81 protein-coding genes and 1 pseudogene are annotated in these 92659 nt (G+C 72.8%); 45 read left to right on the top strand and 37 right to left on the bottom strand.

The window, feature by feature from the left end:
* Together J3486_RS41090 and J3486_RS41095 are read left to right on the top strand one after the other, a co-directional pair.
* Window positions 1–1933: pseudogene (locus J3486_RS41090) on the top strand (molecular chaperone Hsp90); the annotation flags it as partial.
* Window positions 1934–2126: 193 nt separating this feature from the next.
* Window positions 2127–3011, top strand: coding sequence for a calcium-binding protein (locus tag J3486_RS41095; RefSeq protein ID WP_207829223.1), 885 nt, complete (start codon window positions 2127–2129; stop codon window positions 3009–3011).
* 15 nt (window positions 3012–3026) lie between these two features.
* Here J3486_RS41095 and J3486_RS41100 read toward each other — a convergent pair whose 3' ends face one another.
* Together J3486_RS41100 and J3486_RS41105 are read right to left on the bottom strand one after the other, a co-directional pair.
* Entirely contained in the window at window positions 3027–5441 is a 2415-nt protein-coding gene (locus J3486_RS41100; protein ID WP_207829224.1) for an HAD-IC family P-type ATPase, read from the bottom strand.
* A gap of 130 nt (window positions 5442–5571) precedes the next feature.
* Complete coding sequence (locus J3486_RS41105; RefSeq protein ID WP_207829225.1) at window positions 5572–5832, bottom strand: DUF2530 domain-containing protein; 261 nt, start codon at window positions 5830–5832, stop codon at window positions 5572–5574.
* A gap of 248 nt (window positions 5833–6080) precedes the next feature.
* Between J3486_RS41105 and J3486_RS41110 the strand changes: the two genes are divergently transcribed.
* Window positions 6081–7529, top strand: a complete 1449-nt coding sequence (locus tag J3486_RS41110; RefSeq protein ID WP_207829226.1) for an NCS2 family permease — start codon at window positions 6081–6083, stop codon at window positions 7527–7529.
* A 20-nt stretch (window positions 7530–7549) separates the two neighbouring features.
* Here J3486_RS41110 and J3486_RS41115 read toward each other — a convergent pair whose 3' ends face one another.
* Window positions 7550–7732, bottom strand: a complete 183-nt coding sequence (locus tag J3486_RS41115; RefSeq protein WP_207829227.1) for a ribbon-helix-helix protein, CopG family — start codon at window positions 7730–7732, stop codon at window positions 7550–7552.
* Between the two features lie 164 nt (window positions 7733–7896).
* Here J3486_RS41115 and J3486_RS41120 point away from each other — a divergent pair, with 164 nt between their 5' ends.
* The 3 genes from J3486_RS41120 to thpR are packed head-to-tail and all read left to right on the top strand — an operon-like array spanning window position 7897 to window position 10351.
* On the top strand, window positions 7897–8334 hold the full coding sequence (locus tag J3486_RS41120; protein ID WP_207829228.1) for a MarR family winged helix-turn-helix transcriptional regulator: 438 nt from the start codon (window positions 7897–7899) through the stop codon (window positions 8332–8334).
* A gap of 55 nt (window positions 8335–8389) precedes the next feature.
* The gene (locus tag J3486_RS41125) at window positions 8390–9739 is read left to right on the top strand and encodes an MFS transporter (RefSeq protein WP_207829230.1); all 1350 of its coding nucleotides are present in this window, start codon (window positions 8390–8392) and stop codon (window positions 9737–9739) included.
* A gap of 54 nt (window positions 9740–9793) precedes the next feature.
* Window positions 9794–10351 (top strand): RNA 2',3'-cyclic phosphodiesterase, encoded by a 558-nt coding sequence (gene thpR, locus J3486_RS41130; protein ID WP_207829231.1) that lies wholly within the window; start codon window positions 9794–9796, stop codon window positions 10349–10351.
* A gap of 129 nt (window positions 10352–10480) precedes the next feature.
* Here thpR and J3486_RS41135 read toward each other — a convergent pair whose 3' ends face one another.
* Window positions 10481–11470, bottom strand: a complete 990-nt coding sequence (locus J3486_RS41135) for an aldo/keto reductase (RefSeq protein ID WP_207829232.1) — start codon at window positions 11468–11470, stop codon at window positions 10481–10483.
* A 172-nt stretch (window positions 11471–11642) separates the two neighbouring features.
* Entirely contained in the window at window positions 11643–12326 is a 684-nt protein-coding gene (locus tag J3486_RS41140) for an SGNH/GDSL hydrolase family protein (RefSeq protein ID WP_207829233.1), read from the bottom strand.
* A gap of 68 nt (window positions 12327–12394) precedes the next feature.
* On the opposite strand from J3486_RS41140, the gene J3486_RS41145 reads away from it, so the two are divergent.
* Complete coding sequence (locus J3486_RS41145) at window positions 12395–13405, top strand: WD40 repeat domain-containing protein (protein ID WP_207829234.1); 1011 nt, start codon at window positions 12395–12397, stop codon at window positions 13403–13405.
* A 519-nt stretch (window positions 13406–13924) separates the two neighbouring features.
* Here J3486_RS41145 and serC read toward each other — a convergent pair.
* From serC to J3486_RS41180, 7 genes are all read right to left on the bottom strand, one after another.
* Entirely contained in the window at window positions 13925–15043 is a 1119-nt protein-coding gene (gene serC, locus J3486_RS41150) for a phosphoserine transaminase (RefSeq protein ID WP_207829235.1), read from the bottom strand.
* Window positions 15044–15163: 120 nt separating this feature from the next.
* Window positions 15164–16405 (bottom strand): cytochrome P450, encoded by a 1242-nt coding sequence (locus J3486_RS41155; protein WP_207829236.1) that lies wholly within the window; start codon window positions 16403–16405, stop codon window positions 15164–15166.
* A gap of 64 nt (window positions 16406–16469) precedes the next feature.
* Window positions 16470–17687 carry a cytochrome P450 gene (locus J3486_RS41160; protein ID WP_207829238.1) on the bottom strand — a complete coding sequence of 406 codons (1218 nt, stop codon included), beginning with the start codon at window positions 17685–17687 and terminating at the stop codon, window positions 16470–16472.
* Window positions 17684–18349 (bottom strand): ATP/GTP-binding protein, encoded by a 666-nt coding sequence (locus J3486_RS41165; protein ID WP_207829240.1) that lies wholly within the window; start codon window positions 18347–18349, stop codon window positions 17684–17686. Before J3486_RS41165 ends, J3486_RS41160 begins: the two co-directional genes overlap by 4 nt.
* A complete protein-coding gene (locus J3486_RS41170) occupies window positions 18330–18689 on the bottom strand; it encodes a DUF742 domain-containing protein (protein WP_207829241.1) in 360 nt (119 codons plus the stop codon). Before J3486_RS41170 ends, J3486_RS41165 begins: the two co-directional genes overlap by 20 nt.
* Window positions 18686–19117: a roadblock/LC7 domain-containing protein gene (locus J3486_RS41175; RefSeq protein WP_207829243.1), complete on the bottom strand. Its 432-nt coding sequence runs from the start codon at window positions 19115–19117 to the stop codon at window positions 18686–18688. Before J3486_RS41175 ends, J3486_RS41170 begins: the two co-directional genes overlap by 4 nt.
* A complete protein-coding gene (locus J3486_RS41180; RefSeq protein WP_207829245.1) occupies window positions 19114–20604 on the bottom strand; it encodes a sensor histidine kinase KdpD in 1491 nt (496 codons plus the stop codon). The genes J3486_RS41175 and J3486_RS41180 overlap by 4 nt, the downstream gene beginning before the upstream one ends.
* 216 nt (window positions 20605–20820) lie before the next feature.
* Between J3486_RS41180 and J3486_RS41185 the strand changes: the two genes are divergently transcribed.
* Window positions 20821–23745, top strand: coding sequence for an FAD-binding and (Fe-S)-binding domain-containing protein (locus J3486_RS41185; RefSeq protein WP_207829246.1), 2925 nt, complete (start codon window positions 20821–20823; stop codon window positions 23743–23745).
* A gap of 176 nt (window positions 23746–23921) precedes the next feature.
* Here the strand turns inward: J3486_RS41185 and J3486_RS41190 are convergent, their stop codons facing one another.
* Window positions 23922–24794, bottom strand: coding sequence for a LysR family transcriptional regulator (locus J3486_RS41190; RefSeq protein ID WP_229379419.1), 873 nt, complete (start codon window positions 24792–24794; stop codon window positions 23922–23924).
* Between the two features lie 162 nt (window positions 24795–24956).
* Between J3486_RS41190 and J3486_RS41195 the strand changes: the two genes are divergently transcribed.
* Window positions 24957–25907 (top strand): EamA family transporter, encoded by a 951-nt coding sequence (locus J3486_RS41195; RefSeq protein ID WP_207829248.1) that lies wholly within the window; start codon window positions 24957–24959, stop codon window positions 25905–25907.
* A gap of 16 nt (window positions 25908–25923) precedes the next feature.
* On the opposite strand, the gene J3486_RS41200 is transcribed toward J3486_RS41195, so the two are convergent.
* Window positions 25924–26712: a hypothetical protein gene (locus J3486_RS41200; RefSeq protein WP_207829249.1), complete on the bottom strand. Its 789-nt coding sequence runs from the start codon at window positions 26710–26712 to the stop codon at window positions 25924–25926.
* Between the two features lie 45 nt (window positions 26713–26757).
* On the opposite strand from J3486_RS41200, the gene J3486_RS41205 reads away from it, so the two are divergent.
* From J3486_RS41205 to J3486_RS41245, 9 genes are all read left to right on the top strand, one after another.
* On the top strand, window positions 26758–27426 hold the full coding sequence (locus tag J3486_RS41205) for a VOC family protein (protein WP_207829250.1): 669 nt from the start codon (window positions 26758–26760) through the stop codon (window positions 27424–27426).
* Window positions 27427–27771: 345 nt separating this feature from the next.
* Window positions 27772–28569 (top strand): TIGR03084 family metal-binding protein, encoded by a 798-nt coding sequence (locus J3486_RS41210; protein WP_207829252.1) that lies wholly within the window; start codon window positions 27772–27774, stop codon window positions 28567–28569.
* Complete coding sequence (locus J3486_RS41215) at window positions 28566–30281, top strand: acyclic terpene utilization AtuA family protein (protein WP_207829253.1); 1716 nt, start codon at window positions 28566–28568, stop codon at window positions 30279–30281. Before J3486_RS41210 ends, J3486_RS41215 begins: the two co-directional genes overlap by 4 nt.
* Window positions 30278–31876, top strand: coding sequence for an acyl-CoA carboxylase subunit beta (locus J3486_RS41220; RefSeq protein ID WP_207829254.1), 1599 nt, complete (start codon window positions 30278–30280; stop codon window positions 31874–31876). The genes J3486_RS41215 and J3486_RS41220 overlap by 4 nt, the downstream gene beginning before the upstream one ends.
* Before the next feature lie 6 nt (window positions 31877–31882).
* Window positions 31883–33766: a biotin carboxylase N-terminal domain-containing protein gene (locus J3486_RS41225; RefSeq protein ID WP_207829255.1), complete on the top strand. Its 1884-nt coding sequence runs from the start codon at window positions 31883–31885 to the stop codon at window positions 33764–33766.
* Complete coding sequence (locus J3486_RS41230; RefSeq protein ID WP_207829256.1) at window positions 33763–34932, top strand: acyl-CoA dehydrogenase family protein; 1170 nt, start codon at window positions 33763–33765, stop codon at window positions 34930–34932. The genes J3486_RS41225 and J3486_RS41230 overlap by 4 nt, the downstream gene beginning before the upstream one ends.
* 45 nt (window positions 34933–34977) lie before the next feature.
* The gene (locus tag J3486_RS41235) at window positions 34978–36555 is read left to right on the top strand and encodes a 4-coumarate--CoA ligase family protein (RefSeq protein WP_207829320.1); all 1578 of its coding nucleotides are present in this window, start codon (window positions 34978–34980) and stop codon (window positions 36553–36555) included.
* 3 nt (window positions 36556–36558) lie between these two features.
* Window positions 36559–37311 (top strand): enoyl-CoA hydratase family protein, encoded by a 753-nt coding sequence (locus J3486_RS41240; protein WP_207829257.1) that lies wholly within the window; start codon window positions 36559–36561, stop codon window positions 37309–37311.
* Complete coding sequence (locus tag J3486_RS41245) at window positions 37299–37886, top strand: TetR/AcrR family transcriptional regulator (protein WP_207829258.1); 588 nt, start codon at window positions 37299–37301, stop codon at window positions 37884–37886. Before J3486_RS41240 ends, J3486_RS41245 begins: the two co-directional genes overlap by 13 nt.
* Window positions 37887–38052: 166 nt before the next feature.
* On the opposite strand, the gene J3486_RS41250 is transcribed toward J3486_RS41245, so the two are convergent.
* Window positions 38053–39153, bottom strand: coding sequence for a citrate synthase 2 (locus tag J3486_RS41250; RefSeq protein WP_207829259.1), 1101 nt, complete (start codon window positions 39151–39153; stop codon window positions 38053–38055).
* A gap of 254 nt (window positions 39154–39407) precedes the next feature.
* On the opposite strand from J3486_RS41250, the gene pdxH reads away from it, so the two are divergent.
* Window positions 39408–40043: a pyridoxamine 5'-phosphate oxidase gene (gene pdxH, locus J3486_RS41255; RefSeq protein WP_207829321.1), complete on the top strand. Its 636-nt coding sequence runs from the start codon at window positions 39408–39410 to the stop codon at window positions 40041–40043.
* Window positions 40044–40244: 201 nt separating this feature from the next.
* Here the strand turns inward: pdxH and J3486_RS41260 are convergent, their stop codons facing one another.
* Together J3486_RS41260 and J3486_RS41265 are read right to left on the bottom strand one after the other, a co-directional pair.
* Complete coding sequence (locus J3486_RS41260; RefSeq protein ID WP_207829261.1) at window positions 40245–41108, bottom strand: alpha/beta fold hydrolase; 864 nt, start codon at window positions 41106–41108, stop codon at window positions 40245–40247.
* A gap of 565 nt (window positions 41109–41673) precedes the next feature.
* Window positions 41674–42366: a metal-dependent transcriptional regulator gene (locus J3486_RS41265; RefSeq protein ID WP_207829262.1), complete on the bottom strand. Its 693-nt coding sequence runs from the start codon at window positions 42364–42366 to the stop codon at window positions 41674–41676.
* 261 nt (window positions 42367–42627) lie between these two features.
* Between J3486_RS41265 and J3486_RS41270 the strand changes: the two genes are divergently transcribed.
* Window positions 42628–43395, top strand: coding sequence for an SIS domain-containing protein (locus J3486_RS41270; protein ID WP_207829263.1), 768 nt, complete (start codon window positions 42628–42630; stop codon window positions 43393–43395).
* An 18-nt stretch (window positions 43396–43413) separates the two neighbouring features.
* On the opposite strand, the gene J3486_RS41275 is transcribed toward J3486_RS41270, so the two are convergent.
* Complete coding sequence (locus J3486_RS41275) at window positions 43414–44790, bottom strand: PAS domain-containing protein (RefSeq protein ID WP_207829264.1); 1377 nt, start codon at window positions 44788–44790, stop codon at window positions 43414–43416.
* Between the two features lie 211 nt (window positions 44791–45001).
* Here J3486_RS41275 and J3486_RS41280 point away from each other — a divergent pair, with 211 nt between their 5' ends.
* A complete protein-coding gene (locus J3486_RS41280; protein ID WP_207829265.1) occupies window positions 45002–45529 on the top strand; it encodes a DinB family protein in 528 nt (175 codons plus the stop codon).
* Between the two features lie 305 nt (window positions 45530–45834).
* On the opposite strand, the gene J3486_RS41285 is transcribed toward J3486_RS41280, so the two are convergent.
* Window positions 45835–46224 carry a hypothetical protein gene (locus tag J3486_RS41285; RefSeq protein ID WP_207829266.1) on the bottom strand — a complete coding sequence of 130 codons (390 nt, stop codon included), beginning with the start codon at window positions 46222–46224 and terminating at the stop codon, window positions 45835–45837.
* A 65-nt stretch (window positions 46225–46289) separates the two neighbouring features.
* On the opposite strand from J3486_RS41285, the gene J3486_RS41290 reads away from it, so the two are divergent.
* Window positions 46290–46874 carry a TetR/AcrR family transcriptional regulator gene (locus J3486_RS41290; RefSeq protein ID WP_207829267.1) on the top strand — a complete coding sequence of 195 codons (585 nt, stop codon included), beginning with the start codon at window positions 46290–46292 and terminating at the stop codon, window positions 46872–46874.
* On the opposite strand, the gene J3486_RS41295 is transcribed toward J3486_RS41290, so the two are convergent.
* The 3 genes from J3486_RS41295 to J3486_RS41305 all read right to left on the bottom strand — a co-directional run bounded on the left by J3486_RS41295 (window position 46871) and on the right by J3486_RS41305 (window position 50023).
* Window positions 46871–48457: a transporter gene (locus J3486_RS41295; RefSeq protein ID WP_207829268.1), complete on the bottom strand. Its 1587-nt coding sequence runs from the start codon at window positions 48455–48457 to the stop codon at window positions 46871–46873. The two genes, J3486_RS41290 and J3486_RS41295, sit on opposite strands and share 4 nt — an antisense overlap.
* Complete coding sequence (locus tag J3486_RS41300; protein ID WP_207829270.1) at window positions 48454–49251, bottom strand: ABC transporter ATP-binding protein; 798 nt, start codon at window positions 49249–49251, stop codon at window positions 48454–48456. Before J3486_RS41300 ends, J3486_RS41295 begins: the two co-directional genes overlap by 4 nt.
* Before the next feature lie 79 nt (window positions 49252–49330).
* Window positions 49331–50023 carry a bifunctional DNA primase/polymerase gene (locus J3486_RS41305; protein WP_207829271.1) on the bottom strand — a complete coding sequence of 231 codons (693 nt, stop codon included), beginning with the start codon at window positions 50021–50023 and terminating at the stop codon, window positions 49331–49333.
* 274 nt (window positions 50024–50297) lie between these two features.
* On the opposite strand from J3486_RS41305, the gene J3486_RS41310 reads away from it, so the two are divergent.
* Entirely contained in the window at window positions 50298–51689 is a 1392-nt protein-coding gene (locus J3486_RS41310) for a transcriptional regulator (RefSeq protein WP_207829273.1), read from the top strand.
* Between the two features lie 161 nt (window positions 51690–51850).
* The gene (locus J3486_RS41315; protein WP_207829275.1) at window positions 51851–53371 is read left to right on the top strand and encodes a hypothetical protein; all 1521 of its coding nucleotides are present in this window, start codon (window positions 51851–51853) and stop codon (window positions 53369–53371) included.
* A gap of 48 nt (window positions 53372–53419) precedes the next feature.
* On the opposite strand, the gene J3486_RS41320 is transcribed toward J3486_RS41315, so the two are convergent.
* Window positions 53420–54715: an ABC transporter substrate-binding protein gene (locus J3486_RS41320; RefSeq protein ID WP_207829277.1), complete on the bottom strand. Its 1296-nt coding sequence runs from the start codon at window positions 54713–54715 to the stop codon at window positions 53420–53422.
* Between the two features lie 117 nt (window positions 54716–54832).
* Here J3486_RS41320 and J3486_RS41325 point away from each other — a divergent pair, with 117 nt between their 5' ends.
* Together J3486_RS41325 and purU are read left to right on the top strand one after the other, a co-directional pair.
* The gene (locus tag J3486_RS41325; protein ID WP_207829278.1) at window positions 54833–55333 is read left to right on the top strand and encodes a hypothetical protein; all 501 of its coding nucleotides are present in this window, start codon (window positions 54833–54835) and stop codon (window positions 55331–55333) included.
* 121 nt (window positions 55334–55454) lie between these two features.
* Window positions 55455–56330 carry a formyltetrahydrofolate deformylase gene (purU, locus tag J3486_RS41330; protein WP_207829280.1) on the top strand — a complete coding sequence of 292 codons (876 nt, stop codon included), beginning with the start codon at window positions 55455–55457 and terminating at the stop codon, window positions 56328–56330.
* A gap of 214 nt (window positions 56331–56544) precedes the next feature.
* Here the strand turns inward: purU and J3486_RS41335 are convergent, their stop codons facing one another.
* Window positions 56545–57858: a zf-HC2 domain-containing protein gene (locus tag J3486_RS41335; protein ID WP_207829282.1), complete on the bottom strand. Its 1314-nt coding sequence runs from the start codon at window positions 57856–57858 to the stop codon at window positions 56545–56547.
* On the bottom strand, window positions 57855–58430 hold the full coding sequence (locus tag J3486_RS41340) for a sigma-70 family RNA polymerase sigma factor (RefSeq protein WP_207829283.1): 576 nt from the start codon (window positions 58428–58430) through the stop codon (window positions 57855–57857). Before J3486_RS41340 ends, J3486_RS41335 begins: the two co-directional genes overlap by 4 nt.
* 365 nt (window positions 58431–58795) lie before the next feature.
* Here J3486_RS41340 and J3486_RS41345 point away from each other — a divergent pair, with 365 nt between their 5' ends.
* From J3486_RS41345 to J3486_RS41355, 3 genes are all read left to right on the top strand, one after another.
* On the top strand, window positions 58796–59170 hold the full coding sequence (locus tag J3486_RS41345) for an STAS domain-containing protein (RefSeq protein ID WP_207829284.1): 375 nt from the start codon (window positions 58796–58798) through the stop codon (window positions 59168–59170).
* 167 nt (window positions 59171–59337) lie between these two features.
* Window positions 59338–59832, top strand: a complete 495-nt coding sequence (locus J3486_RS41350; protein ID WP_207829285.1) for an EF-hand domain-containing protein — start codon at window positions 59338–59340, stop codon at window positions 59830–59832.
* Between the two features lie 73 nt (window positions 59833–59905).
* Window positions 59906–60499, top strand: a complete 594-nt coding sequence (locus J3486_RS41355) for an SMI1/KNR4 family protein (RefSeq protein ID WP_307805164.1) — start codon at window positions 59906–59908, stop codon at window positions 60497–60499.
* Between the two features lie 18 nt (window positions 60500–60517).
* Here the strand turns inward: J3486_RS41355 and J3486_RS41360 are convergent, their stop codons facing one another.
* Window positions 60518–62050, bottom strand: coding sequence for a class I adenylate-forming enzyme family protein (locus J3486_RS41360; RefSeq protein ID WP_207829286.1), 1533 nt, complete (start codon window positions 62048–62050; stop codon window positions 60518–60520).
* A gap of 135 nt (window positions 62051–62185) precedes the next feature.
* Here J3486_RS41360 and J3486_RS41365 point away from each other — a divergent pair, with 135 nt between their 5' ends.
* The 4 genes from J3486_RS41365 (at window position 62186) to J3486_RS41380 (ending at window position 66332) form a co-directional block, all read left to right on the top strand.
* Window positions 62186–63379, top strand: a complete 1194-nt coding sequence (locus J3486_RS41365; protein WP_207829287.1) for an amidohydrolase family protein — start codon at window positions 62186–62188, stop codon at window positions 63377–63379.
* Between the two features lie 10 nt (window positions 63380–63389).
* Entirely contained in the window at window positions 63390–64535 is a 1146-nt protein-coding gene (locus J3486_RS41370; RefSeq protein ID WP_207829288.1) for an acyl-CoA dehydrogenase family protein, read from the top strand.
* A gap of 6 nt (window positions 64536–64541) precedes the next feature.
* Window positions 64542–65414 carry an acyl-CoA dehydrogenase family protein gene (locus J3486_RS41375; RefSeq protein WP_207829289.1) on the top strand — a complete coding sequence of 291 codons (873 nt, stop codon included), beginning with the start codon at window positions 64542–64544 and terminating at the stop codon, window positions 65412–65414.
* A gap of 453 nt (window positions 65415–65867) precedes the next feature.
* Window positions 65868–66332 (top strand): ATP-binding protein, encoded by a 465-nt coding sequence (locus J3486_RS41380; RefSeq protein WP_207829290.1) that lies wholly within the window; start codon window positions 65868–65870, stop codon window positions 66330–66332.
* Window positions 66333–66484: 152 nt separating this feature from the next.
* Here J3486_RS41380 and J3486_RS41385 read toward each other — a convergent pair whose 3' ends face one another.
* Window positions 66485–67411: a cyclase family protein gene (locus J3486_RS41385; protein ID WP_207829291.1), complete on the bottom strand. Its 927-nt coding sequence runs from the start codon at window positions 67409–67411 to the stop codon at window positions 66485–66487.
* Window positions 67412–67526: 115 nt separating this feature from the next.
* Here J3486_RS41385 and J3486_RS41390 point away from each other — a divergent pair, with 115 nt between their 5' ends.
* The 4 genes from J3486_RS41390 to J3486_RS41405 all read left to right on the top strand — a co-directional run bounded on the left by J3486_RS41390 (window position 67527) and on the right by J3486_RS41405 (window position 72043).
* Entirely contained in the window at window positions 67527–68441 is a 915-nt protein-coding gene (locus J3486_RS41390; RefSeq protein WP_207829294.1) for an SDR family oxidoreductase, read from the top strand.
* Between the two features lie 20 nt (window positions 68442–68461).
* A complete protein-coding gene (locus J3486_RS41395) occupies window positions 68462–69649 on the top strand; it encodes an acyl-CoA dehydrogenase family protein (RefSeq protein ID WP_207829295.1) in 1188 nt (395 codons plus the stop codon).
* Window positions 69646–70695, top strand: coding sequence for a Zn-dependent alcohol dehydrogenase (locus tag J3486_RS41400; protein WP_207829296.1), 1050 nt, complete (start codon window positions 69646–69648; stop codon window positions 70693–70695). Before J3486_RS41395 ends, J3486_RS41400 begins: the two co-directional genes overlap by 4 nt.
* A 76-nt stretch (window positions 70696–70771) precedes the next feature.
* Window positions 70772–72043, top strand: coding sequence for an MFS transporter (locus J3486_RS41405; protein WP_207829297.1), 1272 nt, complete (start codon window positions 70772–70774; stop codon window positions 72041–72043).
* 54 nt (window positions 72044–72097) lie between these two features.
* On the opposite strand, the gene J3486_RS41410 is transcribed toward J3486_RS41405, so the two are convergent.
* Entirely contained in the window at window positions 72098–73090 is a 993-nt protein-coding gene (locus J3486_RS41410) for a GlxA family transcriptional regulator (protein WP_207829298.1), read from the bottom strand.
* 70 nt (window positions 73091–73160) lie between these two features.
* Here J3486_RS41410 and J3486_RS41415 point away from each other — a divergent pair, with 70 nt between their 5' ends.
* Window positions 73161–74465, top strand: coding sequence for an MFS transporter (locus tag J3486_RS41415; RefSeq protein ID WP_207829299.1), 1305 nt, complete (start codon window positions 73161–73163; stop codon window positions 74463–74465).
* Between the two features lie 278 nt (window positions 74466–74743).
* Here J3486_RS41415 and J3486_RS41420 read toward each other — a convergent pair whose 3' ends face one another.
* Window positions 74744–75358, bottom strand: coding sequence for a flavin reductase family protein (locus J3486_RS41420; RefSeq protein WP_207829323.1), 615 nt, complete (start codon window positions 75356–75358; stop codon window positions 74744–74746).
* An 85-nt stretch (window positions 75359–75443) separates the two neighbouring features.
* The gene (locus J3486_RS41425; protein ID WP_207829300.1) at window positions 75444–76022 is read right to left on the bottom strand and encodes a TetR/AcrR family transcriptional regulator; all 579 of its coding nucleotides are present in this window, start codon (window positions 76020–76022) and stop codon (window positions 75444–75446) included.
* A gap of 89 nt (window positions 76023–76111) precedes the next feature.
* Here J3486_RS41425 and J3486_RS41430 point away from each other — a divergent pair, with 89 nt between their 5' ends.
* From J3486_RS41430 to J3486_RS41440, 3 genes are all read left to right on the top strand, one after another.
* Entirely contained in the window at window positions 76112–76558 is a 447-nt protein-coding gene (locus tag J3486_RS41430; RefSeq protein ID WP_207829302.1) for a DUF1772 domain-containing protein, read from the top strand.
* A gap of 47 nt (window positions 76559–76605) precedes the next feature.
* Window positions 76606–77034, top strand: coding sequence for a DUF4267 domain-containing protein (locus tag J3486_RS41435; RefSeq protein ID WP_207829304.1), 429 nt, complete (start codon window positions 76606–76608; stop codon window positions 77032–77034).
* Window positions 77035–77171: 137 nt separating this feature from the next.
* A complete protein-coding gene (locus J3486_RS41440) occupies window positions 77172–77660 on the top strand; it encodes an HPP family protein (RefSeq protein ID WP_207829305.1) in 489 nt (162 codons plus the stop codon).
* An 11-nt stretch (window positions 77661–77671) separates the two neighbouring features.
* Here J3486_RS41440 and J3486_RS41445 read toward each other — a convergent pair whose 3' ends face one another.
* Both J3486_RS41445 and J3486_RS41450 read right to left on the bottom strand, forming a co-directional pair.
* Entirely contained in the window at window positions 77672–78478 is an 807-nt protein-coding gene (locus J3486_RS41445) for an enoyl-CoA hydratase/isomerase family protein (protein ID WP_207829306.1), read from the bottom strand.
* A 192-nt stretch (window positions 78479–78670) separates the two neighbouring features.
* Window positions 78671–80893 carry an acetate--CoA ligase family protein gene (locus J3486_RS41450; RefSeq protein ID WP_207829307.1) on the bottom strand — a complete coding sequence of 741 codons (2223 nt, stop codon included), beginning with the start codon at window positions 80891–80893 and terminating at the stop codon, window positions 78671–78673.
* A gap of 178 nt (window positions 80894–81071) precedes the next feature.
* Here J3486_RS41450 and J3486_RS41455 point away from each other — a divergent pair, with 178 nt between their 5' ends.
* Window positions 81072–81698 (top strand): hypothetical protein, encoded by a 627-nt coding sequence (locus J3486_RS41455; protein ID WP_207829308.1) that lies wholly within the window; start codon window positions 81072–81074, stop codon window positions 81696–81698.
* Window positions 81699–81702: 4 nt separating this feature from the next.
* Here J3486_RS41455 and J3486_RS41460 read toward each other — a convergent pair whose 3' ends face one another.
* Entirely contained in the window at window positions 81703–83220 is a 1518-nt protein-coding gene (locus J3486_RS41460; RefSeq protein WP_207829309.1) for an FAD-dependent oxidoreductase, read from the bottom strand.
* Window positions 83221–83375: 155 nt separating this feature from the next.
* A complete protein-coding gene (locus tag J3486_RS41465) occupies window positions 83376–84527 on the bottom strand; it encodes an NAD(P)/FAD-dependent oxidoreductase (RefSeq protein ID WP_207829310.1) in 1152 nt (383 codons plus the stop codon).
* Between the two features lie 160 nt (window positions 84528–84687).
* Between J3486_RS41465 and J3486_RS41470 the strand changes: the two genes are divergently transcribed.
* Genes J3486_RS41470 through J3486_RS41480 form a run of 3 tightly spaced genes read left to right on the top strand, consistent with a single transcriptional unit; the run spans window position 84688 to window position 86517 of the window.
* Window positions 84688–85140, top strand: coding sequence for a DoxX family protein (locus J3486_RS41470; RefSeq protein WP_207829311.1), 453 nt, complete (start codon window positions 84688–84690; stop codon window positions 85138–85140).
* On the top strand, window positions 85137–85571 hold the full coding sequence (locus J3486_RS41475) for a Zn-ribbon domain-containing OB-fold protein (protein ID WP_207829313.1): 435 nt from the start codon (window positions 85137–85139) through the stop codon (window positions 85569–85571). Before J3486_RS41470 ends, J3486_RS41475 begins: the two co-directional genes overlap by 4 nt.
* Before the next feature lie 40 nt (window positions 85572–85611).
* Entirely contained in the window at window positions 85612–86517 is a 906-nt protein-coding gene (locus tag J3486_RS41480; RefSeq protein ID WP_207829315.1) for a GNAT family N-acetyltransferase, read from the top strand.
* Here the strand turns inward: J3486_RS41480 and J3486_RS41485 are convergent.
* The 3 genes from J3486_RS41485 to J3486_RS41495 all read right to left on the bottom strand — a co-directional run bounded on the left by J3486_RS41485 (window position 86495) and on the right by J3486_RS41495 (window position 92387).
* Entirely contained in the window at window positions 86495–87160 is a 666-nt protein-coding gene (locus tag J3486_RS41485; protein WP_207829317.1) for a pyridoxal 5'-phosphate synthase, read from the bottom strand. The two genes, J3486_RS41480 and J3486_RS41485, sit on opposite strands and share 23 nt — an antisense overlap.
* A gap of 13 nt (window positions 87161–87173) precedes the next feature.
* Window positions 87174–89474: a serine/threonine-protein kinase gene (locus J3486_RS41490; protein WP_207829318.1), complete on the bottom strand. Its 2301-nt coding sequence runs from the start codon at window positions 89472–89474 to the stop codon at window positions 87174–87176.
* A 72-nt stretch (window positions 89475–89546) separates the two neighbouring features.
* Window positions 89547–92387: an ABC transporter substrate-binding protein gene (locus J3486_RS41495; protein ID WP_207829319.1), complete on the bottom strand. Its 2841-nt coding sequence runs from the start codon at window positions 92385–92387 to the stop codon at window positions 89547–89549.
* Between the last annotated feature and the right edge of the window lie 272 nt (window positions 92388–92659).

A 92659-nucleotide genomic window follows, 5' to 3' on the forward strand; every position in this document is an offset into this window, starting at 1 on the left:
CGCCCGCCCTGACTTCCTCCCTCCCGCCCTCGCCCCGGACGACGACGAGGACCGGCCCGAGGCCCTCAGGCCCCGCGACGCCGAGATCGTCGAGGGCGCGGGCGCCGACACCGTGCGCGTCCTCGCCGACGTGCTGCCCAGCCTGCTGCCCGCCGGGCTCGAACGCCGCGTGGAACTGCGGACCCTTGGCGTGGCCCGGCTCCCGCTCGGCGACACCATCGACCGCCTCGCGGGCCTGGAGAAGGAACCCGGCTGGTGGCACAGCCTGTACGAGTCGCTGGCGGGCGTCGACCCGGACCGGCTCAGCGGACTGCCCGTGCCGCTGGCCGGGGGCCGCACCACCATCGGCCCGCGTCAGGTGCTGCTGCCCTCCGCCGACGCCCCCGCCCTGCCCGGTGACGCGCTCGCCCGGCTCGGTCTGAAGGTCGCCCACGAGGACGCCGCCCACCCGCTCCTGGAGAAGCTCGGCGCGCTGCCCGCCACACCCCGCGCGGTCCTCACCACCCCGCAGGTGCGGGCCGCGGTCGCCGCCTCCCTCGACGACGAGACGTCCGTCTGGGACGACGAGAACACGCTGACCGCCGACGAGCTGGCGGACGTCGTCCTCACGCTCGTGCGCGACGCCCACCTCGACGTCGGCGACGAACCCTGGCTCGGCGCGCTCGCCCTGCCCGACGAGGACGGCGAACTCGCCCCCGCCGCCGAACTCCTCCTCCCCGGCAGCCCGATCGCCGATGTGCTGCGCGAGGGGGAAGTGCCGTACGTGGACGAGGAACTGGCCGAGCGGTGGGGTGAGGGTCCGCTGGCCGCCTGTGGTGTTCTCGCGACCTTCGCGCTCGTCCGCGCCGCCGATGTCGTTCTCGACCCGGACGAACTCGACCCGCGCGACAGCGACTTCCCCGAGCCCGACGACGCGGGTCTGCTGGACGCCGTCGACGTCTGGTGCGAGGACGTCCTCGACCGGCTGCCCGACACGCCCGTACCGCCCGTCGCCACCGAACTGATCGCCGTACGCGATCTGGACCTCGTCGACGAGGACCGCTGGCCGCAGGCCCTTGCCCTGCTCGCCCGGCCGCCGCTGCGCGACGCGCTCACCCAGCCCGTGCGGATCTTGCTTCCCGACGGCACGCACGAGAACGTCCGCCCGTACACCGCGTGGTGGCTGCGCGGGAACCCGGTGCTCGACGGGCGCCGCCCCGCCGGACTGCGCGCCGAGGGCGGCGACCCGCTGCTCGAAGGGCTCTACGAGCCGGCCGACGCGTCCGGCTTCGAGGACGAACAGGTGCTCCGCGCGCTCGGAGTGCGCACCACCGTCGGCGCCCTCCTCGACGAGCCCGGCGGCGCCGCCGAACTCCTCGACCGGCTCGCCGACCCCGACCGCGACGTCGGCGCCGCCCAACTCCATGCCCTGTACGGCAGGTTGGCGGGCCTCGACCCCGAACAGGTGACACTCCCCGACGAGTTGCGGGCCGTGCGGGACGGTGAGGTCGTGATCGTGGACGCCGCCGACGCGCTCGTCGCCGACGCCCCCGATCTGGTCCCGCTCGCCGCCGGGCACGCCCTGCTGCCCGTCGCCCCGGCCCGTGCCGCCGAACTCGCCGAGCTGTTCCAGGTGCGCCGCCTCAGCGAGGCCGTCGCCGCCGAGCCCACCGGCACCGAGCCCGCCGAGCACCCGGTGCCCGACTCCGTCCGCATCCTCCTCGGGGCCGCCACCCCGGACTCGTACATCGAGTACGAGGAGCTGTACGCGGGCGGCATCGAGCTCGACTGGCGCCGCACCCCCGACGGCACCGTGCACGCGGCCACCCTGGAGGGCGTCGCCGCCGGTCTCGCCTGGGCGGCGGGCCAGTGGCCGCGCCGCTTCGAGGTGGCGGCGCTGCTCGAAGACCCCTCGCGGACCGGGGAACTGGCGCGGGACCGCTGGTTCGACTGAGAGGGCGGAGGGTTTTTCGGGGCCGCGGGTTCCACCGCGGCCCCGAGATTCATGTCACTCCGCAGCGGCCCCGTCCCGTACAACCCGCCACATCCGTCACGGGTCTACACCGCGAGTCAACAGACTCCTAGATAACTTGGGCCCGTGTGACGGCACTCGCACCACGGGCCCCCTTCTCCACTGTGGGGAACACATGCGCATTCGTGCCACCGCGGCCGCCGTGACGGTTTCCGGCGCCCTGGCGCTCACCGCGTTCGCCGTCCCGGCGCAGGCCGACAGCGACTCGGCCCGCTCGGCTTTCGCCCAGGCCAAGGCCGGCCTCACGGCGGGTCACGCCACCACCTTCGCGGCGCGGTCGGCCGCCGCCGACGACCAGGTCGGCGACACGACGATCTCGAAGATCGTCATCAACGGGGGCAAGGACGTCGTCCTCGGCACCACCAAGGCGACCACCGTCAAGGTGACCTTCCAGGCCACGGACGACTCGGGCATCAACCCCAAGTCCGCGTTCGGAGCGCTCTACCACGGCACGGACGTCGCCTCCTCGGACGCGATCACCATCTCGAACGAGGACGGCGAGACGGTCACCTCCTGCACGGCGGTGAACGCGACCACGTCGAACTGCACCCTGACCTTCCCGATCGACCCGCAGTGGGACCTGACGAACCGCGCGGCCGGCCAGTGGAAGGCCGCACTCATGGTGCAGGCCAACGACTCCGACTTCACGGCCCCGGAGAACGCCAAGACGTTCAGCGTCAAGCGCTACGCCAAGCTGAGCACCAACGCCTCCCCCGAGCCCGTCAAGAAGGGCAGGACCATCACGGTCACCGGCTCCCTGACCCGTGCCAACTGGGACACCCACAAGTACGCGGGCTACACCAGCCAGAAGGTGACGCTCCAGTTCCGCAAGAAGACCTCCAGCACGTACACCGATCTCAAGACGGTGACGTCCTCCTCGACCGGCTCGCTGAAGACCACGGTCACCGCGTCCGCCGACGGCTACTTCCGCTACAAGTTCGCGGGCACGTCCACCACCCCGGCCGTGACGTCGACCAGCGACTTCGTCGACGTCCAGTAGTCACCCGGTAGCCCGCTACGCGGGAAAGCGGCGGTCGACCCACTTCCACAGGAACTCCAGGCCGGCCGCCGCCACCACCGCGACGCCCACCGCCGTCCACGGCATCATGTCGCCGACCAGCTTCAGCGCGAAGAAGTCCTGGAGCCACGGCACGACGAGCACCAGCAGGAACGCGAAGGCCATCGCCGCCACCAGGCACACCCGCCACCAGGTGTAGGGGCGGGCGATGATGCCGAGCACCCACATCGAGATCAGGAACAGCGTGAGCGTCGCCGCGCTGGTCTCGGCGTTCAGCGCGTCCGAGCCCGTGTAGTAGTGCCGGGCCACCATGTACATCACGAACGTCGCGACCCCGGCGACGGCCCCGCCCGGAATCGCGTACCGCATCACGCGCTTCACGAAGTGCGGTTTCGCGCGTTCCTTGTTGGGGGCGAGGGCCAGGAAGAACGCGGGGACGCCGATCGTCAGTGTCGACAGCAGGGTCAAGTGCCTTGGCAGGAACGGGTATTCGACCTGGAAGCAGACCACGAGCAGCGCGAGCAGCACCGAGTACACGGTCTTGACCAGGAACAGCGTCGCCACGCGCGTGATGTTGCCGATGACCCGGCGGCCCTCCGCGACGACCGAGGGCAGCGTCGAGAACGAGTTGTTCAGCAGCACGATCTGCGCCACCGCCCGCGTCGCCTCCGAGCCCGAGCCCATGGAGACGCCGATGTCGGCGTCCTTGAGGGCCAGGACGTCGTTCACGCCGTCACCGGTCATCGCGACCGTGTGCCCGTGCGACTGGAGCGCGCCGACCATGTCCCGCTTCTGCTGCGGGGTGACCCGCCCGAAGACGGTGCCCGCGTCGAGCGCGTCCGCCATCTCGGCCTGATCCGTGGGCAGCGTACGGGCGTCGACCGTGTTCTGCGCGCCGGGCAGATCGAGCTTGGCGGCGACGGCGCCCACCGACACCGCGTTGTCCCCGGAGATGACCTTCGCCTTGACGTCCTGCTCGGCGAAGTAGCGCAGGGTGTCGGCGGCGTCGGGGCGCAGCCGCTGCTCCAGGACGATGAGCGCGGCCGGTTCGGCGCCGTCGGCCACCGTCGGGTCGGAGAGGTCCTTCGGGGCGCGGGTGACGCGGGCGAGCAGCAGCACCCGCAGGCCCTGCCGGTTCAGTTCGTCGACCTCGGCCAGTGCCGGATGCCCGGCGGGGAGCAGCACGTCGGGCGCGCCGAGCAGCCAGGCGCTGCTCGTCCCGTCGTCCTCGCTGAAGGCGGCGCCGCTGTACTTGCGGGCCGAGGAGAACGGCAGCGACTCGGTGCAGCGCCACTCCTCGCTGTCCGGGTAGGCGTCGATGACGGCCTGGAGGGACGCGTTCGGGTGCGGGTCGGACTCGCCGAGCGCGCCCAGGACGGTGCGTACGTACGTCTCGTCGCGGTCGCCGTCACCGATGAGGCGCAGCTCCGCGACGTCCATGCCGCCCTCGGTGAGGGTGCCCGTCTTGTCGAGGCAGACGGTGTCGATCCGGGCCAGGCCCTCGATGGCGGGCAGCTCCTGCACCAGGCACTGTTTTCGGCCGAGCCGGATCACGCCGATCGCGAAGGCGACGGAGGTGAGCAGCACGAGCCCCTCGGGGACCATCGGCACGATGCCGCCGACGGTGCGCGCGACGGAGTCCTTGAACCCGTGCTGCTTGACCACGAGCTGGCTGATGACCAGGCCGATCGCGGTCGGGATCATCATCCACTGCACGTACTTGAGGATCTGTGAGATGCCGGAGCGCAGCTCGGACTGGACGAGCGTGAACCGGCTCGCCTCCTCGGCCAGCTGCGCCGCGTACGCCTCACGCCCCACCTTCGTCGCCGTGAACGCGCCGCCGCCCGCCACCACGAACGAGCCCGACATCACCTCGTCGCCGGGCTGCTTGACGACGGGGTCGGCCTCGCCGGTGAGCAGCGACTCGTCGATTTCCAGCCCGTCCGCCTCGGCGCACGTACCGTCCACGACGATCTTGTCGCCGGGGCCGATCTCGATCAGGTCCCCGAGCACGATCTCGGAGGTGGAGACGGCGGCGGCGACGCCGTCGCGCCGCACGGTCGGCTTGGCCTCGCCGATCACGGCGAGGGAGTCGAGGGTCTTCTTCGCCCGCCACTCCTGGATGATGCCGATGCCGGTGTTGGCCAGGATCACGTAGCCGAAGAGGCTGTCCTGGAACGGGGCGACGGCCAGCATGATCAGCCAGAGCACGCCGATGATCGCGTTGAACCGGGTGAAGACGTTGGCCCGGACGATGTCCGTCATCGAGCGGGAGCTGCGCAGCGGTACGTCGTTGATCTCGCCGCGCCGCTTGCGCTCCTCGACCTCGGCGGCGGTCAGGCCGGTCGCACGGGTCGGCAGGGGCACCGGGTGCACAGGGTCGAGCTCGGCGCCCGCGTCGATGTGCGTCATGCCTTCGACGGTACGGGGGGATCGGACGCTTCACCCCTTGGGCGGAGGTTTATCCGACCTGGGGAGGACGCCCGTAGTCCCGGGGTTGTACGGACGCTCGGCGGGTGCGGGGCGGTGGGGCTTGGCGGAGCTAGTCGGCCGGGGTCGCCGCCGCTGCCCGCTTGAGCGCGGCGTCGCGCCCACGGACGTACCAGACGCCGATCAGGCCGAGGGCGCCGCCGGCCAGGCACGTCCAGATCCACCACGTGTGGCCGTGGTCGGAGAACCAGCCGTAGAACGGCAGCTGTACGAGGAAGAGGACGAACCACAGGATCGTGCCGCCGGTGATGGTGGCGACGACCGGGCCCTCCAGGGGTTCCGGCGCCTCATGCTTCGGTGTCCACTTCGCCATGAGCACAGCTTAACGACACCCTCGAAACCTCACTCAACCCCCGTATACCAAGGGTCTACGCGCGGAGATAGCGATTTCCGCCTCATATGTTCATACTGAAACCGCCTAAGACTGGCCACTTCTGTTCGTACGAAACACCAACGGAAACATCGGGGAAACCTGTTGGTGATCATCCGGCGACCAGGATTGATCAACCCCTTGCCCGCTTCTTGCCTCCTGGGCACCGTTGAAAATCACTGAGGTCCTCCATGTCCACTTCGGCCACCGCCCCGGTCGATGTCCATCAGCAGCCGCCGTCGGCCCCGAAGAACGGCTTCGACCGGTACTTCAAGATCTCCGAGCGTGGCTCGACGGTCGGCCGTGAGATCCGTGGCGGTTTCGCCACGTTCTTCGCGATGGCCTACATCATCGTGCTGAACCCGATCATCCTCGGCAGCGCGAAGGACATGTACGGGCATCAGCTCGACAACGGCCAGCTGGTCACCGCGACCGCGCTGACCGCCGCGTTCACCACGCTGCTCATGGGTGTCATCGGCAACGTCCCGATCGCGCTCGCGGCCGGCCTCGGTGTGAACACCGTCGTCGCGCTGCAGCTCGCGCCGCGCATGTCGTGGCCGGACGCGATGGGCATGGTCGTCCTCGCGGGCTTCGTCGTGATGCTCCTGGTCGCCACCGGTCTGCGCGAGCGCGTGATGAACGCCGTGCCGCTCAGCCTGCGCAAGGGCATCGCGATCGGTATCGGCCTGTTCATCATGCTGATCGGTCTCGTCGACTCCGGCTTCGTCTCCCGCATCCCGGACGCCGCCCAGACCACGGTCCCGCTCCAGCTGGGCGCCGACGGTCACCTGAACGGGTGGCCGGTTCTCGTCTTCGTCCTCGGTGTGCTGCTGACCCTCGCGCTGCTCGTGCGCAAGGTGCCGGGCGCGATCCTGATCTCGATCGTCGTGATGACGGTCGCGGCGATCGTCATCAACGCCGTCGCCAAGGTGCCTTCCTGGGGTCTGACCACCCCGAAGTGGCCGGGCAACCCGGTCTCCACGCCGGACTTCGGGCTCGTCGGCCAGGTCAGTCTCTTCGGCGGCTTCGAGAAGGTCGGTGTCCTCACCGGCATCCTCTTCGTCTTCACCGTGCTGCTGTCGTGCTTCTTCGACGCGATGGGCACGATCATGGGCATCAGCGACGAGGCGCACCTGACCGACGAGAAGGGCCAGATGCCCGGCATGAACAAGGTGCTCTTCATCGACGGCATCGCTGTCGCCGCCGGTGGCGCCTCGTCCTCCTCCGCCACCACCTGCTTCGTGGAGTCCACGGCCGGTGTCGGTGAGGGCGCCCGCACCGGTTTCGCCAACGTCATCACCGGTGGCCTCTTCGCGGTCGCGCTGTTCCTCACGCCGATCGCCACGATGGTCCCGTCCCAGGCGGCCACCCCGGCCCTGCTCGCGGTGGGCTTCCTGATCCTGTCGGGCGGCATCCGCGCCATCGACTGGGACGACTGGACCGTCGCCATCCCGGCCTTCGTCACGATGCTGATGATGCCGTTCACGTACTCGATCACGAACGGCATCGGCATGGGCTTCATCACCTTCACCGTGCTGCGCGTGGTCGCGGGCCGGGCCAAGGAGGTGCCGGCCGCGATGTACGCCGTGTCGGCCGTCTTCGCCTTCTACTACCTGATGCCGGCTCTCGGCCTCACCTGACCGAGAGCTGCTACGGGGCCCTACGCGGCCCCGTAGAACTTCTCCGTCTCCTCGACCGACGTCTTGAAGCGTTCGTCGAAGTCGTCTCGAATGAGCGTCCGGACCACATAGTCCTGGACGCTCATTCCTCTTTTCGCGGCATGCCCCTTGAGCCGGTCGAGCAGCTCACCGTCTATCCGCAGGCTGAGCACTGTCGATCCCATGCGGACATGGTCGCGGGGCGGTGTGCTCGATCGTGTCACTTTCCGGATCCGGCTCACTCGTTTGAGTGACACCGGCCTGGTTGGAGGGTTCCGTGGTGGGGATCACGGGCACGCGGGCGTTTTCCGGTAGTAGTTAGACACAGTAATGAGTTATGCTAACGAACATGCCGGACCTCTCCCATGGCGACGACGCAGCCGCCGTGAACTCTCTGCGCTCCGCGGTGATGCGCCTGTCCCGCCGACTCAAGCACCAGCGGGTCGACGAGTCGCTGAGCCCCACCGAGATGTCGGTGCTCGGCACCCTCGCCGGATGCGGCTCCGCGACCCCGGGTGAACTGGCCCGCAAGGAGCATGTGCAGCCGCCGTCGATGACCCGCATCGTCGCGCTTCTCGAGGCCAAGGGACTGGTCAGGCTGGAGCCTCACCCCGAGGACCGCCGGCAGAAGGTCGTCACGTCCACCGAGCAGGCCGAGACCATGCTCCTGGAGTCCCGCAGGAAGCGGAACGCGTGGCTGGCCGACCTGGTCGACGGACTCGACGAGGACGAGTGGGCCAAGCTCCGCGAGGCGGCACCCGTCCTGGAGAAGCTCGCCCACCTGTGAGCCCTGCCCTGCAAGCCCTTCGGGGTACGACGACCGCCGAGGAGGCGAACCCACTTTGAGTACGGGATCCGGAGCAGACTCCGCCCCCGCACCAGCCGCCCACGACACCCCTGCCCGCCCCCGCAAGCCCTCGATGTTCGCGAGCCTCAAGGTGCGTAACTACCGCCTGTTCGCGACCGGGGCAGTCATCTCCAACACCGGCACCTGGATGGCCCGCATCACCCAGGACTGGCTGGTGCTCTCGCTGACGGGATCGTCGGCCGCCGTCGGTGTGACCACGGCGATGCAGTTCCTGCCGATGCTGCTCTTCGGCCTGTACGGCGGTGTCATCGCCGACCGGTTCGCCAAGCGCAGCCTGCTCTTCTGCACCCAGGGCGCGATGAGCCTGTCCGGCCTGTTCCTTGCCGCACTGACGCTGTCCGGCAACGTACAGGTCTGGCACGTCTACGCCGCCGCCTTCTTCACCGGCCTCGTCACCGTCGTCGACAACCCGACGCGGCAGTCCTTCGTGTCCGAGATGGTCGGACCCGACCAGGTCCGCAACGCCGTCTCGCTGAACTCCGCCAACTTCCAGTCCGCCCGCCTCATCGGCCCGGCCGTCGCCTCCGCGCTGACCGCCGCCGTCGGCCCCGGCTGGGCGTTCCTCGCCAACGGCCTGTCGTTCCTCGCGCCGCTCACCGGCCTGATGCTGATGCGCACCCGCGAGCTGCACGAGATCAAGCGCGCGCCGCGCGGCAAGGGGCAGCTGCGGGAGGGCCTGCGGTACGTGTCCGGGCACCCCGAGCTGATCTGGCCGATCGTGCTCGTCGGATTCGTCGGCACCTTCGGGTTCAACTTCCCGATCTGGCTCTCCGCGTACGCGGACGACGTCTTCCACGGCGGCGTCGGCCAGTACGGCATGTTCAACACGCTGATGGCGATCGGCTCCCTCGCCGGTGCGCTGCTCGCCGCCCGCCGCCGCTCGACCCGCCTGCGGGTCCTGGTCGGCGCGGCGATCGGCTTCGGCTCGCTGGAGGTCCTGGCCGCGTGGGCGCCGGGCGTCTGGGCCTTCGCCCCGCTCATCGTGCTGCTCGGCATCCTCGGCCTGACCGTGAACGTCACCGCGAACTCCTACGTCCAGATGGGCACGGACCCGGAGATGCGCGGGCGAGTGATGTCGCTGTTCATGATGGTGTTCACCGGCGGTACGCCGCTGGGCGGGCCGCTCTTCGGCTGGCTCGCCGACCAGTACGGGGTCCGGGTGAGCTTCATGCTCGGCGGGCTGATCTGCGCCGGCGCCGCGGTGGGCGTCGGTCTGATGCTGGCCCGGGCCGCGAATCTGCGGCTCAAGGTCGATCTGCGGCGCGGGGAGCGGCATGTGCAGTTCGTGCCGCGCGAGCCGCAGCCGCTGGCCGCGGTCGCCTAGGCCCTGTCCGGAGTTCCCCGCGCCCTCTCCGGAGCGCGGGGGACACTGGCCGCCATGAGACTCTTCGCCGCCGTGCTGCCGCCCCCCGACGCCGTCAGCGAGCTCGGGGCGGCCGTGGACCGGCTGCCCGCCGACGACGGGCTGCGCTGGACCGGGCGGCCCGGCTGGCATCTCACCCTCGCCTTCTACGGCGACGTACCCGACGAGACCGTTCCCGAGCTGGAGCGGCGGCTCGCGCGGGCCGCCGCACGGACCGAGGCGTTCACGGTGGCGCTGCGCGGCGGCGGACAGTTCGGCGGGAGGGCGCTGTGGGCCGGGGTGACCGGCGACGTGCCGGTGCTGCGGCGGCTCGCCGAGCGGGCCGAGGCGGCGGGCCGCAAGGCCGGGCTGCCCGGGGAGCACCGGCGGTACCGGCCGCATCTGACGCTGGCGCGCAGCCGCGCCGCGTACGACTTCGAGCCGTACGTCACCGCCCTCGACGGGTTCGCCGGGCAGCCCTGGACCGTCGGTGAGCTGGCGCTCGTCCGCAGCAATCTGCCGAGGTCCGACGTGCCGGGGGAGCAGCCGCGGTACGAGAAGGTCGGCGCCTGGGCGCTCACCGGTGCGCGTTAGGCTCGGTACGTGGACCCGAAGACGCGGAACCGGATCATGGCCGGTGTGCTTGTGCTGATGTTCGTCGTGGTGGCGGTGGCGGCGGTCGCCGGGAAGTAGCCGCAGGCCCGGCGGCCGCCGCCGGTGCCGCTACCAGGCGAACGCCTCCGGCGACGGGCCGGGGCCCGGGAAGATCTCGTCCAGGGACGTCAGCAGTTCCTCGCTCAGTTCGAGCTCGACGGCGCGCAGCGCGGAGTCGAGCTGTTCCCGGGTGCGCGGGCCGACGATCGGTCCCGTGACACCGGGCCGGGTCAGCAGCCACGCCAGGGCCGCCTCACCGGGCTCAAGACCGTGCTTGTCGAGCAGGTCCTCGTACGCCTGGACCTGGTCGCGCACCTTGGTGTTCTCCAGCGCGGAGGCGGAGCGGCCGTCCTTGCGGCGCCGGCCCTCCGACTCCTTCTTGAGGACACCGCCGAGCAGCCCGCCGTGCAGCGGCGACCAGGGGATGACCCCGAGGCCGTACTCCTGCGCGGCCGGGATGACCTCCATCTCGGCGCGGCGCTCGGCCAGGTTGTAGAGGCACTGCTCGCTGACCAGGCCGACGCGGCCGTGGGCGCGGGCCGTCTCATTGGCCTGGGCGATCTTGTAGCCGGGGAAGTTCGACGACCCCGCGTAGAGGATCTTGCCCTGCTGGACCAGGGCGTCGATCGCCTGCCAGATCTCCTCGAACGGCGTGTGCCGGTCGATGTGGTGGAACTGGTAGATGTCGATGTAGTCGGTCTGCAGCCGCTTGAGCGAGGCGTCCACGGCCCGGCGGATGTTCACCGCGCTGAGCCGGTCGTGGTTGGGCCACGCGTCGCCGTCGGCCGCCATGTTCCCGTACACCTTGGTGGCGAGCACGGTCTTGTCGCGCCGCCCGCCGCCCTGGGCGAACCAGGTGCCGATGATCTCCTCGGTACGGCCTTTGTTCTCGCCCCAGCCGTACACGTTCGCCGTGTCGAAGTAGTTGATGCCACTGGCCAGCGCCGCGTCCATGATGGCGTGGCTGCTGCCCTCGTCGGTCTGCGGACCGAAGTTCATGGTGCCGAGGACGAGCCGGCTGACCTTGAGTCCTGTGCGTCCGAGTTGCGTGTACTTCATGGATGTACAGCCAATGTCCTGGAGTGCGCTCGAAGCAAGGGGGAGCGCGGTGAACGGTCCCGGTGCGCATACCAACGGCCGCTCTCCTCAACGGCGTTCGCCGGTCAAAGGGCGGGCGCGGATGCGCCCCGCCCTTTGACCGGGCGCAGAAGTGGTGCGGGACGGCGCCGTACTAGACGGCGGCGGGCGACCGGTACGGGCCGCCGATGCCCCAGCCCTGGTGCAGGGCCTGGGCGAACGCCGACGCGAGCTTGTGCTCGCCGGACGCGTTCGGGTGCGTACCGTCGTACGTGTCGTGGTGGATGTCGTACGACTCCGGGACCGACGCCAGCAGCAGCGGTGAGCCGGGCACGGAGAGGTCCGCGACCGCCTTCGCGAGCAGGGTGTTGAAGTGGGCGACCTCGGCGGCGAAGGGGGCGTCCGACTCGGCCCGGATGTTCGGGATCACGGGGAGGGCGGCGATCCGGACCGCCGGGTTCGCGGAGCGGGCCTCGGCGACGAAGCGGCGCATGTTCGCGGCGGTCTGCTCGGCGTTCGTGTAGAAGCCGAGGTCGATCAGGCCCAGGTTGACCAGGAGGACGTCCGGGCCGCAGGCGCGCACCGCGTCCGCGACGACCGGCGCCATGTGCAGCCAGCCCTCGCCCCAGCCGGCCAGATGACGGCGCGGGAAGTCCGGGTCCGCGTAGGCCAGGGACGTCGGGGCGTCGGCCGACTTGTCGTAGAGGGTCTCGCGGGGGCCGACGACCGCGTACGGCCCGGCGCAGCGGCGCAGGTGCTGCCAGAAGCGGTGACGCCAGGTGTGCTCCCCGGCGCTGCCGATGGTCTGGCTGTCGCCGACGAACATGAACCTGAGCATCCGCTCATCATCGTCGATCGGCCGGGCCGCATGCATGTGAGACAGGACACGCCTGGCAAGCTGGGGCCATGCGTTCGTATCTGGGTGCGGCCGGGGCCGCGGTCGTCCTTGTCGTGGGGGCCTTCGGCGGTGTCGCGACGGCCGACGGCAAGCCGTCCGTCGGCTCCTCCGGGTTCACCCTCCAGGACCCGCGGATCACCGAGTCCAGCGGCCTCGCCGCCTCCCGCGCACACCCCGGGATCTACTGGACCCACAACGACAGCGACGACGGCGCGTACCTGTACGCCATAGACGGACGCACCGGGAAGACCGTCGCCACGCTCACCCTCACCGGCGTCGGCGCGCCCCGTGACGTCGAGGCGATCTCCATCGGCCCCGACGGCGATCTGTACGTCGGCGACATCGGCGACAACCTCGGCGGCAAGTGGGACCACGTCTGGATCTACAAGCTGCCCGAGCCGAAGAAGCTCGTCGACCAGACCGTGCGGGCCACGCAGTACGTCGTGAAGTACGCGGACGGGCCGCGCAACGCCGAGTCGCTGATGGTCCACCCGAAGACCGGCCGGGTCTACATCATCGAGAAGGGCGAGGACGGCGGCGGCCTGTACGAGGGTCCGGCCACCCTCGACTCCGCCGCCACCAACACCTTCAAGCGCATCGCCGACATCGACCTGTGGGCGACCGACGCGGCCTTCTCGCCGGACGGCAGGCAGCTCGCCGTACGCGGCTACTTCGGCGGCATCGCGTACTCCTGGAACGACGGAAAGCCCGAGCGGCAGGGGCAGTTGAGCGTGCCGATGCAGCCGCAGGGCGAGTCGGTCACGTACACCCTGGACGGGAAGACGCTGCTGTACGGGAGCGAGGGCAAGGGCAGCTCCGTGGAGCCGGTGGAGGTCGAAGGGGCCTCCGGCGACTCCGGCGGCGCCAACGGGTCGGGCGGGAGCGGGAGTTCGGGTTCGTCGGGCGGCGACGGCGGCGGGTTCAGGTTCACCGGTAAGGCGGGGGCCGTCGGGGCCGCGGTCGTGCTGATCGCCGTCATCGGGATCGGGCGGCTGCTGCGCAAGCCCAGGCAGCGCTGAGGCGGCGGGGGCGGCCGGTACGTCCCGGCCGACCGCCGGGGACCCGGGCCCCGTGCAGGACCGGGTGCTTCTGCTGGAGCGCCGTTCCCGCGTGCTCGGCCTTGCGCACCCTGTCGCCCGGGGCGGCGGTGAGAGTAGCCCCGTCAGGGGCGCGGGGAACTGCGCGATCAGCCCCCACCGGAGCTGCACCCGGCGATGGTGCGACCGCACCGAGCTGGATGCCGGAGGGGAGCGCTCACCCCGCGCCGGGGTGCCGCCTTGCCCACCCTGCCGCCCATGGCGGCAGATTGCCCAAGGCGGCGGAGGCCGGCGGGTTGCCCAAGGCGGCGGGGGCCGGCGGGTTGCCCAAGGCGGCGGGGGCCGGCGGGTTGCCCAAGGCGGCGGGGGCCGGCGGGTTGCCCAAGGCGGCGGGGGCCGGCGGGTTGCCCAAGGCGGCGGGGGCCGGCGGGTTGCCTAAGGCGGCGGGGGCCGGCGGGTTGCCCAAGGCGGCGGCCTCCGCCGCCTTGGGCTACGGGGTGGTCAGAGCTGGCCGATGACGTAGTCGATGCAGGCCGTCAGGGCCTGGACGTCCGACGGGTCGATGGCCGGGAACATCGCGATGCGGAGCTGGTTGCGGCCGAGCTTGCGGTAGGGCTCCGTGTCGACGATGCCGTTGGCGCGGAGCACCTTCGCGACGGCGGCGGCGTCCACCGAGTCGTCGAAGTCGATCGTGCCGATGACCTGCGAGCGCTTGGCCGCGTCCGTGACGAACGGGGTCGCGTACTTCGACTCCTCCGCCCAGGAGTACAGGCGCGAGGACGAGTCCTTCGTGCGGGCCGTGGACCACGCCAGACCGCCCTGGCCGTTGATCCAGTCCAGCTGCTCGGCGAGCAGGAAGAGCGTGGACAGCGCCGGGGTGTTGTACGTCTGGTTCTTGCGGGAGTTGTCGATCGCCGTGGGGAGGGAGAAGAACTCGGGCACGTGGCGGCCGGAGGCGTGGATGCGCTCCGCGCGCTCGATCGCCGCCGGGGAGAAGACGCCGATCCACAGGCCGCCGTCGCTCGCGAAGGACTTCTGCGGGGCGAAGTAGTAGACGTCCGTCTCGGCGATGTCGACCGGCAGGCCGCCCGCGCCGGAGGTGGCGTCCACCAGGACGAGGGACCCGGAGTCGGCGCCCGCGACACGCTTGATCGGGGCCGCGACACCCGTCGAGGTCTCGTTGTGGGTCAGACCGTAGACGTCCACGCCGGCCTCGGCCCGCGCCTCCGGGTGCGTACCGGGGTCGGACGAGATCACGGTCGGCTCGGCCAGCCAGGGCGCGAGCTTGGCCGCCTTGGCGAACTTCGACGAGAACTCACCGAAGTTCAGGTGCTGCGACTTGTTCTCGATCAGGCCGTGCGTCGCCACGTCCCAGAACGCCGTCGAACCGCCGTTGCCGAGGATGACCTCGTAGCCCTCGGGCAGCGAGAACAGGTCCTGCACGCCCTCACGGACGCGTCCGACCAGGTTCTTGACCGGGGCTTGGCGGTGCGAGGTACCGAGCAGGGAGGTACCGGTGGCGGCCAGCGCGTCCAGCGCTTCCGTCCGCACCTTGGAGGGGCCCGCGCCGAAACGTCCGTCGGCGGGCTTGATGTCAGCGGGAATCTGGATCTCAGCCACGAGCCGGAGGGTATCCCCTCGGTGAAACCGGACGGAAACGTGTCCGTTCGATGAGACGACCGCCTCCGGCCCGTGGACTTGTGAAGATCTACGAGAGCGCGCAGGGGCGCGTGAGGGGCGTCAGGCGCCCAGCACCACCGGCAGCTCGAACAGGTCGTTCTGCGTCACCACGGGCTTGTTGCGCAGCTCGGCCGGCTCGACCGCCAGGCGCAGGCCCGGGAAGCGCGCGTACAGGGCCGGAAGCGCGACCCCCGCCTCGAGCCGGGACAGCGCGGCGCCCGGGCAGACGTGCGGGCCGTGGCCGAAGGAGATGTGCCGGGTCGGCGAGGTGCGGGTGATGTCGAAGGAGCCGGCCGTCGGGCCGTGCGCCTGCTCGTCGCGGCCGATGGCGCCGTAGGAGACGATCAGCGCCTCGCCCTTTTCGATGGTCTTCCCGCCGACCTCGACGTCCTCGGCGGCGAACCGGATCAGCACGTGGGAGGTCGGGGTCGAGTAGCGCAGGGTCTCCTCGATCACCTGCTCCCAGGTCGCCTTGCCGTCGAGGACGAGCGCCAGCTGGTCGGGGTGGGCGGAGAGGTTCACGACCGCGTTGACGATGAGGGAGATCGTCGTCTCGTGGCCAGCCGCGACCATCAGCTGCAGCGTGGAGACGATCTCCTCGTCGGTGAGGTGGTCGCCGTTCTCGGACGCCTGGATCAGCGCGCTGGTCAGGTCGTCGCCCGGCTCGGCGCGGCGGGCCGCGACGACGGCGCCCATCATCGCGGCGAGCTCGCCGAGCGTCGCGATGACCTCCTCCGGCGGGGTCTGCGTGGAGAAGAACTTGTCGAACAGGACCTTCAGGCGCGGGTGGTCCGCCTCGTCTATGCCCATCAGGTCGCTGATCACGTACATGGGCAGGGGGTACGCGAAGTCCGCCTTGAGGTCGACCTCGCCCTCCTTCGGGAGCTTGTCGAGCAGGCCCGCCGTCAGCTCCTCGATGCGCTCGCGCATCCGCTCCACCCGGCGCACGGTCAGCGCCTGCGCGACCAGGGCGCGCATCCGGCGGTGGTCCTCGCCGTCCACGGTGAGCATCGAGCGGCCCGGGTTGGCCAGGCCGATCAGCGGCCAGTCGGCGGGGATCTCGCCGCGCTGCCAGGCGCCCCACACCTCGATGTCCTTCACCAGACGCTTGTCGGTGAGGAGCGCGCGGGCCTCGGCGTGGTGCGTGACCGCCCACACGGGGACGCCGCCGGGCAGCTCCACCCGTGCGATCGGGCCCGCCGCCAGCAGCCGGGCGCTCTCGCCGGCCAGGTCGGTGACGAACGGGTCGAGGGCGATCGGGGCGGAGGACGCGTGGGGGCAGGCGGATGCGGATGTCGTCACTGAGGTCTCCAGGGAGGCGAGGAGGGCGGCGAGGGCGAAGAGTCGGCGAAGAGCCGGCGAAGAGCTACAGGGCGGGCGTCGGCGTGAACCGGACCCGCAGGTCGGTGAGGCCCCGCAGCCACGGCGAGGGGCGGCGGGTCAGCGACTCGGCGGGCGCGGCCAGGTCGATGTCGGGCAGCCGGTCGAGGATGACCTCGATGCCGGTGCGCGCGATGACCTCCGCGACCTCCTGCGCCGGGAACGGGCAGCGGTGCTCGCCGTGCCCGAAGGAGAAGTGCGCGTTGTTGCCGCCGGTCAGCACCGAGGCGTCGGTGCGCACCTGCGGGTCGGCGTTGGCGGCGGCGAGCCCCAGCAGGAGCAGGTCGCCGGAGCGGATGTGGCGCCCGCCGAGGGTGGTGTCGCGGGTGGCCCAGCGGCCCGCGACGTTCTGCGTGGGCGTGTCCTCCCACAGCACCTCGTTCATCGCCTCGGCGACGCTGTGCCGCCCGCCGAACAGCGACGCGGCGAACCGGTCGTCGGTCAGCATCAGCCGCAGCGAGTTGCCGATCCAGTCGGCCGTCGGCTGGTGCCCGGCCGCCATCATCACCATCAGGTCCTGGGCGATCTCCTCGTCGGTGAACCCCGAGGTGTCGTCCAGCATGTACGAGGCGACGTCCTCGCCCGGCTGGGTGTGCTTGGCCGCGAGCAGCCCGACCATCGACTCGGCCAGGTGCTGCTGCCCCGCGAGGGCCCGCTCCCGGCCGTCGATCATGTCGTTCATGGCGGTGACGAGAGCGGGGCCCTGCTCGTCGGAGAAGCCGTAGATCCGGGCCAGGACGCGGACCGGCAGCATCATCGCGTAGTCCGCGACGATGTCCGTCTCGCCCTTGCCGCAGAAGCCGTCGATCAGCTCGTCCGCGAACTGCTCGGCGTGCGAGCGCAGTTCGAACGGGTCGACCGCCTCCAGGGCGTGGCTGATCATCGCGGCGCGCTGCCGGTGCCGCTCGCCGACCGTGTAGAGGATCGACGGCTGCTTGTGCCCGATCATCGGCAGCAGCGGCCAGTCGGCGGGGATGTTCTCCCACTGGTTCCACAGGTCGGAGTCCCGGCTGAACAGCACGGGGTCGCCGGTCACCTGGTGCAGTTCGCGGTAGCCGAGGACCAGCCAGGCGGGGATGTCGCCGTCGAGGACGACGGGCGCCACGGCGCCGTGGTCGCGCCGCATCTCCCGGTAGAGCGTGGCGGGTTCGGTCGCGAAGCGCGGCCCCGACAGCGGTACGGGGGCGGAGGCAGGGCAGGTCACCGGGCGATCTCCTGAGGGGCGTACGACGACGGGTCGTACGGCGGTGTGGCGTACGGCGATGTGGCGTACAGCGACTTGAGGTGTTCCACGAGCGCGATCAGGACGCTCTTGCTGGAGTCCCGCTCGCGCGCGTCGCAGCGCACCAGCGGCACCTCCGGGTCGAGGTCGAGGGCCTCGCGCAGCTGCTCCAGGGTGTGCGAGGTGCCGCCGAAGTCGTTGTGGGCGACGATGAACGGCGTCCCGTGGTGCTCCAGGCGGTCGATCGCGTACCAGGAGTCCTCCAGGCGGCGGGTGTCGACGAGGACGACCGCGCCGAGCGTGCCGGAGAACAGCCGGTCCCACAGGAACCAGAACCGTTCCTGGCCGGGCGCGCCGAACAGGTAGAGGACGTTGTGCGCGTCGAGCGTGATGCGGCCGAAGTCGAAGGCGACGGTCGTCGACGTCTTGGCGCGTACGCCGTCCAGGTCGCCGAGTTCGTCGACGCCCTGCCCCGCCTGCGTCATCGTCTCCTCGGTGTTGAGAGGACGTATCTCGCTCACGGAGCGGACCATGGTGGTCTTGCCGACGCCGAAGCCGCCGACGACGACGACCTTCAGGCCGTTGTCGGCGCCGGCCGACAACTCCGTCCGCCGGACGGGCAGTTCAGAGGTTGCGGAGTCCAACGAGCACCTGCTCCAGGATGTCGAGGTCGGGAAGGCGGTGGGGGGCGGCGACGGGGCGCGGGTGGCGGGCGCCGATGCGGCCCTGCACCAGGAGGTCGGAGAGCAGGACGCGCACGATGCTCACCGGCAGCCCGAGTTCGGCCGCCACCTCCACGACCGCCGTCGGCCGCCCGCACATCCGCAGGATCGCGGCGTGCTCGGACGGCATGCCGGGCACCGGGTCGGACTCGGCGACGACCAGCGACACCAGGTCGAAGGAGACGTCGGGCGCCGGCCGGCTGCGCCCTCCGGTGAGGGTGTAGAGCCGGTCGGGCGCGTCGTCCCGGCCCGGACGGCTCATGACGCCGGGACGGTGCGGGAGACGTCCGGTGTACGGGGCAGCGCGCGCAGGTGTTCGCCGAGCTGTTCGACGAGCTCCATCATGGTGTGCCCGATCAGGCCCGCGTCGGCGTCCTCGGCGGCGATCACCGCGAGGTGGGCGCCCTCGCCGGCCTCGACGATGAAGAGGGTGCCGCCGTGGAACTCGGTCATCGAGGAGCGCACTCCGCCGCTGCCGTCGCCGAACTCGGCGGAGGCGCCGTGCGCCAGGGACTGGATCCCGGCGGCGATCGCGGCGAGCTGGTCGGCCTGGTCGGCGGAGAGCTCGGGGGTGTGGCACAGCTTGAGGCCGTCGCGCGACAGGACCAGGGCGTGCCGGGCGCCCGGGGTGCGCTTGAGGAGGCCTTCGAGCAGCCAGGTCAGGCCAGCGCCGGTGGTGGTCCCGCTCATTGGGGGGTGTCGCCTTCCTGCGTGTGATCTTCGAGGGGTTGTTCAGTTGTGGTGGCGGCTTCCCCGGCCGGTGGCGGGGTGGCGCGCACCGCCTGTCGGAAGCTGCTGAAACGGGCGGCGGGGGACTCCGCGGGGGCGGAGACCTCCCGTCCGGTCTCCGCCGGTGCGGCGGCGCGGGCCTGGGCGCGCCGGGCGGCGGCCAGGGTGCGACCACGGGCCCGCTTGGGCAGGCCGCTGTCGCTGTCGGGGGCGCGGTCGCGTTCGCCGTCGCTGCCGTTGTCGCCGTCGTCCGACGTCCGTTCGTGGCCGGTCCGTGCACGGGTCGGAAGGCCGGGGTGGGTGTCGTCGGCGGCGGGTTCGTGGGTGGCGGAGTCGTACGGGGACGTCCCGTCGGCGACAACGGCGGTGGCCGTGTGAGTGGCCGGTGCTGGTGTCGTGGCCGGTGCGGGCGCCGGGGTGTCGGTGGTCCGGGACAGCAGCTCCTGCGGGATGAGCAGCAGCACCCCGGTGCCGCCGCGCGCGGACGGCCGGAACGACACGGTCAGACCGTGCTTGCGGGCCAGCCGGCCGACGACGGCGAGCCCGAGCCGGGTACCCGACAGGCCGCCGAGTCCCGAGGTCCCGCCGGAGACGGCCCGCTCGGCGCGGCGCAGCTGCACCGGGCCCATGACCAGGCCCGCGTCCTCGACGGAGACGATGACGCCGGCCGGGACGTCCTCGACGTAGACGTGCACCTCCGCGGTGGGCGGCGAGAAGTTCGCGGCGTTGTCGAGGAGTTCGGCCAGTACGTGCATGACGCCCTCGGCGGCGTGGCCCGCGACGGCGACCTGGCCGGGGGCGTGGACGCGCACCCGCTGGTAGCCGCCGATGCGTCCCATCGCGCCGCGCAGGATCGACTCCATGGCGATGGGCCGGGCCCAGCGGCGGCCCGAGCGGGCGCCGGTGAGCACGGCCACCGAGTCGGCGAGCCGGCCCGCCTGCGCGGTGCGGTGGTCGAGGTGGAGCAGGTCGGCGAGCACGTCCTCGTCCGTGTGCCGGTGCTCCATCTCGCGCAGGTCGGCGAGCATGCCGGTGGCCAGGGCCTGCATCCGTCCGGCCGCGTTGGCGCAGGCCGCGAGGGCGGCGGCGCGCTCGGCGCGGGCGGTGCGCAGCTGGGCGGTGAGCTCGGCGGCGTCGCGCACGCGGGCGTCCCGCTCCTGGGCCAACTCGGACTCCGCGCGGGCCCGTTCGGCGGCGCCGCGGTCGGCCGTGTGCCGCATCTCCTCGGTGCGCCTGCGCAGCAGGGCGACGCTCGCCCGGGCGTGCGCGATGTATCCGGCGGCCGCGCTCAGCGCGACCGCCACGAGGGCGGCGCCCCAGGCGAGCGGGGTGCGCACGGAGTCCGGCGCGAGGGCCACCGCACCCGCGCCGAGCGCCGCGGTGACGAGGAGAGCGGCCAGCAGGGTGAGCGCGGCCGGGCGTACGGGGGGCCGGATGGGCGCGGTCATCGATCGGGTCCTCAGGACGGGTGCGGGACGGATGGGGGGCAGGGACGGAACAGGGGTGCGGGACAGGATGTGATCAGTGCGTGGTCAACGTTCAGTCAATTCGCGGCAACTATAGGAGAGTTGGTGATCGGTGTGGGAATGATTCAGTCCGGATCGTGAAAAAGTGGGCGCACGACTGTGGCGCCGAGGGGCCTGTGGGGCTGCATCCTGGGGTGCATGGATGATCTGGGCGGCCTGGAACGGGAACTGAGGGCGGCCGTGCGCGGCGGGGTGGACTGCTCCGTCACCGCGCGGGCCCTGAACACGATGGACGCGTCCAACTACCGCCGGGTGCCCCTGGGGGTGTGCACCCCGGCGGACGGCGACGACGTGGCCGCGGCCCTGGAGGTGTGCCGAAGGCGTGGCGTCCCGGTCGTGGGCCGCGGCGGCGGCACCTCCATCGCGGGCCAGGCGACCGGCACCGGGCTCGTCCTCGACTTCACCCGCCACATGAACGGCGTCGTGGACCTCGACCCTGGGACCCGCACGGCGGTCGTGCAGCCCGGACTCGTCCTCGACCGCCTCCAGGCCGCCGCCGCCCCGCACGGGCTGCGCTTCGGCCCCGACCCGTCCACCCACAGCCGCTGCACGATCGGCGGCATGATCGGGAACAACTCGTGCGGCTCGCACTCGGTGGCGTGGGGCACGACCGCCGACAGCGTCGCGGCCCTCGACGTGGTCGCGGGCGACGGCTGCGCGTACCGCCTCGGACAGGGCTGGGACGGCGCGCCGGCGGGCCTGCGGGAGCTGGTGGAGCGGGAGTCGGCGACGGTCCGCACCGGCTTCGCCCCGTACACGGGGCTGCCGCGCCGCATCTCCGGTTACGCCGTGGACGCGCTGCTCCCCGAGCACGGCACCGACCTCGCCCGCTTCCTCTGCGGCACCGAGGGCACCCTCGGCCTGGTCACCGAGGCCACGGTCAGACTCGTCGAGGCACCGCCCGCGAAGGCCCTCGCCGTCCTCGCGTACGCGGACGAGAGCGCCGCCGCCGAGGCCGCCGCGGGCCTGCTGCCGCACGGGCCGCTCACCGTCGAGGGGATGGCCGCCGACCTCGTGCCCCCGGACTCGGGCCTGCCCAAGGGCGGCGCCTGGCTGTTCGTGGAGACCGGCGGCGCGACCCCGGCCGAGGCGCGGGCGGCGGCCGACCGGATCGTGCGGTCCTGCGACAGGGCGACCGTCGTGGACGCGCTGGTGGTCGCCGACCCGGCCGGGCAGCGGGCGCTGTGGCGGATCCGCGAGGACGCCTCCGGCACGGCGACCCGGATGCCCGACGGCAGCGAGGCGTGGCCCGGCTGGGAGGACTGCGCCGTGCCGCCCGCCCGACTGGGCGCGTACCTGCGGGACTTCCGCGGTCTGCTGACCGAGCACGGGCTGCGCGGCACCCCGTACGGGCACTTCGGCGACGGCTGCATCCACGTACGCATCGACTTCGATCTGCTCACCGCGCCGGGCATCGCCCGCTTCCGCCGCTTCTCCGAGGACCTGGCCACGCTCGTCGTCGCGCACGGCGGCTCGCTCTCCGGCGAGCACGGCGACGGGCAGGCCCGCGCCGAACTCCTGCCGAAGATGTACGGACCCGCACTCGTCGGTCTCTTCGAGCGCGTGAAGGCGGTCTGGGACCCCGCCGACCTGCTCAACCCCGGGATTCTGGTACGCCCCGCCCGCCTCGACGAGAACCTCCGCTTCGCCCCGCTGCCGCGCGAGCCGGTGGGCCCCGTCGACATCGCCTTCGGCTACCCGCACGACAACGGTGATTTCTCGGCGGCCGTGCGCCGCTGCGTCGGGGTCGCCAAGTGCCGCGTCCAGGAGCCGAGTTCGGGCGGCGGCGTGATGTGCCCGTCCTTCCGGGCCACCGGGGGCGACGAGACGCACTCCACGCGCGGCCGGGCCCGGCTGCTGCACGAGATGCTCGCCGGGGAGGTGATCACCGACGGCTGGCGGTCGCAGGAGGTGCGGGACGCGCTCGACCTGTGCCTGTCCTGCAAGGGGTGCAGGAGCGACTGTCCGGTGGGCGTCGACATGGCCACGTACAAGGCGGAGTTCCTGCACCACCACTACGCGGGGCGGCGCCGCCCCGCAGCGCACTACACGATGGGATGGCTGCCGCGCTGGCTGCGGCTGGTGGAGCGGACCCGCACGGCGGGTCTGGTCAACTCCCTCACGTCGGTGGGGGTGTTGGCGGCAGCGGGCAAGCGGGTCGGGGGGATCGCCCGGGAGCGGCGGATCCCGCGGGTGGCGCGGCAGACGTTCAGCGCGTGGTGGCGCGCGCAGCTGCGGCGGCGGGTGCGCGAGCGGCGGTTCGGGCCGCGCGGGCAGAAGATCGCCGTGCTGTGGCCCGACACCTTCACCGAACATCTGGCGCCGGAGGTCGGTCGCGCGGCGGTCCGGGTCCTGGAGGCGGCCGGGGTGACGGCGTTGCTGCCGCCGCGCACCCGGTTCACGTACCGCACCGAGGACGGTGCCCCGGTTGCCGTCGGCGGCAACGTCCTCGACCCGCGCCGGTCCCGGGTGTGCTGCGGGCTCACCTATCTCTCGACCGGACAGCTCGACCGGGCGCGGGAGGTGCTGAAGCGGACCCTCGACCTGATGCCGTCGGTCGTGGACGCCGACGTCCCGGTGATCGTCCTGGAGCCCTCGTGCGGCGCCGCGCTCCGCTCGGACCTGCCCGAACTCCTCCCCGACGACCCGCGCGCCCGGCGCCTGGCCGACCGGGTCGTCACCTTCGCCGAGGCCCTGGAACGGCTCGCCCCCGACTGGGCGCCGCCGCGCCTGGACCGGGCGGCCGTCGGCCAGACGCACTGCCACCAGCACGCGGTGCTCGGCGACGCGGCGGACCGGCGGCTGCGCGAACGGGCCGGTCTGGAGGGCGAGTTGAGCGGCGGCTGTTGCGGGCTCGCCGGGAACTTCGGGTTCGAGGACGGGCACTACGACGTGTCGGTGGCCTGTGCGGAGGAGTCGTTGCTGCCGGCGGTGCGCTCCGCGGGGGACGGGGACGTGGTGCTGGCCGACGGATTCTCGTGCCGGACTCAGCTGGAGCAGCTTGCCGGGCGGCGGGGCAGGCACATCGCGGAGGTGCTGGCCGAGGGGCTTGACGGCGGGTAGGCGTCCGCCTCGTCCTGGCGCGTCGCCGGGTGCGCTGCTGTCGTGGCTGGCCGCCCGCGCGGCGGAGCCGCATGCCGGCACAGCCCCGCGCCCCTCGGACACGGGCTCTTGTGGGGCGTCGGCCGTCACCGGGCACAGGTTCTTGTGGGGCGTCGGCCGTCACCGGACACGGGCTCTTATGGGGCGTCGGCCGTCACCGCTGCCGCCATCTCGATCAGGTCCGGGATCGAGGGGTGGCCCGGCCCCTTGCGGTGGGCGAGGAAGACCTGGACCGCCGGGGCGTCCGTCAGGGGGACGTAGGCGACGCCCGGGTGCGGGTGCAGGGAGACCGTGGCCGTCGACGTGATGCCCACCGCCTGGTCCGCGGCGATCGCGGCCAGCCAGTCGTCGGTGTTGGCGACCGGGAGGGTGCGGGTGGGACGGGCGGCCGGCGGCCACAGGTCGAGGGTGGTGGTGCCGGAGACCGTGTTCAGGGCGATGACCTCGTCGCGCAGGTCCGCAAGGGCGAGCTCCGGGCGCCGGGCGAGCGGGCTGTCGCAGGGGAGCGCCGCGACCCGGGGCTCCCGGTGCAGCAGCCGCGTCACCAGGTCCGGCAGGTCGGCCGGGCCGCGCAGCAGGGCGACGTCGACGGCGCCGCGGGTGAGGCCGGCCGTGCGGTCGTCGATGCGGAGCAGTTCGAGCGGCACGTCCGGGTGGGCCTGCCGCCAGCGGCGCAGCAGCGGGGTCGTGTAGGCGCCGGCCGCCGACCAGGCGTGGCCGAGGCGCAGCGGGCGGTGCGGGGTGTGGGCGGAGGCGAGCGCGTCCTCGAACGCGGCGACGGCGACGGCCGCCTTCTCGCGGAACGAGCGGCCCTCGGGGGTGAGCTCCAGGTGATGGGTGGAGCGGTCGACGAGCCGGACGCCGAGCGCGTCCTCCAGCGCGGCGAGCGTGCGCGAAACGGCGGGCTGGGTGAGGCCGAGCCGGGCGGCGGCCCGGGTGACATTGCCCTCGTCGGCGACGGCGAGGAAGCAGCGCAGATGACGCATGTCGACGAACGGGCCCCTGGTCATGTCTGCGGAGCATAACGGGAGAGCAGAAAGCATTTCACGCGCCACTCCCGGCGGTCCTAGCGTGGGAGGCCACGGGTGGGCCGACCGCTGGTCCACGAGCACGGCACAGTTCATTACACTGTTCTGGTAAGTGCAGTGCGTTGAACTTGAGAGGGGTGGACCGTGAGCGGCCCGCACACAGAGACCACGGTGGCCCCGGCGCCCGCGACGGGGGCCCTCGACGGCGGCGCGGCGACGGCCCCCGCGCACCGCCGGGCCGCCCTGGGGCCGGTCGGCCTGGTGCTCGCCGGGTGCGTCTCGGTGCAGTTCGGCGGCGCGGTCGCGGTGAGCCTGATGCCGCGGGCCGGCGCGGTCGGCGTGGTCACCCTGCGCCTGGTGGTGGCCGCGCTCGTCCTCATGCTGGTCTGCCGGCCCCGGCTGCGCGGCCACTCGCGCGCCGACTGGGGCACGGTGGTCGCGTTCGGCATCGCCATGGGCGGCATGAACCTGCTCTTCTACCAGGCCGCGGCCCGCATCCCGCTCGGCCTCGCGGTCACCTTCGAGGTGCTCGGCCCGCTGACCCTCTCCGTCGTCGCGTCCCGCCGCGCGGTCAACCTGCTGTGGGCGGGCCTCGCGCTGGCCGGTGTCTTCCTGCTCGGCGGCGCGGGCGACGGGCTCGGCGGACTCGACCCGGCCGGTGTGGCCTTCGCGGTCGCGGCCGGCGCCATGTGGGCGACGTACATCGTCTTCAGCGCACGGACGGGCCGCCGCTTCCCGCAGGCCGACGGCCTCGCGCTCGCCATGGCGGTGGCCGCGGTGCTCTGTCTGCCGCTGGGCCTGGCGACCGCGGGACCCAAGCTCTTCGATCCGGTGACGATCGGCCTCGGCGCGGCCGTCGCCGTCATGTCGTCGGTGCTGCCCTACACCCTCGAACTCGTCGCGCTGCGCCGCCTGCCCGCGTCCACGTTCGCGGTGATGATGAGCCTGGAACCGGCCATCGCGGCGCTCGCCGGCTTCCTCGTCCTGAGCCAGGCCCTGTCCTGGGTGCAGGCGGCGGCGATCACCCTCGTCATCGCGGCGAGCATGGGGGCGGTGCGGACACAGGTGGGGCGCGGACGGAAGCAGGCCGCGTAGGGCTGAGGCGGCCCGGTCAGTCGCCCCGCGCCGCCCGGTACTCGATCCCTCGCGTGAACGCGGCACGCACGCTCGGCACGAGCTGCCCGGCCCAGGCCGGATGGTTCTCGCCGCGCGCGAGCGTCCAGCACACGAGGGCGTAGCCGAACTCGGCGCGGCTCAGGTACCCGATCCGGTTCCGTTCGTCCCGGCGCCCGGTGAGCATCCAGTCGTCGAGGTCACCCAGCGGCATCACCGAGTACCCGCCCTTGCGCCCGTAGGTGTCGGCGGCGTTGGCGGTCAGGACCCCCATGCCGAGGTGCACGGTCACCAGATCGGTGAGGCGTTCCTCCTGGGCAGGGGAGAGGTCCAGGGCGGCCAGGCCCGCCGCCCGCGCGAGCCGGGCGTGCGCCAGTTCGTGCGCGATCAGCGCCGCGAACGTGTCCGGCCGGGCCGCCACGCTCCGGTCGAGGTCGATCACGGGGCCGTCGGGCTCCTCGCGGTACTCGCCGATGTGCCGCCGGGCCCCGTGAGCGCCCTCCGGTTCGACCAGCCGTACGCGCAGCCCGTCCGTGTCGGCTCCCATGACCGCGCCGACCCGCCGCACCAGCTCCTCGGTCCGCCGCTGGGTGGCCTCGAAGCCGCGCGGCACGAACCCGGGCAGCGCCGGATCCTCCGTCGCGGCCCCGAACTCCCGCTCGCACCACTTCAGTTGCCGCTCGATCCAGGCCCCGTCGCGGGCGTGCACGGGACTGGTCCCGCGCACGTGCTGCCGCAGCCAGGGCTTGGGGTTCCGGTCCGGATCCGTCCGTCCGTCGCTGCTCACGGCCGCACCTTACGAGACCGGGGCCCGCCCTGACAGGATCCCTGCATGGACAAGCTCCCGACACCAGAGATCCTCGCCGCCATCGCGGAAGACCTGGGCGACTGGCGCCGCACGGCCCAGCCGATCGTGGCCCGCTACCGCGTGACCGGCATCGCCGAGGCCGCCGCGTTCGTCTCGGAGGTCGCCGACGCGGCCCGCGCCGCGGACCGGGAACCCGAGGTCAGGCTGGGGCCCGGCTTCGCCGAGGTGTCCCTGTGCACGACCGGCCCGACGGGGGCCCGCTGGGTCACCCGGCAGGACCTCCGGCTGGCCGCCACCGTCTCCGAAGTGGCGCGCAAGCACGCCCTCACCGCCGTCCCGCGCGAGATCGCCCAGCTCGAACTGGGCCTGGACGCCTCCGACTTCGCCGCCCTCGGCCCCTTCTGGTCGGCGCTCCTCACCGGCTCGCCCGACCACGTGGTCCGCGACGACGTCATGGACCCGGCGAACCGCGTCCCCAACGTCTGGTTCCAGCACACCGAGGCCCACACCCCGCCCCGCCAGCGCTGGCACCCCGACCTCTGGCTGGCCCCCGAGGAGGCCGCGCCCCGCATCGAGGCGGCCCTCGCCGCGGGCGGCGTCCTCGTCGACGACACCTACGCGCCCATGTTCACCGTCCTCGCGGACCCGGAGGGCAACCGGGTGTGCGTGTGCACGGCGCAGGGCCGGGACTGACGCTGCGCGCCACAGCGCCGGGACGGACCGGCGCAGCGGCGCCGGCTGCGCCACCCACGCCGGTTCGACGACGGGGAACGGCCCCAGGATCCCCGAGCCGCCCCGCGACAGCGCTTACGCCGGCCACGAGACGGACAGAAGCCGCCCCACGCCGCCGAGGAGACCGTGCACCGCCAGGCTCTCCGGGCCTGTCGCCCCGAGGCCGCCTCGGCGGATGCACCGGTCGAGGCGTCGGCCCCGCCCCGTGCCGGGCCCAATTTCCATGCAAGCACGCTTGATTGTTTCCCGGACCGCTGCCATGCTCCAGGCACGCCGCACACCGCCGTGCCCCGAGGGGAGCGCACCGTGTCCGAGACGTACGTCGTCATCGACGACCTGCGTGACGAGAGCAAGGAACTCGACGCCCTGGTCGGGGAGTTGGGTGCGAGCGACTGGCGGCGGGCGACGCCCGCGCCGCGCTGGAGCATCGCCCATCAGATCGCCCATCTCGCCTGGACCGACCGGGCCGCGCTGCTCGCCGTCACCGACGCCGAGGGGTTCGCGGCCGAGGTGGAGAAGGCGCTGGCCGCCCCGGACTCGTTCGTCGACGACGGCGCCGAGGAGCTGGCCGCGCTGGAGCCCGGCGCGCTGCTCGCCCGGTGGCGGGACGGGCGCGCGGCGCTGGACGGGGCGTTGCGGGCCGCGGCGCGGGAGCGGCGGAAGTTCCCCTGGTTCGGGCCGCCGATGTCCGCCGCCTCTATGGCGACCGGGCGGCTGATGGAGACCTGGGCCCACGGCCAGGACGTCGCCGACGCGCTCGGCGCGCTGCGGTGCCCCACCGGGCGGCTGCGACACGTGGCCCGGATCGGCGTACGGGCCCGCGACTTCGCCTTCGGGGCGCACGGGCTACAGCCGCCGGGGGAGGAGTTCCGCGTCGAACTCGTCGCCCCCGACGGCGAGTTGTGGACGTACGGGCCGCAGGACGCCCCGCAGCGGGTCACCGGAACCGCCCTCGACTTCTGCCTCCTCGTCACCCAGCGCGCCCACCGCGACGACGTCGACGTCCGCGCCGAGGGCCCCGACGCCGACCGCTGGCTCGGCATCGCGCAGGCCTTCGCCGGGCCGCCCGGCACCGGGCGCGGACCCCAGGGGGCCGTCGCGTGAGCGGGGCACCGCTGCGGATCGGGAACGCGTCCGGGTTCTACGGCGACCGGTTCGACGCCCTGCGGGAGATGCTCACCGACGGCCCGCTCGACGTCCTCACCGGCGACTATCTCGCCGAGCTGACCATGCTCATCCTCGGCAGGGACCGGCTGAAGGACCCCGGGCGCGGCTACGCCCGTACGTTCCTGCGGCAGCTGGAGGAGTGCCTCGGGCTCGCCGTCGAACGCGGCACCAGGATCGTGGCGAACGCCGGAGGCCTCAACCCGGGCGGACTGGCCGATGCCGTACGGGAGTTGGCGGCACGGCTGCGGATCCCCGTCCGGGTCGCCCACGTCGAGGGCGACGACCTCCTCGCGACCGGCCGCTACCCCGGCGCCCTCACCGCCAACGCCTACCTCGGCGGCGCCGGGATCACCGCCTGCCTGGAGGCGGGTGCCGACATCGTCGTCACCGGGCGCGTCACCGACGCCGCCCTGGTCAGCGGGCCCGCCGCCTGGCACTTCGGATGGGCCTACGAGGACGGGGCCGCGTACGACCGGCTCGCGGGCGCCGTCGTCGCCGGGCACGTCCTGGAGTGCGGGACGCAGGCGACCGGCGGCAACTACGCGCACTTCGCCCGCCACGGGCAAGAGGCGGTGCGGCGGCCCGGCTTCCCCGTCGCCGAGATCCACGAGGACGGGACCGCCGTCATCGGCAAGCACCCCGGCACCGGCGGCCTCGTCGACGTCGGGACCGTCACCGCCCAGCTCCTGTACGAGACCGGGGGCGCCCGGTACGCGGGGCCCGACGTCACCGCGCGCCTCGACACCGTCCGGCTCACCCCGGAGGGGCCGGACCGCGTCCGCATCCACGGCGTCCGGGGCGAGGCCCCGCCGCCCACCCTCAAGGTCGGGCTCAACCGGCTCGGCGGGTTCCGGGGCGAGGTCGTGTTCGTACTGACCGGGCTGGACATCGACGCCAAGGCAGACCTCGTACGGCAGCAGATGGACGACGCCTTCGCACGGTCCAAGTGCCGCCCCCAGCACGTGCGGTGGGAGCTCGCGCGCACCGATCACGACGACGCCGCCACCGAGGAGACCGCCAGCGCCCTGCTGCGGCTCGTCGTGCGCGACCAGGACCAGAACACCGTGGGGCGGGCCCTCGGCGGCGCCGCCGTCGAGCTCGCCCTCGGCTCCTACCCCGGGTTCCACGTCACCGCGCCGCCCGGCAAGGGCTCCCCGTACGGGGTGTTCGAGGCCGCGTACGCCGACCGCGCCGACGTCCCGCACCTCGCCGTCCTGCCCGACGGGGAACGGGTCGACGTACGCACCGAAGGCGGCCCCACGCAGGCCCTCGCCCCCGTCACCGAACCCCCGCTCCCCGCGCCGCCACCCTCCGGGCCCACCCGCCGCGCCCCCCTCGGGCTCGTCGCCGGGGCCCGCAGCGGCGACAAGGGCGGCGACGCCAACATCGGCGTCTGGGTGGAGAGCGACCCGGCCTGGCAGTGGCTCGCGCACACCCTCACCGTCGACCGCGTCCGCCAACTCCTGCCGGAAGTCGCCGACCTGACCGTCACCCGGCACGTCCTTCCGCACCTGCGCGCCCTCAACTTCACCGTCGAGGGCGTCCTCGGCGAGGGCGTCGCCGCGCAGGCCCGATTCGACCCGCAGGCCAAGGGCCTCGGCGAATGGCTGCGCTCCCGCCACCTCGACATACCGGAGGCTCTGCTGTGACCGTCCTGGCCAGCGCCCTGGACACCCGGTCCGACGACTACGCCGCCCACCGCGCCGCCCTCCTGGACAAGCTCACCGCCCTCGACGCCGAGCACGCCAAGGCCCTCGCGGGCGGCGGCGAGAAGTACGTCCAGCGGCACCGGGGGCGCGGCAAACTGCTCGCCCGGGAACGCATCGAGCTGCTGCTCGACCCCGACACCCCGTTCCTGGAGCTGTCGCCGCTCGCCGCCTGGGGCAGCGACTACACCGTCGGCGCCTCGCTCGTCACCGGCATCGGGGTCGTCGAGGGCGTCGAGTGCCTGATCACGGCCAACGACCCGACCGTGCGCGGCGGCGCCAGCAATCCGTGGTCGCTGAAGAAGGCCCTGCGCGCCAACGAGATCGCGTACGCCAACCGGCTGCCCTGCATCTCCCTCGTCGAGTCCGGCGGCGCCGATCTGCCGTCGCAGAAGGAGATCTTCATCCCGGGCGGCGGCATCTTCCGCGACATCACCCGCCTGTCGGCGGCCGGCATCCCCACCGTCGCCGTCGTCTTCGGCAACTCGACGGCCGGCGGCGCGTACATCCCCGGCATGTCCGACCACGTCATCATGGTCAAGGACCGGGCGAAGGTGTTCCTCGGCGGGCCGCCGCTCGTGAAGATGGCGACCGGCGAGGAGAGCGACGACGAATCGCTCGGCGGGGCCGAGATGCACGCCCGTACCTCCGGGCTCGCCGACTACTTCGCGCACGACGAGCAGGACGCGATCCGGCAGGCCCGGCGTGTCGTCGCCCGCCTCAACCACCGCAAGGCGTACGCCGACACGCCGCCGGCCCAGCCCCCGAAGTACGACCCCGAGGAACTGCTCGGCATCGTCCCCGAGGACCTGAAGGTGCCCTTCGACCCGCGCGAGGTCATCGCCCGGATCGTCGACGGCTCCGACTTCGACGCGTTCAAGCCGCTGTACGGGGCCTCGCTCGTCACCGGGTGGGCGTCCCTGCACGGCTATCCCGTCGGCATCCTCGCCAACGCCCGGGGCGTGCTCTTCAGCGAGGAGTCCCAGAAGGCCGCCCAGTTCATCCAGTTGGCGAACCAGCGCGACATCCCGCTGCTCTTCCTGCACAACACCACCGGCTACATGGTCGGCAAGGAGTACGAGCAGGGCGGCATCATCAAACACGGCTCGATGATGATCAACGCCGTCAGCAACAGCCGCGTACCGCATCTGTCCGTGCTCATGGGCGCCTCGTACGGCGCCGGGCACTACGGGATGTGCGGGCGCGCCTACGACCCCCGCTTCCTGTTCGCCTGGCCCAGCGCCAAGTCCGCCGTCATGGGGCCGCAGCAGCTCGCGGGCGTCCTGTCGATCGTGGCCCGGCAGTCCGCCGCCGCCAAGGGACTCCCGTACGACGACGAGGCCGACGCGGGGCTGCGGGCCATGGTCGAGCAGCAGATCGAGGCCGAGTCGCTGCCGATGTTCCTGTCCGGGCGGCTCTACGACGACGGCGTCATCGACCCCCGCGACACCCGCACCGTCCTCGGCATCTGCCTGTCCGCGATCCACACCGCACCGTACGAGGGCGCCCGCGGCGGCTTCGGCGTCTTCAGGATGTGAGCCCCGATGACCCTCCTGTCCAGTGTTCTTGTGGCCAACCGCGGTGAGATCGCCTGCCGCGTCTTCCGCACCTGCCGCGACCTCGGCATCCGTACGGTCGCCGTGCACTCCGACCCCGACGCGGACGCGCTGCACGTGCGCGAGGCCGACCTCGCCGTACGCCTGCCGGGCGCCACCCCCGCCGACACCTATCTGCGCGCCGACCTCGTCGTGAAGGCCGCCCTCGACGCGGGCGCCGACGCCGTGCACCCTGGGTACGGGTTCCTCTCCGAGAACGCCGAGTTCGCCCGGGCCGTCACCGACGCGGGCCTGACCTGGATCGGCCCGACGCCCGAGGCGATCGAGGCCATGGCGTCCAAGACCCGCGCCAAGGAGCTGATGGGGATCGCGCCGCTCGGCGAGGTCACCGAGGCCGATCTGCCCGTGCTCGTGAAGGCGGCCGCGGGCGGCGGCGGGCGCGGCATGCGCGTCGTACGCGAACTGGCGCACCTGGAAGGCGAGTTGGCGGCGGCGCGGGCCGAGGCGCTGTCCGCGTTCGGTGACGGCGAAGTGTTCGTCGAGCGGTACCTGGGAGGTGACGCGGGCGGCCGGCACGTCGAGGTGCAGGTGCTCGCCGACACCCACGGCACCGTATGGGTGCTCGGCACGCGCGACTGCTCCCTCCAGCGCCGCCACCAGAAGGTGATCGAGGAGGCCCCGGCGCCCGGACTCACCGACGCACTCACCGCACAGCTGTACGCGTCGGCCGAGCGGGCCGTGCGCGCCGTGTCGTACGTCGGCGCCGGGACCGTCGAGTTCCTCGTCGCCGGCGACACCGCCCACTTCCTGGAGATGAACACCCGGCTCCAGGTCGAACACCCCGTCACCGAGGCCGTGTTCGGCATCGACCTCGTCGCCCTGCAACTGCGCGTCGCCGAGGGCGAGGCCCTGGAACCCGGACCCCCGGCCCCGCGCGGGCACGCCGTCGAGGCCCGCCTGTACGCCGAGGACCCGGCCGCCGGGTTCGCCCCGCAGACCGGGACCCTGCACCGGCTCGCCGTCCCCGGCACCGTCCGCCTCGACACCGGGTACACCGACGGCGACCCCATCGGCGTGCACTACGACGCCATGCTCGCCAAGGCCGTCGCCCACGCCCCGACCCGCGCCGCCGCCGTCCGTGCCCTGGCCGGCGCCCTGGAGCGGGCCGAGGTGCACGGCCCCGTCACCAACCGCGAGCTGCTCGTCCGCTCCCTGCGCCACCCCGAGTTCACCTCGGCCCGCATGGACACCGGGTTCTACGACCGCCACCTCACCGAGCTGACCGCCCCCGACGAGGACCCGCACGCGCCGCTCGCCGCCGCCCTGGCCGGGGCCTGCGGCCGCTCCCGCTTCGGCGGCTTCCGCAACGTGCCCGCGCAGCCGCAGACCCGGCGCTTTCGCAGCGAACCCCACGGCACCGAGCACGAGGTGCGCTACCGGCACACCCGCACCGGCTTCGCCGTCGACGACGACGTACGCGTCGTGCACGCGTCGCCCGACCGCGTCGTCCTCGAAGTCGGCGGTGTGCAAAGGAAGTTCGATGTACGCCGCTACGGCGACCGGGTCCATGTGAACGGCGCCGCGCTCACCGCCCTGCCCCGCTTCACCGACCCCAGCGAGCAGCGCGCCCCCGGCTCCCTGCTCGCCCCCATGCCCGGCACCGTCGTCCGCGTCGCGGACGGCCTCGCCGAGGGCGCCGCCGTCACCGCGGGACAGCCCCTGATCTGGCTGGAGGCGATGAAGATGGAGCACCGCATCTGCGCCCCCGCCTCCGGAACGCTCACCGCCCTGCATGCCGCCGTCGGCCACCAGGTCGAGGTCGGCGCCCTGCTCGCCGTAGTGGACGCCGCACAGGAGGAGACATCCGCATGAGCACCGCCCCCGTCCTCGAAACCGAAGAGCACCAGGCCCTGCGGGCCGCCGTCGCCGCCCTCGGCAAGCGGTTCGGCCGCGACTACATGACCCGCGTCACCGCCGCCGAAGGCCACCCCGAGGAGCTGTGGGCCGAGGCCGCGAAACTCGGCTACCTCGGCGTGAACCTGCCCGAGGAGTACGGCGGCGGAGGCGGCGGCATCGCCGAACTCTCCATAGTCCTTGAGGAGTTGGGGGCCGCCGGGTCCCCGCTCCTGATGATGGTCGTGTCGCCCGCGATCTGCGGCACCGTCATCTCCCGGTTCGGTACCGCCGCCCAGAAGCGGGAGTGGCTGCCCGGACTCGCCGACGGCAGCCGCGCCATGGCGTTCGGCATCACCGAGCCCGACGCCGGCTCCAACTCGCACCGGATTACCACCACGGCCCGCCGCGACGACGACGGCTCATGGGTCCTGAACGGCCGCAAGGTCTTCATCTCCGGCGTCGACATCGCCGACGCCACCCTCATCGTCGGCCGCACCTCCGACGCCCGCACCGGCAGGCTCAAACCCTGCCTGTTCATCGTGCCGCGCGACGCCGACGGCTTCGGGCGGCGGCAGATCGACATGGAACTCCAGGCCCCGGAGAAGCAGTTCGAGCTGACCCTGGACGACGTACGGCTGCCCGCCGACGCGCTCGTCGGCGACGAGGACGCGGGCCTGCTCCAGCTGTTCGCCGGACTCAACCCGGAGCGCATCATGACCGCGGCCTTCGCGATCGGCATGGGCCGGTACGCGCTCGGGCGCGCCGTCGAGTACGCCCGTGAGCGCACCGTGTGGCAGGCCCCCATCGGCGCCCACCAGGCCGTCGCCCACCCGCTCGCCCAGGTCCACATCGAACTGGAACTGGCCCGTCTGATGATGCAGAAGGCGGCGCGCCTCTACGACGCGGGCGACGACATCGGCGCAGGTGAGGCCGCCAACATGGCCAAGTACGCGGCCGCCGAGGCGTGCGTGCGGGCCGTCGACCAGTCCGTGCACACGCTCGGCGGCAACGGCCTCACCCGCGAGTTCGGCCTCGCCTCCCTCATCACCGGTTCGCGCGTGGCGCGTATCGCCCCGGTCAGCCGGGAAATGATCCTCAACTACGTGTCCCACCAGAGCCTGGGACTGCCCAAGTCGTACTGATCCCGACCGCCATCAACAGCCCTTCAATGACGAGGAGTCGGCATGGTGTTCAAGAGCGCGTACGAGGACGTCGGCGTCGTCGACGAACCCATTCACGACGCCGTGCTCGGGGGCGCGGCCGCCCGCGGCAGCGCCCCCGCCCTCGTCGACGGCGAGACGGGCATGACGATCACATACGCCCAACTCGACCGGTTCCACCGGAAAGTGGCGGCGGCCCTGGTCGAGGCGGGCGTGCGCAAGGGCGACGTCGTCGCCCTGCACAGCCCGAACACCGTCGCCTACCCGGTCGCCTTCTACGGCGCCACCCGGGCCGGAGCCGCCGTCACCACCGTGCACCCGCTGGCCACCCCCGAGGAGTTCGCCCGCCAGCTCAGGGACGCGGCCGCCGCCTGGATCGTCACCGTCACCCCACTGCTGCCGGCGGCCCGCGCCGCGGCCGAACTCGCGGGCGGGATACGGGAGATATTCGTCTGCGACCCGGCCGGCGACAGCGGCCACCGCTCCCTGCTCGACCTGCTCGCCACGGACGCCCCCGAGCCGCACATCCCCGTCGACCCGGCCGACGACGTGGCCGCGCTGCCGTACTCGTCGGGCACCACCGGCGTCCCCAAGGGCGTCATGCTCACCCACCGCAACATCGCCACGAACCTGGCCCAGCTCGAACCCCTCGTCCCGACCGGCCCCGGCGACCGCATCCTCGCGGTCCTGCCGTTCTTCCACATCTACGGTCTCACCGCCCTGATGAACGCCCCGCTGCGGCAGGGCGCCACCGTCGTCGTCCTGCCCCGCTTCGACCTCGACACGTTCCTCGCCGCGATCGAGCGGCACCGCATCACCAACCTCTACGTGGCCCCGCCGATCGTCCTCGCCCTCGCCAAGCACCCCGCGGTGGCGGGCCACGACCTGTCCTCCCTCCGGCACGTCGTCAGCGCCGCCGCCCCGCTCGACGGCGCGCTCGCCCGCGCCTGCGCCGACCGGCTCGGCCTGCCCCTGGTCGGCCAGGCGTACGGGATGACGGAACTCTCGCCCGGCACCCACATCGTGCCGCTCGCGGCCCACGACGCCCCGCCCGGCACCGTCGGCACGCTGCTGCCCTCCACCGAGATGCGGCTGCTCTCCCTCGACGACCCCGCCAAGGACGCCGCCCCCGGCGAACCCGGAGAGGTCCTCATCCGCGGCCCGCAGGTCATGAAGGGCTACCTCGGCCGCCCCCAGGCCACCGTCGAGATGATCGACCGCGACGGCTGGGTGCACACCGGCGACGTCGGCCAGGTCGACGGCGACGGCTGGCTGTTCATCGTCGACCGGGTGAAGGAACTCATCAAGTACAAGGGCTTCCAGGTCGCCCCCGCCGACCTCGAAGCGCTCCTGCTCACCCACGACGGCATCGCCGACGCCGCCGTCATCGGCGTCACCGACGAGGACGGCACCGAACTCCCCAAGGCGTACGTCGTCCGCGCGGACCCCGCCCTCACCGCACAGGACGTCATGGCGTACGTCGCCGAACGCGTCGCCCCGTACAAGAAGATCCGCCGCGTCGCCTTCATCGACGGGGTGCCGCGCGCCGCGTCCGGGAAGATCCTGCGCCGCGAACTGCGCCGACCGCCCCGAGAGAAGAGCTAGTCCATGCCGGCAGGGAATCTGATCCAGTACGCCCACGACCGCGGCATCACCACCCTCACCCTGGACTCGCCCGCCAACCGCAACGCCCTCTCCCGCGCCCTCGTCGGCGAGCTCACCGAGCGGCTGCGGCGCGCGGACAAGGACAGCGAGGTACGGGCCGTCGTCCTCGGCCACACCGGCACCACCTTCTGCGCGGGCGCCGACCTGCGCGACCCGCCGGACCCGGACGCGCTCGTCGGACTGCTCCGGCAGATCGTCGAGCTGGGCAAGCCGGTGGTCGCCCGCGTCGACGGGCACGTACGGGCGGGCGGCCTCGGCCTGGTCGGCGCCTGCGACATCGCGGCGGCCTCGGCCACCTCGTCGTTCGCGTTCACCGAAGTGCGCATCGGGGTCGCGCCCGCCGTCATCTCGATGCCGCTGCTGCCGCGCGTGGACCCGCGCGCGGTCGCCCGCTACTACCTGACGGGGGAGCGGTTCGACGCGGCCGAGGCGGCCAGGACCGGCCTGGTGACCGTGGCGGGTCCGCAAGGGCGGGCCGTGGACGACGTACTCGCACCGGTCCTCGACGGGCTGCGCAGGTCGTCGCCGCAGGCCCTGGCCGAGACGAAGAAGCTGCTCACGGTTAAAGTCCTGCAAGCCTTCGACCGGGACGCGCCGGCGCTGACGGCGCTGTCGGAGCGGCTGTTCGGCTCCTCCCAGGCCCACGAGGGCATGACGGCCTTTCTCGAACGACGGGACCCCGCATGGGTGTTGTGACGCTGCCCAAACAGGACCGCTCGCGCGCGACGCGGCGCAAACTCCTGGCATCGGCGGTGGCCTGCCTCGCCGAACGCGGCTGGTCCGGCTCCACGGTCTCCGTCGTCGCCGAGCACGCCGGAGTCTCCCGCGGCGCGGCCCAGCACCACTTCCCGACCCGCGAGGACCTGTTCACGGCGGCCGTCGAGTACGTCGCCGAGGAGCGCTCCGAGGCGTTGCGCGCCCTGCGCCCGCAGGGCCGCGCGGAGGCCGTCGCGGCCCTCGTCGACCTGTACACGGGGCCGTTGTTCCGCGCGGCGCTGCATCTGTGGGTGGCCGCCTCCCACGAGCCCCAGCTCGGCGAGCGCGTCACCGAACTGGAGTCCCGCGTGGGCCGCGAGACCCACCGCATCGCGGTGGAGCTCCTCGACGCGGACGAGACCGTTCCGGGGGTGCGGGAGACCGTGCAGGGGCTGCTGGACATGGCGCGGGGCCTGGGGCTCGCCAATCTGCTGACGGACGACGGGGCGCGGCGGGGGCGGGTCGTGGAGGAGTGGGCCGGGATCGTGGACCGGGTCCTGGGGCACGCGCCGTAGCTTCGAGGGGGTGCGTTGCCAGATGCGGGCCGGTGGGGCTTCTCGCGCAGTTCCCCGCGCCTTCATCGATGAGATGCCGCACCGAAGGTGCGCATCTCAGGGGCGCGGGGAACTGCGCGATCAGCCCCCACGCACCCGCACTCGCGAACCGGTGGAAGGGGCCGAGCTACTGGGCGATGTCCGCGTACCCCTTGATCTCCTGCGGCGGCCGCGTCGCGGGCCCCACATAGCGGGCCGAGGGACGGACCAGGCGTCCCGTGCGCTTCTGCTCAAGAATGTGCGCCGACCACCCCGCCGTACGGGCACAGGTGAACATCGACGTGAACATGTGCGCCGGCACCTCGGCGAAGTCGAGCACGATCGCCGCCCAGAACTCCACGTTGGTGGCGAGGACCCGGTCGGGCCGGCGCGCGTGCAGCTCGGCGAGCGCCGCCTTCTCCAGTGCCTCGGCGACCTCGAACCGCGGCGCCCCCAGCTCCCGCGCCGTACGCCGCAGCACGCGCGCCCGCGGGTCCTCGGCCCGGTACACCCGGTGCCCGAACCCCATCAGGCGCTCACCCTTGTCGAGCGCCTTGCGGACGTACGCCTCCGCGTCCCCGGTCCGCTCGATCTCCTCGATCATGCCGAGGACCCGCGACGGGGCACCGCCGTGCAGCGGCCCGGACATGGCACCCACGGCCCCCGACAGCGCGGCGGCGACATCGGCCCCGGTGGAGGCGATGACGCGGGCGGTGAAGGTGGACGCGTTCATGCCGTGCTCGGCGGCCGAGGTCCAGTACGCGTCGACGGCCGCGACGTGCTTCGGGTCAGGCTCACCGCGCCAGCGCTTCATGAACCGCTCGACGACCGACCCGGCCTTGTCGATCTCGCTCTGCGGCACCATCGGGAGCCCCTGCCCGCGCGCCGACTGGGCGACGTACGACAGGGCCATGACGGCGGCCCGCGCCAGATCGTCGCGGGCCTGCTTCTCGTCGATGTCGAGCAGCGGTTTCAGGCCCCACACGGGCGCCAGCATGGCCAGCGCGGACTGCACGTCGACCCGGATGTCACCGGAGTGGACGGGGATGGGGAACGGCTCGGCCGGCGGCAGCCCGGGGTTGAAGGCGCCGTCGACCAGCAGCCCCCACACGTTCCCGAACGAGACATGGCCGACCAGATCCTCGATGTCGACGCCCCGGTACCGCAGGGCGCCACCTTCCTTGTCCGGTTCGGCGATCTCCGTCTCGAACGCGACGACTCCTTCGAGACCAGGTACGAAGTCGGACATCAGGCGGCTCCTCTTGATGCGTGGACTGCGGGGCGGGTGGATGCGCGGTCACTCACGACTCGCGCTCCGGGTCGGTCACACCCGTGATGCCCCGAACGGGATGCGGCTCAACCGTTCCGGCCCTTGGAACATAGCCCTCGGTGCCAGAGTTGGCGAGCCTTGGCGGCACTCAGTGCCATGTTTCACTCCGTGTGCGCCTGTGCCCGACCGTCCGGCAGGATGACGCCGTGACCGACACACCCGACCCCGCCGCCATGCGGGAGCAGTACCGCACGCACGACGGCGGTCTGCTCGAGTCCGACCTCGCCGCACACCCCATGGAGCAGTTCACGCACTGGTTCAAACAGGCGGCGGCGCCCGGCTCCCCGCTGCCCGAGCCGAACGCCATGGTCGTCTCCACGGCGGACGCCGACGGCCGCCCCAGCTCGCGCACGGTGCTCCTGAAGTCGTACGGCACCGAGGGCTTCGTCTTCTACACCAACTACGGCTCCCGCAAGGCCCGCGAACTCGCCGTGAACCCGCACATCGCGCTGCTCTTCCCGTGGCACGCGATGAGCCGGCAGGTCCTGGTGACGGGAACGGCGGCGCGCACGTCCCGGGAGGAGACCGCGGCCTACTTCCACTCCCGCCCGCACGGCTCCCAGCTCGGCGCCTGGGCCAGCGCCCAGTCCACGGTGCTCGGCTCACGGGCCGAACTCGATTCCGGGTACGAGGAGTTGCGGCGGCGCTATCCGGTGGGGTCGGCCGTTCCGGTGCCGGAGCACTGGGGCGGGTTCCGGATCGTCCCGGGGACGGTGGAGTTCTGGCAGGGCCGCGAGAACCGTCTCCATGACCGGCTGCGCTACACGCGGGCCGATCCTGGGTGGCGGGTGGAGCGGCTGAGCCCGTGACGGGCCGCGTCCGCGTCTGCCGGGTGCCGGCCGGATCGCGGGCGCGGCTCCGGTGAGGGCTGGCCGCGCAGTTCCCCGCGCCCCTGAAGGCCTGCAGCTCCGCCGCGCCTTCATCCTCCCGGGCGCGGGGAACTGCGCGACCAGCCACACTCCTCCCGCACCCGCAGACCGGTCGCAACCCGGCACGCGAACAGGCGCCCCCTACAACCCGGCCAGCACTCCGTCCAGGAACGGCGAGATCGCGGCGCGCCACGCCTCGGGCTGGTCGTAGTGGACGAGATGCCCGGCATCGGCCACCTCCGCGTACTCGCCCCGCGGCAGCACCCGGACCATCTCCTGCGCCTCGGCCCGCCCCAGCTCCCCGTCCAGGCCCCGCACCACCAGCGCGGGACACCGCACGGCCGCCAGTTCCTCCCAGTGCGCGTCGTAGACCCACGTGGAGCGCGCGGCGAGCATCTGGCGGCGCGAGAACACCGGCCGCCACCCGTCGTCCGACTCCGTCATCACCTCGGCGTAGAACTCGCCGCGCGCCGGATTGGGCCGCTCCACCCAGGGATCGTCCTCCCCGAACCACTTCCGCACGTCCGCCAGCGTCGCGAACGGCAGCGGCCACGCCTTGAACCAGTCCTCCCACTCCCGCTGGGAGGCGGCCCCGAGCGCCGAGGCCCGCATGTCACAGATGACCAGGCCGCGGACCAGGTCCGGGCGGCGGGCGGCGAGCTGCCATGCGGTGAGGGCGCCCATGGAGTGCCCGATGAGCACAGCCGGCTCAAGGCCCAGCTGCACCAGGGCCGCCTCCGCGTCGAGGACGTACGCCTCCCGGTCGAAGGGGCCCTGCGGAGGCTTGTCGCTCTGTCCGTGCCCGCGCTGGTCGAGAGCGACGGCCCGATGCCGCTCGGCCAGCCAGCGCGCCGTGCCGGCCCAATGGGACGCCCGGCCCATCAGGCCGTGCAGTAACAGGACTCCGGGACCTCGCCCGGCCTCGCCCGTCTTGGGCGGGTCGGCGAACTCCCAGGCGGCCAGGCGGACCCCGCCCGCTCCGGTCACGTCGATGCGCCGCGCCATAGGCCCTGGCACCCCCTCGTGGTCGCGCCTGCAGTCGCGTACCCGCGCACGCTATCGAACCTTTTTTCGAAAGCGTGGTGCTCTCCGGCAACACCCCTCGTTCGAGTGACAGCGCTCAAGGAATGACCGGCGCGGCCGAGGGGATCTTTCTCTCGGGAGGCGGACCGCTCGGGGAAGACGGTCCGAGGGGAATGACCCTGGGAGCTCGGGGCTCCGGGTCAGCACAGGGGAGGACAGGCCCCGGCGCCGCAAGGCGCCGGGGCCCTCTGCGTCCCGGGTGAGCGTCTCCGTCGCACCGGGCTTCTCCCGCGTCCCGCAAGCCCGTCGCGCCCCGAACGGCCGGTCCATCCCAGGCCTCCTCCGGTCATATGCCTCACGCGACAGCCTCGCACGCACAGCGTGTGAGCGCTGCGATTCCGCACAGTGAATCTTGCTTTCTGCGGAAACGCGCAGCATGCACGGATACCGGTCAACTCTGCGCCGTACCACGGAAGTTGACGCGCGGCCCGGGAGAGTCCACGTCAGGGGTGCCCCGGCCTCCTGCGGTGTCGAGGAGGTACGCGTCTCAGCGCTTGGCGACGAAGACGTGCGAGGCGATGTCCGCCTCCAGCTCCGCCGCCTCGCCACTGCTGCCCACCAGGACCCCGCCCGGCGACCGCGTCACGCTGACCACCGAACCGGGCTGCACGCCCGCCCGGCGCAGCGTGTACATCAGCTGCGCGTCCGTCTGGATCGGCTCGCCGATGCGCCGCACGACCACGGTCTTGCCGTCGCCCCCGGTGTCGAGGTCGGCCAGCGAGACCATCCCCTCGTCCAGGAACGGGTCCGCGCCGTCCTTCTCGCCCAGCTCCTCCAGGCCCGGGATCGGGTTCCCGTACGGCGACTCGGTCGGGTGGCGCAGCAACTCCAGGACGCGCCGCTCCACCGCCTCGCTCATCACGTGCTCCCAGCGGCAGGCCTCCGCGTGCACCTGCTCCCACTCCAGGCCGATCACATCGACCAGCAGGCACTCGGCGAGCCGGTGCTTGCGCATGACGCGGGTGGCGAGCCGCCGCCCCTCGTCGGTCAGCTCCAGGTGCCGGTCGGCGGCGACGGCCACCAGGCCGTCCCGCTCCATCCGGGCCACGGTCTGGCTGACCGTCGGGCCGCTCTGGTCGAGCCGCTCGGCGATCCGGGCGCGCATGGGGACCACACCTTCCTCTTCCAGCTCGAGGATGGTGCGGAGGTACATCTCCGTGGTGTCGATCAGTCCGGACATACGTGCCCCTCGTATAGCTGTGTAGCTACGCGGCAGCCCCGCTGGCTGGCCGCACAGCGCGTGCGCTGGCCCTGGCGTCAATTCTGACGCATACCGCTGACAACCGTGCCGCGCCGGGGAAAGCCCGGGGAAAGCCCGGGAAAAGCCGGGAAACAGGGGCCCGGCGGCGCTCCGGACCGTATTGACAGAGCACTGGTCCAGACCGCACGGTGATCCGCGACACAGAGCGTCCCGACCACCATCATTCAAGGGGCTACGCCGATGAGCGAGAGCAGCAAACTGGCCGCACAGTACCTCGACGCATCGATCGCGCTCCTGGAGCGGATCCGCGACGAGGAGGCGGAGAACATCCGCGTGGCCGGCACCCTGCTCGCCGACACCGTCGCCGCCGGCGGCCGCCTCTTCGCGTTCGGCGCCGGACACTCCTCGCTCGCCGCGCAGGACGTCGTCTACCGCGCCGGCAGCCTCGCCCTGATGAACCTGCTCGCCGTCCCCGGCGCCGTCGGCGTCGACGTCATGCCCGCCACCCTCGGCTCGGCCCTGGAGCGGGTGGACGGGCTCGCCGCGGCGGTCCTGGACTCCAGCCCCGCGAAGGCCGGCGACGCCCTCGTGATCATCTCCCTCTCCGGGCGCAACGCGCTGCCCGTCGAGATGGCCATGAACGCCCGCGCCCTGGGCCTCAAGGTCATCGGCGTCACGTCCCTCGCCTACGCCACCGGGCCCGACGCCCCCAGGTCCCGGCACACCTCGGGCACGTATCTGCGCGACCACTGCGACGTCGTCCTGGACTCCAAGATCGCCGTCGGCGACGCCGAGCTCAGCTACGACGGGGTCGCGGCGCCCTTCGCCTCCGCCTCCACCGTCACCACCAGCGCCCTGATGCAGTCCACCCTCGCCACCTGCGCCGCCACCCTCGCCGACCGCGGCGTCCAGCCCCCGCTGCTGCGCTCGGGGAACGTGGACGGCGGCCACGACTGGAACGCCAAGGTCTTCGCCGAGTACCGGGACCGCATCTTCTATCAGCACTGACGCCCGAGAGCAGGGGAGTCAGGTGGCCAGATCCACCGCCCCCGCGATGAGCGCGGCCACGCTCTCCGCGTACATCGCGTCGCCCCGCTCGAACCGGGCCCGGCTGGCCCCGCGCAGGAACGTCACGACCCCCAGCGTCCGCCCCCGGCTGCGCAGCACCGCGCACAGCGCGAACCGGCTGCCTTCGGGCCACTGCCGGGCCGCCGCCCACTCCGCCGCGTCGGCGGCCCCCGGCGCGCCGGCCCGCACTGAACCGGCGCGCTCCACGCACTGCAGCGCCGGGTGCCCCTCCCCGTAGCGCACCGGCAGCGCGCCCCGCGTCACCAGCAGGCTCGGCCCCGGCGCCCCCGAGGGCGTCGCGGCGGCCCGCACGAGACGCAGCGGCTCCTCGCTCGCCACCAGATCGATCACCGCGTGATCCGCGAACCCGGCGAGCGCGAAGTCCAGATGCACGGTCGCCGCCTCGCCCGGGTCCTCGCACTCGGAGGCGGCCCGTGCCGCGCGATGCAACTGATGCGCCCGGAAACGGAGTTGGGACCCCTCGGCCTCGGTCAGCTTGGCCTCGGTCACGTCCTGGAACAGCCAGCCGACCCCCAGCGGCACCGGCTCCTCGGCGAGCGGCGACGCCAGCCGCACGAAGCCGCTGCGCCAGCACCGCCGGTCCTGCTTCCCGTCGGTGCCCCGCACCGACACCCACACCTCCATCGGCGCGGGCGGCGCCCCCTCGGACAGGACGTGCGCGAGGGCGCCCTCCAGTTCCTCCACGCCCTGTGCGATCAACTCGCCCAGGGGCCGCCCGAGCACCGCGGTGCGCCCCGAGCCGAGGGCCCGCGCCGCATGACCGTTGCAGACGGCCGGCCGCAGGTCGGCGTCGACGATCACGACCCCCCAGGAGGCGTCCTCGAACAGCGCCTCGCTCAGGGCGATCGATCGCTCCAGATCGATCTGCGCGTGCACCTCGCTGAAGGCGCAGTACACCCCGGCGGGTTTGCCGTCGGGGCCGCGGACGGCGGCCGACTGGGTCCGGACCAGCACCCGCCCGCCGTCCTTCCTGACGAGCGCGAACTCGTGCACCTGCCGGCCCGACGCGTGCATCGCGGCGAGCAGCCGCCCCTGCACCTCGTCGGCGTCCGACGACCGCACGGCCCAGCCCGCGAACCCCTGCCGGCCCACGGCCTCGCCGGGCGACCACCCGAGGATCCGCTCGGCCTCCCGGTTCCAGTGGGTCACGAACCCGTCGGCGTCGAAGGCGCACAGGGCGGCATCCATGCCGTCGAGCAGAGCGGCCAGCAGATCGCCTCCGGCGGACCCGCCGCTCTCCTCGGGGCCATCGGGCTCATCGGGCTCTTCAGGACCGAGCTCATCAGTGGTTCCACTACGCCGGGAAGCACTCACCTGGCACCCCCTGCAGGCTGTGACGGCGCGCCGACATACGCGTACTGCTTCAGATCATTCAACTCGAACGTGACGCATCCCACACGGGGTTCGGTCAACTTCGAGGAATCGGAGGAGTTCGGGGGCTCGGAGGAGTTCGGGGACGTCGGGGGCTTCGGGGATATCGGGGGCCGCGTGGACATCGGTGTACGCACCCTTCCAGGATGCAGCCATGACCACGACTCCCGACGGCCGCCCCGTACCCCCGCCGCACGCCGACGAGCGCACCACGCTGGAGAGTTGGCTCGACTTCCACCGTGCGACGCTGGCCCTCAAGTGCGCGGACCTCGCCGACGCCCAGGCCCGCACCGCCGCCGTCCCGACCTCCGCCCTCACCCTGCTCGGCCTGGTCCAGCACCTGGCCGAGGTCGAACGAAACTGGTTCCAGCGCATCCTGGCGGGCGCCCAAGTCCCGCCGGTCTTCCCGGACTCGGGCCCGGACGGCTTCGCCCTCACCGCGGACCGCACCCTGGCGGACGCCCTGACCCAGTGGCGCGCCGAGGTCACCCGCTCCCGCGAACTCGCCGCCGCACGCGCCCTGGACGCCCCCGGGACCCTCTCCCCGCAGGAAGCCGTCCATGCGGGCACCTCCACGATCTCTCTGCGCTGGATCCTGACGCACCTGATCGAGGAGTACGCCCGTCACAACGGCCACGCGGACCTGTTGAGGGAAGCCGTCGACGGTGTGACCGGGGCCTGAGAACCCGCTCGCACCAAGTCCTCGAAAAATAGGTTGAGCCCTCCCGGAGCTCTTCATAAGGTGGCGCGTACACGAGAAGGGAGGTGGTTCGGCAGATGTATGAATACCGGACGCGTGAGGTGACTGCGGGCTAGCGGCCCGACGTCGCATCTCGAATTCGGCGCCGGACCGGCACGTGATCCGTGCGTGCAGCCGGCCCCTATTCCCAAGCAGTCACCCGACCCGCGAGCTGCCGGTACGTCCGGCCGGCTTCCACCCGTCCAGTACGGGGGAACCACAGCTCGCGGGTCGCCTGCGTTCTCGGGCTACACCATCCGGCCGCGCGCCCAGGCGCGGCCCGCCGCCACGTCCTGGGTGGCCGTGGTCGGGCAGCCCCAGAGCTTGTCTCCGCTGTGGATGGCCCTGGCCCGCTCCGCCGTGATGTGCGCCGGTGCCACGAAGGCGAGGCCGCGGCAGTGGGCCGTCAGGCCGGGGCGCAGCTCCTTGAGGGCGCGGATCCGCTCGGTGGCGGGGGCGCCCGTGGGGCGTTCCTCGGGCTCCGGCATCAGAAGGACCGCGGTGAACGGGACGGCCCGGTCGGCGAGGCCGCGCAGTTCGCGCAGGACCAGGTCCTGGGCCTCCGGTGTGGGCAGCCCGGTCGCGTCGATCTCGTGAACCGCTCTGCCCCGTGCCTCTCGTGCCTCTCGTGCGTCCATGGGAGGGGAGTGTACGCACTTTAGCGACCAGTGGTCACTAATAAGGTCGGCATAGCCTTGCCGCGATGACCACAAAGGCGAAGAACACGACCGGAAACCGGCCGGGACGGCCCGCGCGGCTCAGCCGCGAGCTGATCGTCGAGGCCGCGCTGCGGGGCGACGTGGAGACGCTCACCATGCGGGAACTGGCGTCCCGGCTCGGGGTCGCGCACTCCTCGCTCTACCGGTGGGTGCCCGACCGGGACGGGGTGCTCGACCTGGTGAGCGAGGTCATGGTCGAGCGGCTGCTGCCCGCGGGGGAGCCGGGGCCCGACGACTGGCGGGAGTGGCTGGCACGGCTCGCCCGGTCGATGCGGGACGAGTTCCTGGCCGTACCCGGGTACGCCGCCCATGTGGCCCGCCCGCACCGGCACCACCCGGAGTCGTTCGGGCGGCTGCGGGAGCGGGTCGTCGCGGCGTTCCGGGCGGCCGGTGCGGGGGAGGCGGACGCCGAGTCGAGCTGGCAGGTGTTCGGGTTCGGGGTGGTGCGGTGGCTCGGGGCGGCCGGGAGCGGGCCCGACGAGCCGTCGTTCGAGGCGTTCCTGGAGACCTTGCTGCGCGGACTTCCGGTCGGTTCCGGGCCCCTTGACCGGCCCCTGCACCCCTCTTAGCCCTTGCTCACCGCCGCCAGGATCTCCGGCAGCCGGTCCGCCGTGCGGGGAGCGGCGAGGTGGAGGCCGATGAGGGTGAGACCGGCGCCGTACGCCGCGCCGACGGGCAGGACGGTCCAGGCCCAGGCGTCCGCACCCGTCGCGTGCAGGGCGATCGTGAGGGCGATGACGGGCGCGCAGAGCAGCGCCGCGGCCACCATGCCGCCGAAGATGGAGATCCAGGCGAGCCCGGCCTGACCGGGGGCGACGTTCTTGTACCCCTCCTGCGGGATGGAGTACGGGAAGCGGGCCGAGGTCCAGGCGCCGGTGGCGAGCATCGCGCCGAGCAGGGCGAACGAGAGCCCGAGGGCCTCCGGGAGGTCGGGCCAGGCACCCAGCAGCGCCGTGGTCACCACCGTCACCAGGGTCGCGTACGGGAGGGTGATCAAAAGCAGCGCCAGCGCGCGGGCCCGGAGTTCGGTGTAGGCGTCGCGCGGGGTCGCGATGGCCATCGCCACCATCCAGAACGCCGAGGTGTCCTGCCCGAACTGGTTGTACATCTGGATGCCGAGCATCCCGGCGGCGAAGCACGCGAAGTAGACGGAGCCGGTGCCCTGGAGGGCGTTGAAGACGGGCACGATCAGGCCGATCGCCAGGGAGGTCACCCAGGCGGCCTTGGTCTTCGGGTCGCGCCACACGTAGCGCAGGCTGCGTTCCATCACGGTGCCGGTGCGGCCGGTGGGCAGCAGGCGGCGGCCGGAGCCGGTGGTGCGGCCGCGGCGGGTGGGTTCCGCGGCCTGCAGGGTGGACCCGTCGGGGGCGGTCATCAGGCGGGTGAGCGCGCGCCGCCAGGCCAGCAGGAGGCCCGCCAACGCCACGGCGCAGAGCGCCAGTTGGGCGACCGCGACGCCGTACGAGCCGTCGCCCGCCGCGTCCACCGCGCCGATCGCCGCCCCGGGCGGCACCCAGCGCAGTACGTCCGCCGCCGGGTCGAGCGCCTGCACCCCGCCCGCGCGGCCCAGCCGCTGCACGCCGAAGTTGACCAGCTGGGCGCCGATCGCGATGACGAGGCCGCTGAGGACGGCGAGGTCGCGGCCCCTGCGGCTGGTGAGCAGACGGATGTTGGCGGCGGCCACGGCGCGGGCCAGGGCGACGCAGATCAGCAGGGCGAGGGGGACGGCGAGCACGGCGGTCACCGCGCCCGCGGGCCCGCGCGCCGTCGCGTAGCCGGAGCCGCCGAGCAGGCAGAGCGTGAACACGGGTCCGATGCCGACGAGGGACGCGACGAGCAGTCCGCGCACCAGCGGATCGGGGTGCAGCGGCAGCATCGCGAGCCGGGTCGGGTCGAGGGTCTCGTCGCCGCTGGGGAAGAACAGCGGCAGCACGGCCCAGCCGAGTGCGAGCAGCGTGGTGAGCAGGATGCCGATCGTCGCGGCGTGCGCGGTGCCGTGCAGCAGGAGCAGGGCGAGCAGTTGCAGCGCCCCGATCAGCAGGACGACGACGAGGGAGGCGAGGTAGGCCGCGCGCCGTCCGCCGGACTGGCGCAGTCCGCCCCGCAGGAGGGCGAGCTTCAGGCGGACGAGGGTGCCCGTGAGGCCCGTCATGCGTCGGTCTCCGGCGCGGCGGCCGGGTTGCCGAGCCAGTCGAGCGCGCCCCCGGTGTCCCGCCCGTTCGCCCCCACCAGCGCCAGGAACGCCTCCTGGAGCGAGGCCGCGTCGCCGCGTACGTCCGTCAGGGGGCCCTGGGCCCGGATCCGGCCCGCCGCCATGACCGCGACCCAGTCGCACAGCGACTCGACGAGCTCCATGACGTGGGAGGAGAAGACGACGGTGGCGCCCGAGCGGGTGTACCGCTCCAGGACACCGCGGATGGTCTGGGCCGACACCGGGTCGACGCCCTCGAACGGCTCGTCCAGGAAGAGGACTTCGGGATTGTGGAGGAGCGCCGCGGCGAGACCGATCTTCTTGCGCATGCCGGTCGAGTAGTCGACGACGAGTTTGTGCTGGGCGGAGGAGAGGTCCAGGACGTCCAGGAGCTGGCCCGCCCGCTTGTCGACCTCGGCGCCGGGCAGGCCCCGCAACCGCCCGGTGTAGGCGAGGAGTTCGCGTCCCGAGAGACGCTCGAACAGGCGCAGGCCCTCCGGCAGGACACCGATGCGGGCCTTGACCCGGGCCGGGTCGGCCCAGACGTCGTGGCCCGCGACGTGCACGGTGCCGCGGTCGGGGCGCAGCAGCCCGGTGACCATGGAGAGCGTGGTGGTCTTGCCCGCCCCGTTCGGGCCGACCAGGCCGATGAACTTGCCCGCGGGGAGCGTGAGTTCGATCCCGGCGACCGCGGTCTGCCGGCCGAACGACTTCCAGAGGTCGTGAACGCGTACGGCTGCGGTTTCCCTGGTCATCCGGGCACGATACGTCGGCCGTAGGGCGTCCGCGGGGAGGCGCTGCCCAGGGGGTCAGGAACCGGCCCCGGCGGCGTCCTCAGCGGCGTCCCTCGCGCCCGCACGCGTAGGCCAGCGGCGAGATGAGCTCCTCGGCGTCGGGCAGCCAGCGGTTCGCGGCGGTCGGGCGGCAGGCCCACTGGACGGCGCCCTGGCTGCCGAAGCGGGTCGGGGGCGCGGCGACGTACCCGCCCTCGCCGAGGGCGACCAGGTCGAGCGAGGCGGGCGGCCAGCCGAGCTTGCGGACGAGGTCGGGGACCTTGAGGGTGGCGCCGGGGAGCACGAAGAACTGCATGCGCCGGTCGGGGGTGCAGGTGACCGGGCCGAGCGTGAGCTCCATGCGCTCCATGCGGGCGAGCGCGAGGAACCCGGCGGTCTCGGGGACGTCGATGGCGTCGAAGGTGCGACCGGTGGGGAGGAGGATCGAGGACTTCGGCTGCTTCGACCACAGGCGGCGGGCGACGGTGGCGCTGCCGGTCGCCTGCGTGGCCCAGTCGGGGCGCGCGGGGTGTGCGCCGGGCCGCTCGCACTGGGGCTCGCCGCAGGAGCAGCGCTGGACGCCCTCGTCGAAGTCCAGCCAGGTACCGGGGAACACGTCCCAGTGCCGTTCTTCCGCATAGCGCACGGCCGTGTCCAGGAGGGATTCGCCGCGCTGTTGCGGGATCTGTCCGCTCGCGGTGACGGGGCTGACGGGTGACGTGACGTCCGAGGCGCCTGCGATGGTCTCTTCCACGCAGTTCTCAACTCCCGCCCCTCTCTGGGGTTACGGGCGCACGCGAGGGCGGAGAGGGAGCATCGCTCCTGTACGTGGGGCGCATGGGTGCATGGACGGGGGCGCGCAGGGGCGGCGGCAGCGGGGTTCGGGTAGCCAGGGACCAGAAGAACTGGGCGAGGGGGAGAACGCCTGAGAGGGTTATGTATTTCCTACCCGTTTGTGGCGCATCTTCCGTTTGTCTGCCGGGCATTGATCCACCGACCACGATCCTGGCCACAGCAGGGGGTACGTCATGGCCGCACGGCCTCTCGTAGCGCGACAGCCCAACGAACGGCTGCAGTCGCTGATCCAGGAAGCGGGCTGCTCGAACGCGGGCCTGGCCCGCAGGGTCAACATGTGCGGCGCGGAGCACGGGCTCGATCTGCGCTACGACAAGACATCCGTGGCCCGCTGGCTGCGCGGGCAGCAGCCGCGCGGCCGGGCGCCGGGCATCATCGCCGAGGCGCTGGGCCGCAAGCTGGGCCGGACCGTCACGATCGACGAGATCGGGATGGCGAACGGCAAGAACCTCGCGTCCGGCGTCGGCCTGCAGTTCTCGCCGACCGTGCTCGGCGCCATCGAGCAGGTCTGCGAGCTGTGGCGCAGCGACGTGGGGCGCAGGGACTTCCTGTCCGGGTCCTCGGTCGCGTCGTCCGCGCTCGTCGAGCCGAGCCGGGACTGGCTGATCTCCGTGCCGGACTCGCAGGTGGCGCGGTCGGCCGGGCCGCGGGTCGGCCCGTCCGACGTGGCGGCGGTGCGCGCGATGACGCAGGCGCTGACCGATCTCGACCACCAGTACGGCAGCGGGCACGTCCGCCCCGTGGTGGTGCACTACCTGAACAGCGTGGTGAGCGGGCTGCTCGCGGGCTCGTACCGGGAGGCGGTCGGGCGTGAACTGTTCGCCGCCGTCGCGCGGTTGACGGAGCTCGCCGGGTACATGGCCGTCGACACCGGACAGCCGGGCCTCGCCCAGCGCTACTACATCCAGGCACTCAGGCTTGCCCAGGCGGCGGGGGACCGCGGTTACGGCGGGTACGTACTGGCCGCGTCCATGAGCCACTTGGCGGCGCAGCTGGGCAACCCGCGCGAGATCGCCCAGCTCGCCCGCGCGGCTCAGGAGGGGGCGCGCGGACGCGTGACGCCGCGTGCGGAGGCGATGTTCCACGCCGCCGAAGCGCGCGGCCACGCACTCCTCGGGGACGCCAGGTCCGCACAGACCGCGTCGGGCCGGGCCGTCGCGGCGATGGAACTGGCCGAGGGGCGCACGGAGTCGGGCGACGACCCGGCCTGGATCGCCCACTTCGACCACGCCTATCTCGCCGACGAACTCGCCCACTGCCACCGGGATCTGGGGCAGGCGCGGGACGCGGCGCGGTGCGCGCAGGAGTCGTTGGACGGGCATCCCGAGTCGCGGGCCAGGCGGCGCGCGATCGGTCTCGTGCTCCTCGCCACCGCTCATGTGCAACAGCGCGAGGTGGAACAGGCCTGCCACACGGGACTTCGGGCCGTCGAACTGCTCGGCACGCTGCGTTCGAACCGGGGCGCGGAGTACCTGGAGGACTTCAGGGAACGGCTCGAACCGTTCCGCGAGGAGGCCGTGGTGCGGGAGTTCGGGGCGCGGGTGGAGCTGCAGGCCGCCGCGTAGCACCGGGGTCGGTAACAGCGTCGCCGGGGCCGGTTTTGTTACTCCCGTCACGGGGGAGGCTCTCGGGATTTGAGGTGCGTAGCACGGGCGTACGAGGACCCGGTAGCGTGAGCCGACGATTCCGTAATCCGTTATGGCCCCCATCCGTAGTAGGAGTCTCGGTGACGCAGCAGAGCGGACAGAGCGGGCAGGGCGAAGGTCCGCACCTTCCGCAGGCCCGGCAGGCACACGAAGGTGTCGTGCTGCCTGCCGACGGCGGTGAGCCCCTGTTGCCGGGCGCGTACGGCGACCGGATACCGCAGCCCGGACCCGCCGGCGCCACCCCGTGGGGGCAGCCGTGGGGTCCCGAGTCCCAGCAGGCGCAGGCCGCCCAGCCGATGCCGACCTACGAGTGGGGCGAGCCGCAGCAGCCCTCCGGCGCACTGCCGCCGCAGGCCCCTGCGCAGGCGCTGCCGCAGCAGCACGCGCCGGCCGGGCCGATGCCGCAGGCCGCCCCGCAGGGCGCGTACGACGCCGACGCGACGCAGTACATCGCGCCGCAGCCCGCCGGTGCCGCCGATGCCACGCAGTACATGCCGCCCGCCGGTGCGGCCGACGCCACGCAGTACATGCCGCCGCAGACCGGCGCGGCCCCGCTGCCGCCGGAGACGCCCGCCGAGTCCACCCAGTTCCTGGGCCGCGCCCTGCAGCAGCCGATGCCGCAGCAGCCGATGCCGGGCGCGCTGCCCGACGCGGTGCCGGGCGGACCGGCCGGCGCGGACAGCGAGGCCACCCAGTACATCCCGCCGGTGCCCGGCCAGCCGCAGGCCGCGCCCTACGGCATCCGCCCCGGGGCACCGGGCGACCGGCAGCCGCCGGCCGAGTTCGACGCGCTGTTCCGTACGGAGCCGGAGGGCGCGGCCGCGTCGACGCAGCAGATGCCGCGCTTCGACCCGCACACGCAGAACCCGCACGCCCAGAACCCGCAGAACCCGCAGAACGCGCACGTGCCGCCGGTGCAGCCGCAGGGCTACGAGCCCGAGCCGGTCGCCCGCGGCAAGGGCCGCGCCGGTACGGGTTCTCGGGGTCCGCTGATCGCGGCCGTCGGCGTGGGCATCCTCGTCCTCGGCATCGGCGCGGGCGCGCTGCTCGGCGGCGGTGACGACGACAAGAAGTCGGACACCACCACGACGGTCTCGGACTCCTCGTCCGCGCCCAGCGAGTCGGCCTCGCCGTCCGCCGACCCGGCCAAGGAGCAGGCCGTCGCCCTCGACAAGCTGCTCGCCGAGTCCAACAACAGCCGCTCCGCCGTCGTACGGTCCGTCGCGAACATCGGCGCCTGCAAGGAGCTGCCCGCCGCCGCGAAGGACCTGCGGGACGCCGCGACGCAGCGCAACGACCTCGTGACGCAGCTCAGCGCCCTGGCCGTGGACAAGCTGCCCGACCACGCGCAGCTCACCGACGCGCTGACCCGCGCCTGGAAGGCGTCCGCCTCGGCGGACAGCCACTACGCGGCGTGGGCCGACCAGGTCGGGGGCAACGGCAAGCTCTGCCACAAGGGGCACGCCAGGTCGACGCCGCAGCGCAGGGCCGGCGACACGGCCAGTGGTACGGCCTCGCAGCAGAAGGCCCGCGCCTCCAAGCTGTGGAACGGGATCGCGTCCCAGTACGGCCTGACGCAGCGCTCGGCCGTCCAGCTGTAGCCGCCGCGGCGTCCGCGTGTCCGGCGCGGCCGGCGGCCGTGGCGTGGCTCAGGAAGCCTTCGCCAGGGTCGCCGTCACGTCCACCAGGGACTTGTGGGTCGCGACGAGCCGGCCGTCGCGCACCTTCTGGAACGTGACCCGCGCGTTGACCAGGCGCGGATAGCCGCCCGCGTCGGACATGTGGGCGTAGTCCCAGCGCAGCGACGGCGTCAGCCCGCCCGTGGTGACCTTCAGGCCCTTGTCGAGGGTCCGGCGGACGCTGTCCGCGGTCACCGCGCCGTCGCCGATCGCCTCGACGACCTGCTTCAGGACGCTGTACGCGATCCAGGTGGTCTGCACGCCCGCGTCCGCCGGGTCGATCCGGTTGTCGCCGAAGGCCTGCTCGTTGATCGCCTTCTTCATCGGGGCCCAGCGGGCGTCGCTCGACGCCGGGTACCAGCCGGTGACGTACGCCCCTTCGTACGGGCTCCGGGCGCCGCCGGAGCGGTCGACGACGGACTGGTCGACGCTGCCGAGCACGCTGGCCGTGCGCACCCCGGGATAGTCCTCGCGCAGCCGCCGGAACGAGTCGAAGAACGTGTCCGTGCGCTCCCCGAGCGCGGCCGCCACACAGCCCGTGCCCTGCGGGGCCGCGCTCGCGGTGCGCAGCGCCTCGACGGCCTGGGTGTTGTAGTCGGTGGCGTCGTCGGTGGTGCGCAGATCGGTGGCGGCGGCGCGATGGCGCAGGGCGAGGCCGGTGTTCATCAGGGAGATCAGTTCGTCGCCCGCGACCGTGTCGGGGCGGACCAGGACCGTGCGCGCGCAGTCCGCGGCGAGCTGCTGCCCGGTGCCGGCGAGCAGAGCGGCCTCGCCGCCGTTGACCGGGTAGGACAGCGGGCTGGTGAACTCCGCGTCGGAGACCCCGTAGCCGCCGATGTAGGGGATGCCGGCCGATTCCAGGGGCGGCATGAACGCGCGCCCGTACTGGCTGTAGGAGCCGACGACGGCGACCGCTTTCTGGTCGACGGCCCGGCCCGCGCACTTCGCGGCGCCCACGCTGTCGTTGTGGTCGTTGCAGGTGAGGACCCGCAGCCGGTGGCCGTTGAGGCCGCCGTGGGCGTTGACCCAGCGCGCGTACGCCTCGGCCATGGCCGGCATGCCCGGTTGGTTCGTCGCCCCGGTCTTCTCGGGGGCCCAGGTCATCACGGTGATCGGCTGATCCCTGGAGCCCCCCGTGGCTCCAGGGATCAGCCCGCAGCCGGCGACCAGAGTCGTGCCAGCGACGAGGGTGGTGAGTTTGGTGAGCTTCTGGAGCCGGGTGGGCTTCGTGGTGGTGTGGTGGCGCCTGCCGCCGGTGCCGGTCATGGCCCTGCACGATTCCGCCGCATCCCTAACCCCGGAGTGATCACCGGTCAACGTACGGTGACGCGCAGGTGAATTACGGGGGCCGGTCGGCGCGCCCGGGCGCGGCACGTACGATCGATGACCGTGCAAAGCTCGGAGAAGTCTTCCCGCCGCGGCCGTCGCTCCACGAGGATGGGCGGCATGCCACTCAATGACATGCCGTGGTGGCGCTGGCGCAGCAATGTGCGCTCCGCGCTGCACATGCTCTCCGACCCGTCGTTCCAGCGGGACGTCTGGCTGGCCGGCGTGGACGGGTACGGGGACGTGACCGACGCCGTGTACCGGCTCGTCGAGGACACCTGGCTCGACAACTGGTCCGCCGAGAAGTACGTCGGGACGATCTTCCGGGACTCGCAGGAGGCGGTGCTCGTCGACGGCGCGGTGCTCCGGGTGCTGCGGATCATGCACCAGGTCGGGCCCGACGCCCCCGTCTCCGTCTATCTGGAGCACGAGGGGTGGCCGGAGGCGGTGCGGGCGGCGCGGGACGCGCATGTGAGGCTCGCCACGAGCGACGGTGAGGACCCCGAGGTCGCGCCCCGGACCCTGGAAGTGCTGCGGATCATGACGCGGGCGGCTTAGCGGGCGTTGCCGAGTGCGGGCCTGTGGTCCGTTCTCGCACCGTTCCCGGTGGTCCCGGCCGCGTTGTCCGAACCCCGGGACGGACGGTTCCCGTCGCCCCCGGTGTGCGAACCTTGCCCCTATGAACGCGCAGTCCGCATCCTCCGGCCCCGAGCAGTACGTCCTCACGCTGTCCTGCCCCGACAAGCAGGGCATCGTGCACGCCGTGTCGAGCTACCTCTTCATGACCGGCTGCAACATCGAGGACAGTCAGCAGTTCGGCGACCACGACACGGGTCTGTTCTTCATGCGTGTCCACTTCAGCGCGGACGCTCCCGTCACGGCGGAGAAGCTGCGGGCCAGCTTCGCCGCGATCGGTGACTCGTTCCACATGGACTGGCAGATCCACCGGGCCTGCGACCGTATGAAGGTCGTGCTCATGGTCAGCAAGTTCGGTCACTGCCTCAACGATCTGCTGTTCCGGGCCCGGATCGGCGCGCTGCCCGTCGACATCGCGGCGGTCGTCTCCAACCACACGGACTTCGCGGAGCTCGTCGCCTCGTACGACGTTCCCTTCCGCCACATTCCGGTGACGAAGGAGACCAAGGCCGACGCCGAGGCGCAGCTCCTTGAACTGGTGCGGGCCGAGGGCGTGGAGCTCGTCGTGCTCGCCCGGTACATGCAGGTCCTCTCGGACGACCTGTGCAAGCAGCTCAGCGGGCGGATCATCAACATCCACCACTCGTTCCTGCCGAGCTTCAAGGGCGCGAAGCCGTACCACCAGGCGCATGCGCGCGGTGTGAAGCTGATCGGGGCCACGGCGCACTATGTGACCGCGGATCTCGACGAGGGGCCGATCATCGAGCAGGAGGTCGAGCGGGTGGGGCATGACGTCACCCCCGATCAGCTGGTCGCGATCGGCCGTGACGTGGAGTGCCAGGCGCTGGCGCGGGCCGTCAAGTGGCATGCGGAGCGGCGTATTTTGCTGAACGGGCGGCGGACCGTGGTGTTCGCGTAGGTCTCGTTTCCGGGTGCGGCTCCGGTGGGGGCTGGTCGCGCACCGCGGCGGAGCCGCTGATGGACACAGCCCCGCGCCCGTGGAGGCATGCGCTGCGCGCAGCCTTCCCCTGAGCGAGCGGAGCTCGCTTCAGGGGCGCGGGGAACTGCGCGAGAAGCCCCACCGGGCCCGCAGTCGCCCGACAGTCGAACCCGGCAGATGAACAGGCGCTCTTCTACAAGCGGCTCAGCGCCGCCGTGGCGCTGAGGACGTCGCGGATCGCCTCACGGTCGCCGAGTTGCCCGGCGGCCGCCTCCTCCGGGGAGACGTGGCCGGCCGCGAGGCGGCAGAACTCCACGCCGTCCAGGGCGACATGGGCCACCTCGCGCTCGGCGGAGCCGACCGCCGCGGGGGAGTCGAGCGCGATCAGCCACTCGCCGCCACCGGCGCCCTCGACCTCGAGCCGCAGACTCCGCCCGGGGGCACCCGCGCTGACCAGCTCGCGGGCCGGGGCCGCGAGGCCGGTGCGGCGGCGCAGGGCGAGGGAGTCGGGCAGCATCCGGGCGGCCAGGTCGATCATGCGGTGCAGATGGCGCGGGGACGGCGCGGCGAACGGATAGTCCACGGCGTCCGCGATGTCGCCCGCGTGCACCCAGCACTCGAAGGCCCGGTCGATCATGGAGTCCCGCAACGGGAGCGTGAAGTCCCCGTACGGGACGGGGAGTTGACCGGTGCCGCCGGACCCCGACGCGTCGCCGCCCGCGAAGGAGACGGTGCGGATGACGGCGTGCGTCTGGTCGCGCCACGGCGGGCGCACCGCGCGGGTCGGCGGGAAGTGGGAGGCCTTCCAGTACGCCTCCGTGCGCTCGGCGGGGCCCAGACCGTCCCGGGCGGGCGGGCCGAGCGGGTCCTCCAGGCCCAGGGCGCGGGCGATCAGGCCGTCGACGCTGGTGAGATGGGCGATGACCCCGGCGACGGTGGTCTTCCGGCTGACCTGTTCCTCGCCCTCGTACCAGCGCAGCCGGACCGGCGCGTGCCACTCGGGGTCGCCGAAGTCCTGCAGCAGCGCGTCGAGCCGCGCGGTCTCCGCGTCGTACGGGGCCGCCCAGACCGGCACCGGGATGCGCGCGGGGCGCCGGGTCAGGCAGCCCTCCAGGACGCGGGAGCGCAGCATCGGGTCGAGGTCCAGGGGGTCCTCGGCGTGCAGCAGGCCGACGGCGTCGCGCAGCCGCAGCGCTTCCTCGGCGCAGGTGCCGCAGGTGCCGAGGTGGTCCTCGACGGCGACGGCCTCCTCGGGCGAGCAGGCCGCGAGGGCCCAGGCGCCGAGCAGCGACTTGAGGACGCGGTGCTCCAGGACGAGGGGCGCGGCCGGGACCGGGACGTCGGGCAGCGGGGCGCCGGTGTCCTCGACGGAGCTGCGGGGCGTGGGTATCCGCAGGGCGGAGTCCGCGGCCCCGCTCCCCGGCCCGCCGGGCTCCCCGCCGTGCGGGCCGTACGGGTCGTCCGGGTCGAAGGGGTCGTGCCGTCCCGGCCCGTTCGCCCCGCTCACGCCGGCCTCCCGTAGCCGCTGCCCGGCGGGGTGCCGCTGTCGTGGGCCGTGGAGAGCAGTTGCAGGCCCAGGCGCAGCCGGCGGCGTGCCTCGTCCTCGGTGACGCCGAGGTCGGCGGCGGTCTGGCGGTAGTCGCGGCGCTGGAAGTAGGCCAGTTCGAGCGCGGCGCGCAGCGGGGCGGGCATCGACGTGACGATGTAGTCGGCGCGGGCGGCGGCGGAGGCACGGCGCACCTTGCGCTCCAGGTCCTCGGTGGTGCCACGGCCGGTGCGCACGAGGGCGGCGGACTCGGTCTGCCGCAGCCGCTGCACGGCCTGCCGGTGCACGAGAGTGGCGATGAACGAGCGCAACGGACCCGACTTGGGGTCGTACGCCTCAGGGTTCTCCCAGATCTGGGTGAAGACCTCGCGGGTGATCTGGTCCGCGGCCTCCTCGTCGTCCAGGACGCGGTGGGCGAGACCGTGCACCAGGGAGGCGAATCGGTCGTACAGCTCTCCGAGCGCGGCGGCCTCGCCGTGCGCCAGGCGCTGCTGCATCCTCCGGTCCCAGCGGGACGGAGTCTCCTTGGGCATGGGGCCCCCTCACCGACTGCCCTTACCTGTGTACACCTGTTGCCGAACTACGTGTCTGCTGCTGCCGAACTACATGTCTGCTACCCGAATGTAGTCCGCACCTCCGATGACGCACGCTCCTTTGCCGCATTGTGCGCCCCATACCGGTAACCGGTGATAAGGAGCCCGGGACCGGCGGGATCGAGCAAGCGGCCAGATTATGTTCGTAAGTGACCGTCTAAGTCTTAACTAGGCCATATGTGATAGGTGTGCGGTGGTGTTTCGGCCCACTGCGGCCGGGCAGCCGCGCAGAAGAAGCAAAGCGTAGGAATGGATTCCGCTTCGAAGGTGGGCAGAGCAGTGACGTCGAGAGAGAGGCACAGCGCGTGGCGCTCAAGGTGACCGAGTCGGCGCGGGGCGACTGGGCCGTCGTGCGGGTGTCGGGCGAGATGGACCTCGTGACGTCGCCCGCGCTGCGCCAGCAGGTGCACGACGCTGTCGCGGACGGCCGCCACAGCCTGGTCCTCGACCTCTCCGACGTGCTGTTCTGCGACTCCAGCGGCGTCGGCGTGCTGATCGCGGCCCGCCGCCTGATGCGCTCCTGCCAGGGCCGCCTGCGGCTGATCCTGCCGGCCCGCGGCGCCGTCGACGGCTCTCACGTGAACCGGGTGCTCGGGGCGCTCGGCGTGCGGCGGCTCTTCGACGTGTACCCGGACGTCTCGGCGGCCGTGGACGACGCGGCGGAGCCGATGTCGGCGTAGCGGCGCGGCCGGCAAAGCGCCGGGTCCTCGCGGCCGGTGCCGGGCCACAGTGTTGTCCCGGAATTTCCCCGGCCGTGCCACAACTGCCGTACTGCGGCCGCACGCGGCCCTGTTCGACGTACGCTCCCAGACACAGACCCACCCCATGCGAGAGGCGGCCCCAGACCATGGACGAGCGCAGGATCGCGGCCAGGTTCGCCGGATTCGACCAGGACGGCAACGGCTACATCGACCGCGAGGACTTCTACACGGCGGCCAAGGCGCTGCTCGCCGAGTTCGACGTCCCGGCGCGCTGTGACCAGGGGCAGGACCTGTTCGCCGGGGCCGAGGCGTTCTGGCAGGGGATGGCCGGGATCGCGGATGTCGACGGGGACCAGCGGGTCACCCGCGGCGAGTTCGTCACCGGCGCGGTGAAGCGGCTGCGGGACAACCCGGACCGGTTCGCCGAGATCGCGCGCCCGTTCCTGCGTGCCGCCATCGCGGTGGCCGAGCGGGACAGCGGCGCGGGCACCGGGATCGGGGCCCGGGTGCTGCGGGTGCTCGGCGTCGATCCGCAGCTCGCCCCGGTGGCGTTCGAGTCCCTGGACACCGACAAGGACGGGCGGATCTCGGAGGACGAGGCGGTGCGGGGGTTCGCGCACTACTTCACCGTGCCGGAGTGAGCGCGCGGCATCCCCGCCCGCGTCCGGCCTCCTGACCTGCGGGAGTTCACGACCGGCTGCTACGTTCGGCCGCGTGGATCACCGGAGGGGGAAGTCGATGGACGTGGTGGACAGTTGGTCCCGTGTGATGGGTCTTCTCAGGGAGTGCGCTCCGGCCGACCACGCGGAGCTGCCGGGGCCGGCCACGGAGGAGATGCTCGCGGCCGCCGAGGAGCGGATGGGCGTCGCGCTGCACCCGGACCTGCGCGCGTGGCTGCTGCTCAACAACCTGGATCTTCCCGAGAAGGACCGGGACGACGACGTGCAGTGCTGCGGTTTCGACGGCTTCCCGGACGAAGGCAGCTTCTACCTGGGCGTCACGGCGATGGAGCGGCTCTACGCGAACCGCTCCGTGTCCGGCGGGATCGACCCTCCGGACCGGCCGGAGCATCCGTTCTGGCGCAACGAGTGGATTCCGTTCCTGTCGGACCAGGACGGCTGGATGGGCAAGTTCGTCGACGTGCGGGACGGGCGGGTCGGCAGATGGTTCGTGGGTGAGATCACGGTCACGGGCGAACACGCGTCGCTGGCCGACTACTTCGACTCGGTCGCGCGGACGCTGACGAAGGTCGCCGAGGGGACGCATCCGACCTGCTCGGCCGTCGAGGGGCGGCTCCGCTGGACCTGAGGCCGGGTCCGGGAGGGGTCACCCCGAGAAGCGCTCCCGCAGCTTGTACTTGAGGACCTTGCGGAGGGTGTCGTTGCGCGGGAGGGCGTCCACGATCTCCAGCTGTTCCGGCAGCTTGAACGTCGACAGGCCCTGGTCGCGCAGGTAGGAGGTGGCCGCGGAGAGCGTCAACTCCGCTGCCCCAGGGCGCAGTTCGAGCACCGCGCACACCCGCTCCCCGCGCTCCGCGTCCGGCAGGCCGATCACCGCCGCGTCCTGGACCGCGGGGTGTTCGTGCAGCAGGTCCTCGATCTCCTTCGCGGAGATGTTCTCGCCCTTGCGGATGATGATGTCCTTCGCGCGGCCGGTGAGGACCAGATGGCCGGTGGGGCGTACGTGGCCGAGGTCGCCGGTGATCAGGAAGCCGTCGGCGTCGAAGGCCTCCGCCGTCTGGCGCGGGTCCAGATACCCCTGGCAGACGGCCTCGCCGCGCAGCCGGACCTCGCCGTCGGTGTCCGCGGGAAGCTGCTTGCCGTCGGCGTCGACGATCCTGATCTCCATGCCCCGCGGCGGTCGGCCCTCCGTCGTCGCCAGGTTCTCCGCGGTGTCGTCGGGGGCGCCCATCGTGATCATCGGGACCTCGGACATGCCGTAGCCGTGGGTGAGCTGGACGCCCATCTCGCGGACCACGGCGTGGTAGACCTCCGGGGGCTTCGGGGCGCCGCCGCCCGCGAGCAGCCGCAGCGTCGGGATCACCTTCCGGCCCGGGTCCTTGCGCTGCTCGGCCAGGAACATGGAGTAGAACGCCGTGGAGCCGCCCGCCACCGTCACCCCGTGCCGCCGGTACTCGTCGAGGGCCTCCGGCAGGGCGAAGTGCTCGAACATCACCGCGGGGAAGCCGTACAGGAGCAGCATCACCGTGTAGTCGGGGCCCGCTATGTGCGCGTAGGGGAAGGCCATCGAGCCGACGTCCGACGACGACAGGTGCAGGGCGTGGGCCAGGCAGGAGCCGCCCGCGATGAGTGAACGGTCCGTGTGCAGCACGCCCTTGGGGTCGGACGTGGTGCCCGAGGTCCAGTAGATCCAGCGCACCGAGGTGCCGTCGGAGGGCGGCGCGGGCAGGACGGACGGATCGGCATCGGGCAGGTCCTCGTACGCCTCGAAGACACCCTTCGCGCCGAGTCGGCGGGCCATCTCCGTGTGGTCGAAGCCGCGCCAGACCCCCGGCGTCGCGAAGAACTCCGCCTTCGACTCGCGCAGCGCGAAGCCGACCTCGCGGTCCCGGTAGAACGGGATGACCGGGCTCTGCACCGCGCCCAGGCGGGCCAGCGCGAAGGTGAGCAGCGCCGTCTCGATACGGGTGGGCAGCTGCCAGGCCACCACCGTCCCCGGCCGCACCCCCCGCTCGTACAGGCCCGCCGCCACCCGCTCGGCGCGGTCGCGCAACGCGCCGAAGGTGAGGGCCCGTTCGCCCTGGAGCAGGACCGGGCGGTCGGGGGTGAGGGCGGCTCGGCGTTCGACCAGTTCCCAGAGCGTGCGGGACGCGCCCAGGGCGTGTGCGGTGTCCGTCATCCTCGACCCCTCGACCCAGTCGGTGAACTGACGATGCGTCAGATGTGTACGAGAGCGTAAGCCCGGACTTCTTGTCGGTCCAGAGGTGCGCGGCTAGCCTGCAATCTGACGGGTCATCAGATCTGAGGGGTACTCATGACGGAACTGCCGCGCATCGTCAGCGTCGACGACCATGTGATCGAACCGGCCCATCTCTTCGAGACCTGGCTGCCGGCCAAGTACCGGGACAGGGGGCCCAGGCCGCTGACGGCCGGGATCGGTGAACTCGCCTACGTGGGCGGCAAGTACCAGATCACGATGGACCCGGACGGGCCGCCGACCGACTGGTGGATCTACGAGGACCTGAAGTTCCCGTACAAGCGCAACATCGCCGCCGTCGGCTTCGACCGGGACGACATGACCCTGGAGGGGATCACCCGGGAGGAGATGCGGCGCGGCTGCTGGGATCCCAAGGCGCGCCTGGACGACATGGACCTCAACCACGTCGAGGCGTCGCTCTGCTTCCCGACCTTCCCCCGGTTCTGCGGGCAGACGTTCGCCGAGGCGCACGACAAGGAGGTGGCCCTGGCCTGCGTGCGCGCCTACAACGACTGGATGGTCGACGAGTGGTGCGGCGACAGCGGCGGCCGGCTGATCCCGCTGTGCATCATCCCGCTGTGGGACGTCGAACTCGCCGTCGCCGAGATCCGGCGCAACGCCGCGCGCGGGGTGAAGGCGGTGACCTTCTCCGAGATCCCGACCTACCTCGGCCTGCCGTCGATCCACTCCGGGTACTGGGACCCGTTCTTCGCGGTCTGCCAGGAGACCGGGACCGTCGTCAACATGCACATCGGCAGCAGCTCCCAGATGCCCGCCGCGTCCCCCGACGCCCCGCCCGCCGTCCAGGCCTCGCTCAGCTTCAACAACGCGATGGCCTCGATGATGGACTTCCTCTTCAGCGGCGTCCTCGTGAAGTTCCCGCGGCTCAAACTCGCGTACAGCGAAGGCCAGATGGGCTGGATCCCGTACGCCCTCGAACGCGCCGACGACGTGTGGGAGGAGCACCGCGCCTGGGGCGGCGTCCGCGACCTGATCCCCGAGCCGCCGTCCACGTACTACTACCGGCAGATGTTCTGCTGCTTCTTCCGCGACAAGCACGGGGTGGCCTCGCTCGACGTCGTCGGGCGTGACAACGCCACCTTCGAGACCGACTACCCGCACGTCGACTCGACCTTCCCGAACACCAAGGAGGTCGCCCTCGACCATGTGAAGGGCCTCGACGACGAGACGGTCTACAAGCTGATGCGCGGCAACGCCATCCGCATGCTCGATCTCGACCTCGACAAGTAGGCCCGGCCCCATGGACCTCACGTACACCGAGGAGGAAGAGGCGTTCCGGGCGCGGCTGCGGGAGTGGCTGGGCGGGGTGCTGCCCCAGCTGCCGCCGAAGCCGTCGCCGGGGGACTGGCCGGGGCGCCGCGCCTACGACACGGGCTGGCAGCGCAGGCTGTACGACGCCGGGTACGGGGACGTGCACTGGGACGCCTCGCCGACCACCCGGCTGATCTTCCTGGAGGAGACCGAGAAGGCCGGCGCCCCGTACGTGGGCGCGAACTTCGTGGGGCTGCTGCACGCCGGGCCGACCATCGCCGCCGAGGGCAGCCCGGCACAGCGCGAGCGCTGGCTGCCGCCGGTGCTGCGCGGCGACGAGGTGTGGTGCCAGGGGTTCAGCGAGCCCGACGCGGGATCCGACCTCGCCGCCCTCCGCACGCGGGCCGTGCGCGACGGCGACGCCTACGTGATCAGCGGCTCCAAGATCTGGACCTCGCACGCCGAGGTCGCCGACTGGTGCGAGCTGCTCGTGCGCACCGACCCCGCCGCCCCCTCCAAGCACCGCGGCATCACCTGGCTCGCCCTGCCGATGGACGCGCCCGGCATCACGGTCCGCCCGCTGCGCACCCTCGCCGGGTCGACCGAGTTCGCGGAGATGTTCCTCGACGAGGTGCGGGTCCCGGTCGGCAACCGGGTAGGCGACGAGAACGACGGCTGGCGGGTCACCATGGTCACCCTGTCGTTCGAGCGCGGCACCGCGTTCGTCGGCGAGGTCGTCGCCTGCCGGCGGGTCCTCGGCGAACTGGCCGCGCACGCCCGCAAGAGCGGCCGCTGGGACGATGCGGTGCTGCGGCGCGAACTTGCCCTCCTGGGCGCCGAGTTCGGGGCGCTGTGGCGGCTCACCCAGTGGAACGTGAGCGAGGCGCAGGCGAGCGGGAGCGGGGTGCCGGGCATCGGCGGTTCCGTCTTCAAGCTGCGGTACTCGCACGCGCGCCAGCGGCTCTACGACGTCGCGGCCGAGGTGCTGGGCGGCGCGGGCGCGCTGGACGCGGGGCAGGAGTGGACGCTCGACCGGCTCTCCTCGCTGTCGTACACCATCGCCGCCGGGACCTCGCAGATCCAGCGGAACATCGTCGCCGAGCGGATCCTCGGGCTGCCGAAGGGCGGGAGGTGAGCGGCCGTGCACTTTCAACCGACCGATGACCAACGGGCGTTGCGGGACGGGACGCGGGAGCTGCTGGAGGGGCGGTTCGGCCGGGACGCGCTGCGGGCATCCGTCGACGCGGCCGCGGCCGTACCCGCCCTCGACCGGGCGCTGTGGCGGGAGCTCGGCGCGGCCGGTCTCTTCTCGCTCTGTCTGCCGCAGAGCGCGGGCGGCGTCGGGCTCGGGCTGCCGGAGGCCGTGCTCGTCTTCGAGGAGTGCGGGCGCGCGCTGGTGCCGGGGCCGCTGGTGGCGACGTTCCTCGCGGCGGGCGGGGTCGAGGGCGCCGCGACGGGGGACGTGGTGGTGACGGCCCCGTACGCGGGACTCGTGCCGTGGATGGACGCGGCGGACGTCGTGCGGGGGGACGTGACGGGAGCCGAGGCGCTGGCCGCGCCGGTCGACCCGCTCACCCCGCTGCACCGGCTGCCGGGCGGCGCGCCGCCCCCTTGGCGGGCCACCCTGCTGTACGCGGCCGAACAGCTCGGCTCGGCGGGCCGCACCCTCGCCATGGCGGTCCAACACGCCCGGGACCGCGAACAGTTCGGGCAGCCCGTGGGCGCCTTCCAGGCGGTGAAACACCTGTGCGCCGAGATGCTCGTACGGGTCGAGATCGCCCGTGCGGCGGTGTACGCGGCCGCGGTCACCGAGGACCCCGTCGAGGTCGCCGCGGCGAAACTGCTCGCCGACGAGGCGGCCGTGCGGGGCGCCCGTGACTGCCTCCAGGTGCACGGCGGCATGGGCTTCACCTGGGAGGCCGATGTCCATCTGCACCTGAAGCGGGCCTGGGTGCGGGCCGAGTTGGGCGGCCGGGCGCGGGACGCGGAGGAGGTTCTCGCGGCGGCGCTGTGAGCCGGCGGCGCGGCGAGCCCCGACGGCCCTGACGAAAGGTGCACGCACGGTGACGGTGCGTCGATATCGGGTTGTGTCCTTCGTGGGGCTCGTCACGCGGCGGAGTCGGCGTCCGGCTCCGGTACCTTGTGGCAGATGCGAGTGGTGCTGAACCCGGGTGACGGTGCCGGGGTTGCCTCCGAGGCGACGCCTGGACTGCCGATGCGCGCCGTTCACAGCGCAGGGCGGAGCATCACGCCCGCCTGTTCGATCCCCCGCGAGGTGCGTCGCACAGTATGCCGCACGGGTACTCCTTCGCGCTGGAATATGCCCGAAGCGCTTGTTGGGGTGACTGAACGTCAACCATGCTGTGCAGTAAGGAGATCACGATCCGTGATCATCCTCAGTGGCCAGCTCGGTCAGTGGCGCGAGGCAGAACTCCAACGGTCCCGCCGGATTCGGATGGTGTGAGCGGTGCAGGTGCTTCAGGTTCAACTGGAGGTCGGGGCCGACCCCGCGGAAGTGGGGCGGGCCCGGAGGTGGGCGCGGTCGCGTCTCGCCGGTTCGGGCATAGACGCCGATGAACCGGTCGCCGAGACGCTGATCCTGCTCGTCTCCGAGCTCGTGACCAATGCCGTGGTGCACACCGGACGCCCGGCCGTGCTGCGGATGGTGCTGCCCGGAGAATCCGGCATCGGTGAGGCGTGCCCCGGCACGGTGCGCGTCGAGGTCGCCGACTCCAGCACGCGGCCACCGACGCCCCGGCACGCGGACGGCGAGGAGACGAACGGGCGCGGGCTCGAACTCGTCGACGTCCTCGCCGACCGGTGGGGGTGGCGGCCCGAGGGTGCGGGCAAGGCGATCTGGTGCGAGATCGACCGGTGCGCCGGGGCGAATGCGCCGGGTTCACTCCTCCCCAGTGCTTCTGTGAGCGCCTGAACATTCTGCGCATTAACCGCAAATACCCGGACGGCTGTTGACGGGCCGTGTCCGTTTGATCACGCTTGTGGGCAGCGAGTCGCTGCGAGGGGATGTCGAGGGCCCTTGTGACGGGGGTCCTCGGCAAGGCCCGGGGCGCGCCGCGCCCTCGATCAGAAGACGGCCACCGGTGCCACCGGGGTTCCCGTCGCGCCCTTGAACGGTTCCGGCATCGCCGACAGCAGGAAGCTGTAGCGGGTCGTCTCTCCACAGGCTGTGGACAAAGATTCCAGATTCCAGTTCTGGCCCTGGAGCATGCCCATCTCGACCAGGTCGAGGGCGTGCACGGGCAGCCACAGGTTCTCGATCTCCGGCGGGAAGATCTCGAAGGTCAGGGTGTCGTTGGCGACCGCCGCCACGTCGTGGGCGTGGAACCACTCGGGGGTGCGCACCGAGAGCCCCGGTGACGGGTAGCCGTAGCCGTGCTTGTCGCCCGCGAGGTACACCTGGATCTGGCCCGTGCGGACCAGGACGATGTCGCCGGACCTGACCGTGACCCGGCCGAACTCCGCCGCCTCGTCCAGGTCTTCGGGGGTGACGGCGTGGTCCCCGGGCAGGCGGTCCACGCCCTTCGCCGCCGCCACGTCGAGCAGCACGCCGCGCGAGACGATGTACGGGGCCTTGTCGATGCCGCTGAACTCCGAGCCGCCGTGCGCGGTGACGGTCTGCGCCGGGCGGCCGTTGTAGAGGCGGCCCGAGTGCGAGACATGGGTGAGCGCGTCCCAGTGGGTGGCTGCCTGCAGTCCCATCGTCACGGCGTCGTCGCTGCAGGCCACCGTGCCGGGACCGAAGATCTCCTGGTTGATCTGGACCATGGTGTGCAGCGGGTTCACCCGGCCCGGGATCAGGCCCGACTGCACGCCGTCCTCCTTGAGCGTGAGCGCGAGCGGGACGCGACGGCCCGTACGGACCTCGGCCGCGGCCTCGCGGACGACCTCGTCGGTGACGAGGTTGAGGGTGCCGATCTCGTCGGACTCTCCCCAACGCCCCCAGTTGTTCACGCGTTTGGCGATGTCGTGGAACTCGGCGGGCAGGGGCATCGGGGCCTCCCGGGTCTTGTGTTCCAGGTCTTGTGTTCCCGTATCTGACGGGTCGTAGAATCCGCTCGAAGGCAAAATCTAACGGGTCGTCAGAAATCGCGGGAAGGGGCCGGGCATGGGGAACTTCTTGGCAGGCAAGGTCGTCGCCGTGACGGGGGCGGGGCGCGGCATCGGGCGGGCCGTCGCGCTCGCCTGCGCCGCCGAGGGCGCCAAGGTCGTCGTCAACGACTACGGGGTGTCCATCGAGGGCGGCGAGCCCACCTCCGAGATAGCCCAGGGCGTCGTGAAGGAGATCGAGGCGGCCGGCGGTGAGGCCGTCGCCGTCGCCGACGACGTGTCCACCATGGCCGGCGGGCAGCGGATCGTGGACACCGCGGTGCAGGCGTACGGGCGGATCGACGGGGTGGTGTGCGTCGCCGGGATCCTGCGCGAGCGGATGCTCTTCAACATGTCGGAGGAGGAGTGGGACCCCGTCGTCGCCACACATCTCAAGGGGACCTTCACCGTCTTCCGGGCCGCGTCCGCCGTGATGCGCAAGCAGGGGACCGGCACGCTCATCGGGTTCACCAGCGGCAACCACCAGGGGTCCGTCGCACAGGCCAACTACAGCTCGGCCAAGGGCGGGATCATCTCGCTGGTGCGCAGCGCCGCGCTCGGCCTGCACAAGTACGGAGTGACCGCCAACGCGGTGGCGCCCGTCGCCCGTACGCGGATGTCGGCCAACGTCCCCATGACGCTGAAGGAGATCGGCGAGCCCGAGGACGTCGCCGCGTTCGTGGTCTATCTGCTCAGCGACCGGGCCCGCGAGGAGAAGATCACCGGGCAGGTGTACACCGTCGCCGGGCCGAAGATCGCCGTGTGGGCGCAGCCGCGCGAGCTGCGGGCCGGGTACGCCGAGGGCGGCTCCTGGACCCCGGAGCGGATCGCCGACTTCCTGCCGGGTGCCGTGGGCACCGACCCGATGCCGATGCTCGACCGGCTGGAGGAGATGGCACGGGCCGCGGCCGCCAAGGAACGGCCCAATCAATAGCGAGGGTGGGGGTGGCGGGCGTGGAGTTCGGGTTCGGGGAGCAGGACGAGGAGTTCCGGCGCGAGGCACGGGCCTGGCTGGAGGCGCACAAGGGGGCCTTCGCCGGGATCGTGGGGCGGGGCGGGCCGGGGAGCGAGCACGTGGGCGCCGCCGAACGGCGTGCCTGGGAAAAGGAATTGGGGTCCGGCGGCTGGATCGGGATCGGCTGGTCCGAGGGCGGGTACGGCAATCGCGTCGCCTCCCTCACCCAGCAGGTCGTCTGGGCCGAGGAGTACGCACGGGTCCGCGCCCCGGGCCGGTGCGGGCACATCGGGGAGAACCTCCTCGCACCGACCCTGCTCGCCTACGGAAGCCCGGAGCAGCGGCGCCGCTTTCTGCCGCCGATCGCCCGCGGGGAGCAGCTGTGGTGCCAGGGGTACAGCGAACCCGGCGCCGGCTCGGACCTCGCCTCCTTGCGGACGTCCGCCGTACGCGACGGTGACGGGCGGTGGCGGGTCAGTGGGCAGAAGGTGTGGACGTCGCTCGCGCACGAGGCCGACTGGTGTTTCGTGCTCGCCCGGACCGAGGCGGGTTCGCGGCGTCATCGCGGGCTTTCCTTCCTGCTCGTGCCGATGGACCAGCCGGACCACATCGACGTACGGCCCATCCGGCAGCTCACCGGCACCAGCGAGTTCAACGAGGTGTTCTTCGACGGGGCCCTCGCCGAGGAGGTCGTCGGCGGGGAGGGGCGCGGCTGGCAGGTCGCCATGGGGCTGCTCGGCTTCGAGCGCGGCGTGTCGACCCTCGCCCAGCAGATCGGATTCGACCAGGAGTTGAAGAGCGTCGTGCGGGACGCCGTCGCCTCGGGGGCGGTGCGCGATCCCGTCGTCGCCGACCGTCTCGTACGGCTCTGGGCCGAGCTGCGGACCATGCGGTGGAACGCCCTGCGCACCCTCGGCGGCGCCGAGGACCGGGGCGCGCCCAGCGTCGCCAAGCTGCTGTGGGGCGGCTGGCACCAGCGGCTCGGGGAGCTCGCCGTGCAGGTGCGGGGGGCCGCGGCCGCCGTCGGACCTCGCGACTGGAGCACCGGGGCGCCGTACGAACTCGACGAGCAGCAGCGGCTGTTCCTGTTCAGCCGGGCCGACACGATCTACGGCGGTTCGGACGAGATCCAGCGCACGATCATCGCCGAGCGCGTGCTCGGCCTACCCAGGGAGGCCCAGTCGTGAGGGGTGTTGTGTTCGACGGCCGGCAGGCCGTCGTCGTGGACGACTTGGAGATACGCGAGCCGGGGCCCGGGGAGGTGCTCGTGCGGGTCGCCGCCGCCGGACTGTGCCACAGCGATCTGTCGGTGATCGACGGGACGATCCCGTTCCCGCGGCCCGTCGTGCTCGGGCACGAGGGCGCGGGCGTGGTGGAGGCAGTGGGGGCGGGGGTGAGCCATGTGGCGCCGGGGGACCACGTGTCCTTGTCCACGCTCGCCAACTGCGGGGCCTGCGCCGAGTGCGACCGGGGGCGGCCGACCATGTGCCGCAAGGCGATCGGGATGCCGCACAAGCCGTTCTCGCGGGGCGGCGAGAAGCTCTACCAGTTCGCCTCCAACTCGGCCTTCGCCGAGCGGACCGTGGTGAAGGCCGTGCAGGCGGTCAAGATCCCCAAGGAGATCCCGCTGACCTCGGCCGCCCTGATCGGGTGCGGGGTGCTGACGGGCGTGGGCGCGGTGCTGAACCGCGCGAGGGTCGACCGGGGCGACTCGGTCGTCGTCATCGGCACCGGCGGCGTCGGTCTCAACGTCCTCCAAGGGGCCCGGATCGCGGGGGCGCTGCGGATCGTCGCCGTCGACTCCAACCCCGAGAAGGAGTCCGTGGCGCGGCAGTTCGGGGCGAGCGAGTTCCTCACGGACGTGGGCGCGGTGCGCGACGTGCTGCCCGACGGCGCCGACCACGTCTTCGAGTGCGTGGGCCGCGTCGAACTGGTGCGGGCCGCGATCGACCTGCTCGACCGGCACGGGCAGGCGGTGCTGCTCGGGATGCCGGCCGCGGACGCCGAGGCGTCGTTCGTGCCCGCGCAGCTCTTCCTGGACAAGTCGGTCCTCGGCTGCCGGTACGGCTCGTCACGGCCGCAGCGCGACATCCGGCTCTACGCCGATCTCTACGCCGAGGGGCGGCTGTTGCTGGACGAGCTGGTGACGCGGACGTACCCGGTCGAGGACTTCGGCAAGGCCGTCCAGGACGCGGAGGCGGGGCGGGTGGCCCGGGGGGTGCTGACGTTCTGAGCCCCGGCTCCGGCTTCGGGTCCGGTCCGCGGGAATTCGGTGGGGAGGAGCCCGTGCCCGGCCCTACGGTCGGGGGATGAGCTACCGCCTCCTCTTCCGTACCTCGGGACGGGCCGTGTCGGCCTGGGCCGCCGTGGCCGTCTGTGCGCGGATGCCGGTCGCCATGGCGCCGCTCGCCGTGGTCCTCCTCGTCCGCGAGCGGCCCGGCGGGTACTCGCTGGGCGCCGTGCTCGCCGCCGTCTACGTGGTCGGGGAGATCATCGGCGCCCCGCTGCTCGGCACCCGGCTGCGCGCCGAGCGGGCCCGGCCCCAGCTCGCGGCCGGGCTCGCGGTGGGGGCCTGCGGATTCGGCGCGCTCGGCCTGGCGCACGCCGTGCATCCGGCGCTGCTCGGGGTGTTCGCCTTCGTCGCGGGGGCGGCGCCCGGAGCCGCGCCGGGTGCGCTGCGGGCGCTGCTCACCCGGGTCACGCCGGACCGGGCGGTGCCGCAGGCGATGTCGTTCGAGTCGATCCTGACCTTCGGGGTGTGGGCCGTCGCGCCGGCCGCGACGGCGGGGCTCGCGCTGTCGGTGGCCCCCTGGGTGCCGCTGCTGCTGGCCGGCGGCCTGATGGCCGTGTCGGTACCGGGCCTGTGGCTGCTGCCCGTGGGGTGGGTCGCCGACGGCGGGAAGGACCAAGAACGGGCGTCTGTACGGGTGTTGCTGCGGGCCTGGCCCGCCTATGTCACCGGGGCGGCGAGTCTGTCGCTGCTCGCCATGGCCGAGCTGATCCTGCCCGCGCTCCTTGAGCAGCGGGGCTTCGGGGTGGGGCTCGCCGGGCCGCTGCTCGCCGGGTTCTCCATCGGCTCCGCGGTGGGGGCGTTCGTGTACGGGCTGCGGGCGTGGCCCGGACGGCTGCCGACGCAGAGCCTGGTGCTGGTGCTCGGGGTGTCCGGATGCGTGGCCGGGGTCGCGCTGGTGCCCTGGGCGGGGGCGATCGCCGCGGGGCTGGTGGTGGCGGGGGTGCTCCAGGCCGGAGCGATGCTGACGCGGAACCTGACGCTGCGGGAGATGCTGCCGCCCGGGGCGCTCGCGGCGGGGTACTCCGTGATGTACGCGGCGGTGGGGGCCGGTTACGCGGGGAGCGGGTCACTGGCGGGGGCGATGCTGCGGGTGGTGCCGCCGAGCGGGGCGGTGCTGGTGGGGGTCGGGGTGACCGTGGTGCTGGGGGTCGCGGGGTTCTGGGGGGAGCGGGGGCGGTCGCGTGTGCGGGGTTCTGGGGGGAGCGGGGGCGGTCGCGTGTGCGGGGTTCGGTTGTCGCGCGGCCGCGGGCCGGCCGTCCTGCTTCGCGCCCCGCGGCGGAGCCGCTGATGGGCACAGCCCCGCGCCCCTGAAGCACGCGCCGCGCGCGGCTTTTCCGACGCGTCACCCCGCGGCGCTGAACGTCCTGCGGTAGGCGGTCGGTGTGACCCCGAGCGCCGCCTGGAGGTGCTGGCGCATCGACTGGGCCGTCCCGAAGCCCGACTCCGCGGCGATCCGGTCGATGGAGAGCGCCGAGGACTCCAGGAGGTGGCGGGCCCGCTCCACGCGCTGCTGGGTGAGCCACTGGCCGGGGCTGACGCCCGCCTCCTCGCGGAAGCGGCGCGTGAACGTGCGGACCGACATGGACTCCTGCTCGGCCAGGTCGCGCAGCTGGATCGGCTCGTGGAGGTGGGCCAGGGCCCAGGCGCGGGCCCGGGTCGTGGTCGCCCACTGCGGTTCGGGGACCGGCCGCTCGATGTACTGGGCCTGGCCGCCGTCGCGGTGCGGCGGGACGACGGTGCGGCGGGCGATGTCGTTGGCGACGGCCGTGCCGTGGTCGCGGCGGACGATGTGCAGGCACAGGTCGATCCCGGCCGCGACGCCCGCCGAGGTGAGGATGTCGCCGTCGTCGATGAACAGCACGTCGGGGTCGACCCGGACCGCCGGGTACGTGCGCTGGAAGTTCTCCGCGTCCGCCCAGTGCGTGGTCGCCGGACGCCCGTCGAGCAGGCCCGCGGCGGCCAGCACATAGGCGCCCGTGCAGATCGAGACCAGCCGGGTGCCGGGGCGGATGTGGGCCAGCGCGGCGGCCAGCTCGGGGGAGAGCCGGCCCTCGTCGTGGGCGGGGCCGAGCGCGTACGAGGACGGGACGACCACGGTGTCCGCGGTCGCCAGCGCCTCCGGGCCGCGCTCCACCAGGATCGCGAAGTCCGCCTCCGTCCTGACCGGGCCCGCGCCGGTGACGCCGCAGGTCTCCACCTCGTACAGGTACTCGCCCGAGGCGCCGCGGCTGCGGCCGAAGATCCGCTGCGGGATGCCCAGTTCGAAGGGGATGACGCCGTCGATGGCCAGTACGACGACGCGGTGCCGGGAGCCCGCGGTCCTGGAAGCGCTCATGGCCCGATCGTAGCGAAGCCTGTCATTCGGGCCACTGTCGCGAACGGATTCCCTCGCCGAAACTTCTTCCGTGACGACGACGCAGACCTCCGCATCCAGCACTCCGACCGGCTCCGCCGCCGGTGGTCCGGGCACCCTGTGGGCCTGGGCCGCCGCCGCGGTGACCTTCGTGACGATCATCGGCGCCGCCGCCTTCGCCTCGCTGCCCGGCCTGCTCATCGAGCCGCTGCACGACGAGTTCGACTGGTCGCGCGGCACCATCGGATTCGCCGTGTCCGTGAACCTCGCGCTGTACGGGGTCACGGCGCCGTTCGCCGCCGCGCTCATGGACCGGTTCGGCATACGCAAGGTCGTGGCGGTCGCGCTGAGCGTGATCTCGCTCGGTTCGCTGCTGACCGTGTGGATGACGGCGGCCTGGCAACTGGTCCTGTGCTGGGGGGTGTTGGTGGGGCTCGGCAGCGGTTCGATGGCGCTCGCCTTCGCCGCGACCGTCACCAACCGCTGGTTCGTCGCCCGGCGCGGGCTCGTGACGGGCATCCTGACCGCGGCCGGCGCCTCGGGGCAGCTGATCTTCCTTCCGCTGCTCTCCTGGATCGTGGAGAAGCACGACTGGCGGCCCGCCGCGGTGACCGTCTCCCTCGCCGCGCTCGCCGTCGTCCCGTTCGTGTGGCTGCTGCTGCGCGACCATCCGGCCGACGTGGGCGTACGGCCGTACGGCGCCACGGAGTTCGTGCCGAAGCCCGCGCCGGTCACGGGCGCGGCGCGGCGGGCGCTCGGGGTGCTGTCCAGGGCCGCGCGGACCGGTCCCTTCTGGCTGCTCGCCGGGACGTTCGCGATCTGTGGCGCCTCGACCAACGGCCTGGTCAAGACGCACTTCGTGCCCGCCGCGCACGATCACGGGATGCCGGTGACGGCCGCGGCGTCGCTGCTCGCGGTGATCGGGGTGTTCGACGTCGCCGGGACGATCGCCTCCGGCTGGTTCACCGACCGCTTCGAGGCGCGGCGGCTGCTCGCCGTGTACTACGCGCTGCGGGGCGTCTCCCTGGTCTTCCTGCCGGTGCTGCTCGCGCCGTCCGTCCATCCGCCGATGCTGTTCTTCATCGTCTTCTACGGACTCGACTGGGTGGCCACCGTGCCGCCGACCATCGCGCTGTGCCGGGAGCACTACGGGGAGGACAGCGCGATCGTGTTCGGGTGGGTGCTGGCATCGCACCAGGTGGGGGCGGCCGTGGTGGCGTTCCTCGGCGGTGTCGCGCGCGACGTGTTCGGCTCGTACGACGTGGTCTGGTACGCGTCCGGGGGGCTCTGCGCGGCTGCGGCGCTGATGGCTCTGGTGATCCGGCGCGGTGCGGTTGCGCCGGCTCTGGGGGGCTAGGGGGCTGCCGGGTGGTGGTTTCGTTGCGGGCTACCGGCCCGGTGGGGCTTCTCGCGCAGTTCCCCGCGCCCCTGAGATGCGCACCTTCGGTGCGGCATCTCCCTCGACGGGGAAGCTGCGCGCAGCGCATGTTTCAGGGGCGCGGGGCCGTACCCATCAGCGGCTTCGCCGCGGAGCGCGACCGGCCCCCACGCACCCGCACCCCGCAACGAAAACGCCACACGGCAGACGCCCTCGAGAAGCACGCACCGGAGCCGCAGTCGCCGACGTGACCGGAGCTAGTCGTCGATCCGGGCGAACCGGCCCCGGTGGAACAGGAGCGGGCCCACCTCCGTGTCCGGCGCGCCCAGTGCCGTCACCCGGCCCACCACGATCAGGTGGTCGCCGCCGGTGTGCACGGCGTGGATCGCGCAGTCGATCCAGGCGGCGACGGAGCCCAGCCGCGGCGACCCGGAGACGGGCGCCGCGTCGTACTCCACGCCCGCGAACTTGTCGGCCCCGCTCACCGCGAACCCCCGGCACAGCGCGCCCTGGTCCGCGCCGAGCACGTTCACGCAGAAGACGCCCGCGCGGGCGATCCGGGGCCAGGTCGTCGACGTGCGCGCGACCATGAAGGCGACCAGCGGCGGGTCCAGGGAGAGCGAGGCGAAGGACTGGCAGGCGAACCCGGCGGGGGCGCCGCCGTCCTCGCCGGGGGCCGTGATCACGGTGACGCCGGAGGCGAACGTGCCGAGGACCCGGCGGAACTCGGCCGGGTCCACGGGCGCCCGCTCGTCGTCGCCGACGGCGCGCAGATCGGGGCGGGGCAGCGTCTCCACGGGCCCGGACGACGTGGGGGAGCCGACGGACCTGAGGTACCGGACGACGGTGGCCGCCATCCCTGCGTGTCCCATCATGGATCCATTGAAACTGACGGGTCGTCAGGTGTGAAGAGGTGTGCAGGCCCTCCTTCCGACCCGTTCGCCCCCCCCGGGTGCGTCAGGTCACGGGGAGCCGGGCCACCAGCAGCTCCACCCGCTGCTCGGTGTACTCCGCCGGCAGCCGCCCCGACCGGGTCAGGGTCGCCACCCCGTGCAGGCACGCCCAGAACACCTCGGTGAACAGGCCCGCCCCGACCCCGTCCCCCGCGACCTCGCCGAGGCTCTCCTGCAGCGCGGCGAACGCGTCCTTGAGGGGGGCCGGGGTGTCCTCCTGCGCGTAGGCGAGGCCGCCGTCGAGCTGGAAGATCGCGTCGTAGACCGCGGGGTTGCGGGCCGCGAAGTCGAGATAGGCGCGGGCGAGGGCGGCGACCCGCTCGCGCGGGCCGTCCACGGCGGCGGTCGCGGTGCGCACCGCCGCGGCCAGCTCGGTGGCGCCCTGGAGGGCCACGGCGCCGATGATCTCCCGCTTGCCGCGGAAGTGGCTGTAGAGGACGGGCTGGCTGTATTCGATGCGCTCGGCGAGCCGGCGGGTGGTGACCGCGTCCCAGCCCTGCGCCTCGGCGAGTTCACGGGCCGTCGTCACGATGAGGCGCTCGCGCTCCGCCCGCTCGCGCTCCTTGCGTTCTTGTACCGACATGATTCGATCCTAGCACCGCTAGACAATCGAGCGGCAGTAGGTCTAGCGTTGCCTCATCAGCTAGCAACGCTAGATGCCGGGAGGGTGTCATGTTCAGTGCGCTTGAGGTCGTCACCACTGTGCTCGTCGGCCTGATGGTGGGGGTGGAGTTCGCGGTCGCCTTCGTCATGGGGCCGATCCTCGACGCGCTGCCCGACGACAGCCGTCAGATGGGTCATGCGCACGGGGGCCGGATGCTCGGCGCCCTGATGCCGTTCTGGTACATCGGCTCGCTCGTCCTTGTCGGCGTCTGGGCCGGCACCGGCTGGCACCGCGACGGCTCCGGGCTCGTCGTCGGCGCAGGGGTGCTGCTGCTCGTCAGCGTGGTCATGTCGGTGCTGCTGCTCGTCCCGATCAACGACCGGAACAAGAACAACACCCCCGAGAACCGGCCCGCCGACTGGAAGGAGCAGCTGAAGCTCTGGCAGCGGCTGCACTACGTCCGCGTCGCCGTCATCGTCGGCGCCTTCACCCTGCTGGCCGCCGCCCTCGTCTGATCCTCGACACCTTCAACGCCCGCGTTCAACGCCCAAGGGGGGCACGCATGTTGCTGAAGAAGATCAACACCGTTCTGACCGTCGCCTTCGTTCTCTTCATCCTCTGGTTCGGTACGGAGTTCATCCTGATCCCGCAGACCACGGCGCCGACCTACGGCTTCCCGACCTGGCCCTCCGGCGACGGCGGCGGCTTCCTGGTCCTCAAGGGGATCCGCGACGTCGTCATGGGCCTGGTCCTCGGCGTCCTGCTGGTGACGGGGCACCGGCGGGCGCTCGGCTGGGTCGTGCTCGTGGAGGCGTTCACGGCGTACGGCGACATGGCCACCGTGCTGTCCCACCACGGCTCCGTGGCCACCGCGCTCGGCGTGCACGGCCTGACCGCGACGCTGATGGCGGCCAACGGTCTGCTCATCCTCTTCGAGACGCGCAGGCCCGCCGCCGTCGCCGCGGTGGCGCCCGCCGTGCGGCGCGCCTGACCCGGCCGCGGCGCCGCTCGGGCGGCAAGGTTCTTGCCTCAGGGGCAAAGCGTGAGGACTTGTTCAACATTCTGTTTATGCTCGTCGGCAACCCCTCGCCAGCCCTGACCTGCCTTTAGCTGCCCGGAGCCAGAGAAGTGACCACCCCCTCGCCCCGTCCGCGCATGCCGCACGCCCTGCACGCCCTGCGCGCCACCAGCTTCGCGATCGGCGCCCTGCTGCTGCTCGCCGCACTCGGGGTCCTGCTGCACCAGCCCCTGCTGATACCTCCGATCGCGGCCAGCGCCGCCCTGGTGCACGGCGCCCCCGGCCTGCCGATCTCCCAGCCGCGCAACCTCGTCGGCGGCCAGCTGCTCGCCGCCGCCATCGGCTACGGCACCCACGCCGTGACCGGCAGCACCAGCTGGGGCGCCGCGATCGCGGCCGGGCTCTCGCTCGGCGCGATGATGCTGACCGGCCTCTCGCACTCCCCGGCCGCCGCGACCTCGGTGATCGTGGTGCTCCAGGGGCCGCCCGTCGTGCCGTTCCTGCCGCTGCTGCTCCTGGCCACCGTGCTGCTCGTCGCCATCGGCATGCTGCCGGGCCGGGTCGGCGGGCACGCGGTCCGCTATCCGCTGGCCTGGTGAGAGCGCGGGGTTCAGCGGCCTTCGTACGTCGGTGAGCGCCGCTCCACGAAGCTCGCCACGCCCTCCTGCGCGTCCCGCGTCGTCATGTTGAGTTCCTGGGCGGTGGCCTCGGCCGCGAACGCGGTGGCGCGGTCGCTGTCCAGGGAGGCGTTCACCAGCTGCTTGGTGAGGGCGAGGGCGCGGGTGGGGCCCGCCGCCAGGCGCTCGGCCCACTCGCGGGCGGTCTTCGTCAACTCTCCCTCCGGAACCACCCGGTTGACCAGGCCGAGCCGTTCCGCGTCGGCGGCCGGCAGCGCGTCGCCGAAGAACATCAGCTCCTTGGCGCGCTGCGGGCCGATCAGCCGGGGCAGGAGATAGGCGCCGCCGCCGTCCGGGACCAGGCCGCGCCGGACGAACACCTCGATGAAGCGGGCCGACTCGGTGGCCAGGACCAGGTCGCAGGCGAGGGCCAGGTGGGCGCCGATGCCGGCGGCGGTGCCGTTCACCGCCGCGATCACCGGTTTCTCGCAGTCCAGGATCGTGGCGATCAGGCGTTGGGCGCCGAGCCGGATCGTGCGGCTGACGTCGCCGGTGACGCGCTCTGCTGTGGCGGGGGCGCCGCGCAGGTCGGCGCCCGCGCAGAAGCCCTTGCCGGTCGCGGTGACGACCACGCAGCGGATGTCCGGGTCGGCGGAGGCCGCGGTGAGCAGGGCGATGATCTGCTCGCGCTGGTCCCAGGTGACGGCGTTCATCGCCGCGGGCCGATTGAGGGTGATCCAGGAGACGTTGTTCTCGGTGCGGTGCAGGATCTCGCCGTCGTTCGGGGGTGCGTCCGTCATGCCGGGCCGTCCGTTTCGGAGTGGTCGTCGCAGGGGCGTCTGCCGGGTGCGGGTGGTGGTGGGCTGGTCGCGCAGTTCCCCGCGCCCCTGAAAGGCCTGCGGCCTTCAGGGGGAGCTGCGCCCAGCGCATGCTTCAGGGCGCGGGGAACCGTGGGACCGGCCGCAGGGCGCCCGCACCCGGGCGCGGGCCCCTCACCGGCACACGGCCAGCGCGTCCAGCGCCACCGCTCCCTGCCCCCGCGGCAGCACCATCAGCGGGTTGATGTCCAGCTCGGAGAGGCTGTCGCCGAGTTCGAGGGCCATGCGCTGGACCCGCAGGACGACCTCCACCAGGGCCTCGATGTCCGCCGGAGGCGCCCCGCGGACGCCGTCCAGGAGGGCGCGGCCGCGCAGTTCGTCGAGCATGACGCGGGCCTGGTCCTCGCCGAAGGGGGGCACGCGGACCGCGGTGTCGCGGAGCACCTCGACCAGGACGCCGCCCAGGCCCACCGTCACGGTCGGCCCGAACAGCTCGTCCTGGGTGACGCCGACGACCATCTCGACGCCGCGCTCGACCATCTGGCAGACGAGCACCCCGTCCAGGTCGATGTTCTCGTACCGGGCGATGTCGGTGAGCTCGCGGTACGCGTCCCGCACCTGGCTCGCCGACGTCAACGCGACCTTCACCAGGCCGAGTTCGGACTTGTGGGTGAGCTGCGGCGCCGACGCCTTCATGACGACGGGGTAGCCGACGAGCGAGGCCGCGCGGACGGCGGCGGCGGCGCTGGTGACCAACTGCTCGCGCGGGACGCGGATCCCGTACGCGCGCAGCAGCTGCTTGGCCGCGTGCTCGCTGAGCTGGTGGCCGGGGCGCATCAGGTTCTGCGCCTTGCGGAAGGACGGCGACGGGCTGCGCGGCGCCTCGTCGAAGGGGGAGCGGTAGGAGGCGGTGAAGCGGTGGTGGTCGAGGTGGGCGCGGACCGCGCCGATGCAGTTGGAGAACGTACGGAACGTCGCCACGCGCGAGGAGCCGAGGAGGGTCGTGCGGTAGGCGTCCTCGGTGCCGACCGGTGAGCCCCACACCACGCACACCAGCTTGTCCGTGCGCTCGGCCGCGTCCACCAGGTCCTGTGCGAGCTTGTCGCTCATCGGCGGGAACGGGCCGGTGATCGGGCAGATCAGCACGCCGACCGAGGGGTCGGCCAGGATCGCGTCGATGATCTTCCGGCCGCGCCAGTCGCCGACGGGGTGCCCGCCGTTGTCGACGGGGTTCGCGACGTTCAGGTACTCCGGTATCCACTGGTGCAGTTCGGTCTGCTTGGCCTCGGAGAGGGTGGGCAGGGTCAGGCCCGCCGCCGTCGCCAGGTCGGAGAAGTGGGCGCCGGTGCCGCCGGAGATCGAGTAGACGACGACGCCGTCCGCCTGCGGGGGCTTGGCGCGGGCCAACAGGGCCGCCGTGTCCTGGAGTTCGTCGAGCCCGTCGACCCGGATCACCCCGAACTGGCGCATCGCCGCGTCGACGACCGTGTCCGCGCCGGTCAGTTTTCCGGTGTGGGAGGCGGCCGTACGGGCGCCCGTCTCCGTGCGGCCCACCTTCACGGCCACCACCGGCACGCCCTCGCGCGCCGCCCGGTCGGCGGCGAGCAGGAACGACCGGCCGTCCTTGAGCCCCTCCACGTAACAGGCGATGGCACCGACCTCCGGCCGCTGCGCGAAGTACGAGATGAAGTCCGCGGTTTCGAGATCGGCCTCGTTGCCCGTGGGCGCCCAGTGTGAGAGGCGGATGCCCAGCTCCTGGAGGGTGAAGACCGGGCGGCCCTGGTGCCCGGACTGGGTGATCAGGGCGATGGCCGGGCCTTCGAGATCGTCGCGGAACCGCTCGAAGGCGTTGAGGTTGGTGTTCGGGCCGAGCAGCCGCAGGCCCGAGCGCCCGACGGCCGCCGCGAGCCGCTCCTGCGCCGCCGCGCCCGCCGCGCCGGTCTCGGCGAACCCGGAGGCGAAGGCGACCGCGAACTTCACCTTCGTGTCGGCGAGTTGCTCGATGACCGGCAGCGGGTCGGCGACCAGGAGGACCGCCAGGTCGACCTGTTCGGGGAGGTCCGCGACCGTCGCCGAACAGGGCAGCCCGAAGACCGTCTCGCGGGTCGGGTGCACCGGGTGCAGGCGCGCCCCGACCCGCTCCGCCCACGCCATCAGCTGCCGGGTGATCCCGGTGCCCGGCCGCCCCTCGGCGTCCGACGCCCCGACGACGGCGACGGACTCGGGCCGGAAGAACCGGTCCAGGTCCACCGTGTCGGCGTGCAGCGGGCGCCCGCTCACATCCGTGTCGTCGGCCGCGGCCCGGCCGTGCACCGCCGGGCCCGGCTGTTCCCCGCAGGCGATCACGCGGGCCCGGCGGGAGTCGGTGGTCAGGGTGCCGTACGTCGATCCAAGCATCGCTCCGCCCGCTCCTGTGAGACAGCAACAACCCGGCGGCGTCATAGCTGACGCACTGTCAGATTACTGAACTGACGCTCCGTCAGGAACAGTGCTGCAGGGAAAGGATGGTGCGGGCGTGGACGCCGGGGCCCGCCGGGCCCCGGCCGCGGCCGATCCGAGGACCTAGGGTGTGCCGATGCAGTCCTTCCCGTCTTCGCCGCCCTTCATATCGCCCAAGGAACTCAGACCCGGGCGGTACTGGTACGTCGTCGCGGCCGCCGTCGCGGTCGTGATGTGCCTGCTGGGCCTGGTCATCGGGGTGCTCCGGTTCAAGAGCGTCCTCGACTCCGTGGACACCGGTCACCGGTTCGTCAACGGCGACACCATCACTCTCCAGCTCGAACCGGACGGCGACCGCGGGATCTGGGCCACCTACCCGGGCCCGTCCCCCGGCCCGAAGTGCGGCATCTCCGGGCCGGGCGACCCCCGTCTCACCGATCCGGGAACGGATGTCTCCCTCACCCGGGACGAGACCTGGAACCTGATCTACACCTTCGACGTGCAGCGGAGCGGCTACTACAAGATCACCTGCTCGTCGCAGGCGGAGACCCGGTACGCCCTCGGCAACGACGGCGGTGTCCTCGCGTTCGTCGGCGGGCTGGTCCTGGCCGTCGTGCTGCCGACCGCCGGCGTCGGCATCTGTGCCGTCATCGTCGTGATCACCGCGCTGCGCCGCAACAGCCACCACAAGCGGCTGCTCGCCGAGCGGGCGGGATGCGGCGGTCACCCCGGGTACACCCGGTACCCGGGCCCCGGCCGCTGACGGGCTACAGCGCCGCCGTCACCTCCCGGGCCACCCGCTCGCCGGACCGCACGGCCCCGTCCATGTAACCGCACCAGTACGCGGACGTCTCCGTCCCCGCCCAGTGGATTCCGCCGACGGGAGCCCGCAGCGCGGCCCCGTACTGGGTGAGCACGCCGGGCGGCGCGTAGGCGACCGGGCCGCCGCGCGAGAAGCCCTCGTTGTCCCAGCGCTGGAGGACGAACGCGGCCGGATTCGCGGCCTTGTCACCGAAGTACGTCACGTAGTCCTTGAGGACCGCGGCCTTCACCTCGGCCTCGGACGCGGCGTCGTGCGCCCGCATCTCGTCCGCCTCGATGAACCCCATCAGGGCGCCGTAGGAGCCGTCCTGCGGGGAGTTGTCGAAGGTCGAGCGGACCGTGCCGGCGTCGCTGACGACCTGACCGTTGAGGCCGTCCGCCCGCCAGAACGGGGTGGCGTAGACCGCGATCGCCTTGCCGATCGACCCCATGGGCAGGCGCTGCGCCAGCTGGTCGCGGGCGGCGGGCAGCAGCGGGTCGAAGTCGATCCGGGCGGCCAGCGGCGGCGGCACGGCGACGACGACCCGGGACGCGGTGACCGTGACGCCGTCGGCGGTGACGGTGTAGCGGCCGTCGGCGCCGCGCGCGACCCTGCGCACGGGGGAGGACAGCCGGACCACGTCCGTGCCGAGGCGTTCCGCGAGCTTCAGCGGCACCTGCTGCGAACCGCCCGTGAAGCGGGTGGCCTGCGCGCCGTCCGCCGTCTCCGTGAGCCGCTCGAAGGTGCCCGGCGTCGACTCGTTGCCCGCGCTCGCGATGTAGAACAGCACGTAGAGCAGGGAGAGTTCGCGCGGTTCGGCCGAGAAGATCGAGGTGCACGCGACGTCGAGGAGGAAGCGGGCCGAAGGGATCACCGCGTTCGCCCGCAGCCACGTCTCGAACGTCTGGCGGTCCCACTCCTGCGCCTTCTCCGCCGTCCAGGGCGCGTCGACCGGCACCTTCTTCGCCATGTCGTCGAGCAGGGCCTGCACGGCGGCCGCGTTGGCGAGGCCCGCCGCGTCGATGGGCGGGACCGAGCCCAGGAGGCCGTCGGTGGCGTACGGCGTGCGCTTGCCGTCCTTGTAGAGGACGTTCTTGCCCGTGTTGTACGTGGCGAAGGTCGCCACGCCCAGGTCGTCGGCCAGCGCCTTGATGCGGTCCTGGGTGGGGCCGATGAACTCGCCGCCGCCCTCCGTGGTGCCGCCGCCGGGCAGCTTCAGGTTCACGACGCGGCCGCCGACGCGGTCCCTCGCCTCCAGGACGAGGACCTTCTTGCCCGCGGCGATCAGGTCGCGGGCGGCGGTCAGGCCGGCGAGGCCCGCGCCGACGACGGCCACGTCCACGTCCCTGGTGTCGGCGGCCCGTGCGGTGCCGGTGCCGGTGCCGGTGGCCAGGAGAGTGGTCGCCGCCGCGCCGGTGAGAAGGGCGCGGCGGCGGGTGAGGTTTCCGTTGAGCGGGTTGAGCGGGGTTCTTTCGCGTGGCATTGCGGTGCACTCCGTCTCGCTCGTGGTCTGTGGCGGGGTCACGGACCGGGTCGCCCCCTCCTCCCTGTCCCGTCCCGGTCCCCGGGGGCCGCGCCCCCGGACCCCCCTTGCGTTTCGTTGTCGGCCGACCGGTGCGGCCCTGGATCGGACCGGCCCTAGCGGGGCTTCGCCACCGTCCGTGCGATGCGTTCCGCGTCCCTGGCCATTTCGCGGAACATGCCGCTGATGGGGTTGGTGTAGCCCTGGAAGTACAGGCCCGGTGGGGTCGTGGTGCGGGGGCGGCCCGTCGCCGGGTCCAGGACGTCCAGGTGGCCGACCAGGGACTCCAGGCCCTGGCGGTAGCCCGTCGCCGCGATCACCGTGTCGGGCGTGATGCGGCTGCCGTTCGCGAGGACCACCTCGGCCCCGTCGAAGGACTCCACCGCCGCGACCGGCTCGACCTTCCCGCCGCGCACCGCGTCGATGAGGCCGACGTCCTGCACGGGGATCGAGCCCTCCCGCACCCGCGAGTACAGGCCCGTGTCCGGGCGCGGCAGGCCGTGCGCCGAGAGATCCGGCACGCTCAGCCTGCCCATGGGGGCCGCCAGCCGGTCCACCAGCGGGACCGGGAGGCGGCGGACGAGGATGCCGGTGAGCTGGGCGGGCCAGCCCATGGTGGAGCGGCGCACGATGTGCGGGGCCGTGCGCACCGCGAGGCGCACACGGGAGGCGCCGCCCTCGATCAGGTCGACGGCGATCTCTGCGCCGGTGTTGCCGACCCCGACGACGAGCACGTCCTGGCCGGCGTACGGGGACGGGTTGCGGTACTCGCTCGCGTGCAGCAGCCGTCCGGTGTACGAGTCCGCGCCGGGCCACGCGGGCAGCCGCGGGGTGTGGTTGTAGCCGGTCGCCACGACGACGGCGGTGCCGGTCAGCTCCCGCCCGCCGGTGGCCAGCAGCCGCCAGCCGGTGCCGTCGGCGGTGCGCTCGACGCGCGTCACCTCGACGCCGGTCACCACCTCCAGGTCGTGGTACTCGGCGTACTTCTCCAGGTAGCGCACCACGTCGTCACGCGCGACCCAACGGCCGAAGCGGCGCGGGATCGGCAGTCCCGGGAGCGCGGAGAGACGGCGCGTGGTGTGCAGGTGGAGGCGGTCGTAGTGGGCCCGCCAGGAGGCCCCGACGCGGTCGGACTTCTCCAGGACGACGGCCCGTACGCCGTGCGCCTTGAGGCTCGCCGCCGCTGCCAGGCCACCGGGGCCGCCGCCGATGACGTACACGGGCGGACGTTCGTGGCTGCGGGCCGGCGTGGGGTTGGCGTCGGTCATGAGCGGAGCGTAATCCGGCCCGTTGTCGAGGGGGTCCGGTCAAGGAGGAAATCGATTGCGGATTGATCACGGGGAACGGGGCCTTGCGCGCCGCCGGAGGATGCGCTGAACTGACGTACCGTCAGATGTCGTGGAAGGGGCCGGACTTCATGGACGCGATATGGATGCGATAGGCCTCGGCGGAGCCGAGTGGCTGGCCGTGCTGCGCATCGGGCTCGGCCTGTGGTGGCTGGAGAGCTGGCGGCACAAGGACAAGAAGGGCTGGTTCGAGCGCGGCACCGGGATCGCCTGGGCCGCCGACGTCGCCGCCAAGCACCGGTGGAACGCGGTGCGCAGCGGCTTCGACGTCGTCGTGAAACCGCGGCCGAGGACGATGGCGTACGTCGTCGTCTACGCGGAGCTGGCGCTCGGACTCGGGCTGATCGTCGGCCTGTTGACCCCGGTCGCCCTCGTCGGCGGGCTGCTGCTCAATCTCCTGTACTTCACGCTCATGATCCACGACTGGGCCGAGCAGGGGCAGAACGCGATGATGGGCCTGATCTCGCTGGTCGCCCTGTTCGCGATGTCCTGGCAGACCTGGTCCCTCGACCACGCGATCGGACTGTTCGGATGAGCCCCGCGACCACGCCGCCGAGCGGGGGCGCGCGGTTCGACGTGCCCGAGCCGGACGCCTTCACCCGCGCCTACTGGGACGCCGCCGCCGAGGGCACGCTGCTGCTGCGGCACTGCGCGGCGTGCGGGCGCAGCCACCACTACCCGCGGGAGTTCTGCCCGTACTGCTGGAGCGAGGACGGGGCGTGGCGCCCGGCGAGCGGCCGGGCCTCCCTCTACACCTGGTCCGTCGTGCACCGCAACGACCTGCCGCCCTTCGGTACCCGCACCCCCTACGTCGCCGCCGTCGTCGACCTCGCCGAGGGGCCGCGGATGATGACCGAGGTGGTGGAGTGCGAGGCGGCGGCACTGCGGGTCGGGATGGAACTGGCCGTCACCTTCCGGGACGGCGTGCCGGTGTTCAGGACCGCAAGCCGGGCCCCCCGGGAATAACGGGCTGCGCGGGGGCACGGGCGCCGGGCAGCATGGGCGGATGGTGGACACGCAAGCGCATGAGGGAGCCGGAAAGTGGTGGCTCACCCGCGACCCCGAGGAGTTCGAGCGGCGGGCCGGGGCCTTTCTCCGGGCCGATCCCGCCCTGCACACGGTGCCGTTGAGCGTGCTCGCCGGGCTGCTGGCCAAGGAGGCACGCTTCGACGGCACGACCGCCCGGTTCGGGGTGTGGACCGACGCGGCCGGGGAGGTGGCGGGCGCCCTGCTCTGGACACCGCCGTTCCCGCCGTACGTCAGTCCGCTCGGGCCCGACGCGGCCGAGGCGCTGGTCGCCGCCATCGACGCGGACCTGCCCGTCGGGGTCGGCGGCACGGTCGAGGGCGCCCGCGCCGTCGCCGACGCCTGGCTGCGCCGCCACCCCGGCGGCTCGGTCACCGAGGGCATGGCCCAGCGGCTGTACGTGCTCGGCGAGCTGGCACCGCCCGCGCCCGCACCGCCGGGCACCGCCCGGGTCGCGGGCCCGGCCGACCGGGATCTGCTGGCCCGCTGGTTCAAGGAGTTCAGCGACGAGGCCGCCGGCGGCATCGAGGACAGGCTCACCCGGGAACAGGCCCTCGCCTGGGCCGACTCCCGGATCTCGTACGGCGGCGCGACCCTGTGGCTGGCCCCCGACGGCACGCCCGTCGCGCTGGCCGGCGTCACCCGGCTCGTCGGCGGCAGCGTGCGCGTCGCCCCCGTCTACACGCCCAAGGAGCTGCGCGGCCGCGGATACGGCGGGGCCGCGACCGCCGAGGTGAGCCGGGCGGCGCTCGCCGCGGGAGCGGACGCGGTGGTGCTCTTCACCGACCTCGCCAACCCGACGAGCAACGCCCTGTACCAGCGCCTCGGTTACCGGCCCGTGCGGGACTTCACCGTCCTGAGGTTCACGGCCACAGCAACTCCTTGACCCAGCCCGCCTCCGTGCGGCGGTACCTGAGCCGCACGTGCCGCCGCCGGGCGTCGCCCTGGAAGAACTCCACCTCGTCCGGCCTCAGTTCGTACGCCGTCCAGGACGGCACCGGCGCGTCCGGCTCGCGCTGCGCCCGCTCCCACGCGGCCTGCGACGCGCGCTCCAACTCCGCAGCGGAGGAGAGGAGTTCGCTCTGGTGGCCGGTGAGGGCGGCGGCGAGCGCGCCGGTGGAGCGGGCGTGCAGATCGGCCTGCGCCACCTCGGCGGGCGCCGAACGGACGGGGCCGCGGACCCGGACCTGGCGGCCCTGCACCGGCCAGTAGAAGCCGAGCGCCGCGTACGGGCGGGCGGCCAGCTGGCGGCCCTTGGCGCTGCCGGAGTGCGAGGCGAAGCTCCAGCCGCTCTCCCGGTCGGCGCCGTGCAGCATCACCGTACGGACGTCGGCGCGGCCCTCCCCGTCGCTGGTCGCCAGCGACGGGGTGTGCGGCTCGGTCTGCCCGGCCGCCACGGCCGCCGCGAACCACTGGGTGAACAGCGCGACCGGCTCGGCGGGCGCGGCCCCGGTGTCGAAGGCGGGCAGCTCGGTGTCCCAGACGCGCAGGGACCTCAGGAGGGCTTGAAGATCTGGTTCCGGTTCCATGGGGTGATTGTCGTCAATCGCGGGTCAGGGACGCCACCGTGCCGAGCGGGTCCCAGGAGCCCGCGCCGCGCAGCTCCACCCAGACGGGGCGGGTGACGCCCGTGCCGAGGGAGGCGGGCGTGTAGTCGCCCTGGAGGCCGTTGATCCGGGCGCCGGGCAGGGCGGCCGCGATGTGCGCGCGGGCCGCGGCGGCCGTCGTGTCGTTGACCGCCTTCGCCCGGAACGCGGCCACGACCGCCTGCGCCGCCTCGTACTCCTCCAGGGCCCCGGGCCGCGTCATGAGCGGCCGTACCCGGGCGCACCAGGCGGCGTCCTGGGTGCACTCGCCCTTCTCCGGCGCCCCGGCGGGGGACGTGGTGCGAAAGCGCAGGGTGCCGTCGGGCACCGACTCCTGGGCGGACCGCGGCGCGGCGGTGGCGGCGCAGTCGGCGTGGTGGTCGGGGGCGAGGGCGATCTCACCCCGGTATCCGGCGTGCCGCAGCGCGGTGACGTTGTCGCCCTGGCCGCTCTGGTCGGCGAGGTAGACGGTGTCCGGCCGGGCCCCGGCGAGCAGCCGGCGCAGCGCGCTCCGCTTCATGGCGTACGGCGGTGTCGGGGACGGGGTGAACCCGTACCCGGCGCCGCGGCCCGCCGCGAACCGCTCCGCCAGCGGCTCCAGGCCCGCGGTGTCCGGGGCGAGCAGCCGCTTGGTGTGCATGACCTGTTCCAGATACGCGCCGAACTGTTCGACGGCGTCGGCGGGATCGGCCCCGGACCGCGGTGCGTGCGCGTAGTCCTGGCAGGTGCGCAGGGCGGGGGTGCCCTTCATCAGGCCCGCGGTGCCCGCCGCGGTCCCGATCAGGGCGACGACGTCCGGGTGCTTGCGCTCGAACTCGGCCGTGGTCAGGGCGCTCGCGTTCGGCACGGCCACGACCTTCAGCGGCAGCAGCCCCGCGTAGTCGTCCAGGGCCCGCTCCACGGCCCTGGTGTCGGCGCCCGTGCCCTGGTTCGCGACGGCGATCCGGAACGTGGGCTGGTTCAGCGGCCGTACCGGGGGCGGCGGCCCGGCCGGACCGCCGCCCCCGCCGTTCAGGGTGGCGGCCACCGAGATCCCGCCGCCGACACAGGCCAGGGCGACGGCACCGACGAGAAGGGTGCGGCGGCTGCGGCGGCGGGCGGGTTTGGGGGCGGGAGGGGTGAGCTTTCTGGTTGCCGGGGTGGGGGCCGGGGCCGGGGCCGGCGCGGGTGAGGGTGAGGGTGCCGGTGCTGGTGCCGACGCTGGCGTCGAGGCCGGTGCCGGTGCTTGTGCTGACGCTGGCGTCGAGGCTGGTGCGGGAGTCGAGGTTGGTGCCGGTGCCGGTGCCGGTGCCGGTGCCGGTGCCGATGTCGGTGTCTTGACCGTCGGTCCGGTCCGTCCGGTGTGCCCGGCCGGCCCAGCCGGTCCGGTCGGCCCTGCGGAGGTCCCCGGCCCGCACCCCGTCACCCCGTCGAGCAGCGCCACCACCGCGTCCGCGTCCGCGGGCCGGTCAGCGGGGCGCTTCGCCATCAGCGCGGCTGTCAACTCGTCTACGAGGGGCGGCACTTCGGCCCGTGCCCGGCTGGGCTTCAGCGGTGTGTCGTGCAGATGGTTGTACATGACCCCGGCGGCGGGCCCGACGAACGGCGGCCTGCCCACGAGGAGTTCGTAGAGCACGCAGCCCAGCGCGTACAGGTCGATGCGTCCGTCGCCCGGCTCCTGCCGGAACCGTTCGGGCGCCATGTAGAGCACACTCCCGATCGGCAGCGTGCCGGTCCTGGTCAGCCGGGTCGCGGACTCCGCGCCCTCGAGGAACGCGGCGATCCCGAAGTCCAGGATCTTCACCGCACCGGGGTCGCCCGGCGCGACCATGATGTTGCCGGGCTTGATGTCCCGGTGCACGATCCCGGCGCGGTGCGCCGCGGCCAGCCCGAGCGCCGTCTGCCGCGCCCACTCCAGGGCCCGCCCGACGGGGACCCGCACCTCCCGCCGCAGCATCTCCTGCAGCGACTCGCCCTCGACCAGCTCCATGACGAGGTAGGGGACTTCACCGTTCGGCTCGCCGTCGGTGTCCGTCCCGTGGTCGAAGACCGTGACGACGTACGGGCTGGACAGCGCGGCGACCGCCCGCGCCTCCCGCCGGAACCGGCGCAGCAGCTCCTGCCGCTCGCCCGCCTCGATGTCGTCCGGCGGCGCGAACAGCTTCAGGGCGACGACCCGCCCGAGGTCCTCGTCCCGGGCGCGCCAGACCTGCCCCATGCCACCGGAACCGATGGTCTCCAGAAGCCGGTAGCGCCCGCTGAGCACTCGTCCCCGCATAGCGTTCGACGCTAGCCCCGGAATCGACAACTCCCCATCACAGCTTGTGCGTTCGTCCGTAACGGTTTCGGCTCACCGGTCCACGTACAGGCTCGTCGGCGTCATCCCGAGGATCCCGACCCGCACGCCCTTGAGCGCTGTCGTGTACAGGAACGTGGGGGTCAGCACGTACAGCGGGACGGCCGCCGCCTCCTTCACCACCTCGCGGTCCACGTTCGCCCAGAGCGGGCGGGAGCTCTCCAGGCCGGGGGCCGAGCGGGCGGTGTCGATGGCGCTGTCGATGGTGTCGCTGTCGATCTCGGAGTAGTTCGACCAGGTGCCGTGCGGCCCGTAGCGGGAGGCGAACATGCGGGCCAGGTACGTCGACGAGGTGGCGTGCCGGTCGCCGAGGTAGAGGGTGAACAGGTCGTACTTCCCGGCCCAGGCGTCGTCGGTGTACTTGTCGGAGTCGGCGCCGTAGTCGTGCACGGTCACCTTGAAGCCGGCCTGCTCCAGGCTGCCCCGGATCAGGGCCAGTTGTGTGTCGGTGTCGCCGTCGCCGGTGGCCAGTTTCAGGGTGCGGCCGAGCTGGCCCGCGCCCTTGAGGAGCGCGCGGGCGCGGTCGGGGTCGCCCTCGCGGCCCGCGCCGAGCACGTCCTGCGCGTTGTGTCCGGCGACTCCGGGCGCCATCACACCGTTGACGACCTTGCCGCGGTCCCCCCCCTTGTCGAGCAGCGCGGTCGCGGGCACGGCGATGGCGATGGCCTGCCGGACCGAGAGCTGCGGGATGCGACGGGCGTCGACCATCAGGGAGTAGACGAGGCTGCCGGGAGCGGCGATCGACTGCGCGTTGCCGACGTCCGTGAAGCTGCCCTTCAGGCTGGACCCGGCGAGGGTGCCGACGGCCTCGCCGGGCGCCGCCGAGTCCAGGGCGTCGGAGATGGCGTCCTCGTCCATCTGGCCCTGCACCTCGTAGCGGTCCGGGTAGGCGGTGCGGATCGGGTCGGACGCGGCGCTCCACTTCGGGTTGCGGACCAGGGTGAGCCGGTCGTCGGCCTGGTCGGCGATCCGGTACGGGCCCGTGGCGGGCGGCATCATGAACTTCTTGGTGATGTCCTTCGCCCGCAGCCGGGCCGGGAACGGGGCGGAGAGCGTCCCGGCCAGCGCGACGTCGAACTCCGGTTCCGCATAGGCGAGATGGAACACGATCGTGCGGGCGTCGGGCGTCTCGATGGTGCGCTCGGGCAGCCTCGGATCCTGTTTGGAGTACGTGTCGACCGTCTCGCCGAACAGGGCGATCCGCACCCCGGGGTCGCCGCTGGTGTGGTCGGGGTCGAAGGACCGCTCGACGGCGTACTCGACGTCCTGCGCCGTCACCGGCTGCCCGTCCTCGTACGTCAGCCCCTTCTTCAGGTGGAACGTCCACTGCCGCCCGCCCCGGGCCATCGTGCCGGTGTCGGTGGCGAGGTCGCCGACCAGGCGCACCGCGCCGTTGCCGTCGTAGCGGTACCCCGTCAGGCCCCGGTAGACGAGCTGTTCGAGGGACTGGGCGCGCTCGTCCCACGACAGCACCGGGTCCATGGCCGGCACGTCGAGGGATCCCCAGGTCAGCAGCCGGACCGTGCCGCCCCGCTCGGCCCCGGTGACCGGCCGGGCCGGGCCGCCGGCGTCCTTGGCGCCGCCCCGGGTGATCTCCTCGGTGCGGGTGACGACGGCCTTCGCGCTCTCGGTGCGCGGCGCCGCCTGCTTCGGCTCGCCGCCGCCCGAACCGCCGCCCGAGCCCCGGTCGCCGAGCGGGCCGACGGTGAACAGGGCGCCGAGCAGCGCCCCGACGGCGACCAGGGCCCCGGCCGCGATCCACCTGGGGTCGCGCAGCCGCTTCGCCGTGGAGACCGTGGGCCGGGTCTGCGGCGGCGCGGGCGTGGGCGGCGTCAGGTGGTACGAGGTGGGGGGCTGCCCGGGGGCCGCGTACGGGTTCGCCGCGGCCGGGCCCCAGGGCGAGGCGAGCGGTCCGTACGGGCCCGCCGACGGCGGGCTCCCGGGCGCGGCGACGCGCGGGTCGGCGGGGCCGGGCGGCCGGTGCCCGGCCCGCTCCAGGAGCTCCGCCGCCTCGTACGCGGACGGCCTGCGGGCCGGGTCCTTCTCCAGCATCCGGGACACCAACGCGTCCCATTCACCGGCCAGTTCGGGTACGTCGTCGGCGAGCGGCCGGGGCGGTTCGTAGAGGTGGGCGTGCATCAGCTCGGCCGCCGACGTCGCCTCGAACGGCGGATTCCCGCTGAGCATCTCGCGCACCGTGCAGCCCAGCGAATACACGTCGGCGGGGCCGCCGTCCACGGCCCGGGTGAACCGCTCCGGCGCCATGTACGCGAGCGTGCCGACCACCGAGTCCGAGGTCTGGGTGAGCCGCCCGAGCCCGGCGCGGCCCGTCGCGTCGAGGAACTTGGCGAGCCCGAAGTCCACGACCCGGACCGTCTCCTCCGGGGTGACCAGGATGTTCGCCGGTTTGATGTCGCGGTGCACGATGCCGGCCGCGTGCGCGGAGGCCAGGGCGCGGGCCACCTGTGACGCCAGGTGCGCGACCCGCTCGGGCGGCATCGCCCCCTCGCTCTCCAGGAGCTCCTGGAGCGGTGTGCCGCGCAGCAACGGCATGACCAGATACGGGACTTCACCGTCCGTGCCGTGGTCGTACAGCGGCGCTATCCCGGGGTGGTCCAGCGCGGCGGCCGCCCGTGCCTCCCGCGTGAACATGGCGAGCATCCGCTCCCGGTCCCGCTCGGACGTCCCGGGCGGGAGCTGGAGCACCTTGACGGCCACCTGGCGGCCGAGCAGGCGGTCGGTGGCCCGCCACACGATGCCCATTCCGCCGGATCCGACCCGCTCGTCGAGCACGTACCGCCCGTTGAGCACCTCACCCGCTCCGCTGCCGGCCATCCCGTCAGGCCTCCCCCCGTCAGCCCCAACTCCCCTACGATAAACCGGACTTAGAGGGCCGTCGAGGGTGTTAGCGGTCGTACACGGACGTTCCAGCCCCACCCGCCCGCCCACCCCGCCTTGGGCCATCCGCCGCCGCCCGCCACGGCCGCCTCGGGCGATCCGCCGCCGGTCGGCTGCCGCGCCGCCTTGGGCAATCTGCCGCCATGGGCGGCAGGGTGGGCAAGGCGGCACCCCGGCGCGGGGCGAGCGCTCCAACCGGCCTCCAGCTC

It is taken from the genome of Streptomyces sp. VRA16 Mangrove soil (assembly GCF_017377775.1).
Classification (GTDB): Bacteria; Actinomycetota; Actinomycetes; order Streptomycetales; family Streptomycetaceae; genus Streptomyces.

Excerpts from the sequence above, each read along its gene's own strand:
- J3486_RS41095 (WP_207829223.1), top strand. The coding sequence starts at position 2,127 with ATGCGCATTCGTGCCACCGCGGCCGCCGTGACGGTTTCCGGCGCCCTG.
- J3486_RS41175 (WP_207829243.1), bottom strand. The coding sequence starts at position 19,117 with ATGAGCGGGACCACCACCGGCGCTGGCCTGACCTGGCTGCTCGAAGGC.
- J3486_RS41465 (WP_207829310.1), bottom strand. The coding sequence starts at position 84,527 with ATGACCGACGCCAACCCCACGCCGGCCCGCAGCCACGAACGTCCGCCC.
- thpR (WP_207829231.1), top strand. The coding sequence starts at position 9,794 with ATGAGACTCTTCGCCGCCGTGCTGCCGCCCCCCGACGCCGTCAGCGAG.
- J3486_RS41120 (WP_207829228.1), top strand. The coding sequence starts at position 7,897 with ATGCCGGACCTCTCCCATGGCGACGACGCAGCCGCCGTGAACTCTCTG.
- J3486_RS41480 (WP_207829315.1), top strand. The coding sequence starts at position 85,612 with ATGGTGGACACGCAAGCGCATGAGGGAGCCGGAAAGTGGTGGCTCACC.
- J3486_RS41285 (WP_207829266.1), bottom strand. The coding sequence starts at position 46,224 with ATGGACGCACGAGAGGCACGAGAGGCACGGGGCAGAGCGGTTCACGAG.
- J3486_RS41365 (WP_207829287.1), top strand. The coding sequence starts at position 62,186 with ATGACGGAACTGCCGCGCATCGTCAGCGTCGACGACCATGTGATCGAA.
- J3486_RS41385 (WP_207829291.1), bottom strand. The coding sequence starts at position 67,411 with ATGCCCCTGCCCGCCGAGTTCCACGACATCGCCAAACGCGTGAACAAC.
- J3486_RS41470 (WP_207829311.1), top strand. The coding sequence starts at position 84,688 with ATGGATGCGATAGGCCTCGGCGGAGCCGAGTGGCTGGCCGTGCTGCGC.
- J3486_RS41290 (WP_207829267.1), top strand. The coding sequence starts at position 46,290 with ATGACCACAAAGGCGAAGAACACGACCGGAAACCGGCCGGGACGGCCC.
- J3486_RS41300 (WP_207829270.1), bottom strand. The coding sequence starts at position 49,251 with ATGACCAGGGAAACCGCAGCCGTACGCGTTCACGACCTCTGGAAGTCG.
- J3486_RS41445 (WP_207829306.1), bottom strand. The coding sequence starts at position 78,478 with ATGACGGACGCACCCCCGAACGACGGCGAGATCCTGCACCGCACCGAG.
- J3486_RS41425 (WP_207829300.1), bottom strand. The coding sequence starts at position 76,022 with ATGTCGGTACAAGAACGCAAGGAGCGCGAGCGGGCGGAGCGCGAGCGC.
- J3486_RS41110 (WP_207829226.1), top strand. The coding sequence starts at position 6,081 with ATGTCCACTTCGGCCACCGCCCCGGTCGATGTCCATCAGCAGCCGCCG.
- J3486_RS41455 (WP_207829308.1), top strand. The coding sequence starts at position 81,072 with ATGCAGTCCTTCCCGTCTTCGCCGCCCTTCATATCGCCCAAGGAACTC.
- J3486_RS41370 (WP_207829288.1), top strand. The coding sequence starts at position 63,390 with ATGGACCTCACGTACACCGAGGAGGAAGAGGCGTTCCGGGCGCGGCTG.
- J3486_RS41185 (WP_207829246.1), top strand. The coding sequence starts at position 20,821 with ATGGATGATCTGGGCGGCCTGGAACGGGAACTGAGGGCGGCCGTGCGC.
- J3486_RS41405 (WP_207829297.1), top strand. The coding sequence starts at position 70,772 with ATGAGCTACCGCCTCCTCTTCCGTACCTCGGGACGGGCCGTGTCGGCC.
- J3486_RS41105 (WP_207829225.1), bottom strand. The coding sequence starts at position 5,832 with ATGGCGAAGTGGACACCGAAGCATGAGGCGCCGGAACCCCTGGAGGGC.
- J3486_RS41170 (WP_207829241.1), bottom strand. The coding sequence starts at position 18,689 with ATGAGCCGTCCGGGCCGGGACGACGCGCCCGACCGGCTCTACACCCTC.
- J3486_RS41225 (WP_207829255.1), top strand. The coding sequence starts at position 31,883 with ATGACCCTCCTGTCCAGTGTTCTTGTGGCCAACCGCGGTGAGATCGCC.
- J3486_RS41325 (WP_207829278.1), top strand. The coding sequence starts at position 54,833 with ATGACCGTGCAAAGCTCGGAGAAGTCTTCCCGCCGCGGCCGTCGCTCC.
- J3486_RS41310 (WP_207829273.1), top strand. The coding sequence starts at position 50,298 with ATGGCCGCACGGCCTCTCGTAGCGCGACAGCCCAACGAACGGCTGCAG.
- J3486_RS41230 (WP_207829256.1), top strand. The coding sequence starts at position 33,763 with ATGAGCACCGCCCCCGTCCTCGAAACCGAAGAGCACCAGGCCCTGCGG.
- J3486_RS41135 (WP_207829232.1), bottom strand. The coding sequence starts at position 11,470 with ATGAAGTACACGCAACTCGGACGCACAGGACTCAAGGTCAGCCGGCTC.
- J3486_RS41145 (WP_207829234.1), top strand. The coding sequence starts at position 12,395 with ATGCGTTCGTATCTGGGTGCGGCCGGGGCCGCGGTCGTCCTTGTCGTG.
- purU (WP_207829280.1), top strand. The coding sequence starts at position 55,455 with ATGAACGCGCAGTCCGCATCCTCCGGCCCCGAGCAGTACGTCCTCACG.
- J3486_RS41490 (WP_207829318.1), bottom strand. The coding sequence starts at position 89,474 with ATGCGGGGACGAGTGCTCAGCGGGCGCTACCGGCTTCTGGAGACCATC.
- J3486_RS41245 (WP_207829258.1), top strand. The coding sequence starts at position 37,299 with ATGGGTGTTGTGACGCTGCCCAAACAGGACCGCTCGCGCGCGACGCGG.
- J3486_RS41435 (WP_207829304.1), top strand. The coding sequence starts at position 76,606 with ATGTTGCTGAAGAAGATCAACACCGTTCTGACCGTCGCCTTCGTTCTC.
- J3486_RS41350 (WP_207829285.1), top strand. The coding sequence starts at position 59,338 with ATGGACGAGCGCAGGATCGCGGCCAGGTTCGCCGGATTCGACCAGGAC.
- J3486_RS41295 (WP_207829268.1), bottom strand. The coding sequence starts at position 48,457 with ATGACGGGCCTCACGGGCACCCTCGTCCGCCTGAAGCTCGCCCTCCTG.
- J3486_RS41485 (WP_207829317.1), bottom strand. The coding sequence starts at position 87,160 with ATGGAACCGGAACCAGATCTTCAAGCCCTCCTGAGGTCCCTGCGCGTC.
- J3486_RS41390 (WP_207829294.1), top strand. The coding sequence starts at position 67,527 with ATGGGGAACTTCTTGGCAGGCAAGGTCGTCGCCGTGACGGGGGCGGGG.
- J3486_RS41360 (WP_207829286.1), bottom strand. The coding sequence starts at position 62,050 with ATGACGGACACCGCACACGCCCTGGGCGCGTCCCGCACGCTCTGGGAA.
- J3486_RS41265 (WP_207829262.1), bottom strand. The coding sequence starts at position 42,366 with ATGTCCGGACTGATCGACACCACGGAGATGTACCTCCGCACCATCCTC.
- J3486_RS41140 (WP_207829233.1), bottom strand. The coding sequence starts at position 12,326 with ATGCTCAGGTTCATGTTCGTCGGCGACAGCCAGACCATCGGCAGCGCC.
- J3486_RS41475 (WP_207829313.1), top strand. The coding sequence starts at position 85,137 with ATGAGCCCCGCGACCACGCCGCCGAGCGGGGGCGCGCGGTTCGACGTG.
- J3486_RS41495 (WP_207829319.1), bottom strand. The coding sequence starts at position 92,387 with ATGGCCGGCAGCGGAGCGGGTGAGGTGCTCAACGGGCGGTACGTGCTC.
- J3486_RS41340 (WP_207829283.1), bottom strand. The coding sequence starts at position 58,430 with ATGCCCAAGGAGACTCCGTCCCGCTGGGACCGGAGGATGCAGCAGCGC.
- J3486_RS41410 (WP_207829298.1), bottom strand. The coding sequence starts at position 73,090 with ATGAGCGCTTCCAGGACCGCGGGCTCCCGGCACCGCGTCGTCGTACTG.
- J3486_RS41320 (WP_207829277.1), bottom strand. The coding sequence starts at position 54,715 with ATGACCGGCACCGGCGGCAGGCGCCACCACACCACCACGAAGCCCACC.
- J3486_RS41190 (WP_229379419.1), bottom strand. The coding sequence starts at position 24,794 with ATGACCAGGGGCCCGTTCGTCGACATGCGTCATCTGCGCTGCTTCCTC.
- J3486_RS41280 (WP_207829265.1), top strand. The coding sequence starts at position 45,002 with ATGACCACGACTCCCGACGGCCGCCCCGTACCCCCGCCGCACGCCGAC.
- J3486_RS41115 (WP_207829227.1), bottom strand. The coding sequence starts at position 7,732 with ATGGGATCGACAGTGCTCAGCCTGCGGATAGACGGTGAGCTGCTCGAC.
- pdxH (WP_207829321.1), top strand. The coding sequence starts at position 39,408 with ATGCGGGAGCAGTACCGCACGCACGACGGCGGTCTGCTCGAGTCCGAC.
- J3486_RS41270 (WP_207829263.1), top strand. The coding sequence starts at position 42,628 with ATGAGCGAGAGCAGCAAACTGGCCGCACAGTACCTCGACGCATCGATC.
- J3486_RS41180 (WP_207829245.1), bottom strand. The coding sequence starts at position 20,604 with ATGACCGCGCCCATCCGGCCCCCCGTACGCCCGGCCGCGCTCACCCTG.
- J3486_RS41430 (WP_207829302.1), top strand. The coding sequence starts at position 76,112 with ATGTTCAGTGCGCTTGAGGTCGTCACCACTGTGCTCGTCGGCCTGATG.
- J3486_RS41460 (WP_207829309.1), bottom strand. The coding sequence starts at position 83,220 with ATGCCACGCGAAAGAACCCCGCTCAACCCGCTCAACGGAAACCTCACC.
- J3486_RS41260 (WP_207829261.1), bottom strand. The coding sequence starts at position 41,108 with ATGGCGCGGCGCATCGACGTGACCGGAGCGGGCGGGGTCCGCCTGGCC.
- J3486_RS41100 (WP_207829224.1), bottom strand. The coding sequence starts at position 5,441 with ATGACGCACATCGACGCGGGCGCCGAGCTCGACCCTGTGCACCCGGTG.
- J3486_RS41450 (WP_207829307.1), bottom strand. The coding sequence starts at position 80,893 with ATGCTTGGATCGACGTACGGCACCCTGACCACCGACTCCCGCCGGGCC.
- J3486_RS41420 (WP_207829323.1), bottom strand. The coding sequence starts at position 75,358 with ATGGGACACGCAGGGATGGCGGCCACCGTCGTCCGGTACCTCAGGTCC.
- J3486_RS41250 (WP_207829259.1), bottom strand. The coding sequence starts at position 39,153 with ATGTCCGACTTCGTACCTGGTCTCGAAGGAGTCGTCGCGTTCGAGACG.
- J3486_RS41205 (WP_207829250.1), top strand. The coding sequence starts at position 26,758 with ATGGACAAGCTCCCGACACCAGAGATCCTCGCCGCCATCGCGGAAGAC.
- J3486_RS41240 (WP_207829257.1), top strand. The coding sequence starts at position 36,559 with ATGCCGGCAGGGAATCTGATCCAGTACGCCCACGACCGCGGCATCACC.